The 115093-nt window shown below is 69.0% G+C and carries 102 protein-coding genes and 1 tRNA gene (1 of these 103 cut by a window edge); 53 read left to right on the forward strand and 50 right to left on the reverse strand.

Annotation, left to right across the window (positions count from 1 at the left end; genetic code table 11):
• Positions 1-219: 219 nt before the first annotated feature.
• The 4 genes from CQ034_RS13855 to CQ034_RS13870 are packed head-to-tail and all read left to right on the forward strand — an operon-like array spanning position 220 to position 4969.
• The gene (locus CQ034_RS13855) at positions 220-939 is read left to right on the forward strand and encodes an L-ribulose-5-phosphate 4-epimerase (RefSeq protein WP_105711493.1); all 720 of its coding nucleotides are present in this window, start codon (positions 220-222) and stop codon (positions 937-939) included.
• A complete protein-coding gene (locus tag CQ034_RS13860; RefSeq protein WP_105711494.1) occupies positions 936-2519 on the forward strand; it encodes a xylulokinase in 1584 nt (527 codons plus the stop codon). The genes CQ034_RS13855 and CQ034_RS13860 overlap by 4 nt, the downstream gene beginning before the upstream one ends.
• Positions 2520-2528: 9 nt before the next feature.
• Complete coding sequence (gene araA, locus CQ034_RS13865; RefSeq protein ID WP_105711495.1) at positions 2529-4052, forward strand: L-arabinose isomerase; 1524 nt, start codon at positions 2529-2531, stop codon at positions 4050-4052.
• A 5-nt stretch (positions 4053-4057) separates the two neighbouring features.
• Entirely contained in the window at positions 4058-4969 is a 912-nt protein-coding gene (locus CQ034_RS13870) for an aldose 1-epimerase family protein (RefSeq protein ID WP_105711574.1), read from the forward strand.
• Between the two features lie 152 nt (positions 4970-5121).
• Here the strand turns inward: CQ034_RS13870 and CQ034_RS19470 are convergent, their stop codons facing one another.
• The gene (locus CQ034_RS19470) at positions 5122-5544 is read right to left on the reverse strand and encodes a hypothetical protein (protein WP_146114851.1); all 423 of its coding nucleotides are present in this window, start codon (positions 5542-5544) and stop codon (positions 5122-5124) included.
• A 182-nt stretch (positions 5545-5726) separates the two neighbouring features.
• Between CQ034_RS19470 and CQ034_RS13880 the strand changes: the two genes are divergently transcribed.
• Together CQ034_RS13880 and CQ034_RS13885 are read left to right on the forward strand one after the other, a co-directional pair.
• Positions 5727-8192: a glycoside hydrolase family 2 protein gene (locus CQ034_RS13880; RefSeq protein ID WP_105711497.1), complete on the forward strand. Its 2466-nt coding sequence runs from the start codon at positions 5727-5729 to the stop codon at positions 8190-8192.
• A 17-nt stretch (positions 8193-8209) separates the two neighbouring features.
• On the forward strand, positions 8210-9247 hold the full coding sequence (locus tag CQ034_RS13885) for a LacI family DNA-binding transcriptional regulator (RefSeq protein WP_105711498.1): 1038 nt from the start codon (positions 8210-8212) through the stop codon (positions 9245-9247).
• Between the two features lie 15 nt (positions 9248-9262).
• Here CQ034_RS13885 and CQ034_RS13890 read toward each other — a convergent pair whose 3' ends face one another.
• Positions 9263-10873: an FAD-dependent oxidoreductase gene (locus CQ034_RS13890; RefSeq protein WP_219860798.1), complete on the reverse strand. Its 1611-nt coding sequence runs from the start codon at positions 10871-10873 to the stop codon at positions 9263-9265.
• A 122-nt stretch (positions 10874-10995) separates the two neighbouring features.
• Here CQ034_RS13890 and CQ034_RS13895 point away from each other — a divergent pair, with 122 nt between their 5' ends.
• The 5 genes from CQ034_RS13895 to CQ034_RS13915 all read left to right on the forward strand — a co-directional run bounded on the left by CQ034_RS13895 (position 10996) and on the right by CQ034_RS13915 (position 17234).
• Positions 10996-12030 carry a LacI family DNA-binding transcriptional regulator gene (locus CQ034_RS13895; protein ID WP_029264434.1) on the forward strand — a complete coding sequence of 345 codons (1035 nt, stop codon included), beginning with the start codon at positions 10996-10998 and terminating at the stop codon, positions 12028-12030.
• 73 nt (positions 12031-12103) lie between these two features.
• Positions 12104-13393 (forward strand): ABC transporter substrate-binding protein, encoded by a 1290-nt coding sequence (locus tag CQ034_RS13900; RefSeq protein ID WP_029264435.1) that lies wholly within the window; start codon positions 12104-12106, stop codon positions 13391-13393.
• A 4-nt stretch (positions 13394-13397) separates the two neighbouring features.
• Positions 13398-14327, forward strand: coding sequence for a carbohydrate ABC transporter permease (locus tag CQ034_RS13905; RefSeq protein WP_081859917.1), 930 nt, complete (start codon positions 13398-13400; stop codon positions 14325-14327).
• Positions 14317-15180 carry a carbohydrate ABC transporter permease gene (locus tag CQ034_RS13910; protein WP_081859916.1) on the forward strand — a complete coding sequence of 288 codons (864 nt, stop codon included), beginning with the start codon at positions 14317-14319 and terminating at the stop codon, positions 15178-15180. The genes CQ034_RS13905 and CQ034_RS13910 overlap by 11 nt, the downstream gene beginning before the upstream one ends.
• An 80-nt stretch (positions 15181-15260) precedes the next feature.
• The gene (locus CQ034_RS13915; RefSeq protein ID WP_105711500.1) at positions 15261-17234 is read left to right on the forward strand and encodes a twin-arginine translocation signal domain-containing protein; all 1974 of its coding nucleotides are present in this window, start codon (positions 15261-15263) and stop codon (positions 17232-17234) included.
• Between the two features lie 71 nt (positions 17235-17305).
• Here the strand turns inward: CQ034_RS13915 and CQ034_RS13920 are convergent, their stop codons facing one another.
• The 8 genes from CQ034_RS13920 to CQ034_RS13955 all read right to left on the reverse strand — a co-directional run bounded on the left by CQ034_RS13920 (position 17306) and on the right by CQ034_RS13955 (position 25733).
• Positions 17306-17617 carry a metal-sensitive transcriptional regulator gene (locus CQ034_RS13920; protein ID WP_029264439.1) on the reverse strand — a complete coding sequence of 104 codons (312 nt, stop codon included), beginning with the start codon at positions 17615-17617 and terminating at the stop codon, positions 17306-17308.
• Between the two features lie 29 nt (positions 17618-17646).
• Positions 17647-19767 (reverse strand): heavy metal translocating P-type ATPase, encoded by a 2121-nt coding sequence (locus tag CQ034_RS13925; protein WP_105711501.1) that lies wholly within the window; start codon positions 19765-19767, stop codon positions 17647-17649.
• A 14-nt stretch (positions 19768-19781) separates the two neighbouring features.
• Positions 19782-20057 (reverse strand): YHS domain-containing protein, encoded by a 276-nt coding sequence (locus CQ034_RS13930; protein WP_105711502.1) that lies wholly within the window; start codon positions 20055-20057, stop codon positions 19782-19784.
• A 54-nt stretch (positions 20058-20111) separates the two neighbouring features.
• Positions 20112-22382 (reverse strand): cation-translocating P-type ATPase, encoded by a 2271-nt coding sequence (locus CQ034_RS13935; protein ID WP_105711503.1) that lies wholly within the window; start codon positions 22380-22382, stop codon positions 20112-20114.
• 72 nt (positions 22383-22454) lie between these two features.
• Positions 22455-23414: a heavy metal-binding domain-containing protein gene (locus CQ034_RS13940; RefSeq protein WP_105711504.1), complete on the reverse strand. Its 960-nt coding sequence runs from the start codon at positions 23412-23414 to the stop codon at positions 22455-22457.
• Positions 23411-23623, reverse strand: a complete 213-nt coding sequence (locus CQ034_RS13945; RefSeq protein ID WP_105711505.1) for a heavy-metal-associated domain-containing protein — start codon at positions 23621-23623, stop codon at positions 23411-23413. The genes CQ034_RS13940 and CQ034_RS13945 overlap by 4 nt, the downstream gene beginning before the upstream one ends.
• A 129-nt stretch (positions 23624-23752) precedes the next feature.
• On the reverse strand, positions 23753-24250 hold the full coding sequence (locus CQ034_RS13950; RefSeq protein WP_105711506.1) for a universal stress protein: 498 nt from the start codon (positions 24248-24250) through the stop codon (positions 23753-23755).
• 52 nt (positions 24251-24302) lie between these two features.
• Positions 24303-25733, reverse strand: coding sequence for an MFS transporter (locus tag CQ034_RS13955; protein WP_105711507.1), 1431 nt, complete (start codon positions 25731-25733; stop codon positions 24303-24305).
• 117 nt (positions 25734-25850) lie between these two features.
• On the opposite strand from CQ034_RS13955, the gene CQ034_RS13960 reads away from it, so the two are divergent.
• Entirely contained in the window at positions 25851-26576 is a 726-nt protein-coding gene (locus CQ034_RS13960) for a 2-oxo acid dehydrogenase subunit E2 (protein WP_105711508.1), read from the forward strand.
• A gap of 18 nt (positions 26577-26594) precedes the next feature.
• Here CQ034_RS13960 and CQ034_RS13965 read toward each other — a convergent pair whose 3' ends face one another.
• The 5 genes from CQ034_RS13965 to CQ034_RS13985 form a co-directional block, all read right to left on the reverse strand.
• Positions 26595-27521 (reverse strand): carbohydrate kinase, encoded by a 927-nt coding sequence (locus tag CQ034_RS13965; RefSeq protein WP_105711509.1) that lies wholly within the window; start codon positions 27519-27521, stop codon positions 26595-26597.
• Positions 27518-27826 carry a putative quinol monooxygenase gene (locus CQ034_RS13970; RefSeq protein WP_105711510.1) on the reverse strand — a complete coding sequence of 103 codons (309 nt, stop codon included), beginning with the start codon at positions 27824-27826 and terminating at the stop codon, positions 27518-27520. The genes CQ034_RS13965 and CQ034_RS13970 overlap by 4 nt, the downstream gene beginning before the upstream one ends.
• A complete protein-coding gene (locus tag CQ034_RS13975; RefSeq protein ID WP_091032017.1) occupies positions 27823-28623 on the reverse strand; it encodes an ATP-binding cassette domain-containing protein in 801 nt (266 codons plus the stop codon). Before CQ034_RS13975 ends, CQ034_RS13970 begins: the two co-directional genes overlap by 4 nt.
• On the reverse strand, positions 28620-29651 hold the full coding sequence (locus CQ034_RS13980) for an ABC transporter permease (RefSeq protein WP_167381562.1): 1032 nt from the start codon (positions 29649-29651) through the stop codon (positions 28620-28622). The genes CQ034_RS13975 and CQ034_RS13980 overlap by 4 nt, the downstream gene beginning before the upstream one ends.
• A gap of 74 nt (positions 29652-29725) precedes the next feature.
• Positions 29726-30838 (reverse strand): substrate-binding domain-containing protein, encoded by a 1113-nt coding sequence (locus tag CQ034_RS13985; protein ID WP_105711511.1) that lies wholly within the window; start codon positions 30836-30838, stop codon positions 29726-29728.
• A gap of 115 nt (positions 30839-30953) precedes the next feature.
• Here CQ034_RS13985 and CQ034_RS13990 point away from each other — a divergent pair, with 115 nt between their 5' ends.
• Both CQ034_RS13990 and CQ034_RS13995 read left to right on the forward strand, forming a co-directional pair.
• On the forward strand, positions 30954-31994 hold the full coding sequence (locus CQ034_RS13990; RefSeq protein WP_258134219.1) for a LacI family DNA-binding transcriptional regulator: 1041 nt from the start codon (positions 30954-30956) through the stop codon (positions 31992-31994).
• 134 nt (positions 31995-32128) lie between these two features.
• The gene (locus tag CQ034_RS13995) at positions 32129-35200 is read left to right on the forward strand and encodes a GH32 C-terminal domain-containing protein (RefSeq protein WP_105711513.1); all 3072 of its coding nucleotides are present in this window, start codon (positions 32129-32131) and stop codon (positions 35198-35200) included.
• Positions 35201-35297: 97 nt separating this feature from the next.
• Here CQ034_RS13995 and CQ034_RS14000 read toward each other — a convergent pair whose 3' ends face one another.
• Entirely contained in the window at positions 35298-36425 is a 1128-nt protein-coding gene (locus CQ034_RS14000) for an AI-2E family transporter (RefSeq protein WP_105711514.1), read from the reverse strand.
• A 262-nt stretch (positions 36426-36687) separates the two neighbouring features.
• On the opposite strand from CQ034_RS14000, the gene CQ034_RS14005 reads away from it, so the two are divergent.
• The 3 genes from CQ034_RS14005 to CQ034_RS14015 all read left to right on the forward strand — a co-directional run bounded on the left by CQ034_RS14005 (position 36688) and on the right by CQ034_RS14015 (position 40348).
• Positions 36688-37194, forward strand: a complete 507-nt coding sequence (locus tag CQ034_RS14005; RefSeq protein WP_105711515.1) for a hypothetical protein — start codon at positions 36688-36690, stop codon at positions 37192-37194.
• Positions 37195-37276: 82 nt separating this feature from the next.
• Positions 37277-37906, forward strand: a complete 630-nt coding sequence (locus tag CQ034_RS14010; protein ID WP_029264450.1) for a hypothetical protein — start codon at positions 37277-37279, stop codon at positions 37904-37906.
• 117 nt (positions 37907-38023) lie between these two features.
• Positions 38024-40348, forward strand: coding sequence for a sulfatase-like hydrolase/transferase (locus tag CQ034_RS14015; RefSeq protein WP_105711516.1), 2325 nt, complete (start codon positions 38024-38026; stop codon positions 40346-40348).
• A 26-nt stretch (positions 40349-40374) separates the two neighbouring features.
• On the opposite strand, the gene CQ034_RS14020 is transcribed toward CQ034_RS14015, so the two are convergent.
• The 5 genes from CQ034_RS14020 to CQ034_RS14040 form a co-directional block, all read right to left on the reverse strand.
• Positions 40375-40448 (reverse strand) — tRNA-Gly (locus CQ034_RS14020).
• Between the two features lie 64 nt (positions 40449-40512).
• Complete coding sequence (locus tag CQ034_RS14025) at positions 40513-41367, reverse strand: fumarylacetoacetate hydrolase family protein (RefSeq protein WP_105711517.1); 855 nt, start codon at positions 41365-41367, stop codon at positions 40513-40515.
• A 17-nt stretch (positions 41368-41384) separates the two neighbouring features.
• Complete coding sequence (rhmD, locus tag CQ034_RS14030) at positions 41385-42563, reverse strand: L-rhamnonate dehydratase (protein ID WP_105711518.1); 1179 nt, start codon at positions 42561-42563, stop codon at positions 41385-41387.
• Complete coding sequence (locus tag CQ034_RS14035; protein WP_105711519.1) at positions 42560-43597, reverse strand: zinc-binding dehydrogenase; 1038 nt, start codon at positions 43595-43597, stop codon at positions 42560-42562. The genes rhmD and CQ034_RS14035 overlap by 4 nt, the downstream gene beginning before the upstream one ends.
• A 32-nt stretch (positions 43598-43629) precedes the next feature.
• On the reverse strand, positions 43630-44973 hold the full coding sequence (locus tag CQ034_RS14040) for an MFS transporter (RefSeq protein WP_105711520.1): 1344 nt from the start codon (positions 44971-44973) through the stop codon (positions 43630-43632).
• Between the two features lie 124 nt (positions 44974-45097).
• On the opposite strand from CQ034_RS14040, the gene CQ034_RS14045 reads away from it, so the two are divergent.
• From CQ034_RS14045 to CQ034_RS14055, 3 genes are read left to right on the forward strand one after another with little or no spacing between them, the layout of a single operon-like run.
• Positions 45098-45892: an IclR family transcriptional regulator gene (locus tag CQ034_RS14045; RefSeq protein WP_105711521.1), complete on the forward strand. Its 795-nt coding sequence runs from the start codon at positions 45098-45100 to the stop codon at positions 45890-45892.
• Positions 45893-45901: 9 nt separating this feature from the next.
• On the forward strand, positions 45902-46507 hold the full coding sequence (gene dcd, locus CQ034_RS14050) for a dCTP deaminase (RefSeq protein WP_029264458.1): 606 nt from the start codon (positions 45902-45904) through the stop codon (positions 46505-46507).
• 1 nt (position 46508) lies between these two features.
• Positions 46509-46985 (forward strand): hypothetical protein, encoded by a 477-nt coding sequence (locus tag CQ034_RS14055; RefSeq protein WP_105711522.1) that lies wholly within the window; start codon positions 46509-46511, stop codon positions 46983-46985.
• Between the two features lie 7 nt (positions 46986-46992).
• On the opposite strand, the gene CQ034_RS14060 is transcribed toward CQ034_RS14055, so the two are convergent.
• The 4 genes from CQ034_RS14060 to CQ034_RS14075 are packed head-to-tail and all read right to left on the reverse strand — an operon-like array spanning position 46993 to position 50851.
• Positions 46993-48018 (reverse strand): FUSC family protein, encoded by a 1026-nt coding sequence (locus CQ034_RS14060; RefSeq protein ID WP_181156324.1) that lies wholly within the window; start codon positions 48016-48018, stop codon positions 46993-46995.
• A gap of 44 nt (positions 48019-48062) precedes the next feature.
• Positions 48063-48467 (reverse strand): hypothetical protein, encoded by a 405-nt coding sequence (locus tag CQ034_RS14065; protein ID WP_105711524.1) that lies wholly within the window; start codon positions 48465-48467, stop codon positions 48063-48065.
• Between the two features lie 56 nt (positions 48468-48523).
• Complete coding sequence (locus CQ034_RS14070) at positions 48524-49393, reverse strand: NAD(P)-dependent oxidoreductase (RefSeq protein ID WP_105711525.1); 870 nt, start codon at positions 49391-49393, stop codon at positions 48524-48526.
• Between the two features lie 18 nt (positions 49394-49411).
• Positions 49412-50851 (reverse strand): MFS transporter, encoded by a 1440-nt coding sequence (locus CQ034_RS14075; RefSeq protein ID WP_105711526.1) that lies wholly within the window; start codon positions 50849-50851, stop codon positions 49412-49414.
• Positions 50852-50965: 114 nt separating this feature from the next.
• Here CQ034_RS14075 and soxR point away from each other — a divergent pair, with 114 nt between their 5' ends.
• Positions 50966-51406: a redox-sensitive transcriptional activator SoxR gene (soxR, locus tag CQ034_RS14080; RefSeq protein WP_091031975.1), complete on the forward strand. Its 441-nt coding sequence runs from the start codon at positions 50966-50968 to the stop codon at positions 51404-51406.
• A gap of 44 nt (positions 51407-51450) precedes the next feature.
• Here soxR and CQ034_RS14085 read toward each other — a convergent pair whose 3' ends face one another.
• On the reverse strand, positions 51451-51855 hold the full coding sequence (locus CQ034_RS14085) for a helix-turn-helix domain-containing protein (RefSeq protein WP_105711527.1): 405 nt from the start codon (positions 51853-51855) through the stop codon (positions 51451-51453).
• Between the two features lie 88 nt (positions 51856-51943).
• On the opposite strand from CQ034_RS14085, the gene CQ034_RS14090 reads away from it, so the two are divergent.
• Positions 51944-53287 carry an MFS transporter gene (locus CQ034_RS14090; RefSeq protein WP_181156325.1) on the forward strand — a complete coding sequence of 448 codons (1344 nt, stop codon included), beginning with the start codon at positions 51944-51946 and terminating at the stop codon, positions 53285-53287.
• A 70-nt stretch (positions 53288-53357) separates the two neighbouring features.
• On the opposite strand, the gene CQ034_RS14095 is transcribed toward CQ034_RS14090, so the two are convergent.
• Positions 53358-54134, reverse strand: coding sequence for a hypothetical protein (locus tag CQ034_RS14095; RefSeq protein ID WP_105711529.1), 777 nt, complete (start codon positions 54132-54134; stop codon positions 53358-53360).
• Positions 54135-54237: 103 nt separating this feature from the next.
• On the opposite strand from CQ034_RS14095, the gene CQ034_RS19795 reads away from it, so the two are divergent.
• Positions 54238-54828: a MarR family winged helix-turn-helix transcriptional regulator gene (locus tag CQ034_RS19795; RefSeq protein WP_258134220.1), complete on the forward strand. Its 591-nt coding sequence runs from the start codon at positions 54238-54240 to the stop codon at positions 54826-54828.
• A gap of 12 nt (positions 54829-54840) precedes the next feature.
• Here CQ034_RS19795 and CQ034_RS14105 read toward each other — a convergent pair whose 3' ends face one another.
• From CQ034_RS14105 to CQ034_RS14120, 4 genes are all read right to left on the reverse strand, one after another.
• A complete protein-coding gene (locus CQ034_RS14105; protein ID WP_029261318.1) occupies positions 54841-55758 on the reverse strand; it encodes a cation diffusion facilitator family transporter in 918 nt (305 codons plus the stop codon).
• Between the two features lie 35 nt (positions 55759-55793).
• Positions 55794-57200: an MFS transporter gene (locus tag CQ034_RS14110; RefSeq protein WP_181156326.1), complete on the reverse strand. Its 1407-nt coding sequence runs from the start codon at positions 57198-57200 to the stop codon at positions 55794-55796.
• 131 nt (positions 57201-57331) lie between these two features.
• Positions 57332-58180 carry a serine protein kinase RIO gene (locus tag CQ034_RS14115; RefSeq protein WP_258134221.1) on the reverse strand — a complete coding sequence of 283 codons (849 nt, stop codon included), beginning with the start codon at positions 58178-58180 and terminating at the stop codon, positions 57332-57334.
• 189 nt (positions 58181-58369) lie between these two features.
• Positions 58370-59488, reverse strand: coding sequence for a hypothetical protein (locus CQ034_RS14120; protein ID WP_146114853.1), 1119 nt, complete (start codon positions 59486-59488; stop codon positions 58370-58372).
• Positions 59489-59605: 117 nt separating this feature from the next.
• Here CQ034_RS14120 and CQ034_RS14125 point away from each other — a divergent pair, with 117 nt between their 5' ends.
• Positions 59606-60802 (forward strand): MFS transporter, encoded by a 1197-nt coding sequence (locus tag CQ034_RS14125; RefSeq protein ID WP_105711533.1) that lies wholly within the window; start codon positions 59606-59608, stop codon positions 60800-60802.
• Positions 60803-60814: 12 nt separating this feature from the next.
• Here CQ034_RS14125 and CQ034_RS14130 read toward each other — a convergent pair whose 3' ends face one another.
• Positions 60815-61732 carry a helix-turn-helix domain-containing protein gene (locus tag CQ034_RS14130; RefSeq protein ID WP_105711534.1) on the reverse strand — a complete coding sequence of 306 codons (918 nt, stop codon included), beginning with the start codon at positions 61730-61732 and terminating at the stop codon, positions 60815-60817.
• Positions 61733-61886: 154 nt separating this feature from the next.
• Between CQ034_RS14130 and CQ034_RS14135 the strand changes: the two genes are divergently transcribed.
• Complete coding sequence (locus CQ034_RS14135; RefSeq protein ID WP_105711535.1) at positions 61887-62348, forward strand: DUF3817 domain-containing protein; 462 nt, start codon at positions 61887-61889, stop codon at positions 62346-62348.
• Positions 62349-62381: 33 nt separating this feature from the next.
• On the opposite strand, the gene CQ034_RS14140 is transcribed toward CQ034_RS14135, so the two are convergent.
• Both CQ034_RS14140 and CQ034_RS14145 read right to left on the reverse strand, forming a co-directional pair.
• A complete protein-coding gene (locus CQ034_RS14140) occupies positions 62382-63053 on the reverse strand; it encodes a hypothetical protein (protein WP_029261329.1) in 672 nt (223 codons plus the stop codon).
• A gap of 19 nt (positions 63054-63072) precedes the next feature.
• The gene (locus CQ034_RS14145) at positions 63073-63873 is read right to left on the reverse strand and encodes a MerR family transcriptional regulator (RefSeq protein WP_105711536.1); all 801 of its coding nucleotides are present in this window, start codon (positions 63871-63873) and stop codon (positions 63073-63075) included.
• A gap of 168 nt (positions 63874-64041) precedes the next feature.
• Between CQ034_RS14145 and CQ034_RS14150 the strand changes: the two genes are divergently transcribed.
• From CQ034_RS14150 to CQ034_RS14240, 19 genes are all read left to right on the forward strand, one after another.
• Positions 64042-65355: an HNH endonuclease signature motif containing protein gene (locus CQ034_RS14150; protein WP_105711537.1), complete on the forward strand. Its 1314-nt coding sequence runs from the start codon at positions 64042-64044 to the stop codon at positions 65353-65355.
• 200 nt (positions 65356-65555) lie between these two features.
• The gene (gene dnaK, locus CQ034_RS14155; RefSeq protein ID WP_105711538.1) at positions 65556-67421 is read left to right on the forward strand and encodes a molecular chaperone DnaK; all 1866 of its coding nucleotides are present in this window, start codon (positions 65556-65558) and stop codon (positions 67419-67421) included.
• Positions 67422-67423: 2 nt separating this feature from the next.
• Entirely contained in the window at positions 67424-68095 is a 672-nt protein-coding gene (locus CQ034_RS14160) for a nucleotide exchange factor GrpE (protein WP_105711539.1), read from the forward strand.
• 7 nt (positions 68096-68102) lie between these two features.
• Complete coding sequence (locus CQ034_RS14165; protein WP_105711540.1) at positions 68103-69086, forward strand: DnaJ C-terminal domain-containing protein; 984 nt, start codon at positions 68103-68105, stop codon at positions 69084-69086.
• Between the two features lie 40 nt (positions 69087-69126).
• Complete coding sequence (locus CQ034_RS14170; protein ID WP_029261335.1) at positions 69127-69540, forward strand: heat shock protein transcriptional repressor HspR; 414 nt, start codon at positions 69127-69129, stop codon at positions 69538-69540.
• A gap of 52 nt (positions 69541-69592) precedes the next feature.
• Positions 69593-70255 carry a GntR family transcriptional regulator gene (locus CQ034_RS14175; RefSeq protein ID WP_105711541.1) on the forward strand — a complete coding sequence of 221 codons (663 nt, stop codon included), beginning with the start codon at positions 69593-69595 and terminating at the stop codon, positions 70253-70255.
• Between the two features lie 125 nt (positions 70256-70380).
• The gene (locus tag CQ034_RS14180; protein ID WP_105711542.1) at positions 70381-71349 is read left to right on the forward strand and encodes a tripartite tricarboxylate transporter substrate binding protein; all 969 of its coding nucleotides are present in this window, start codon (positions 70381-70383) and stop codon (positions 71347-71349) included.
• A gap of 76 nt (positions 71350-71425) precedes the next feature.
• The gene (locus CQ034_RS14185) at positions 71426-71944 is read left to right on the forward strand and encodes a tripartite tricarboxylate transporter TctB family protein (RefSeq protein WP_258134222.1); all 519 of its coding nucleotides are present in this window, start codon (positions 71426-71428) and stop codon (positions 71942-71944) included.
• On the forward strand, positions 71941-73596 hold the full coding sequence (locus CQ034_RS14190) for a tripartite tricarboxylate transporter permease (RefSeq protein ID WP_105711544.1): 1656 nt from the start codon (positions 71941-71943) through the stop codon (positions 73594-73596). Before CQ034_RS14185 ends, CQ034_RS14190 begins: the two co-directional genes overlap by 4 nt.
• The gene (locus tag CQ034_RS14195; protein WP_105711545.1) at positions 73593-74462 is read left to right on the forward strand and encodes a dihydrodipicolinate synthase family protein; all 870 of its coding nucleotides are present in this window, start codon (positions 73593-73595) and stop codon (positions 74460-74462) included. The genes CQ034_RS14190 and CQ034_RS14195 overlap by 4 nt, the downstream gene beginning before the upstream one ends.
• A gap of 123 nt (positions 74463-74585) precedes the next feature.
• Positions 74586-75026 carry a DoxX family protein gene (locus CQ034_RS14200; RefSeq protein WP_105711546.1) on the forward strand — a complete coding sequence of 147 codons (441 nt, stop codon included), beginning with the start codon at positions 74586-74588 and terminating at the stop codon, positions 75024-75026.
• Between the two features lie 227 nt (positions 75027-75253).
• Positions 75254-76546 (forward strand): ABC transporter substrate-binding protein, encoded by a 1293-nt coding sequence (locus CQ034_RS14205; protein WP_091031893.1) that lies wholly within the window; start codon positions 75254-75256, stop codon positions 76544-76546.
• 76 nt (positions 76547-76622) lie between these two features.
• Positions 76623-77588, forward strand: coding sequence for a carbohydrate ABC transporter permease (locus tag CQ034_RS14210; RefSeq protein ID WP_105711547.1), 966 nt, complete (start codon positions 76623-76625; stop codon positions 77586-77588).
• Entirely contained in the window at positions 77585-78457 is an 873-nt protein-coding gene (locus tag CQ034_RS14215; RefSeq protein ID WP_105711548.1) for a carbohydrate ABC transporter permease, read from the forward strand. The genes CQ034_RS14210 and CQ034_RS14215 overlap by 4 nt, the downstream gene beginning before the upstream one ends.
• Before the next feature lie 27 nt (positions 78458-78484).
• Positions 78485-79318: an SDR family oxidoreductase gene (locus tag CQ034_RS14220; RefSeq protein WP_105711549.1), complete on the forward strand. Its 834-nt coding sequence runs from the start codon at positions 78485-78487 to the stop codon at positions 79316-79318.
• Positions 79315-80238: a dihydrodipicolinate synthase family protein gene (locus tag CQ034_RS14225; protein ID WP_146114854.1), complete on the forward strand. Its 924-nt coding sequence runs from the start codon at positions 79315-79317 to the stop codon at positions 80236-80238. The genes CQ034_RS14220 and CQ034_RS14225 overlap by 4 nt, the downstream gene beginning before the upstream one ends.
• Positions 80239-80305: 67 nt before the next feature.
• Positions 80306-81295, forward strand: a complete 990-nt coding sequence (locus CQ034_RS14230) for a LacI family DNA-binding transcriptional regulator (RefSeq protein ID WP_105711551.1) — start codon at positions 80306-80308, stop codon at positions 81293-81295.
• Positions 81296-81411: 116 nt separating this feature from the next.
• The gene (locus tag CQ034_RS14235; protein ID WP_105711575.1) at positions 81412-82941 is read left to right on the forward strand and encodes an FGGY-family carbohydrate kinase; all 1530 of its coding nucleotides are present in this window, start codon (positions 81412-81414) and stop codon (positions 82939-82941) included.
• Positions 82938-84572 (forward strand): fucose isomerase, encoded by a 1635-nt coding sequence (locus CQ034_RS14240; RefSeq protein WP_105711552.1) that lies wholly within the window; start codon positions 82938-82940, stop codon positions 84570-84572. Before CQ034_RS14235 ends, CQ034_RS14240 begins: the two co-directional genes overlap by 4 nt.
• 24 nt (positions 84573-84596) lie before the next feature.
• On the opposite strand, the gene CQ034_RS14245 is transcribed toward CQ034_RS14240, so the two are convergent.
• From CQ034_RS14245 to CQ034_RS14265, 5 genes are all read right to left on the reverse strand, one after another.
• Positions 84597-84908: a hypothetical protein gene (locus CQ034_RS14245; RefSeq protein ID WP_105711553.1), complete on the reverse strand. Its 312-nt coding sequence runs from the start codon at positions 84906-84908 to the stop codon at positions 84597-84599.
• 128 nt (positions 84909-85036) lie between these two features.
• Positions 85037-88255, reverse strand: a complete 3219-nt coding sequence (locus tag CQ034_RS14250) for a glycoside hydrolase domain-containing protein (RefSeq protein ID WP_105711554.1) — start codon at positions 88253-88255, stop codon at positions 85037-85039.
• Positions 88252-89187 (reverse strand): carbohydrate ABC transporter permease, encoded by a 936-nt coding sequence (locus tag CQ034_RS14255; protein ID WP_105711555.1) that lies wholly within the window; start codon positions 89185-89187, stop codon positions 88252-88254. Before CQ034_RS14255 ends, CQ034_RS14250 begins: the two co-directional genes overlap by 4 nt.
• Complete coding sequence (locus tag CQ034_RS14260) at positions 89184-90110, reverse strand: carbohydrate ABC transporter permease (RefSeq protein WP_105711556.1); 927 nt, start codon at positions 90108-90110, stop codon at positions 89184-89186. Before CQ034_RS14260 ends, CQ034_RS14255 begins: the two co-directional genes overlap by 4 nt.
• Before the next feature lie 3 nt (positions 90111-90113).
• On the reverse strand, positions 90114-91415 hold the full coding sequence (locus CQ034_RS14265; RefSeq protein ID WP_105711557.1) for an ABC transporter substrate-binding protein: 1302 nt from the start codon (positions 91413-91415) through the stop codon (positions 90114-90116).
• A 216-nt stretch (positions 91416-91631) separates the two neighbouring features.
• Here CQ034_RS14265 and CQ034_RS14270 point away from each other — a divergent pair, with 216 nt between their 5' ends.
• The gene (locus CQ034_RS14270) at positions 91632-92942 is read left to right on the forward strand and encodes a glycosyl hydrolase (RefSeq protein ID WP_105711558.1); all 1311 of its coding nucleotides are present in this window, start codon (positions 91632-91634) and stop codon (positions 92940-92942) included.
• Positions 92943-92974: 32 nt separating this feature from the next.
• On the opposite strand, the gene CQ034_RS14275 is transcribed toward CQ034_RS14270, so the two are convergent.
• Positions 92975-94006, reverse strand: coding sequence for a LacI family DNA-binding transcriptional regulator (locus CQ034_RS14275; protein WP_105711559.1), 1032 nt, complete (start codon positions 94004-94006; stop codon positions 92975-92977).
• A gap of 155 nt (positions 94007-94161) precedes the next feature.
• On the opposite strand from CQ034_RS14275, the gene CQ034_RS14280 reads away from it, so the two are divergent.
• Positions 94162-97170, forward strand: coding sequence for a glycoside hydrolase family 38 C-terminal domain-containing protein (locus CQ034_RS14280; RefSeq protein ID WP_105711560.1), 3009 nt, complete (start codon positions 94162-94164; stop codon positions 97168-97170).
• Between the two features lie 48 nt (positions 97171-97218).
• Positions 97219-97629, forward strand: a complete 411-nt coding sequence (locus tag CQ034_RS14285; RefSeq protein ID WP_181156327.1) for an MmcQ/YjbR family DNA-binding protein — start codon at positions 97219-97221, stop codon at positions 97627-97629.
• A gap of 108 nt (positions 97630-97737) precedes the next feature.
• Here CQ034_RS14285 and CQ034_RS14290 read toward each other — a convergent pair whose 3' ends face one another.
• The gene (locus CQ034_RS14290; protein WP_105711561.1) at positions 97738-98325 is read right to left on the reverse strand and encodes a hypothetical protein; all 588 of its coding nucleotides are present in this window, start codon (positions 98323-98325) and stop codon (positions 97738-97740) included.
• A 125-nt stretch (positions 98326-98450) separates the two neighbouring features.
• On the opposite strand from CQ034_RS14290, the gene CQ034_RS14295 reads away from it, so the two are divergent.
• Together CQ034_RS14295 and CQ034_RS14300 are read left to right on the forward strand one after the other, a co-directional pair.
• Entirely contained in the window at positions 98451-99683 is a 1233-nt protein-coding gene (locus CQ034_RS14295) for a glycosyltransferase (protein ID WP_105711562.1), read from the forward strand.
• 133 nt (positions 99684-99816) lie between these two features.
• Positions 99817-101046 (forward strand): glycosyltransferase, encoded by a 1230-nt coding sequence (locus CQ034_RS14300; protein WP_105711563.1) that lies wholly within the window; start codon positions 99817-99819, stop codon positions 101044-101046.
• A 24-nt stretch (positions 101047-101070) separates the two neighbouring features.
• Here the strand turns inward: CQ034_RS14300 and CQ034_RS19475 are convergent, their stop codons facing one another.
• From CQ034_RS19475 to CQ034_RS19600, 3 genes are read right to left on the reverse strand one after another with little or no spacing between them, the layout of a single operon-like run.
• Entirely contained in the window at positions 101071-101673 is a 603-nt protein-coding gene (locus CQ034_RS19475) for a hypothetical protein (RefSeq protein ID WP_146114855.1), read from the reverse strand.
• A gap of 47 nt (positions 101674-101720) precedes the next feature.
• Positions 101721-102353 carry a LysE family translocator gene (locus CQ034_RS14310; RefSeq protein ID WP_105711565.1) on the reverse strand — a complete coding sequence of 211 codons (633 nt, stop codon included), beginning with the start codon at positions 102351-102353 and terminating at the stop codon, positions 101721-101723.
• Positions 102354-102386: 33 nt separating this feature from the next.
• Positions 102387-102548, reverse strand: coding sequence for a hypothetical protein (locus tag CQ034_RS19600; RefSeq protein ID WP_181156328.1), 162 nt, complete (start codon positions 102546-102548; stop codon positions 102387-102389).
• Between the two features lie 85 nt (positions 102549-102633).
• On the opposite strand from CQ034_RS19600, the gene CQ034_RS14315 reads away from it, so the two are divergent.
• Positions 102634-103605, forward strand: coding sequence for a GlxA family transcriptional regulator (locus CQ034_RS14315; protein ID WP_029262803.1), 972 nt, complete (start codon positions 102634-102636; stop codon positions 103603-103605).
• A gap of 13 nt (positions 103606-103618) precedes the next feature.
• On the opposite strand, the gene CQ034_RS14320 is transcribed toward CQ034_RS14315, so the two are convergent.
• Together CQ034_RS14320 and CQ034_RS14325 are read right to left on the reverse strand one after the other, a co-directional pair.
• Entirely contained in the window at positions 103619-104626 is a 1008-nt protein-coding gene (locus CQ034_RS14320; protein ID WP_105711566.1) for a LacI family DNA-binding transcriptional regulator, read from the reverse strand.
• A gap of 119 nt (positions 104627-104745) precedes the next feature.
• Entirely contained in the window at positions 104746-105447 is a 702-nt protein-coding gene (locus tag CQ034_RS14325; RefSeq protein ID WP_105711567.1) for an NRDE family protein, read from the reverse strand.
• Positions 105448-105516: 69 nt separating this feature from the next.
• On the opposite strand from CQ034_RS14325, the gene coaBC reads away from it, so the two are divergent.
• Both coaBC and CQ034_RS14335 read left to right on the forward strand, forming a co-directional pair.
• Positions 105517-106716 carry a bifunctional phosphopantothenoylcysteine decarboxylase/phosphopantothenate--cysteine ligase CoaBC gene (coaBC, locus tag CQ034_RS14330; protein ID WP_105711577.1) on the forward strand — a complete coding sequence of 400 codons (1200 nt, stop codon included), beginning with the start codon at positions 105517-105519 and terminating at the stop codon, positions 106714-106716.
• A 127-nt stretch (positions 106717-106843) separates the two neighbouring features.
• Positions 106844-109063, forward strand: a complete 2220-nt coding sequence (locus tag CQ034_RS14335; protein WP_081860045.1) for an ATP-dependent Clp protease ATP-binding subunit — start codon at positions 106844-106846, stop codon at positions 109061-109063.
• A gap of 104 nt (positions 109064-109167) precedes the next feature.
• Here the strand turns inward: CQ034_RS14335 and CQ034_RS14340 are convergent, their stop codons facing one another.
• The 4 genes from CQ034_RS14340 to CQ034_RS14355 form a co-directional block, all read right to left on the reverse strand.
• The gene (locus CQ034_RS14340; protein ID WP_105711568.1) at positions 109168-110463 is read right to left on the reverse strand and encodes a hypothetical protein; all 1296 of its coding nucleotides are present in this window, start codon (positions 110461-110463) and stop codon (positions 109168-109170) included.
• Positions 110464-110729: 266 nt separating this feature from the next.
• Positions 110730-113000, reverse strand: a complete 2271-nt coding sequence (locus tag CQ034_RS14345) for an ATP-binding cassette domain-containing protein (protein WP_181156329.1) — start codon at positions 112998-113000, stop codon at positions 110730-110732.
• A gap of 66 nt (positions 113001-113066) precedes the next feature.
• Entirely contained in the window at positions 113067-113654 is a 588-nt protein-coding gene (locus CQ034_RS14350; RefSeq protein WP_105711569.1) for a nitroreductase family protein, read from the reverse strand.
• A gap of 108 nt (positions 113655-113762) precedes the next feature.
• A complete protein-coding gene (locus CQ034_RS14355; RefSeq protein ID WP_105711570.1) occupies positions 113763-114671 on the reverse strand; it encodes a LysR substrate-binding domain-containing protein in 909 nt (302 codons plus the stop codon).
• A gap of 133 nt (positions 114672-114804) precedes the next feature.
• Here CQ034_RS14355 and CQ034_RS14360 point away from each other — a divergent pair, with 133 nt between their 5' ends.
• Positions 114805-115093: the 5' end (the start) of a bifunctional proline dehydrogenase/L-glutamate gamma-semialdehyde dehydrogenase gene (locus CQ034_RS14360; RefSeq protein WP_105711571.1), read on the forward strand. The gene runs 3182 nt beyond the window's last position; only the first 289 of its 3471 coding nucleotides appear in the window; it begins with the start codon at positions 114805-114807; the stop codon falls past the right edge of the window.

The following is a 115093-nucleotide window of genomic DNA, read 5'->3' on the forward strand; positions in this document are numbered from 1 at the left end:
GTCAAGGCTCGCCCCCCGCCCCGCCCCTCCTCTCGCCGAGTGCACGGCCTGTTGTCGAGTGCACGGCTTGCTGGCGTGAACTTCCGGCGCGCTCGGCAGCTTCCCGTGCACTCGGCGAGAGGAGGGGCGGGGCGGGGGGCGAGCCTTGACGGGCCGCGAGCTCCCGTGACAGACTTCCGTGACCGGTCACAGTGGCCGGATGCGAACCCTGAGGCAGCTGTGAGCGACGACGCCCCCACCTTCGAACCCGACATCGAGCACGCGATCGCGGCCGTCCGCGCGGATGTCGCCCGTCTGCACGGCGAACTGGTCCGCTACGGCCTGGTCGTCTGGACCGGCGGCAACATCTCGGGCCGCGTGCCCGGCACCGACCTCTTCGTGATCAAGCCGAGCGGTGTGAGCTACGACGACCTCACCGCCTCGAACATGATCCTGTGCGACCTCGACGGCAACGTCATCCCCGGCACGCCCGGCAGCGACCGCTCACCGTCGAGCGACACCGCAGCGCACGCCTACGTCTACCGGCACATGCCGACCGTCGGCGGGGTCGTGCACACGCACTCGACCTACGCCGTCGCCTGGGCGGCGCGGGGCGAGGAGATCCCCTGCGTCATCACCGCGATGGCCGACGAGTTCGGCGGGCCCGTCCCGATCGGCCCCTTCGCGATCATCGGCGACGACTCGATCGGACGCGGCATCGTCGAGACGCTCCGCGGTCACCGCTCCCGCGCGGTGCTCATGCAGAACCACGGTCCGTTCACGATCGGCGCGGATGCGGAGGATGCCGTGAAGGCCGCCGTCATGGTCGAGGACGTCGCCCGCACCGTGCACCTCGCCCGCGAGGCCGGGCCGCTCATCCCGATTCCGCAGGCCGCGATCGACAGCCTGTTCGACCGATATCAGAACGTCTACGGCCAGTCCGAGGACACCCGCCGATGAGTGCGCTCGACGACATCCGCGAGGGGCGCACGAGCCTCGGCATCGAGCTGGGCTCGACCCGCATCAAGGCCTGCCTGATCGGGGCCGATGCGACCGAGGTCCTCGCGACCGGCTCGTTCTCGTGGGAGAACCGCCTCGAAGACGGCCGCTGGACCTACGCGATCGACGAGGTGTGGCGCGGCCTCCAGGCGGCGTACGCGGCTCTGGTCGACGATGCGCAGGAGCGCCACGGCATCCGTCCCGACGCGTTCGGCGCCATCGGGGTCTCGGCGATGATGCACGGCTACCTGGCGTTCGACGCGTCCGGCGAGCTGCTCGTGCCGTTCCGCACCTGGCGCAACACCAGCACGGGCGCGGCCTCCGCCGAGCTGGGGGAGCTGTTCGGGGTGAACATCCCGCTGCGCTGGTCGATCGCGCACCTGCACCAGGCCGTGCTCGACGCCGAGCCGCATCTCGCCCGGATCGCGAGCGTGAACACCCTCGCCGGCTACGTGCACCACCGCCTCACCGGCGAGCGGGTGCTCGGGGTCGGCGACGCCTCGGGCATGTTCCCGATCGACGCCGCGACCGGTGACTACGACGCGCGGATGCTGCACGCCTACGACACCCTCGCGGGCGAGCGTCTGCCCGCACCGGCGGCTCAGCTCCTGCCGAGCGTGCTCCCCGCCGGGGCCGCGGCCGGCACCCTCACCGCCGACGGCGCCGCCCTCCTCGACCCGAGCGGCGCACTGCGCGCCGGCGTCCCGCTCTGTCCGCCGGAGGGTGACGCGGGCACGGGCATGGTTGCGACGAACTCGGTCGCGCCGCGGACCGGCAACGTGAGCGCGGGCACGAGCATCTTCGCGATGGTCGTGCTGGAGCATCCGCTGGCCGAGGTGCACCACGAGCTCGACCTCGTGACCACTCCGGCGGGCGACGCCGTGGCCATGGTGCACTGCAACAACGGCGCCAGCGAGCTCGCGGCCTGGGTGGGGCTGTTCACGCGCTTCGCCGCCGCGGCCGGCCAGCCGATCGACGACGATGCCGCGTTCGACGTCCTGTTCCGCGAGGCGCTCGAGGGTGAGGCGGATGCCGGTGGCCTCCTCGCCTACAACCACCTCGCGGGCGAGCCGATCGCCGGTCTGGTCGAGGGGCGTCCGCTGTTCGTGCGCACTCCGGACAGCGCGCTCACGCTCGCGAACTTCATGCGTTCCCAGGTCTACGGCGTGTTCGGCACGCTCGCGCTCGGTATGCAGGTGCTCGCGGCGGAGGGCGTGCAGCTCGATCGGATGTTCGCGCACGGAGGCATGTTCCGCACCGCCGGGGTCGCCCAGCGCTTCCTCGCCGGGGCGCTCGATGCTCCGGTCGCGGTCGGCGAGCTCGCCGCCGAGGGTGGCGCGTGGGGCATCGCCGTGCTCGCCTCGTACCTCGCCCATGCCGACGACCTCGCGCTGGCGGAGTATCTGGATCAGCACGTCTTCGCCACGGCATCCCTCAGCACCGCCGACCCCGACCCGGCCGATGTCGCCGGGTTCTCCGCCTATCTCGACCGCTACCGAGCGGGCCTGGCCATCGAGGCCGCCGCCGTCGAATCCCTGTAAGGACCGTTCATGACCCGCACCCCGCTCACCACCTCCCTCGACGGCTACGAGGTCTGGTTCCTCACCGGCAGCCAGCACCTCTACGGTCCCGAGACGCTCGCGCAGGTCGCGGCGCAGTCGCAGGAGATCGCGCGACTGCTCGACGAGTCGCCCGAGGTTCCGGTCCGGATCGTCTGGAAGCCGGTGCTGACGGATGCCGCGGCCATCAAGCGCACCGCGCTCGAGGCCAACGCCGACGAACGCGTGATCGGCCTCGTCGCGTGGATGCATACCTTCAGTCCGGCGAAGATGTGGATCGCCGGACTCGACGCGCTGCAGAAGCCGCTCGCGCATCTGCACACGCAGGCCAACGTCGAGCTGCCCTGGGCCGACATCGACTTCGACTTCATGAACCTGAACCAGGCGGCGCACGGCGACCGCGAGTTCGGGTACATCCAGACGCGCCTGGGTGTGCCGCGCAAGACCATCGTCGGGCATGCGTCCGACCCGCGCCTGCGCCGTGAGCTCGGCACCTGGCAGCGGGCGGCGGCCGGCCTCGCGGCCTCCCGCGACCTGAAGCTCGCGCGCTTCGGCGACAACATGCGCTTCGTCGCGGTGACCGAGGGCGACAAGACCGAGGCCGAGCTGCGATTCGGTGTGCAGGTGAACACGTGGGGAGTGAACGAGCTGGCAGAGGCCGTGGCCGCGGCATCCGCCTCCGACATCGACGCGCTCGTCGCCGAGTACGAAGAGCTGTACGAGGTCGTTCCCGAGCTGCGGCGCGGTGGCGAGCGGCACGAGTCGCTGCGTGACGGTGCGGCTATCGAGATCGGGCTGCGGTCGTTCCTCGAGGAGGGCGGCTTCGGTGCGTTCACGACCTCGTTCGAAGACCTCGGTGCGCTGAAGCAGCTGCCGGGCCTCGCGGTGCAGCGGCTGATGGCCGAGGGCTACGGCTTCGGCGCAGAGGGTGACTGGAAGACGGCCGTGCTCGTGCGCATCGCGAACGTGATGGGTGCGGGTCTGCCGGGTGGCGCGAGCCTGATGGAGGACTACACCTACGACATGACCCCGGGCGATGAGCTGATCCTCGGTGCGCACATGCTCGAGGTCTCCCCGTCGCTGACCTCCGCGAAGCCCACGCTCGAGATCCACCCGCTCGGCATCGGCGGCAAGGACGACCCGGTGCGCCTGGTCTTCACGGCCGACCCCGGCCCCGCCGTCGTGGTGGCGCTGAGCGACATGCGCGATCGTTTCCGCCTCACCGCGAACGTGGTCGAGAACGTGCCGCCGCGGGCCGCGCTGCCGAAGCTCCCGGTCGGACGCGCGGTCTGGAAGCCGCAGCCCGACTTCACCACGAGCGCCGCCGCCTGGCTCACCGCCGGTGCCGCCCACCACACGGTCATGTCGACCGCGGTCGGGATCGAGGCGTTCCGCGACTTCGCCGAGATGGCCGAGGTCGAGCTGCTCGTGATCGACGACAGCACCACGCTGCCCGAGCTTCAGAAGCAGGTCCGCTGGAACCAGGCCTACTACCGGCTGGCTCAGGGCCTGTGACGACGATGCCGCGCTCCGGCCGTCAGCTGCGGATCGCCGCGCACGGGTATGAGGCCGTGATCGCCAGCATCGGTGCGACGCTGCGGACGCTCACGTTCGAGGAGCGCGACCTCGTCGTGCCGTTCGACGCGGATGCCGTGCGCCCCGGTTACCGCGGCGTCACGCTGGCCCCGTGGCCGAACCGCATCGTCGACGGACGCTACTCGTTCGGCGGAGCGGAGCAGCAGCTGGCGCTCACCGAGCCGGAACGCGCGCATGCGCTGCACGGCCTGCTCGCCTGGGTCGAGTTCGAAGACCGTCTGGTGCTCGACGACCGGGTCGTGCTGGCCGCCGTGATCCTGCCGCAGACCGGGTACCCGTTCCGCGTCGAGGTCGAGGTCGAGTACAAGCTCGACGCCGAGGGGCTGCACCAGACGGTGACCGCGCACAACGTCGGGGCGGATGCCGCGCCCTGGGGCACCGGGCCGCACCCGTACCTCGTGGCCGGCCACGGCAGAGTCGACGACTGGACCCTGCTGCTCCCGGCATCCGAGGTGCTCACGGTCACCCCCGATCGGCTGAGCCCGGTCGGGGTGGAGCCGGTGTCGCAACATCCGAAGTGGGACTTCCGCTCGGCGCGCCCCATCGGCGACGTCTTCATCGATCACGCCTTCACCGGCCTGGCCCGCGACGGCGGTCTGGCCGAGGTGCGGCTGACGGCTGCCGACGGTCGCGGCGTGGGGATGGCGTGGGACGAGCGCTGCCCGTGGGTGCAGGTGCACACGGCCGACACCCCCGCCGTCGCGGAGACTCACCGCATCGGCCTCGCGGTCGAGCCGATGACGTGCCCGCCCGACGCGTTCAACTCCGGCGTGGATCTCGTGACGCTGGATCCCGGCGCGACGCACGCGGCGTCGTGGCGGATCTTCGCGCTGTAGTCGCGGATCCCGATCGACAGAGCAAGAGCATGGCAACTCTCCGTCGTCGACGGATCGTCACGAAGACCTCCGAGAACCCAATGTGAGAGTGGTGCCCACATTGTCTCGGAGGTCTTCTGCCTCAGAGGCTTGTCGTGCGTCGGGGAAGGCGTTCAGGGCGACGTGCTGAGGTCGCCCCACTCGATCGCCACGATGCAGAGGTCTTCGCCCGAGCCGCGGAGAAACAGAACGCTCGGCACCTCTGTTCCACCGATCGCGTCGTCGGTGGGGGAGAGGTTGATGAACCACGTCGGCGAGACGTCAGCGTAGTCTGTCCACTCCTCGCCCGTGTATCTCTCGGGCTCGCCGACAGCCATCGTCTCCCACACCTGGGATGATCCCCTCTCGAGATCTGCGCCAGCGCACACGTCGGAGGAGTCGCCCAATGATTGCATTTCGTCGATGACACGTTCAGCTACAGACCTGACGGCGGCGCCTTCGGAGCCCCAGACGAGCGAGTCAGTGGAGCATGCGGTGCATGCAGTGCATGCGGCGACCGCAATCGTTCCCACGATTGCCTGACCGAACCGATTCATCGATCTCTCCCTCTCCCCGCACAACAACTGACGCCCATGAGCGTAGATAAAACGATACACATTAGCTACAGACGTGGTGCCATTCGCACCGCCGCCGCCGGGCGCGGGAGAGCATGGGGCACTAGCTACTTAAGCGCTTAGGTTACAGTGGACTCCTCACGAATCAGCGAGGAGGACTCCGCATGCGTACGACGTCGGATCTGGCAGGACGGTGGAGCTGGACGGTCGACGCCGAGGGCGACACTCCTGTCCCGGAAGAGGCCGCGCCGCTCGTCGGGAGGGCCGTCGCCGCGCAGGTGCCCGGGGCGATCCACCTCGATCTGCGGAACGCAGACCTCATTCCCGACCCCTTCGTCGACCGCAACGAGGAGGCCGTGTCCTGGGTCGCTCGATGCGACTGGCGCCTGAGTCGCACCTTCCCCCGGTCGGGCGACGCGGAGCGGGTGGATCTCGTCCTCGACGGCGTGGACACCATCGCGTCGATCGCCGTCAACGGGCGAACCGTCGGACAGACGCGGAACATGCATCGTGCGTACCGGTTCGACGTGACGGCGGCGATCGAGGAGGAGAACAGCGTCGATGTCTGCTTCACCTCCGCATACACGTATGCCGAGCAGCAGGAACGTGCGCTCGGCGCGCGCCCCAGCGCCTATCCGCAGCCGTTCGCATTCATCCGGAAGATGGCCAGCAGCTTCGGCTGGGACTGGGGGCCGACCCTTCCCGGATGCGGGCTCTGGCGTGACGTCAGGATCGAGAGCTGGAGCACGGCGCGGATCGCCGCGGTCCGTCCGTTGGTCGACGTCTTCGAGCAGACCGGTATCCTCACCGCTCACATCGACCTCGAGCGAACGGCCTCCGGCGCGAGCCTCCCGCTGCATCTCGAGATCGAGATCGCGGGGCAGGCCGTTCATGCCGAGGTGCCGCCGGGTGAAGAGTCGGCGACCATCGTGGTCGCCGTTCCCGATGTGCAGCGGTGGCACCCGCGCGGATTCGGCGAACCCCATCTGTACTCGGTCGAGGTCTCACTCTGGTCGGAGCGAGAGCGGCTCGACGAACACCGCACGCGGGTCGGCTTCCGGACCGTCGTCGTCGATCGGACCCCCGATGCGCACGGCACGCCGTTCGTCGTCACGGTCAACGACCGCCCGATGTTCATCAAGGGCGTGAACTGGATTCCCGAGAGCGTCTTCCCCGGGGAGGATGTCGCCGACCGCGTCCGCACGCGCCTGGAGCAGGCGGCGGAGGCCAATGTGAACCTCGTCCGGGTGTGGGGTGGAGGCGTCTACGAGAGCGAGGCGTTCTACTCCGCGTGCGACGAGCTCGGCCTGCTCGTGTGGCAGGACTTCCTCTTCGCCTGCGCCGCCTATCCCGAGGAGGAGCCGATCAGGGCAGAGGTGCTGGCCGAGGCCCGCGAGAACATCGTGCGGCTCAGCTCTCACCCGAGCCTCGCCCTCTGGAACGGGAACAACGAGAACCTCTGGATGCGCCTGGACAAGGATTGGGCATCGCAGCAGGGCGGGGAGCTCACCTGGGGTGAGCGGTACTACCTGGAGTGGCTGCCGGACCTCGTCCGCGAGCTCGACCCGACCCGTCCTTACACGGAGGGGAGTCCCTGGTCGGGCAGCGGGGTTCACGATCCGAACGACACGGATCACCAGACCTTCCATTCCTGGGATGCCTGGAACGAAGACGACTACTCGGTCTACCGCGACAGCTCTCCGCGCTTCGTCTCCGAGTTCGGGTGGCAGGGCGCCGCCGCCTGGCGGACGTTGCGCGATGCGGTCTCGGACCCCGATCTTCGTCTCGACTCCGAGAACGTCCGGCACCATCAGAAGGCCATCGACGGGCACGCGAAGCTCGCCCGCAATCTCGCCCGCCACCTGCCGCCGACGGACGACTTCGACCGGTGGCATCTGCAGACGCAGTGGATGCAGGTCGAGGCCGTCCGCACCGGCGTGCTGCATTGGCGCGCGAGTTGGCCGCGCACCTCGGGAACGATCGTGTGGCAGCTCAACGACCTGTGGCCTGTGACGTCCTGGTCGGCGATCGACAGCGCGGGCCGGTGCAAACCGCTCTACTTCGCCCTGCGCGACATGTACGCACCGCGCGTGCTGACGATCGAGCCGCGGGGCGACGCGCTCGAACTGTGCATCATCAACGACGACGACGAGGCGTGGCACTCCACGGTGCGACTCGCGCGGCGGCGTGCCGACGGGTTCGCTGCGGCGGAGCAGTCGTTCCCGCTCTCCGTGCCTCCGCGCTCGGTGGCCCGCATCGAGCTGCCGCCGATCATCGCCGAGCCGCGGGATCCGGGGGAAGAGTTCGTGGTCGCCACCGTCGACGACCAGCGAGCCCTCTGGCATTTCGCTCCACCGAGCGGCGCGCACGCTCACGCTCCGCTGGAAGTCGCCGTCGCCGTCGTCGCCGGCGGTATGGACATCAGCGTCCGCTCGCGTCTCCTCGCGCGCGACGTCCTCGTCCAGCCGGATCGCCTCCATTCTGAGGCGACGGTCGATCGCGGCTTCACCACCGTGCTCCCGGGGGAGACCGCGATCTTCCGCGTCCGCGCGCCGGAGCCGCTCGATCCCGACTCGGCGCGGGAGGCGTTCGTCGTCTCCTCGCTGCGGGATATCATCGATCCCGACTGACGGGAGCTGCATCGGTGATGACGAGCGCTGCGCGGGCCCGGCGGGTCACGATCGCCGATGTCGCGCGCGAGGCGCAGACGTCGACCGCGAGCGTCTCCTATGCCCTCAACGGTCGCCCGGGGATCTCCGAGGCCACGCGGGAACGGGTGCTCGAAGTGGCGGCCCGACTCGGCTGGTCGCCGGCGAGCGCCGCGCGTGCCCTGGCGGGTGCCGGTGCGGACACGATCGGTCTGGTGCTCACCAAGGATCCTCGCGATCTCTCCGTCGAGCCGTTCTACATGCAGTTCATCGCGGGAGTGGAGTCGGCTCTCACCGTGCGCTCCCGTGGTCTCCTGCTCGAGGTCGCCGCTGATGCGGACGCCGAGGTCGAGGCGATCCGGCGTTGGCGCGGTTCGCGGCGTGTGGACGGCGTCCTCCTCACCGACCTGAGGCCACACGATCAGCGGATCGCCGTCGTCAGGGAAGCCGGTGTCCCCGCGGTCGCGGTGGGCGATCCGAGCGCTGCGGCCGGCCTGACGACCGTGTGGACGGACGACGCCGCCGCGATGAGACAGGCCGTCGATCATCTCGCTGCTCTCGGGCATCGTCGCATCACCCGGGTCGCGGCGCCCCGACGGTATGCGTACACGGCCATCCGCGACGACGCGTTCGATCAGGCCGCCCGTGCGTGCGGGCTCGACCATGACATCGTCCGCAGCGACCTCTCGGAGGATGCCGGTGCGGTCGCCACGCGCGCCGTGCTCTCGTCGCCGCGCCCGCCGACGGGGTTGATCTTCGACAACGACATCATGGCTGTCGCCGCCCTGACCACGGCGCATCAGCGGGGACTGTCCGTTCCCGGCGATGTGTCGATCATCGCGTGGGACGACTCGCTTCTCTGCCGACTCGTGACGCCGGGGTTGACGGCGCTCAGCCACGATGTGGTCGCCCTCGGCGCAGAGGCCGCCCGACGCCTGCTCGACGTCATCGACGGTGCGGAGCCGGCCGTCTACCAGGAGGCGACACCGATGCTGCAGATCAGGGCCTCGACCGGTCCTGCGCCGACCGAGGCCTGATGCGTCGACGGCGGTCTACCAGCGAAGAGCGGGGTCCCACCGCAGCTGCACGCCTCCGCGCTCGAGGTCGCGCTGGAAGTCGTCCAGGTGCCGGGCATCCGCGCGCACCGTCGACGGCTCGACACCGTGGTCGAGACAGTACGAGGCGAGGGCCCCCACGGCCTCGCCGATGGACCATTCGACGGGCTGCAGCCGGTAGCTGCCGTTCGAGATGTGCGTCGTGCCGATGTTCTTGGCTGCGGGGAGGAGATTGCGCACGCGCTGCGGCAGAAGGGCGCCGAGCGGGATCTCGAACGGCTCCGGGAGCCCGCCGCCACCGGCGCTGCCGCCGGTCGTGGCGTGCCGGTCGATCCAGTAGTAGTGGCCGACCCCCACGGTGTCGGGATAGCGCTCGGCGCCCCTTCCGTCGCGGAGATCGCGGTCGAAGTCCTGCTCGAGGATCGTCCGCTCGGCCCGGATGCGACGGGATTCGCGGAAGTAGGGCATCATCGCGAACCCGTCGGGCGTCCCCGTGACCTGTGGTGCGAGGCGGAGCCCCGGCCAGCCGACACCGCCATCGGGTCGAGGAGCCTCCGTCTGCAGCCAGTAGAGCAGCGACCGACTCAACGCCTTGGAGCGATCCCAGTGGACGGCGGCGTCGTCGACGCCGAAGAGCGGGCCCCCGACGTAGTCGTTCATCGGCCAGTTCACGATGACGATGTCGCTCTCGTAGGCGCCGTCCTCGAACTGGCGCCGTGCGGCGATGCGGCGGTAGTTCCACAGTTCCGGGGCGCCGTCCATGTTGCGGTGGTCGACGTCGATGGCGAAGGGGTCATCGTCGTCGTTCACCCGCAGTGTGTACTCGCGGGCGATGGAGCCGTCGTGCGCGGCGCGTCGGAATCCGAGCATCTTCTCGCCGTCGAGCTGCGGCGGCCGCCACTCGCGGAAGGTGTCGTAGTCGTCGGGGCGATCGATCGTGTGATCCTGACCGGCGAGGTGTTCGACCGCGAAGCACCAGGTGACGCTCTGCATGTCGAGCGGGTCACCGGCCTCCGGCGCACTGGGCTCCCCGGTCTCGCCTCGAGCCTCGCGGCCGGTGACGTATTCCACTCCGCCGAGCTCCAGGAGATCACCGAGCTCGGTCGCATCCAGCACGAACGGCGCGGACAGCTCGCGCGAGACGCCCTCGCGGTCGCGCACGGTCACCGCGGCGATGCGGTCACCGTCGGTGTGGACGGCGACAGGCGTGGTCTCGAGCATCAGAGCGAGTCGGCCGGAGGCCTCGTACGGCCGGAGGAGGTCGTGGATCACCGCGAGGATGACCTTCGGCTCGACGCTGAGCGGGCTCACCCAGGCCGCGCCCGGGTTGAGATGCCGGTCGGCTCTCGCGGCGGCGGTGAGCGGGTAGTACGTCCGGTAGTGATCCCGGACGAGGTCGCGGAACTGGGCGTAGCTGCGGTTACGACCCGTCGCCTCGATGCGTCGGTGCTCGTCGCTGGGTACGAGCTGACTCGTCAGCTGGCCCCCCAGCCAGGGGGTCTGCTCGGTCATGATGACCGATCTGCCGCGGCGCAGAGCGGCGAGGGCGGCGGAGACGCCGCCGACGCCACCGCCGATGATGAGAAGGTCGGCCTGCTGTCGTGTCACGGAAGAACACCTTTCTTTCCCGAGAACTCTAGGTAATTTTCTCGAACATGTCCAAGTAAAATCTCTAGAGGAGACGGGTTCGCCATAGAATTCCAGAACGCTGACTGAGTGAAGGGGTGCCCATGCGCGCGAAGGAGCGTCGACCATCGCTTGCCGAGGTGGCGGGTGAGGCGGGGGTCTCGATCTCCACCGTCTCGAAGGTCGTGAACGGGGCGCCCGACGTCGCTGCCGACACTCGCGTGCGGGTGGAGTCGGTGCTCCGCGACAAGCAGTACCTGTCGCCGAAGCAGCGCTCGCGGAGTGATCTGGCGACGGTGGTGGTCGTGCTCGCGAGTTCGAGCATGTCGTCCCCGCTGACGGTCGAGATCCTGCGCGGCACCATGCGTGCGGCGCACGAGGCCGGGCTCGAGCTCGTGCTGCTCGACCTTCCGGATGGGGCGCCCGCCGCCGGCTGGATCGAGCGGACCAAGCGCAACGGTCCGACCGCGGTCATCGCGCTGAAGTCGCGGTTGAGGACGCAGGAGCGGGCGAAGCTCGCGAAGAACGGCGTCCCCCTCGTCGAGGTCGACACCTACCAGCTGCCGGACAACGACTCGTATTCCGTGGGCGCCACGAACTTCGCAGGGGGGATGGCAGCGACGCAGCATCTGCTCTCGCTCGGGCATCGGCGCATCGGGTTCCTCGGCGGAGTCTCCGACACGCAGGCGTCGATCGCTCGCAAGCACGGACATCTCGCCGCTCTCGCCTCGGCCGGGATCGAACCCGGGGACGACATCATCGAAGAGGGCGACTTCACCTACGAATCTGGCCTGCAGGCGGCGGAGACTCTTCTGGGTCGACCGGGTCGCGTGACGGCGATCTTCGCGGCGAGCGACGCGCAGGCCGCTGGAGTCCTCGAGGCCGCGCGCCGCGCCGGGGTGTCCGTCCCGGATGAGCTCAGCGTCATCGGGTTCGACGACCAGCTCGTCGCGCGGATGACGGCCCCGCAGCTGACGACCATCCGACAGCCCTCCGAGGCGATGGGCTCCTACGCGGTGGAGGTCGCCCACAAGCTGCTGCTCGGCACGACACCGCCGGCCTTCCATACCGACCTGGCGACGGAACTCGTCGTGCGGGGATCGACGGCACCTCTGCAAGCTATCGAAAATACTGCTTGATATTCTCGATAGTTCTGGTACTTTTTCTTTCAGCGCGCTACGAGGCGCGTCAATGAGTCCGAAGGAGTACTTCATGCGAGCTACCCGATCCCGAGGGGCTGCCATCGCGCTCACCGGAGTTCTGGCGGTGTCCCTCAGCGCCTGCGCCGGTACCGACAGCGGCGCCTCAGGCCCCGTCGACCTGACAATGGCGCTCTGGTCCTCCAACGAAGGTCACCTGGCGCTGCTGCAGGAGATCGGCGATGCCTACGTCGAAGAGCACGGCGACGAAGTCTCGTCGATCACTTTCGAACCCGTCACAAACCCGGACTACGTCGCCGGGCTGACGACGCAGATCGCCGGCGGCGACGTTCCCGATCTCGCCTGGATCCCGGAGGCGAGCGGTCCCGAGTTCGTCGACTCCGGGATCCTGCACGACGTGCGCGAAACCCTGGAGGGCACCGACGGCTACGACCTCGACGACATCCTCCCGGCCGCGCTCGCGCCGTGGCAGGACGACGACGGAGGCGTCTACGCGTATCCGTTCTCGAACTCCCCCTTCGCGCTCTACGTCAACGATGACCTCGTCGCGGCCGCGGGCCAGCCGGATGTCGAGTCGCTCGTCGGCACTCCCGACTACACGTGGGACACGGTCGCGGACATCGCTGCGGCGGTGAACGGCGAGACGGGAGCGACAGGGCTGAACGTGCCCACGTTCAACCCGACGAACTGGAGTGCCGTGACCATGCTCGGGAACGCATGGGGCGCCGCGCCGTGGTCCGAAGACGGCACGACCTGCGAGTTCGCCTCTCCCGAGATGATCGAGTACCTCACGTGGTACCAGGACCAGATCGACAGGGGAGCGATCCCTGCCGTCTCCGGCAACGCGGCGCCCGCTGCATTCGCGAGCGGTGACGTCGCCTTCAGCGTCGCTCAGCTCAGCCAGTCGGGGAGCCTCGACGACAGCTTCGAGTGGTCGTTCCTCCCGCTGCCCGCGGGGCCGGAGGGGTACCACCCGATCGTCGGCCAGGCGGGCGTGAGCGTCCTCGAGCGCAGTGAGAACCAGGATCAGGCGGCAGGCTTCCTCGCCTACCTGACCAACCCCACGAACGCCGAGCTCCTCGCGCAGTTCTTCCCGCCGCCCCGTGAGTCCCTGCTCAACGTGGAGACGCTCTCGCAGGCAGCGCCGAAGCTCTCGCCCGAAGAGATCCAGTCGGCGATCATCGACGTGGTCCCCGACGCCTCGGTCAAGCCGCAGCACCCGGTGCTCTCCCAGTTCTCCGACAAGGTCCGTGCGGGTCTCGACCCGGTGTGGTCGGGCGGCGACGTCGAGACCGCGGTCACCGGCATCTGCGAGCAGATCTCGCCGACGCTCAAGGGCTGACCGCGTGACCGCACGCACCGTCGCGGCGAACGATCGAAGAGCCCTGCCGAGCCGGCGTCCCCGTCCTGACGGGGATCGCTGGCTCGGCGTGGCCTTCGTCGCGCCCCAGGTCCTCGGCGTCATCGTCCTCGGTGTCGTCCCCTTCCTCTTCGTCATCTGGTACAGCTTCAACGAGTGGCGTCCGCTCACCGGCGGCATGGAGTTCATCGGGCTCGACAACTACTCGCGTCTCTTCGCGGACCCGACCTTCTCGGCCTCTGTCGTCGCGAGCCTGCTGTTCAGTGCCGGCGTCCTCATCCTGAACCTCGTGATCGCCATCAGCCTCGCCGTGCTCCTCAATCGGCGGATGAAGGGCATCACCGGGTTCCGCACGATCTTCTTCTCGCCCGTCGTGGTGTCGGTCGTCGCCTGGTCGGTGACCTGGGGGTTCCTCCTCGCCCCGGATGGCGGCATCAACGGAGCGCTCCGGATGCTCGGGATCGACGGGCCCAACTGGCTGGCTGATCCCTCCACCTCCCTGATCTCGCTCGTCGTGGTGCAGGTCTTCAAGGGAGTCGGTATGAACATGGTGCTCTTCCTCGCCGCGCTGCAGAGCGTGCCGGAGGAGATCCGCGAAGCGGCGCAGCTCGATGGTGCGACGCCGTGGCGGTCGTTCTGGGCCATCACCGTGCCGATGATCGCTCCGACGATCCTGCTCACCGGCATCCTCACCACGATCGGCTCACTCGAAGTCTTCGCACCCGTGCAGCTGCTCACCGGAGGTGGTCCGGGGGATTCGACCAACGTCCTGCCGTTCCTCCTCTACCGCACCGCTTTCGTCAGCCAGCAGTTCGGCTACGCCAGCGCGATCGGTGTCGTGCTGTTCGCCATCATCCTGGCCCTGACGATGCTGCAGTGGACCACGCGACGCAAGTGGGTGCACGATGAGGTCTGAGACGTCGAAGGCGGCCCGCAGCCGCTCCAGGATCAACACCGTCGTGCTCTACGTCCTGCTCGTCGTGGTGTCGGTGCCGTTCCTGTATCCGACCCTGTGGATGTTCTTCTCGTCCTTCAAGCCCGCGAACGAGATCTTCCTCCAGCCGCCGACGCTGCTGCCCAGGGAGTGGACCCTCGACGGCTTCGTGCAGGTGTTCACCGCCCAGCCGTTCCTGCAGCAGTACGGGAACTCGATGTACATCGCGGCGATCGTCACCGTGTCGTCGATCCTGCTCTCGGCGATGGCCGGCTACGCCTTCGCGCGGATCCGGTTCCCGCTGCGCAACGCGGCCTTCACCCTGCTGCTCGCGGCGATGATGGTGCCGACCGAGGTGACGATCATCCCGATCTTCACGGCGGTGAACGCCATGGGGCTCAACGACACCCACTGGCCGCTCATCATCCTCCCGATCTTCGGGCCGACCGCGGTCGTCTCCGTGTTCATCTTCCGGCAGCACTTCCTCAGCTTCCCCAAGGACTACGAGGAAGCGGCCCGGCTGGACGGCGTCACACGGGCCGGGGTGTTCTTCCGCATCGCCCTCCCGTTGGCGACGCCGGCGATCGCCGCCGTCGGGATCATGGCGTTCCTGCGCTCGTTCAACATGTACTTCGAGGCGCTCATCTTCCTGCGCACACCGGAGAAGTTCACCCTCGGACTCGCGATCACCCGCTATCAGGACTTCTACGGCGAGCAGATGTGGAACACGCAGCTCGGCGCAGCGTCTCTCACCGTCGTCCCGATCCTCGTGGTGTTCCTCATCGCGCAGAAGCAGTTCGTTCAGGGCCTCGCTCAGACGGGGCTCAAGGGATGAGCTGACTTCCCCCACAGCGACGACGCGGACCGGGCGTCGTCGCCACTCACCATGCCCCGGTCAGAGACGAAGGAGTCGAGATGATGCATGAGGATGAGGCCCGCCCGCAGATGCTGCCGGCGCTCAGCCGAAGGAACTTCCTGGTCGGTGCGAGCGCCGCCGCGGCACTGCTCGCCATAGGGAACGCGGGGGCGTCGCCCGCGCTGGCGACATCGGCCGGCACGGTGTTGCCGCTCGTCGCGCCGCTCCCCGCCGGGCAGCCGGTGCGCTCCCAGTTCGCCCCGAACGAGCAGGTGCTGGCCGCCTACCTGATGATCGTCGCCCCGCTCGCCAACAGCGTCCGGGACGTCGCGCCGAACTACGGATGGATGGAGGACGGCTGGTGGCGCACTCCGAACCAGCCCTACAACACCCGCATCATGGAGCATGTCGCGACGCTCTCGTGGTTCTATGCCAACGACCGCCCGTGGAACCCGTACTACCGTGACCCCGCTCTCCTCGGACGGCTCGACGCGGCGCTCAGCCACTACCTCTCGCTGCAGCACGCCGACGGCTCGTACCCGGAGTACTCGCCGACCGAGCATCACCTGTCGCCGACCGGATTCGGAACCGTGGCGCTCTCCGCGGTCCTCCGGGACCTTCGCGCCGCGGGCGAGCTCCACGACCGCCGTCTGCAGATCCGCGACGCCATCCGCAAGAGCTCGGCCTGGCTCGTGGACACCTCGCGTCCGCATTGGAATCGACCGGTGCAGTTCGCCAATCAGGTGGTCGCCGGCCTCTCCGGAGTGGTCGAGGCGGCGCACATCCTCGGCGAGCCCGCGGTGAGCGCCTCCGTTCCGAACCGGCTGCAGATCATCCTGAAGGACGGCCAGGCTCCGGCCGGGTTCTTCCACGAACCCGTCGCGCCGGATGCCGGATACAACTTCGACGTGATGCTGCCCGATCTCGGCGCCCTCTACAAGCGGCTGCCTGACCCGTCGATCATCCAGCTGGCGGAGCGGTTCGCCGCGTGGTGGGGGTACGTAGTCGTCATGGAACCCGGGCGGAACGAAGGCTTCATCCTCTCCGGGACGAGTGCGCGCAACATCGTCGCGACGTTCGTCACCACCCCCGTGGACGATCTGGATCGCAGCGCCCTCGCGCGGACGCTGCTGCCGCACGTGCCCGCGCTGCGTGCCTTCTACGCGAGCGCGGAGGAGAAGACGCAGGCGCGAAACGCGTGGGGCTCGTCCTCGGCACCCGTGTCCCCGAGACCGAAGCAGGATTCGTCGCCACGGCTGCACATGCATGTCCCGCAGGCGCCGATCGGGGTGCCCGCGGCGCAGCGCGACGCCCAGGTCGCCGCGCTGCGGTATCGGGCGGAGAGCACGTTCACCGAGCTGCGCAAGGGCACCCTCGATCAGCAGTATGTGTTCGTCCGCCGCCCCGGCTACTACACCGCCGGCCTCTACGGCGTGCGGCAGAACTCGCTCCAGCGGATGGGGACGAACGCGTTCTGGCACCCCGTCGCGGGGATGCTCGCCCTCACCGTGAACAGCACGGGTCCGGATGACTGGACGACCGTCGCCGACACGGTCGGGACGGCTTCATCGCGGGGTCCGGTGACGGCGACGCATCATGCCGGGTCCAGCGCATCGGGCACTGTGATCCCGGCGGATGCCCTGACCGGATACACGGGTACCTTCACCACCAGGTACGTGACCGCGGACGGCGCCGTCACCACGGATGTGACCCATCGCCCGGATGGGATCAGGCGTGCGCTGACGACGCCGGGAGCGTCACGCGAGCGCATCCCGCTCATCATCGGCACCGACGATCAGGTGGTCTTCGCCAACGGCACGCCGGCGCCGTACGGACAGGAGACCATCACGGTCACCCGAGGGATCACGGTCACTCGAGGCGGCATGAGGTTCATCATCGACTGGGGTGTGGACCGCGAAGCGAAGTACGCGCCCATGGATCGGTCGTACCTCGGGAACCGAACGCACCGGATCCTCACGATCAGCTTCGCGAACTCGCTCGCCGTCGACTTGAAGGTCGTGCCGGCGGTCTGACACCCGGGTCCGCGTCGGTGCCGGCGATTCTGCGGCGCCGACGCGGGCCGGCGGCGTCGCCCCCGTCCGGCTCAGGACCGCACGAGCCGCGCGATCGCGTCCGACGCTTCCTTGATCTTCGCGTCGGCGTCGTCGCCGCCCATGCGGGCCGCGTCCACGACGCAGTGCTTGAGGTGGTCGTCGAGAAGGCCGACCGCCACCGCCTGCAGTGCGCTCGTGAGCGCGCTGATCTGGGTGAGGATGTCGATGCAGTACTTCTCGTCGTCGACCATCTTCGTGATCCCGCGGGCCTGACCCTCGATCCGGCGCATCCGGTTCAGGTACTTGGTCTTGTCGGTGATGTAGCCGTGGGTGTGTTCGTCGGCCGTCGCTTCGGGGGTCATCTCTGCTTCCTTCGTCGCATGATCGGGTCTCAGCGGCCGAGGACGGCGCGCGTGCTCGCTTCGGGGGTGATGTCGATGCGTCTGAGCAGCTGGGCGTTCAGCGCGACGACGACGGTCGACAGGGACATCAGGATAGCCCCGACCGACATGGGCAGGACGAATCCGATCGGCGCCAAGACGCCGGCGGCGAGCGGAACCGAGAGCAGGTTGTAGCCGGCCGCCCACCACAGGTTCTGCTTCATCTTCCGGTACGCGGCTCGGGACAGCTCGATCACGGAGACCACCGACCGCGGGTCGGAGCTCGCGAGGATCACGCCGGCCGAGGCGATGGCGACATCCGTTCCCGCGCCGATCGCGATGCCCACGTCGGCCTGGGCGAGGGCGGGAGCGTCGTTGACGCCGTCACCGACCATCGCGACCTTCTTGCCCTCGGCCTGCAGCTCGGCGACCTTCCTCGACTTGTCCTCCGGTCGCACGCCGGCGAAGACTCGGTCGATGCCGAGCTCGGCGGCGACCGACTCGGCGACGGCCTGGGCATCGCCGGTGATCATGACGACCTCGACGCCGAGCCGGTGCAGGGCGTCCACCGCCTGCTGCGATTCCGGCCGCACCTCGTCGGCGAGCTTCAGTCCGCCCACGACCTGGCCGTCGACCACGACGTGCAGGATGATGGCGCCCTCGTCCCGCCACTCGTCGGCGGCCGGGATCTCGTGCCCGCCGACCTCGTCGAGGAGCTTCGGGCCGCCGACGCGGACCTCGCGGCCGTCGACCGACGCCGTCACGCCGACCGCGGGCGACGAGGTGAAGCCCGATGCCTTCGCGAGAGTCATGCCCTTCTCCTGGGCGGCGCGCACGATCGCGCGGGCGAGCGGATGCTCGCTGTCGGCCTCGGCGGATGCGGCGAGGAGCAGCAGCCGGTCGGCGTCGATGTCGCCGGTCGGCTCGACGGCCGTCACCGTGGGTGCTCCCTTGGTGAGCGTGCCGGTCTTGTCGAAGAGCACGGCATCGACCGTGCGCATGCTCTCCAGCGCGAGGCGGTCCTTGATGAGGACGCCTCCGCGGGCCGCGCGCTCGGTGGCGATCGACACGACCAGCGGGATCGCGAGGCCCAGTGCGTGTGGGCAGGCGATGACGAGCACGGTGATGCTGCGCACCACGGCGGCATCCGGGTTCCCGACCAGGGTCCAGACCACGGCGGTGAGGGCGGCTGAGAGCAGCGCGAACCAGAACAGCAGCGCGGCGGCGCGGTCGGCGATGCGCTGAGCGCGCGAGGAGGAGTTCTGCGCCTCGGTGACCAGTCGCTGGATGCCGGCCAGAGCGGTGTCGTCCCCGGTGGCCGTGATCTCGACGCGCAGACCGGAGTCGGTGGCGACGGTTCCCGCCGTGACGGTGTCTCCGGTGGCCCGGGTGACCGGACGGGATTCGCCGGTGACCATCGACTCGTCCATGGCCGCGGTGCCGTCGATGATGCGGCCGTCGGCCGGGATGCTTCCGCCGGGACGGACGACCACGACATCTCCGACGACGAGATCCGCGGGGGAGACGGTGACGACGGTGTCGCCCTCGACGCGCTCGGCCTCATCCGGCAGCAGGGCGGCGAGTGAGTCGAGTGCCGACGTGGTCTGCGCGAGCGAGCGCATCTCGATCCAGTGACCGAGCAGCATGATGACGATGAGGAGCGCGAGCTCCCACCAGAACTCGAGCTCGTGATGGAGGAGCCCCAGTGTCGCACCCCACGAGGCGAGGAACGCCACCGTGATGGCGAGGCCGATGAGGAGCATCATGCCCGGCTTGCGCGACTTGAGCTCGCTGACGGCGCCGGTGAGGAAGGGCCAGCCGCCCCAGACGTACATGACCGTGCCCAGCACCGGCGCGATGAACCGCGCCCACCCGGGGACCTCGTAGCCGAAGATCATCGCGAACATCGGCGAGAACGCCACGACGGGAACCGCGATGACCAGGTTGATCCAGAACAGGCGCCGGAACTGTCCGACATGGTCGCCGTGCCCTGCGTGCCCGCCGTGACCCTCGTGATCGCCAGGGCTCTCGTGGCCGCCGTGGTTCTCGTGGCTGTCGTGGTTCTCGTGCGCAGCCTCCGGGGCGTCCAGCGAGTGCGCGGGCGAGTGGTGGTGCGCGTGCGGATCGGTCATGGGGTCATCCTCTCTCAGGCCATGTGGGCGGCGTACTTGGCGGGATCGGAGTCGAAGGCCGGGCCGCATCCGGCGCAGCAGAAGTAGTACCGCTCGCCCTCGTGATCGCGGAAGAGGCCCGCCGCCTCTGCGGCCTTCTTGCTGACCGGGTTGCCGACCATGACCGGGCAGGTCGTCAGGTCGTCACTCGCACCGCCGGCCAGCAGGTTCGCGCGTCCGTTTCCTGCGGCGGCGGGGTTCGGGGCACTGATACTGCAACAGCTGGCGGTCGCCTCGGTGTCGTTCGTCATGCGGGTGATTCCTCTCTCATTCTTCGGTGGGGGTCGGTGGTGGGGGAAGGGGCGTCAGGGCTTGGCGATGCTCTTGAAGCCGCGCAGGCGCAGGCTGTTGCCGACGACGAAGACGCTCGAGAGCGCCATCGCCGCACCGGCGAGCATCGGGTTCAGCATCCCGAGCGCCGCGACGGGGATCGCCGCGACGTTGTAGGCGAAGGCCCAGAACAGGTTGGTCTTGATGGTTCCGAGGGTCTTGCGCGACAGTCGGATCGCGTCGACGGCGCTGCGCAGGTCTCCGCGCACCAGGGTGATGTCGGATGCTTCGATCGCGACGTCCGCTCCGGTGCCCATCGCGAGACCGAGGTCGGCCTGAGCGAGGGCAGGGGCGTCGTTGACGCCGTCGCCGATCATCGCGACCGTCTTCCCCTCGCGCTGCAGTCGGGTGACGACGTCGACCTTGTCCTTCGGGAGGACCTCGGCGATGACCTCTTCGATGCCCACCTCGGCGGCGATCTGACGGGCGACCGCCTCGTTGTCGCCGGTGAGCAGGATCGGGGTCAGGCCGATCGCCTTGAACTGGGCGATCGCCTCGGCGCTGCTGGGCTTGACGGTGTCGGCCACCACGAGGATGCCGCGTGCCTGACCGTCCCAGCCGACCGCGACGACGGTCTTGCCCTCGCCCTCGGCCCGCGCCTTGGTCGACGCGAGCTCGCGGCTCAGCTTCTGCGACCACTCGGCGAGGAGCGAGTCGCGGCCGACCAGCACGGCGTGGCCGTCGACGACGCCCTGCACGCCCTTGCCCTCGATGTTCGCGAAGTCCTCGGGCGTCGACAGTGCGCCGACCTCCTGAGTGGCGCCCTTGGCGATGGCCTGCGCGATGGGGTGTTCGGACGCATCCTCCAGTGCGCCCGCGAGCCGCAGCAGTTCGGCGCGATCCGTGCCCGCCTCGACGAACACGTCGACGAGGGTCATCCTGCCGGTCGTGACCGTTCCGGTCTTGTCCAGCACGACGGTGTCGATCTTGCGCGTGGACTCCAGAACCTCCGGGCCCTTGATGAGCACACCCATCTGCGCGCCGCGTCCGGTGCCGACCAGCAGCGCGGTGGGGGTGGCGAGACCGAGCGCGCACGGGCAGGCGATCACGAGCACGGCGACGGCCGCCGTGAACGCCGCGGTCACCGGGAATCCGGCGCCGAGCCAGCCGCCGAGCGCCACGACCGCGATCACGATCACGATCGGGACGAACACGCCGGAGATGCGGTCGGCGAGCCGCTGCACCTCGGCCTTCCCGGTCTGCGCGTCTTCGACGAGCTGCGCCATCTGCGCCAGCTGCGTGTCCGAGCCGATGCGGGTGGCCCGCACCACGAGTCGACCGCCGACGTTCGTCGTGGCGCCGGTGACGGAGTCGCCCTCGGCCACTTCGACCGGCACGGCCTCGCCCGTGAGCATGGATGCATCCACGGCCGACGTCCCGGAGACGACGATGCCGTCGGTGGCGATCTTCTCACCCGGTCGCACGATGAACTCGTCGCCGACCTGGAGGTCTTCGACGGGGATCTTCGTCTCGGCGCCGCCGCGCAGGACAGCCACTTCCTTCGCTCCGAGTTCGAGGAGAGCGCGCAGGGCGGCACCGGCCTGCTTCTTGGAGCGCTTCTCGAAGTAGCGCCCGGCGAGGATGAACATCGTCACCCCGGCACCCACCTCGAGGTAGATGTTGGCCGCTCCGTCGGAGGGAGCCAGCGCGAACTCGAAGGGGTGCGTCATGCCCGGCGTGCCCGCGGTTCCGAAGAACAGCGCGTACAGCGACCACAGGAACGCGGCCGAGGTGCCCATCGAGATGAGCGTGTCCATCGTCGCGGCGCCGTGGCGGAGGTTCGTCCACGCGGCCTTGTGGAACGGCCAGGCCGCCCAGATGATCACGGGTGCGGCCAGAGCGAGAGAGGCCCACTGCCAGTACATGAACTGCAGCGCGGGGATCATCGCCATCGCGATCACGGGCACCGTCAGCACGACGGAGCCGATCAGCCGGTTGCGCAGCGAGCGCAGCTCCGGATCCTCGCCCTCGGCGTCACCGGTCGACCCGGTGTCGGCGCGTTTGCCCTTCGGGGCGGGGAGTGCGGCCGAGTAGCCGGTCTTCTCCACCTCGGCGATCAGCAATGCGGGGTCGTAGCCGTCGGGAACGGTGACCTTCGCCTTCTCCGTCGCGTAGTTGACGGTCGCGACGACGCCCTCGAGCTTGTTCAGCTTCTTCTCGATCCGCATCGCGCAGGAGGCGCAGGTCATCCCGCCGATCTCCAACTCGACGCCGGACCCCACGCTCGAGGGTGCTGATGTGCTCATGTCCTTCTCTTTCTGCTCTGACTGTTGCTCGGGGCCGCGGCGGATGGCCGGCGGCCGGGCGTCGTGCGAGGCTCAGTGGCCGTCGTCGTGCGAATCGTCGTCGGATGCCGGTGCGTCCCCTGCCGGGGTGGCATCGAGCACGAACTCGGCGGTGTGCACCGTGCCGTCGACCTGGAAGTCCAGGTACAGCAGGTAGCGGCCCGCGGTCGGGGCCTCGGCGGCGAACGCGATCTCCGGACCGGAGGTCTCCCCGGCCTTCGGCTCGTCACCCGCGGCATGCACGTGCAAATAGGCGAGGTCGCCCTCGCGCAGCGCGACCAGGTGGCCGAACGCGCCGAGATACGGCTCCAGGCCGGTCACGGGAGCGCCGTCCTTCGTGAGGGTGAAGGTCAGGTCGCTCGCCGATCCGGCTTCGAGCGCCCCGTCGAGCGTCACGGTGTAGCCCGCGACCTGGGCGACCTGAGTCGGCTCGGGGGTGACGGGCGTGAACTCGCCGGCGACCTGCACGGTCTGCGTGAGGGTGAGCGACGGGGCGTCCGGGCCGGCCGGCGTGAAGTCGGCGAAGACGCGGTAGGTGCCGGCGGCGTCCCATTCCCACGGCAGCGACCACGTGCCCGTGGCCTCGTCCAGTGTGGGGTGCACGTGCCGGAACTGACTTCCGTCTGAGCGCACCACGATCAGGTGCAGGTCCTTGTCGTGCGCGGTCGTGTACTCCGTGACCGGGGTGCCGTGCGCGTCGCGGATCTGAAAGCTCAGCTCGCCGGGCTCGTCCGCCCCCGCCGGTGCCTCGACCGGAGACAGTGCGTATCCTTCGAGGCTCAGCGAGAGTCCCTTCAGGGTGTCCGCCGCCGCGCTCGCCGCATCCTCCGTGGTCGCGGCTGCGCCGTGTGCTCCGTGCTCTTCCATCTCCGTACCTTTCGTCCACTCACTGACAACGCTCGGGGGGATGATGGCCTGGGCGAGGCCGAATGCCGCGCCGAATGCCACCACCACCCCCGCCCCGTACAGGGCGAGCCGCGCCCCGGCGTTCATGCCTTCCGCACCGCCGAGTACCCGGCCTCGGCGACGGCGGCCAAGATCTGCGCGTCGTCGACGGAGTCGGAACCGGTGACGAGGAGCACGCCCGTCTGCGCACTCACCTGGATGTCTTCGACGCCCGGGATCTCGGCGACCTCTTCGCGGATCGACATCTCGCAGTGGCCGCAGGTCATCCCGGTCACCTGGAATTCGTTCGTGCTCATCGCGTATCCTCTTTCTCGTTCAGTACCCGTACCGGGTATTAGTGACAACGGTATACCCATGAGGGGTATTCCTCAACCGGCCGGATCCGTCGTGCGGACCCGGCCGGGTCGGCGGTCGTGGACGGTGCCCTACGACGCAGGCGTCGTGCTGCGCGTGCGGCGACGCGCTTCCGCCACGTCATCCGAAGGGATCACGAGCGTGGGGCGCGTGGCGTGGTGGAGCACGTTCGCCGAGGTGCTCCCCAGCAGCGTCGCCTTGATTCCGCGCAGCCCTCGGGAGCCGAGCACGATCAGGTCGACGTCGAGCTCCTCGGCGGCATCCACGATCGCTTCGGAGGCGGTGGCCATCGTCGACGAGATGAGCGGCTCCGCCTGCAGTCCGAGGTCGCGAGCCAGCTGCGCACCGTCGGTGGCGATCTTCTCCGACACGTCGAGTGCCGCGGCGTCGAGGCCCTGCAGGCTCTCGAGGGCCGGATGGCCCTCAAGATGCGCCGCGAAGCCTTCCAACGGTTGACGGGCGTAGAACAGCACCGCGGTCGCGCCGGGGAAGAGTCCGGCGACGGTGTGCATCGCGCTCTGCGCGTTGGGTGAGCCGTCGTAGGCGATGAGTACTTTCAGGGTGGACATGGTTCTTTCCTTACGGGTCAGGGGTCACTGGTCGTCGTCGGAGAGTCGGGGATCAGGCCGATACCGACTCCTCGGAGACGAAGGCGGAGGCGCGAGGCTTCCTCATGGCGATCGCCGTGATGATCGCTCCCAGTAGGGCGAGGATCGCCGCGCCGATGAAGGCGGCGGAGTATCCCTGGGTGAGCTCGACCGTGGTGGAGTCGTGCCCGGCGATGCCGTACACGATCGCTGTGAGCGCGGCGAGGCCGAGCGCGGATCCGATCTGATAGCTGGTGCTGACCAGCCCGGAGGCGACGCCGGTCTCCGCCGGAGGCGCCGCGTTGATGGCGGTGCCGAGCGAGGGGACGAACGCCAGCGACATGCCGAGAGCGGCGAGCAGCGAGGCGGGCAGCACGTCGACGGCGTAGGTGCCGTCCGGTCGGATGAAGGCGAGCCACGCCAGTCCGCCGGCCAGCAGGAGCAGTCCGCTGACGATCAGCGCCTTGGCGCCGAACCGCTCCTGAAGCCGCGGTGCCAGGGCGATCATGACGAGCACGACCAGTCCGGTCATCGGCAGCAGTGCGGCTCCGGCGGCGAACGCGCTCGCACCGAGCACCTGCTGCAGGTAGAGGTTCAGGAAGAACCACATCGACACCCAGGCGGCGCCGAGCATCAGCTGGGCGACGTTCGCGGCACCGAGCAGCGGGGCGCGCAGCAGGCCGAGGCGCAGCAGCGGGTTGCGGCTGCGGGCCTGGATGAGGAAGAAGATCAGCAGCAGGACGATTCCGGCCGCCAGCATCCCCAGCGTGGACCAGGTGAGCCAGCCGATCTCCGGCGCGTTGACGACGGCGTAGACGACGGCCGCGAGTCCGAGGGTGACCGTGACGGCTCCGCCGATGTCGATCGAGCCCGATGCCTTGCGGACGGTGCGGGGGAGGGCGGTGCCGGTGAAGGCGAGCACCAGGAGCGCGATCGGCACGGTGACGTAGAACACCCACGGCCAGCTCACGTACTCGGTCAGGACTCCGCCGAGGAAGACACCGGCCGTGCCGCCGATGGGTGCGGCCGCTCCGTAGACGGCGAACGCCTTGGGGAGGTCGGAGGTTCCGCCGAACAGCATCATGAGCAGGGTCAGGGCTGCGGGGGCGATCATCGCGGATCCGGCGCCCTGGATGGCGCGTCCGGCGATCTCGACGCCGACGGTGCCGGCGGCTCCGGCCATGATCGAGCCGACGATCAGGACGAGCCAGCCGAGCACGAAGATCTTGCGCGCGCCGAAGGCGTCGGAGAGGCGGCCGCCCAGCAGCAGCAGTCCACCGAAGGCGACGACGTAGGCGTTGAACACCCACGAGAGCGACTCGGGGGTGAAGCCGAGATCCCTCTGGATGTCGGGCAGGGCGACGCCGATGATCGACGTGTCCATGATCACGACGAATTGCGCGGTGGCGATCAGCACGAGGCCGAGCCACCGCTTCGCGGGTGACAGGGGTCTGGATGTGGACATGGTCGTTCCTCCTGGAAGCTCGCCGGGATGTCCGGGTCGCGGTGTAGCCTATACCCATAGGGGGTAGGGGTGCTCGACACCGCGAAGACGCCCGACCGAACATGCAGGAGGCACACGATGATCGACACCACCTCGGCCGACCGGCGCGGCACGCGCGCTGTCGCGTTCGACCCGATGCGTCGCGCCATCGCGCGAACCGTCACCGAGAGCGCGGCGATACCCAGCTTCACCGTGACCGCCACGGCGGATGTCGATGCGCTGTTGAGCCTGCGAGAAGAGTTCAACCAGGAGCTGACCCCCACCGGGCAGAGGCTCTCCGTGAACGCCTTCCTCGTGCGCGCCGTAGCGCTGGCCCTCGCAGATCATCCCGAGATCAACGCCAGCTACTCGGACGAGGGCCGCGGACAGGTGCTCCTTCATGACCGCATCAATATCGGTGTCGCCGTGGACGCGCCCTCGGGGCTGATGATCCCGGTGCTGCACGACGTCGACCACGACTCGGTCACCGAGATCTCCCGCCGGACCCGTGACCTCGCTGCGCGGGCGAAGGAGCGCAAGCTCCAGCTCTCCGACCTGAGCGATGGCACCTTCACCATCAGCAACCTCGGGATGTTCGGCGTCGGGCACTTCACCGCGCTGATCATCCCGCCGCAGGGGGCAGTGCTCGCGGTCGGCGCGGTGACCGAGCGCGTCGCGCTCGTCGACGGCGCCGCTGTCGCTCGCCGACTGCTCACGTACACCCTCACCGCGGATCATCGGATCATCGACGGTGCCCTCGCAGCGAAGTTCCTCGCCACCCTCACCGGCATCCTCGAGCGGCCTGACCGACTTCGTCGAGCCTGACCCGGACGACCTCCCGGGTCAGCCCGGCGCCAGCGTGGCGAGCTCGCCGAGCAGGGGCGGATCCGCGCCCGGCCGGGAGACGGTGACCGCTGCCGCGCGAGCGCTGAAACGCAGCAGCTCGGCGACGGCGCGGGTATCGATGCCCCGCAGAGTCTCGCGCGAGTCCGCGGAATCGAGGCCGAGATCGAGGAGGCCGTGGATGAGCGCGCTCATGAAGGTGTCACCCGCCCCGACCGTGTCCACGACCTCCACCTGCCGGCCGGGGACATGCGTCACGCCGTCGCGGGTCACGGCGAAAGCTCCGCTCGCGCCCTTCGTGACCACGATCACGGACGGCCCCTGCTGCAGCCATGACCGGGCCACGTCGAGGAGGTCGATGCCGGGATACAGCCACGCGAGATCCTCGTCGCTGGCTTTCACGAGGTCGGCGAGGCCCACGAAGCTCTCCACGTCGGCGACGGCCCGACGATGGTCGGGGAGGAGCGCCGGTCGCACATTGGGGTCGTACGTGATCAGCGATGTCTCCCGCATCTCCGCGAGGTGCGCGCGCACGACCGCGGCCCCCGGTGCCATCAGGGCGGCGATGGAGCCGGTGTGCACGATCCCGAGATCGTCGCTGCCAGCCGGCGCGGCCTCATCCAGGGACCAGGAGATGTCGAACTCGTAGCGAGCCGAACCGGAATCGTCGAGGTGCGCGGTCGCCGTCGCCGTCCGCGTCGTCGCCGAAGAGGTGACCCGGACTCCCGCCTTCGTCAGCCACTCGCGCACCTGCTGGCCGTGCGGATCGTCTCCGAGCTGGGTCAGGAAGTGCGCGGTGTCGCCGAGGCGACCGAGCGCGAGCGCGACGTTGGCAGGACTCCCGCCCGGGCTCTCGTCGATGCGCCCCTCTCCGCGATGGACGACATCGACGAGAGCTTCTCCGATGACGAGGACGTGACGGCTCATGAACGCCCGGTGGGCGTCAGGAAGGAGAGGATGCTCTGCGGTTCCACGATCCTCGGCACGAGCGCGGCGTTGAACGCGCGCCCGGCCTCCGCGCCGAGGTGCGCGTCGAACGCCTCCCGGTCCCGATAACGCTCGAAGACGACGAAACGGTGCGGGTCCTCGGCTCTGCGATAGACCTCGAAGGTCTCGTTGCCGGGTTCGGCCCGCACGGTCTCCGCGTACTCCTGGATCAGGGCGCCGACCTCGTCGGCCGCGGCGGGCAGCGCCGTGAACTCGGCGGAGAGGACGACCTGGCTGTCGCTCATGCCTGGGCTGCTCCCGTCATGATGGCCACGGCATCCGTCATGCTGTGCGACTGCGGCGTGATGGTCGCCGCCTTCTTGCCGAGGCGCTGGATGTGGATGCGGTCGGCGACCTGGAACACATGCGGCATGTTGTGGGAGATGAGGATGACGGGCACGCCGTTGCCTCGCAGGTTCTCGATCAGCTCGAGCACCTGGTTCGATTCGCGCACGCCCAGGGCCGCGGTCGGCTCGTCGAGGATGACCACCTTCGAGCCGAAGGCGGCCGCTCGCGCCACGGCCACGGCCTGACGCTGGCCGCCGGAGAGGTTCTCGACCGAGACGGTCACGTCCTGCAGCGTCGAGATCCCGAGCTTCAGCACCTGGTCGCGGGCGTCCTTGCGCATGCCGGCGGTGTCGAGCGCGCGGAAGACGGAGCCGAGTATGCCGGGCTTGCGGCGCTCGCGCCCGAGGTACAGGTTGGCGGCGACGTCGAGTGCGGGGGAGACGGCGAGGTTCTGATAGACCGTCTCGATCCCGGCGTTGCGCGCATCCTGCGGCCCCTTGAACTGCACCGGCTGCCCGTCGAGGAGCAGCTGTCCCTCGTCGGGGATGTACGCGCCGGTGAGGCACTTGATCAGCGTCGACTTGCCGGCGCCGTTGTCGCCGATGATCGCGAGGACTTCCCCGGCGTGCAGCTGCAGGCTCACGCCGTCGAGACCGACCACGCGGCCGAACGTCTTCACGAGGCGCTTGGCCTCGAGCACGGGAACGCCCGTGGGTGTCGGTGCCGGTGAGAGGGTTTCCGCTGTCTGGCTCATTTGCGTACCTTTCGGATCCACTGGTCGATGGCGACCGCGACGATGACGAGGATGCCGATCGCGAGGGTCTGGTAGAGACCGTCGACGCCGGCGAGGAAGAGGCCGTTGCGGAAGACGCCGACGATGATGGCGCCCAGCAGGGTGCCCCAGATGATGCCGCGGCCGCCGAACAGCGAGGTCCCGCCGATCACGACGGCCGTGATGGAGTCGAGGTTGAGGTCGGCGCCGGCGTTCGGGCTGGCTGCTCCCGATCGGCCGATCTGGATCCAGGCGGCGACGGCGAGGATGGCCCCGGCCGCGATGTAGACGCTGAACAGCACCTTCTTGGTCGAGATGCCGGCGAGGCGCGCGGCATCCGCGTCGTCCCCGACGGCGTACACGTGGCGACCCCAGGCGGTGCGGCCGAGGATGTACGCGACGAGGGCGTACAGCGCGAGCATGATCAGCACGCCCACGGTGAGGCGGACGTCGCCGATCGGCAGCGCGGTGGCTGTCCAGGTGAGCAGCTCGGGCATGTCCGACTTCCGGATCGTCTGGCCGCCGCTGTAGAGCAGGGTCAGGGCGATGAAGACGTTGAACGTACCGAGCGTCGCGATGAACGGAGGCAGCTTCACGCGGGTGACGAGCAGACCGTTCAGGGCTCCCGCGGCGAGAGCGGCGATGAGCCCGGCGAGCAGGGCGATGGGCGCGGGGAGGCCGTTGTTCGCGGCGGTCTGCGCCATGACCATCGAGGTGCCGATCATCAGGGCGCCCACGGAGAGGTCGATGCCCGCGGTGAGGATGATGAGCGTCTGCGCGATGGCGACGGTGCCGACGACCGAGACCTGGTCGAGCACGAGGGAGAGGTTCGCCGCGGCGAAGAAGCGGGGGTTGATCGCGCCGAACACGATGACCGCGATGACGAGCACGACGGCGGGACTGATCGCCGGGTACCGGTGCAGGACGCCGCGGACGCGATCCACCGGCGTGCGGTGGTCGAGGAACTCGGCGGCGAGATCCAGAGAGGATGTGGGGGCTGTTTGCGTCACGATGTCACTTCCGTAGGTCGTTCCGGGGATGCCGCGGGCCGGTGTGCGGCCCGCGGCATCCGCAGGAGTACTGCTTACTCGCCGCCCCAGCAGATGCCGGAGGCTTCGGCGGTGTCGATCGACTTCACGCCGTCGACGGGCTGGTCGGTCACGAGCTCGACGCCGGTGTTGAAGAAGTCGAGGCCCTCGGAGTTCGCAGGCTTCGTGCCGTCGTTGACGAGGTCGACGATCGCCTGGACGCCGAGCTCGGCCATCTTCACCGGGTACTGCTGGCTCGTCGCGTCGATGATCCCGTCTTCGACCTGACCGACGCCGGCACAGCCGCCGTCGATCGAGACGATCAGGACGTCGTCCTTGCTCTTGCCCGCGGCTTCGAGGGCCTGGTAGGCGCCGTAGGCGGCCGGCTCGTTGATCGTGTAGACGACGTTGATGTCGGAGTTCTTGGCGAGGAGGTTCTCCATCGCGGTGCGCCCGCCGTCTTCGGCGCCCTGCGACGCCTCGTTGCCGACGAGCGTGTACGAGCCGCCCTTGCCGCCGCTGTACGAGCCGTCGGATTCCTCGTCGCCGTTGACCTGGTCGTCGCCGAGCTCGATGCCCATGCCGTCGAGGAAGCCCTGATCGCGGTTGTAGTCCACGCTCACGGCCTTGTCGTCGAACAGGTCGATCATTCCGATCACGGCGTCTTCACCGTCGAGCGTCGCCGCGGTCCACTGGCCGATGTACTGGCCGGCGAGGAAGTTGTCGGTCGCGAACGTGATGTCCACGGCGTCGGCGGGGTCGGGTGCGGTGTCGAGGGCGATCACGAAGATCCCCGCGTCGCGGGCCTTGTCGATCGCGTCGAGCACGGCCGGGCCGTTGGGGGTGATCAGGATGCCCTTGTCGCCCTTGGAGATCGCCGCCTCGATGGCCTGGATCTGGGTGTCCTCATCGCCGTCCTCCTTGCCGGCGGCGAGGGTGAGCGAGACGCCGTCCTTCTCGGCCGCGGCCTTGGCGCCGTCCTGCATCGCCACGAAGAACGGGTTGGAGTTGGTCTTCACGATGAGCGAGACGCCGATCGTGTCGTCATCGGAACCGCCGCCGCCGGCGTTCGTGCCGCCGGAGCAGCCGGTCAGCGTCAGCGCAAGACCTGCCGACACCGAGACCGCGGCCAGAACGGCGCGGGTGAATCGTGGGGTGTGCTTCGTCATTGAGTTCCTCTCGGCCGTCGTCGCCCGGTTGACAACGATGTCAAGGGCAGTTCTAGTCGATCGCTCAAGTAGAGTCAAGTCACCCTTCAGGAAATGAGACTCAAGCGTGACATCGATGTCGACAACTCCGGCACACCGGCCCCGCGCGACGATGAAGCACGTCGCCGCGCTCGCAGGCGTCGGCGTCAAGACGGTGTCCCGCGTGATCAACGACGAGCCGAACGTGACCGAGGCCACGGCGGAACGGGTGTGGAACGCGGTTCGCGAACTCGACTATCAGCTCGACCTGCAGGCGGGGAGTCTGCGCCGCGCCGATGGGCGCACCCGCACCCTGGGGCTCCTGGTCGGAAGCGTGGACAACCCGTTCGCCGGCGCCATCCATCGTGCCGTCGAAGACATCGCATCCGCCCGCGGCGTCGCCGTCTTCGCCTCGAGCATGGATGACGATGCCGGGCGGGAGTCGGAGGCCGTGCGGGCATTCCTCCAGCGCCGTGTCGACGGGCTGATCCTCACCACGGCCAGCGATCACCCCGAGTATCTGCCCCTGCTCCGCGAGCGTGGCCTTCCCGTCGTCTACGTCGACCGTGAGCCGGTCGAGCCCGAGGTCGACAGCGTCGCCAGCGACAACCGCGCGGGGGCGGCCGCCGCGACCGCGCATCTGCTCGCGCACGGGCATCGGCGCATCGCGCTGCTCACCGACCGGCTCGACCTCATCACCGCCCGCGAGCGACGGCAGGGCTACTTCGATGCGCTCGCCGAGGCCGGCGTGCCGGTGGCGGAGGAACTGATCGTCACGGGCCTGCGCGATGCGGAGGATGCGCAGGCCGCGCTCGCCGATCTCCTCGCGTCGGACGCCCCGCCCACCGCGGTCTTCAGCGCACAGAACCTCATCACGATCGGAGCTGTGCACGCGCTCCGCGCCGCCGGTCTCTCCCGGTCGACCGCCCTCGTCGGCTTCGACGACGTCGCGCTCGCCGACCTCATGGATCCGGGTGTGACCGTGGTCGCGCAAGACCCACAGCGCATGGGAACTCTCGCGGCCGAGAGGCTGTTCGCGCTCCTCGGTGACGACGACGACGCCCCGGTGAAGACCGTCGTCCCGGTCGCGCTGATCCCGCGAGGAAGCGGCGAGATCGCTCCGCAGTCGACCTCCTGATCGCTGTTGCGTCTCCCGGCGGCAACCCCCTAAGCTCCTGCATCAACGGTTGACATCGATGTCAATCCTCTGATCGCACGAAGGAGAGCGAACCGTTGCCTGATCCCAGACGTCCGCGTCGGACGCAGTCCCGCATGCCCGGAAGCATCATCATCGGCGGGGCGGTGAGCGCGATGCTGGCCCTCGGCTGCGTGCTCCCCGCGGCGGCCGCCGAACCTCAGCCGGGGGAGGAGCAGTACCGTCCGCTGATCCACTTCACGCCCGAGAAGAACTGGATGAACGATCCGAACGGCATGGTCTACGTCGACGGGACGTATCACCTCTTCTACCAGCACAATCCGGCCGGAACGCGGTGGGGGAACATGAGCTGGGGGCACGCCACCTCGTCGGATCTGCTGCACTGGGAGGAGCAGCCGCTGGCGATCGGGCAGACGTTCGATGAGGACGGCGACTCCATCGAGGACATCTTCTCGGGGTCGATCGTCGTCGACGAGGACAACTCCGCCGGCTTCGGCCCGGCCGGATCGAAGCCGCTCGTCGCGATCTACACCTCCGCGTACACGGCCAAGCACCCGGAGCACGCGGGGCTCCAGGCCCAGTCGCTCGCGTACAGCCTCGACGACGGACAGACCTGGACCAAGTACGACGGCAACCCCGTGCTGGATCGGAACTCGGCGAACTTCCGCGACCCGAAGGTGTTCTGGTACGACGGGCCGGCCGGTTCGTACTGGGTCATGACGACGGTCGAAGCGCTCGACCACAAGGTGGTCCTGTACAAGAGCACCGACCTCAAGTCGTGGGAGCACCTGTCCGACTTCGGACCCGCGAACTCGACGGCCGGCATCTGGGAATGTCCCGACCTGTTCGAGCTGCCGGTCGACGGCGACCCCGAGAACACCAAGTGGGTCATGGTGGTCAATCTCAACCCCGGTGCGGTCAACGGCGGGAGCGGAGGGCAGTACTTCGTCGGCGATTTCGACGGCGTGACCTTCACCTCCGAGACCACCGACGGTCCGGGGGAGCTGCCGGCGGGCACGACGTTCGCGGGCTTCGACGACGGTGACTACGACGGCTGGACCGTCTCCAACGAGCCCGGCAACTGGGCGAACGGGCCGTGGGGAAGTGTGCCGGCCGCGGGTGCCTTGGAGGGCCAGAGCCCGGTCACGGGCTTCGTCGGGGAGGGGCTCGCCAACAGTTTCCTCGACCACGACTGGGCGATCGGCACCCTGGAATCGCCCGAGTTCACCGTCGAGGACGACTACATCAACCTGCTCGTCGGCGGGGGCAAGCATCCTCATGTGCCGGGTGGCCAGATCGGCAATGAGCCACCCAAGGGGCGCACGATCTTCGACTTCGAACTGCCCGAAGGGGAGACGCTGCAGAGCACGGGCTGGGAGCTCACGGGCGACCTCGCCGTCGATCCGGCGCGGAACCCCGCGACCCAGGGCGGGGAGTACTACCTGGGCGAGAAGCGCGTGAACACCTTCGAGGGCGGCCCGAGCGGCGACGCGAACGTCGGCACGATGACCTCGCCGACGTTCACGATCGACGGCGACTACGCGTCGTTCCTGATCGGCGGCGGTCGCCGGGACGACGGAACGCTCCAGGCGGAGCTGGTCGTCGACGGTGAGGCGGTGCGCACCGCGACCGGACGCGACGGCGGTGAGCTCGACTGGGTCTCGTGGGACGTGGCCGAGTTCGAGGGTCGCGATGCGCAGCTGCGCATCCGCGACGAGGCGACGGGCGGGTGGGGGCATCTGACCTTCGACCAGCTCGTGATCGGCGACGAGGAATCGAGGAAGCGGTCGAACGAGACGAGCGTGAACCTGATCGTCGGCGGCGACGTGGTGCGCAGCGCCACCGGCTCGAACAGCGAGAACCTCGACTGGGCGTCGTGGGACGTCGAGGAGTTCCGGGGCACGCAGGCGACGATCCGCGCCGTCGACAACAACCGGCAGGGGTGGGGGCACCTCCTGTTCGACCAGGTGACCTTCTCGGATGCACCGGTCCCGACCGCGCTCGAGGGCTACGACTGGCTCGACTGGGGACGCGACTACTACGCCGCGGTGTCGTACTTCGGCACGCCGTCCGGATCCCGGATCATGCAGGGCTGGATGAACAACTGGGACTACGCCGGTGACATCCCGACCTCGACGTGGCGCGGCTCGATGAGCCTGCCGCGAGAGGTCGTGCTCACCGACACGGCCGAGGGGCCGCGTCTGCGCCAGCAGGTGGTCTCGCAGATCGACGGGCAGCTCGACACGAAGGCGGCCAAGACCCTCAGCGATGTCGCGGTCGATGGTGACACGGCACTCGGGCTGGCCGCCGAGGTGGCGAAGCTCGACGTGACGCTGCGCCCGGGCGATGCGGATGCGGCGGGGATCACGGTGTTCTCCGACGGGAAGAAGGGAACGCAGATCGGCTACGACACCCGATCCGGCAGGCTCTTCGTCGACCGGACGAACTCCGGCAACGTGGGCTTCCACCCGTCGTTCCCGTCGATCTCGGACGCTCCGCTCGCGCTCGATGAGGACGGCACCGTCACGCTCGAGATCTATCTGGATCGGGCGTCGGTCGAGCTGTTCACCGGCGACGGGATGCTGTCGATCACCGATCAGGTGTTCCCCGAGGCGGGGGCCACGGCTGTCTCCGCCTGGTCTCGCGGTGGCGCGGCCACCATCGAGGACATCACGGTCACGCCGCTCACGCCCACCATGTGGCAGGTGCCCGATCCTGTCGAGGAGGCGGCGATCACGCTCAGCAGCAAGACGGTGAAGGCCGGTGGCACGGTCACCGTCTCGGGTACCGGGTTCGAGCCCGGGGCTGATGTGAAGCTCGAACTCAGGTCGGATCCCGTCTCGCTGGGGGCGGCGACGGCCGACGCGAACGGAGACTTCCGTCAGCAGGTGACGATTCCCGCGGCCACGCCGGTCGGGGCGCACACGCTCGTCGTGCTGCGAGCGGATGGCACCGAGCTGTCGGCGCCGCTGACGGTCACCGCGCGAGACGGCGGGGGTGGTGTCGGTGGCGGAACCGGGGGTACCGGTGGCGGTGCGGCCGTGGATCCGGGCGGCGACGGCAGCGGATTGCCGGGCGGTCTGGCGAACACCGGTGCCGAGCCGTGGCTGCTGCTGGCGGCCGGTGTCCTGACCGTTCTCACCGGTGCCGCACTCCTGCGGCATCGCCGCAGGAGTCGCCTCCGCTGATGCCGAGTCGGCGTGTGGGGCGCAGTGCATCTGCGTCCCACACGCCGTCGGGCTGCGGCGCTCCGGTCAGATCGTGCAAACGATCCTCGACGCGAGGTCACTCGCTGGGCGGCTCGGTCTGACGATTCTGGCGCGGAATCCATACTTTCCGGATGATGATCAGAATCGACGCCGTCAGCGGGATGGCGACGAGTGCCCCGAGCAGTCCCAGGAGTGTGGCGCCGATCATCGCCCCGATGATCACCAGCACTCCGGGCACCGCCGCTGCCTTGCCCATGATGCGTGGCGTGACGACGTACGCCTCCACCTGGATGTAGACGAGGTAGCACACCACGAAGACCAACGCTGCCGTCGGGCTGACGAGCAGCGTCGCGACGCCGCCGATGACCAGGAACACGAGGGAGCCGATCATCGGGACCAGGGTGACGAAAAAGGCGACGATGGCCATGACCGCGGGCACGGAGGAGCCGACGGCGAGTTGGATCACGAACACCACGAGCGCGTTGATGGCCGACAGCGTGACGCCGCCCGCGACGACCGCCCCGACCGACTGCGTGATCTCGTCCAGGAGAGCGACGAAGCGGTCTCGCCGATACAGCGGGATGAGATTCGCGATCGCCCCTCGAATGCTCTGCAGGGAGGAGATGAAGTACAGGGTGAGCACGACGACCATGATGAAGCTCGAGATCGCGCCGATCACCCCGAATCCCGCTTTCAGCACTCCTCCGGAGATCGCGAGGAAGGAGGAGAGCGTGGTGAGCGACCGCAGGCCGTCGGCGATGAGGGCGGAGAGGTCGACGCCGAGATTCGCCTCGAGTGTGAGGTACCAGCCGCTCTGCTGCACGGCGGCGATGGTCTCTGGGGCGGCCTCGATCGCCGCGGAGACCTGACGGACCGTTGCCGGGACGAGGATGAGCAGGATCGCCGCGACGACTCCGAGGAAGATGACAGCGACGATGGTGACGCCCGCCCCGCGGCTCAACCCTCGACGTTCGAGGGCACGCACGGCGGGATCGAGGCCCAGGGCCAGGAACATGCCGAGGAAGATGGAGATGAGAACCGTCGAGACACCGGCGACGGTGGCGGCCAGCGCGATGGCGAGGAGGACGCCCACCGCGACGGAGAAGCCGGAGAGCAGCGGCTTCGCGGGGAGCACGAGCTGAAGCCGCGGAGCTCGCCGTCCGCGCTCTCGGCCCGCGCTCAGCCCGGATTCTCTCTCGTCCATACGTGCACGCTACGCACGGACCACGGCGCTCACGTGTGCCCCCTCACCCGTTCCTGGTGACCGCGGGGACACAGTCCTATAATCGCTGACACGCGTCCGCGCGGGCCGAGCACGACCTCTCCCGCAGGGCCGACACAACTTCACCACGATCAGACGCATCGGGAAGGTTGGCGAGACTATGGGCAATGAAGCAGCAGGTCAGGACAGACCGCACGGTGTGCCGCGTCGTGCCCTCCTGACGGGAGCAGTGTGGTCTGTCCCTGTGATCGCGATCGCGGCGGCGACGCCGCTCGCCGCGGCATCGACGGACGCGCGCGGCCGGTTCGTGATCGAGTCGATGCTCGGCGGCACGTGGGTGAATCCCCAGTACTACGGTGCGTCGATCCAGCTGCGCAACGACGACACTCAGGCGTCCACACTCCCTGTGGAGCCGGTCACCAGCGGCATCGTCGTGGTGACCTTCGCCTCCGTCGATGTCGGTGCGGTGCAGCCCGCCATCATCGCCAATGCAGGCGGAAGCAGTCCCGTCGTCGGGGCACTCCCTGCGACCGATCCGACGTGGACATCGGTCGGCGCGAGTGACAACGGCGATGGCACCGTCTCCTACACGTTGGCCTTCGCCGGGTCGCTCGCCGGGCAAGGCGTGACCAATGTCAGCTTCGGTGTCCTCGGCTCGACCCCGCTGCATTCGGGCATCTCGGTTTCCGTCCAGGCCACGGGTTCGCCCACCGACGGATCGACGAGTTCCCGCACCGTGACCCTGTTCTGACGGAGACACCTCGTCGGGCGTTCACCCCGCCGGGGTGAGCAACCGCTTTCGCCTCCGCAGCGCTTGGCCGAAGATCAAGGCCATGCAGACGGAAGCCTCGGATGAACCGGTCCGCACGACCCGGGTTCTCGACATCATCACCGTCGTTCTGCTCTCGGTGACCGCGGTCCTGACAGCGTGGTGCGGATTCGAGGCCTCGAAGTGGGGCGGCGAGATGTCCATCGCCTTCAGCCAGGCATCGAGTGCGCGAGTCCAAGCAGCCTCGGCACAGTCGACGGCTCAGGCCGCACGTCAGTACGACCTCACGCTCTACACCGAATGGGTGCTCGCCGACGAAGAGGGGCGTGACGACCTGGTGCGGTTCATCGAAGAACGCTTCACCGAAGAGTTCGCGGTCGCGTTCGACGCGTGGACAGCCGAAGGGCGCACCGCCCGCGGTCCCTTCGTGATGGACGAGTACGTGCCACCCGGCGCGGTCGAGTCCGAAGATCTGAGCGCCCGCGCCGATGCGAAATTCGACGAGGCCCTCGCCAACAATCAGCGCGGCGACGACTACTCCCTGCTCACGGTCCTCTTCGCCCTGGTCCTGTTCTTCGCCGCGATCTCTCAGCATCAGGCGGTCCCGTGGAGGCGCTGGGTGTTCCTCGGTTTGAGTGGGGTCATCGTCATCGGAGGAATCGCGACGCTGCTCACCTTCCCGATCAAGATCTGACGGAGATCTTCGGGTCACCCCATCGGGGTGATGTGACCTTCCGACGCTGCGCCCGCTGTGGCTAGCGTCGCCCGTGGTGGCGGGCTCACCGCCCCACCTCGAAACGGGGGTATCGGTGTGGCTGAGGACTTCAACGGCAAGATCGCGCTCGATGTGCGGGACTCGGTACCGGACTGGGAGCCGTACCTCCTGCCGGCCGCACCGGAGAATGCTCCGAATGTGCTCGTGATCCTCTACGACGACACCGGGATGGCATCGTGGTCGCCCTACGGTGGCCGGATCAACATGCCCACGCTCGACCGGCTTGCCGCGAACGGCCTCACCTACACGCAGTGGCACACCACCGCGCTGTGCTCACCGACTCGTTCCGTGTTCCTCACGGGGCGCAACCACACGCGCAACAGCATCGCTTCACTGATGGAGTCGACGAACGGTTTCCCCGGCAACTCGGGGCGGATTCCGGATGACTGTGCACCGATGGCGCACATCCTGCAGGACAACGGCTACTCGACGTTCTGGCTGGGTAAGGACCACAACGTGCCGGAGCAGGACAACGCCGCCGGCGGCAGCCGCAGGCAGTGGCCGTTGCAGATGGGCTACGACAGGTTCTACGGCTTCCTCGGCGGAGAGACGAACCAGTGGTACCCCGACCTCGCCGAGGACAACCACTTCATCGAGCAGCCGTACACGCCGGAAGAGGGGTATCACCTCTCCAAGGACCTCGCGGATCAGGCGTTGCAGATGCTGCGCGGCCAGCAGGCGACCAATCCGACCAAGCCCTGGTACATGTGGTTCTGCCCCGGGGCGAACCATGCGCCGCATCAGGCGCCGCAGGAGTACATCGACAAGTACAAGGGCGCTTTCGACGAGGGATACGACGCCTATCGCGAGTGGGTGCTCGGCCGCATGATCGACCGCGGCATCATGCCCGCGGACACCGAGCTGACGCCGTTCAATCCGATGCCGGAAGCTCAGGCGAACGCTGCCGACCACGTCAAGCCCTGGGACACGCTCAGCGAGGATGAGAAGAAGCTGTTCCGCCGTATGGCAGAGGTCTTCGCCGGATTCAGCGAATACACCGACGCGCAGATCGGGCGGATCGTCGACTACCTCGAGGAGACCGGCCAGCTCGACGACACGATCATCTTCTATTGCGCCGACAACGGCGCATCCGGAGAGGGGTCGTCCGACGGTTCCGTGAACGAGAACAAGTTCTTCAACAACTACCCCGACGATCTCGCAGAGAACCTCACCCGTATCGACGACCTCGGCGGCCCCGAGGCCTACAACCACTACCCGACGGGCTGGGCGGCAGCATTCTCCACCCCGTTCCCGATGTTCAAGCGCTACAGCCAGTACTCCGGCGGCACCTGCGATCCGATGATCATCCACTGGCCTGCAGGCATCAAAGCCAGGGGCGAGATCCGCCACCAGTACCACCATGTCACCGACATCGTGCCCACGATCCTTGACGTGGCGGGCCTCGAGATGCCCGAGGAGTATCGGGGGGTCGAGCAGGAGCCGCTGCCCGGCGTCTCCATGCGGTATTCGTTCGACGCCGCCCCCGACGCGCCCACCCGGAAGAAGCGCCAGTACTACAACATGATCGGCACCAGAGGGCTGTGGCAAGACGGGTGGAAGGTCGCTGCCACGCACGCCCCGATCACCGGACACGGCCACTTCGACGAGGATGAGTGGGAGCTCTACCATGTCGACGAAGACCGTTCGGAATCGAAGAACGTCGCCGCGGACCACCCCGAGAAGGTCAGAGAACTCGTCGATGCCTGGTTCGAAGAAGCCGAAGTCAATTACGGGCTCCCCATCGACGACCGCACCGCGATGGAGCAACTCACCATCGAGCGCCCCTCGTCCGAGCCCCCACGCCACCGCTACATCTACTACCCCGACAGCGGGTCGGTCCCCGAGGGCGTCGCCGTGAACGTGCGGGGTCGGTCATTCAAGATCATCGCGGACGTCGACATCGAAGACGACGCCGAGGGCGTGATCTTCGCCCACGGATCGCGCTTCGGCGGACACGCCCTGTTCATCCAGGACGGAAGACTGCACTACGTCTACAACTTCCTCGGCATCCAGCCGGAACAGACGTTCGTCTCGGAGAAGCTCACCTCGGGAAAGCACTCCGTCGGCATGGAGTTCATCCGCGAGGGGGCAGGCGAGTACAAAGAGTCCGTCGGCACCACGACCCTCTACGTCGACGACCAGGCGGTCGCGACCGGACCGATGCGCGCCCAAGTCGGAAAGTTCACGTTGTGCGGTGACGGCCTGTGCATCGGATACGACAGCGCCGACTCGGTGAGCCGCTCCTACCGGTCACCCTTCACCTTCACAGGCGGAACGATCCGCGGCGTGGCCGTCGACGTGAGTGAGGAGCAGTACCTCGACCTCGAACTCGAAGCGCAGGCCGCCTTCGCGCGGGAGTAGGGCGCTCCCACTCTGGACGTCATATGTGGAGGGACTGACGGGAATCGAACCCGCGCTATCTGCTTGGGAAGCAGAAGTTCTACCATTGAACTACAGTCCCGAACCCGCCCGAGAGCAGGTGAGGGCAAGCCTACCTGGCACACGGGCGTTGGCCAAAGTGCGACTCAGCGTCGCGCGTCGACCAGGCGCTGTCGCTGGCTCCCGAGTCCGTCGATGCCGATCTCGACCACGTCGCCGGCGCGCAGGTAGGGGAAGCGTCCGGAGAGCGCGACTCCCTGCGGGGTGCCGGTGTTGATGAGGTCGCCCGGTTCGAGCACGAGGTACTGCGACAGGTGGTGCACGATCTGCGCCACGGTGAAGATCATGTCGGCGGTGTTCGAGTCCTGACGGCCCTCGCCGTTCACCGTCGACCAGAGCCGCAGCGCCTGGGGATCGACTTCATCGGCGGGGATGAGTGCAGGTCCGAGCGGGTTGAAGGTCTCGGCGTTCTTGCCCTTCGACCACTGCCCACCGGACCGCTCCACCTGGAACGCCCGTTCGGAGACGTCGTGCGAGACGACGTATCCGGCCACGTGTGCGAGCGCCTCCTCCGGGCTCGCGAGGTAGCGGGCGGTGGTGCCGATCACGACGCCGAGCTCGACCTCCCAGTCCACCTTCTCGGCTCCCGGCGGGATCAGCACGTCGTCGAACGGACCGACGATCGTGTTCGGGTGCTTGTGGAAGAGGATCGGCACCGTGGGCGGGGCATCGCCGGATTCCGCGGCGTGCGCGGCGTAGTTCTGTCCGATGCACAGCACCGCCATCGGCCGCGCGATCGGTGCACCGACGCGCAGTGCCTCGGCGCCGTCGAGCAGGGGGAGCGTGCCGGCCGCGAGCGCCTCCCGCGTGCGGGTGATCCCGTCGCGGGCGAGGAACGCGCCGTCGATGTCGCCGGTGAGCGGCGTCAGATCGTGGATACGACCGTCGTGGCGCACGGCCGGTCGTTCGGCGCCGGCCGCGCCGAGTCGGAGGAATTCCATGTGTCGTGTCTCCAGGGTCAGTGCGTGTAGGGGCGGTGCTTGTCGATGGCGTCGGAGAGCTCGACGCCGAAGCCGGGAGTCTCCGGCACCTTGAGTCGGCCGTTGACCGGCACGGGCTCGCCCACGAGCATCGGCGAGAACATCGGCACGACCTCCTCGGCGGTCGGGTGCATCATGAGGAACTCCGCGAACGGGCTGTTCGTGCGCGTCACGACGAAGTGGTACGAGTACACCGACGATCCGTGCGGAACGACCATGGTGCCGTGCGCGTCCGCGAGCGCCGAGATCTTCAACAGCTCGGTGATGCCGCCGCACCAGCCCACGTCGGGCTGGATCAGGTCGACGCCGGTCTCGAGCAGCTGCCGGAATCCCCATCGCGTCGCCTCGTGCTCGCCGGTCGTGACGAGCACGGTGGAGGGTGCGCGCTTGCGCAGCTCGGCGTATCCCCAGTAGTCGTCGGGGATGAGCGCCTCCTCGATCCACTTCAGCCCGTGCTCGGCGGCGGCGTGGGCGAGGCGCGTCGCGTACTCGACGTCGAGCGACATCCAGCAGTCCAGCATGAGCCAGAAGTCGTCGCCGACCTTCTCGCGCATGTCGGCGAGCAGCTCGATGTTCTTCCGCATCCCCTCCTCGCCCTCGGCGGGGCCGTGGTGCAGGGGCATCTTGCCGCCGATGAAGCCGAGCTCCTTCGCGCGGTCGGGGCGCGCACCGGTCGCGTAGAACTGCAGCTCGTCGCGCACCGGGCCGCCCAGGAGCTCGAAGACGGGCACCTGTCGCACGCGACCGAGCAGGTCGTAGAGCGCGAGGTCGACACCGCTGATGGCGTTCAGCACCACACCGCGTCGCCCGTAGTACAGCGTCGACTTGTACATCTGATCCCAGATGCGCTCGATGTCGGTGATCTTGCGGCCTTCGAGGAAACGCGCCAGGTGCTTCTCGACGATGAATGCGCCGATCTCGCCGGCGGTCGTCACCGAGAATCCGACCGTGCCGTCGCTGGCCTCGATCTCGACCACCAGGGTGCCGAGCACGTTGATGCCGAAGCTCTGCCGCGACTGCCGGTACTCGGGGTACACGCTCATCGGCGTCGCGATGTGATCGTCGATCCAGTGCTCGGCGCCCTGGTCGTGGTAGTCCGCTCCGCCGCCGCGCACGGTGTACGCGCGGACCTCGCGGATGGTGGGGGTGCCGGTCATCGTGTCTCTTCCTCTCGGTCGAATCGGACAAGGACCTTGCCCGGGGTGCCGTCGCCCGCCGCGAGGGCGGAGAAGGCGGCGTCTGCATCGGCGACGTCGATCTCGCGGCTGATCAGCGCGCCGTAGACGTCGGGGTCGGCGCCGATGATCTCGGTGGCATCGGCGAAGTCGTCGGATCCGTAGGTGAAGCTGCCGATGAGCGATCGCTCCTCGGTGCTGACCAGGAACGCGTCGATGGTCACCTGCGGAGCCCCCATCCCGACCAGGCAGATCGGGGCTCCGAGCGTGGTGCTGGTGAACGCGTCCCGCAGCGTCGGGGTGATCCCCACCGCGTCGAGCGCCGCGTCGGCGAGCCCGCCGCCGGCACGGAGCTGGTCCGCGACCGGACCGTCCGCCGGATCGATCGTCTCGGCGCCGAGCCGCCGCACGAGCTCGCGGCGTGCGGCATCCATCTCGCTCACGATGATCGTCGCGGCGCCCGCGTCGCGCAGGGCGATCACGATGGACTGGCCGATCGGACCGCCGCCGATCACGAGCACGCGTCCGAGGCTCCCGGCGGGGAGTCGGCGTACGGCGTGCACCGCCACGGCGAGCGGCTCGATCAGCGCACCCAGTTCGATCGGCAGGCCGTCGGGCAGCGCGACGACATTGCGCGCCGGGACGACGACGTAGTCCGCGAACGCGGCGGGGATCTCCTTCGCCACACCGATCACATGCTTGCCGGGGTGGTGCTGCTCCCGTCCCGCGAACGCTGCGGCATCCTCGGCGGGCACGACGACGGGGTTGAACGTCACCGCCGTGCCGACCGCGAGCTCGTCGACACCGGTGCCGAGCGCGGCGATCGTCCCGCTCGACTCGTGCCCCATCACCTGCCCGGGGAACCGGCGTCCGTTCTCGCCGGTGTAGCCGTGCACGTCGGATCCGCAGATCCCGGTCGCGGCCACCCGGATGAGTGCCTCGCCGGGGCCGGGCTGCGGAATCGGGGCTTCACGGACGTCGAGGCGTCCGATCTCGGTGAGGACGAGCTCGCGCATGGGCGTATGTCTCCTTGATCTGCCGGGCGCGGTCAGCGCTGGCCGGCGGTCGTGGTCGTGGCGAGTCCGACGCCGTCCGTCTCGCGGACAGTGGGGCTGACGACCTTGCTGAGGGCGATGAGGCCGGCGCCGACCAGGGCGATCGCGGCCAGGATGATGAGTCCCGCGCTGTCGCCGAACGTGGCGTCCGCCCAGTTCTTCAGGACCGGCGCGAGGAAGCCGCCGAGGCTGCCGAGCGAGTTGATGAGCGCGATGCCGCTCGCGGCCGCCGCTCCCAGCAGGAACGACGTCGGCAGCGTCCAGAACACCGGCTGCACCGAGATGAACCCCGCCGCACCGACGCTGAGCGCGGCCAGGGCGATCAGCGGATCCTGGATGACGGCGGAGAGCACGATGCCGACGCCGGCCGCGGCGAGCGCGCACGTGGCGATCAGGCGGCGCTGACCCGTGCTGTCCGCGAGTCGGGAGAGCACGAAGGTGACGATCAGCGCGAAGGTCCACGGCACGGCCGTCAGCAGGCCGACCTCGAGCCCGACGGGCTTGCCGACGATCGTGGCGATCTGGGTGGGCAGATAGAAGGTCACCCCGTAGACGCTCATCTGGATCGTGAGGTAGATCGCGGCGAAGTACAGCACCACCGGGTTGGCGAGTGCGCGCAGGGCGCCCCGCGGCGAGTGGTTCTCCTTCGCCGAGTCCTCCGCTTCGAGTGCGGCCAGGAGCGTCGAGCGCTCGCCCTCGCTCAGCCACTTCGCGTCCTTCGGGCCGTTGTCGAGGTAGAAGAACGCGACGATGCCGATGATCACCGTGAGGATGCCGGTCACCAGGAACATGAGCTGCCAGCCGTGGAGGCCGACCTTGCCGTCGAGGTCGAGCAGCATTCCCGACAGCGGTCCGCCGAAGATGAAGGCGAGCGGTGCGCCGAAGTAGAACAGGCCGTTCACGCGGGCGCGGAACTTGAGCGGGATCCAGTAGGTGAGGAACAGGATGACGCCGGGGAAGAAGCCCGCTTCGGTGATGCCGAGCAGCACGCGCAGGATGTAGAAGATCCACTCGTTGGTGGCGAACATCATGAGCGCGGAGACGATGCCCCACGAGACCATGATGCGCGCGAGCCAGATCTTGGCCCCGACCTTGCGCATGATCAGGTTCGAGGGCACTTCGAACACCGCGTAGCCGAGGAAGAAGATCCCGGCGCCGAGCGCGTAGGCAGCATCCGAGATCCCGGTGTCGGCCTGCCAGGCGGCCTTCGCGAATCCGAGGTTGGCCCGGTCGAGGAAGGCCAGGATGTACATCAGAAGCAGGATCGGGATCAGCCGGAGCGTGACCTTGCGGACGATCGCGGCGAGTTCGGGCCGCGTGGGGGACTGGGTGGACATCGGTGCATCTCCATTGACGAGGGAATCCAATGCGTTCACGTATGTGAATCTGATGTCTCAGACCTGAACGCGCGATAGTGTGACACACGTTCGCGTCGGACACAATTCATCCATCGGGGGAGACATGACAGACACCGCGCAGGCGCCGAGTGCCGTGAAATCCGCCGGTCGGGCCCTCGAGATCATCGAGCACCTCGCCGCGACCGATGCCCAGACGTTCCCGGAACTCCTCGGGGCGCTGGGGCTGCCGCGCTCGAGCGCGCACGGCCTGCTCCGCACGCTCGTCGACGCCGGCTGGGTCGAACTCGACCCGGTGAGCAAGCGCTATTCGCTGGGCCTCAAGGCCTGGCAGATCGGGCAGCGCTACGACGGGCACCGCCTGCTGCTCGAGGCCGGGCCGGCGCTGATGCGCGCTCTCACCGACGAGACCGGGGAGACCGTGCAGATGGCCCGGCTCGACGGGGTGGAGAACGTCTACATCGCGATCAGCCCGTCGCCGAATCCCATGCGTCTGGCGTCGAACGTGGGGATGCGACTCCACGCGCACGCGACCGGCATCGGCAAGGCGCTGTTGAGCACGCTCGATGATGACGACGTCATGCGCCGCCTGCACCAGGTCGCGATCCCGCGCCTGACGGCCCGCACGATCACCGACCCGGACGACATCCTCGCGGTCATCGAGAAGGGGCGGGATGTGGGCTTCTTCGTGGACGACGAGGAGTTCATCGACGGATGCCGCTGTGTGGCGATGCCGCTCACCTGGCCGGAAGAGACCGGCGTGGCCGCCGCGCTGAGCATCACGATGCCGACCAGCCGCACCGACGAGCGGTGGCCGCACTCCATGGTCGAGCCGCTGCGGCGCACGGTCCTTCGCCTCCGCGAGGACATGCATCTCCAGGGGATCAGCATCGGCAACTAGGCTGGGGCCGTGCTTCTCAGTGATCGCGACATCAAGGCAGAACTCGCATCCGGCCGCGTCGGCCTCGAACCGCACGAGCAGGAGATGGTCCAGCCGTCGAGCATCGATGTGCGCCTGGACCGCTACTTCCGGCTGTTCGACAACCACAAGTATCCGTTCATCGATCCGTCGGTCGATCAGCCGGAGCTCACGCGTCTGATCGAGGTCGACCCGGAGGAGCCGTTCATCCTGCACCCCGGCGAGTTCGCGCTCGGTGCCACCTACGAGCAGGTCACGCTGCCGGACGACATCGCCGCCCGCCTCGAGGGCAAGTCGTCGCTGGGGCGCCTCGGACTCATCACGCACTCGACGGCCGGCTTCATCGACCCGGGGTTCACCGGGCACGTGACGCTCGAGCTCGCGAATGTCGCGACCCTGCCGATCAAGCTGTGGCCGGGGATGAAGATCGGGCAGCTCTGCTTCTTCCGGCTCACCTCGCCCGCCGAGAACCCGTACGGCTCCGGTCCCTACGGCAATCGGTACCAGGGGCAGCGCGGACCGACGGCCTCGCGGTCGTTCCAGAACTTCCATCGGACGGATGTCGGCGTGACCGACATCGGAGCAGTCGGAGGCTGACATGACGGACGGCAGCGGCAGCACCCCGGAACAGCCGGTCACCCCCGAGGAGACGGCGGTCCCCGAGGAGGCGCTGATCCCGCCCGCCGATGCCGTCATCCCGCCGCCTCCGCCCGAGATCCCGATCCCCGAGGGACTGCTCACGCCGCCGCCGTCGGCCGACATCCCCGATGCGGATGTCGTGATCCCGCCGCCTCCGCCGGACACGCTGCGTCGCTCCGACCGGGTACGCCCGACGCCCCGCATCCTCGACGGCGAGGCGCCGGCCGCGGTGGCCGAGGACTGGGCGCAGCCGTCGGTCGCGCCCGAGGTCCCGACGTCCGGCGGCTACGGCGGGTTCGTGGCCGTGATCTTCGCGTTCCTGTTCCTGCTGCTCGTCGCCGCGATCGTCGTGATCGTGGTGCTGCTGAACACGGTCGGGCTGCCCTTCGCGGGCGGAGCCGTCGTGCCGCAGTCCGTCCTCGCGCTGCTGGTCTGACGTCGCCTCAGGCCTTCGTCTGCCGCCGACGGAGCGCCGCCGATGCCACGGCGACCACGGTTCCGACGGCGACGCCGATCACGGTCTCGATCGCGCGGTCCTGCAGGAGCACGTCGACGGGCGTGGGCGCGGCGAGGTGCACCATCAGCAGGGCGAGCGGGGTGATGAACACCATCGCGATGCCGTAGTTGCGGCCGACGAACAGCTCGGCGGCCGCCTGCAGCAGCACCACGAGTGCGATGACGGCGAGTGGCGGCAGGTCGATCGCGAGCACTCCCGCTGCGACGAGGATGCCGAGGAGGGTGCCGACGAGGCGCTGGATGCCGCGGATCACACGGGCGTTGAGCTGGGGGCCGCTGACCGCGGCGACCGCACCGACCGCCGCCCAGTACCAGTGCGAGTCCATGATCAGGAATCCCGCGAAGCCCGCACCCACGATCGCGACGGCGACGGTTGCGGCCATCTCCCACGCGATCGGTCCCACAGGCTGCCGGGACCGGGGCGGCGCCTCCTGCGTGCCGCGCGTGAACAGGCCGATGATCGCGCTGACGGCGAGGCCGAACAGCACGCTCGCGCCGCCGACCAGGAGCACGTCGCCGAAAGAGGCTGCCGTCGCGGGGATGGTGGCGCACGCGCCGACCGCGAACACCGGGAACAGCGGCCCGGGCGGGTGCCAGCGCATCGTGTACGCGAGCAGGGTGACGGCCGAGGCGATGACGGCGAGCACGAGGATGCTGACGGCGGCGGGAGCGGACGCGACCGAGAGCGCGGTGCCGATGAGCATCGCGGCGAGCAGGACTCCGCCGGCGCTCGCCTGCATCCGGATGCGGTCGCGGAACACGTCGTGGCGACCGTACAGCGCGGCGAAGGCGCCGAAGCTGGCGTAGATGCTCAGGTCGAGACGCCCCAGCATCCACAGCACGAGGAGGGGCACCGCCACGCTGATCGCGGCCCGGAGAGCCACGCGATGATCACCCTGGTGCGGTCCGACGCGCAGGACGCCTGTCCACACTCGTCCCTGGGAATCCGCCACCGATCCAGCCTACGTCCGACGGCGACCGGGCCGAAGCCGAGGTGCTACGCGTGCGACGCGCGCAGGAGCGTCAGGCTCCGTTCGAGGACGACGTTCAGCACGCGGGTCGCAGTCTCCGCTTCCTCGTCTTCGATCCCGTGCCACAGGGGTGCGGTGAGGGCGGCGATCTCCTGACCGATCTCGGCGACCAGGGCGCTGCCCGCGGGAGTGAGCGCAGTGTCGGTGAGGAGCCCGCGGTCGCGCAGAGCGGCGGTGAGTCGGCCGGCATCCGGATCGTGGAGCCGCTCGGTGACGAAGCCGTCGAGGTCGTGGGCGCCGTCGAACTGCGAGGCGAGTCGCAGCGTCACCCACTCGCGTTCGGTGAGGTCGCGGCCGACGAGGACGCTCTGGAGCAGGGCGTTCAGCGCCTTCTCCGTCTGGCCGATGAGTTGAGGACCGAAGGGGATCATGGATTCTCCGTATCGTTGGTGTTGATTTCGTTGGTCTGTGAAGTGGGTGATTTCGCTCACGCGTGGCCGAGCAGCTCGAACAGGCTCGAGAACCCTTCGTCGCCGTGGCCGTCTGCGATCCGTCGATCCATCAGCCGCTTGACCTCGCGCATGCGCAGGGTGTCGACGCCGAGGGACTCGCGGTGGCTGATCAGGTCGTCCATCAGTGCGGCCTGCACGGTGAGCGAACCGAGGTCGGGCCCGTACTCCCCACTCGCGACGGCGGTGCCGAAGGCCTGCACCAGCGGCACGTAGCCGCCGACCGACCCGGCGACGCGGTCGGCGAACCCCTCGACGTCGGCGCCCTCCGCCTTCACGAGCGCGAACGTGTGCAGCAGGCCGAGGAGGAACTCGTAGCCGACCGCCACCTGGGCCAGGAACTCGACGGAAGCGAGCCCCGCATCCTCGCCGTAGTACGTGAGGGTGCCGAGGTCTTCCCACACCTCGTGGTGAGCGTCGAAGCCGTCGCGATCGCCGCTGAACGACAACAGGAAGTTCGGCCTGCCGACATCCGAGGGGTCTCCCAGGATGCCGCCGTCCACGTACTTCGCGCCGCGCGTGCGGGCCCATTCCGCGATGCTTCGCGCCTGCGCGGGGGAGCCGCTGGTGACGTTCACGATGACTTTTCCCTCCACCGCCGCGTCGAGTGTTCCGACGACCGCATCCACCGCGCCGCTGTCGAGCAGGCAGACGATGACGAGCGGGCTCGCCGCCACGGCATCCGCTGCCGTATGGGCGACCTCGGCGCCGGCCGCGGCCAGCGGGTCGGCCTTGCTCGCTGTGCGGTTCCAGACGGTCGTGGAGTGACCGCGGTCGAGAAGGGCCTTCGCGATCGCGGAGCCCATCTCGCCGAGGCCGATCACGGTGACCCGGGTTTTCGTTTCCATGGTGAGGTTTCCTTTCCGTCAGTCGGACGCCGTAGTGGCGGGCTGCTCGTCGTCGCGGGTGAGTCCGATGCCCCAGCTCGCACCGCGCGCGATGAAGGCTCCGAGAACGGTGACGCCCGCGAACACGAGCATCAGCAGGCGGGCGGCATCCACGACGTCCGGCATCGCGAGGTTGACGAGGACCCCGGCCATCGCCGAGCTGAACGCGCTCGCGATGATGAAGACGGTGTTGACCGCCGCGGCCGCCTTGGCGCCCTCCTCCTCGCCCGACGTGCTGCCGAGCGCGGCGACGGTCAGGTGCGGGAACCCGAGGCCGATGCCGGCGCCGGCGAGGAACAGTGTCGCGAACCAGAGTGCGATCACGACCGCGGAGGGGCCCTCATGCTGGAGCAGACCGTACGCGGCGAGGCCGACGGCGACGACGACCGGACCGAGGGTGATGAGCACGCGGCGCGAGCGGATGCCGGTGGCATTCGCCGTGAACACCTGGGTGATCGACCAGCCGAGGGACAGGGCGGCGCCGAGCAGGCCGGCGACGAACGGCATCAGTCCGCCGATCTCCTGGCCGAAGAGCGGGATGAACGCCTCGGTGCCGATCGCGAACGCCAGGACAGCGACCGTGACGTAGACCCAGCCCAGCGAGGAGCCCGGGGCGAACGTGACCCGGGGGAGGATGCCGGTGCGCCCGCGGCGCTCGTGACGCAGGAACCATGCGCCCAGGACGACCCCGACCACGATGGCGACCCCGGTGCCGAGACCGCTGGGGACGACGCTCGCGATGCCCACCGCGGCGACGCCGCCGGAGAGGAGTACGAGGGATCCCCACGGCACCGATTCGCTCGAGCGGGCTCGGGCGGTCCTCGGCAGGGCGCGCACCACGACGATGCCGATCAGCGCGGAGACGACGGCGAGACCGACGAACGTCACCCGCCAGGCGTCCAGCTGCGCGAACACGCCGCCCACGACGGGGCCGACGATGTTGCCGACGCCCCACATCGCCGAGACGAGTGCGGCGCCTCGAGCCCAGAGGCGCTCGGGCAGGGCGCGCTGGATGAGCGCGTAGCCGAGTCCTGCGAGCAGTCCGCCGCCGAGGCCCTGCACGGCGCGGCCGGAGAGCAGCGCCCACATCCACGGGCTCGCCGCGCACAGCAGTGAGCCGAGCGCGAACAGGCCGAGCGCGAGCAGGTAGGCGCGCACGGCGCCCTGCTGTGTGAGGATCCGGCTCACCATCATCGAGCTGACGACCGATGCCAGGAGGAAGGTCATCATGGTCCACGCGTAGAACTCCGCGCCGCCGATGTCGCCGACGATCGTGGGGAGCAGGCTGGTCGTGAGATACACATTGCTCGCCTCGAGCAGCACGCCTCCCGCGAGGACCGAGGCGATCGGGGCGTAGCGGCTGCCGAGGAGTTCGCGCCAGCTCCCCGCGGTGGCGGTGCGCTCGGGGGTGTGCGTCATGGGGTGCCCTTCGTGACGTCGGAGCAGGCGGTCATCCGCCCGGTGGCGCCGTTCCTCGGCGGCCGATCGTCACGCTAATACCTCGAGTAAACTCGAGGTCAAGAGGGGGTGCGGATGTCTTTGGAACCCGATGATCTGCTGCCGATCGGCGAGGTCGTCCGCCGCAGCGGCGTGCCGGCGACGGCCCTGCACTTCTATGAGCAGCTCGGACTCATCGTCTCGACGCGGACCGCGGGAAATCAGCGCCGCTACCGTCGGCACATGCTGCGACGGATCTCACTGATCGTGGTCGCCAAGCGCCTCGGCATCCCCCTCACCGACGTGCACGAGGTGTTCGAGAGCCTGCCGACGGATGAGCCGCCCTCGCAGCACGACTGGCAGCGCGTGGCGAAGCTGTGGCGCGAGCAGCTCGACCTCCGCCGCACGCAGCTCGAGCACCTGCGGCGCGAGCTCACCGGATGCATCGGCTGCGGCTGCCTGTCGATGAAGGCGTGCCGTCTGCTGAACCCCGAGGATGCGCTCGGCACCGACGGACCGGGACCGCGCCGCATCTGACAGCGGGGATCGCTGGGGTGAGTCTCGGCTGGCGTGTGCGAGTCTCAGGAGGTCGCTGCTGGCAGGGCTTCCGGTGCGGCGGGCGCGTCTGCTGTCTCGGCGGCCCGCTGCCGACCGGCGTAGAGCGTGCCCCAGCGGGTCAACTCCGTGAGCAGCTGCCCGGAGCTCGCGCCGAGTTCGCTGAGCCGGTACTCGACCTTGGGCGGCACCTCGCGGTACACGGTGCGGGTGATGAGGCCGTCTTCCTCGAGCTCCCGCAGCTGACGGGTGAGCACGCGCGCGGTCGGGTTCTCGAGCAGGCGTCCGAGCTCGCCGAAGCGCAGCACCTCGTGCTCGCCGAGCAGGGTCAGGATGCTCGGTTTCCAGGCGCCGCCGAGCACCGCGATCGACACCTCGGCGTCGCAGGTCTCGGTCCAGTCGCGGATGATCCGCTCGGTCTTCTCCCGCACGGCACGGCTCCCTTGGTATCCGAACTGTCAGTACGTATCAGAAATGACCGTACTTGTGGCTTCTGTCTGTACTTTACAGACTGAGACCGTGACCAACACCCCCACTCTCGACGGCACTCGCTCCTCCCTTCGCCTCTGGTTCGCGATGGTCCCCCTCCTCCTCGGGGTGCTCATCGGCGCCCTCGCGATCAGCAGCGTCTCGACCGCCCTTCCCGCGATCCGCGGCGAGCTGGACCTGACCGACACCGAGGGCCTCTGGCTGGTCGACGTATACGCGCTGTCGTTGGCCGCGACGCTGATCGTCGCCGCGCGGATCGGTGATGCGTTCGGGCGCAAGACCATCATCCTGATCGGCCTGGCCGGTTTCGCCGTCCTCAACGTGATCGGCGGGCTCGCCGGCAGCGGCCTGCTGCTCATCGTCGTGCGGGCGCTGCTCGGTGTCGCCGAGGCCTTCGTCATCGCGGGCGTGGTCGCGACGATCGGCGCCAAGTTCCAGGCGCGCGAACGCGTGCTCGCCTACGGCCTGTGGACGGCGACCTTCGGCACGGGTAGCGCGCTCGGGCCCGTGCTCGGCGGAGTGCTGGCCGAGGGTCCGGGATGGCGCTGGCTGCTGCTCGGCAGCGTTCCGCTCGCGGTGATCGCCGCGGCGCTGGCTCTGTGGCTCGTGCCCGACTCGCGCAGCTCGCAGCGCCCGTCCTGGGACCTCCCCAGCATCCTGTCGTCGATCGTCGCGCTCGGTGCGCTCGTCTTCGCGCTGCATGAGGCCCTCGCGGCGCCGATGTCGGCGGTGGTCGCCGCGGTGATCGCGATCCTGAGCCTGGTGTTCTTCGTGCGCCGGCAGCGACGACTCCGTGATCCGCTCATCGACATGCGGCTGTTCCGGGTGTCGGGATTCAGCCCCGCGATCATCCGCATCATCGTGAGCAGCGGAGTGTCGTCGGCCTCGGTGCTGCTGGTGAGCCTGCATCTGCAGGACTCGCGCGGGCAGAGCGCGGCCGAGGCGGGCATCGCCCTGCTGCCGCAGGCGGTGGCGATCGCGATCGGCGGTGTCGTGGCGCCCGTGGCGCTGCGCTGGCTGTCGGCGAACGCCCTCACCGTCCTGGCGTTGATGTTGCAGGCCGTCGGGCTCGTCTGGCTCGCACTCGACCCCGCGATCGTGGCGATCCCGCTCGTGCTCGTCGGGCTCGGGTTCGGCGTCGGCGCCACCCTCGCCGCGACGGCGCTGTTCGAGGTGACGACCGAGGATCAGGCCGGCCAGGTCGGCGCGATCCAGGAGGTGGGGTTCGCGCTCGGCGGCGGGCTCGGCATCGCGGTGTTCGGCACCATCGCCGCCGTGCTGGTGACGGGCGGTTTCGTGGCGGCGGTGCTCGTGGCGGCCGTCGTGGTCACGGCTGCTGCGCTGCTCCCGCTGGCGCGCCGCACTGTGCGTTGATCTGCCGCTGACAGCGAGAAGCGCCCCACTCGGCTGTCGGGTGGGGCGCTTCGTGATGGGTGACGGCAGGTCAGGCGTCACGACCGCGGGTGAAGCCCGCGTCGAAGCCGCGCTCGAAGGCGTGCTGAGCGATGCGCTCGGCACGGTGCGGACCGTGTCCACGGTGGCCGTGGTGTCCGTGGCCCCGGTCGTCGTGACCGTGGTCGCCGTGCCCGGGGTGTCCGTGCCCGCGGCCGTGACCGCGGTGCCCGGGTCCCGCTTCGCCGTGGCGGCAGCCGTGCTCAGCGTCCCGATCCGGACCGAAGCCGTGCTCCGCATCCGGACCGAAGCCGTGCTCGGGTCCGTGGCCGAAGCCGCGGCCGAACGGACGCCCGAAGCCGCGCGGGAATCCGCGTCCGTGGCGGGGGCCGCCGAAGCCGTGCCGACGGCCGCGGGGAAGAGGGGTCTCCTCGTCCCATCCGAAGGCGCGAGCGATCTTCTCGAGCGAGGCGAGCGTGGTGGCCATCTCCTCGTCGGAGACGGCGCTCGACACCTTCGCGCGGATGCCGTCGACGATGGTGCCGAGGCGATCCTTCGCCGCACGGCCCTCGTCGGTGAGCGTCCAGCCGTCGCCCTCGGGGGCGACCCAGCCGCGCTCGACGAGTCGGTGCAGCTTGTGCTCGTTCAGCGGGCGGTCCGTCGTGACGGTGCCGTCGACGATGTTGAGGATCCGCCAGTCGCGGCGGCTGGCGTGCTCGCCGTCGAAGGCGGCGGCGAACTCGGCCGCCATCAGGCGGTCGGCGGCCTTCAGCCAGTAGCCGAAGGGGCGGGTGGTGTTCTCGGGGTTCTGTGATTCAGAGGTGTTCATGGAAAGTCCTTAGTTGTCAGTGTGCATGTGAATGTCACAGTGCATGTACATGTAGTGTGACATGGAGTCCCAATGCATGTCAAGTCGCATGTAAAATCGAACGGTGACCACCGAACCGCACGACCCCGCCGCGCAGGATCCCGCCGAAGCCATCGCGCAGGCGCTGTCCCGCCTGCGCGGGCGTCGCCCCGGCGACCGGGGCCCCGGCGGTCGTGGCCCGTCCGAGCGCGGTCGGGGTCACGGCGGCCCGCACGGCTGGCACGGCGGTCCGCATGACGACGACGCCCGCGACCACTTCGACCACCACCGCGGACACCCCGGCATGCCGCCCTGGATGGCCGACCCGTCGGGACGCCTCGGCGGTCCGGCTCGCATGCGCCTGCTCGAGGCGCTGGCCGCGGCATCCGCTCCGCTCAGCGTCAGCGATCTCGGCATCGCGATCGGCGTCGATCAGCCGCGCGCCTCACGGCTCGTGCAACAGGCCGTCGATCACGGCTTCGTGCGCCGCGAGGCCGACCCCGACGATGCGCGACGCACCCGTATCGCCCTCACCGACGAGGGTCGCAGGCTCGCACGCGGCATGCGCGGGGAGCGTCGCGAGATGCTCACGACCGCGCTCGCTTCCTTCACCGACGACGAGCGGGTCGAGCTCGCCCGGCTGCTGAACAAGCTCGCCGACAACTGGCAGCGCTGAACTGCCTGCGCCCTAGCCGCGCGCGAACTCGAGCGACGGCTCGTCGTCGACCGACAGCGACAGCACGACCGTCTCGACGGCCTCATGTGCTTCGATCCGCCGCTCGACGTCGCGCAGCCGGCGGGCCACATCGTGCTCGCGGGCATCGCCGGCCAGATCGATCTCGGCCACGATGAACAGCCGGTTCGGGCCCACGTACTCGATGTGCAGGTAGGTGACCCGTTCGATGTCGTCCAGCCCCAGCAGCGCGGTGCCGACGCGGGCCCGCAGCTTCGGCGCCGCCGTGGCCCCGACCAGGAACGCGATGTTCCGCCGGATCAGGATGATCGCGACGACGCCGAGCAGCACGCCGACCAGGATCGAGCCGATCGCATCCCACGCGGCCACGCCGGTGATCTGATGCATCGCGATGGCGCCGGCTGCGATCGCCAAGCCGATGAGCGCGGCGGAGTCCTCGAAGAACACGGCCCGCAGCGTGGTGTCGCTCGTCTCCAGCACGAAGTCCCAGGTCGACGATCCGCGCTCCTTCGCCAGGCGCCGGGACTTCACCATCGCCTGCGTGAACGACGCGCCCTCGAGCACGAACGAGACCCCCAGCACGATGTACGCGACCATCGGACTCTCGACGGGACCGGTGTCGGACAGCTCCTGGATGCCGTGCATGATGGACACGATCGAGCCGGCCGTGAAGATGCCGAACGCGGCGATGAGCGACCACACGAAGGCGTTGCGTCCGTAGCCGAGGGGGTGCCGCGCATCCTTGGTCTTCGCGCCGCGGCGGTCGGCGATGAGGAGGAAGACCTCGTTGCCGGCATCCGCCCACGAGTGCGCCGCCTCGGCGACCATCGATGCCGACGAGGTGATGATCGCCGCGATCGTCTTCGCCACCGCGACGAGGATGTTGGCGAGGAAGGCGAGGATCACGGTCACGCGGTCAGGCTACTCCCGCCGCGGGTGTGCACGACTCAGCGCGGCGCCTTCACCGGGAGCAGCAGGAGGAAGCCGGCGATCAGGACGATCACGATGCCCAGGATGCCGTAGGCGGTCTGACTCGTCAGCACGATCAGGAGCGTCCAGGCGCCGGAGGCCATCCAGCTCGCGGCGCGACCGGTCGTGGCGTAGAGGCCGAAGATCTCGCCCTCGCGGCCGGCGGGGGTGACCCGGGCGAGGAACGAGCGTGCCGCCGCCTGCGCCGGTCCGACGAACGCGCACAGGACGAGGCCGCCGATCCAGAAGACCATCGCCCCGGCGTCCCGCAGGAAGAAGACCGCGAGGCCGGCGACGATCATCGATCTGATCGAGGCGAGGATGATCCGCTTCGGCCCGAGGCGGTCGTCGAGTCGGCCGGCGGCGATCGTGGAGACGCCGGCGATCAGGTTCGCGACGATGCCGAAGATGATGATGTCCTGCGCCTCGAAGTGGAACACGGCCGTGCCGATGATCGCTCCGAAGGCGAACACGCCGCCCAGCCCGTCGCGGAAGACGGCGCTCGCCAGCAGGTACCAGAAGGTGGGCCGGGTCTCCTCGTTGCGGTACAGCCCCGCGACGTCTTTCACCAGCAGCGGGTAGGAGGCGAAGAAACCGACCTTGCGCTCCGGGCGGCCGAGCGACGGCTCCGGCACGTTGAGGAAGATCGGGATACTGAAGATGATCGCCCATACGGCGCATCCCACGGCGATCAGTCGATAGGCGAGGCCGTTGTCGGTCGACATGCCGAACCAGTCGAAGGTGTCGAGCACGACCACGATCACGAGGGCGATGATGCCGCCGAGGTAGCCGAAGCCCCACCCGAGGCCCGAGATGCGTCCGACGTTCTTCGGGTTCGCGATGCCGATGAGCATCGCGTTGGAGTTCACCGCGGCGATCTCCTGGAACACGGTCGCGGCCGAGATCAGGGCGACGCCCAGCCAGAACAGGCTCGGCGTCGGTTCGACGAACCACAGGCCCAGCATGCACAGGATCAGGGCTCCGGTGCCGATCCCGAGCCAGAGCTTCTGACGCCCGGCGGCATCCGCCCGCTGGCCGAGCACCGGAGCGAGCAGCAGGATGCCGAACGCGGCGATGGTCGAGCCCAGCCCCAGCCCGGAGGCGAGGTCCGCCTCGGCGGCCAGTCGCACCTGGTCGTTCTTGTCGAGGGCTGCCACGTCCGCGGGGAGGAATCCCTCCCCGACGAGGTACAGCGCCGTGAACACGAACGTGAGGATGACGGTGTTGAAGGGCTGCGTCGCCCAGTCCCACAGCGCCCAGGAGTACACCTGCTTCTTGGGGGCGGGCGTCTCGCCGCGCAGGTCGAGTCCGACGACGGCCACGGCGCCGCTGTTGGCGGTCGCCACGGGTTCGGGGACGCCCTGGCGAGATTCGGGTTCGCTCATGGGGGAAGTCTGGCGGCCCACGGTGAACGCCCGGTGACGGCGCGCCGTACCGACCTCCCCGTTTCGAATCGCGCGAATGGCTGGATTTCGGGCCCGGATGCACCCATTTGCGCGATTCGAAAGGGAGCACCTCAGGTATACGACGCGGCGAGCATCTCGGCGAACAGCTCCTCGGCGTCGCATTCGATGCGGCGCCGGGTGAACCAGTCGCAGATGTTCACGCAGTCGCGGTGCAGCAGATCGAGTCCCTGCGGGTTCGCGATGATGTCGACGATCTGCGGCAGGTCGATCACCCGCACCCGCCCTTCGTGCACGAGCAGGTTGTACGCCGACAGGTCGCCGTGGGCGAAGCCGGCCGCGGCGAAGATGTGCATCAGGTCGACCACCTGGGCGTAGTACTCCTGCAGCTCCGCGCGGTCGCTGCGCACCTGGGCGAGTCGGGGCGCGGCGGTGCCGTCGGCGTCACCGAGGAACTCCATCAGCAGCTCGGTGCCGTTGACCTGCACCGGGTACGGCACGGGTGCGCCGAGCTCCCACATCCGGCACAGCGCCTCGAACTCGGCGAACGACCACTGCGCCGCGGCGACCTCGCGGCCGTGATCCGACTTCTTGGCGAGGGCGCGGGTGTCGCGGGTGTTACGGGTGCTGCGGCCCTCGGTGTAGACGGACGAGCGGTGGAAGCTGCGGTGCTCGGCGCTGCGGTAGCGCTTCGCCGCGAGCAGCGTGCGCTGGGTCGGGTCGTCCGGCACGGCGCGTTCGAGCAGGAACACGTCGGCCTCCTTGCCGGTCTTGAGGATGCCGCGCTCGGTGTCGAGCGCGCCGGCCGAGGTCACCACCCACGCCGGCCACGGCTGAGGGCCGCGCTCGGACGGGGTGATCGCCGGCCAGGTGGACCAGCGCTGCCCCTCGCCGGGATCGACGTCGGCGAAGGAGAGTTCGGTTTCGAGGGAGTCGAATGAGGAAGAGAAGTGATCAGACAAGGTGTGGCTCCGGGAGCAGGAGGCCACGCCAGGGTCAGGAGCGGGTGGCCTCGAAGGGAAGGTGGTCGGCGGTGAGCGCGACAAAGACCGTGTTCATGTCTTCGGCTCCTTCCGCTCGGGCTTCCCGGGCTCTTCCCGGTGCGTCGTCGAGCATAGGGCGTGGGTGGCGGGCGTGTCGAGGGGTGCGGGTCAGCTCCCGGTGGGCGGCGTGACCCGCACCAGCACGCCGTCGCCCTCGCCGCCGGTCGCGACCACCCAGGACCCGTCCGTCCATGCGGCGGCGTTCGCGCCGCACAGGAACGGCAGCGGATGCTGTCCGCCGGCGTCGCCGAGGCGGAGGGCGTCGGTGCGCCGGAGGGCTTCGCCGCTCGGGGTCGCCGCGCAGTGCATGCGGGGCTCGATCGCCTCTCGCGCTTCGGACGAGCCGCCGACGATCACGCCCTGCGCGTCGCTCTGCTCCGGCTCTCCACCCCACCACAGCGCCGTGCCGTCGGGAGCGACGGCGACGAGCGGGTGGTCCGCGACCTGCGGTTCGCGGCTCAGTTCCGTGCCGTCGGCTGTGAGCACGATCCGTGCGGTCGGGGTCGCGAGATACATGCGCCCGGCGTCATCGATATCGATGCCGATCGGCGGGACACCGGGTCGAGCGCCGGGCGCATCGTCGAGCTCGACCGGCCCGCTGTGCAGCAGGGTCCTGGCACCACTGTCGAGGTCGATGCGCACCACCTCGAAGTCGAGGTAGTCGTCGGGAGGGCGCGGCTGGTAGCGCACGACGATCGCGTCGCCATCGTGCACCGCGACGTCACCGAACTCGAAGTCCCCGTAGTCGAGGTCGCCCTCGTCGCCCACGGCGTCGCCCGGCAGGTCTCGCAGCGTCATGGTCGTGGTGTCGAACACCGAGAGCATCGGCATCACGTGGACCCGGTCGCCCTGCACCACGACGAGCTCGGTCGGCGACAGTGGTGCCATCGCCCCGATCTTCGAGAGCGGGCCGCTGGGCTCGGTGTCGAACCTGGCGAGCGTCTCGCCATCGGCCCCGACGTGCAACCACGACCCGGAAGACGCGGTCCAGAACCCGCCCGCCCCGTCAGACGACAGCACGTGCATCCCGTACGTCAGGTCGGTCGGCGGACCGGCCGGAGTCGCCTCCGGTCCGGACCCGACGAAAGAGTTCTGGAATGAGATCGGCTCCAGGGTCCAGTCGTCCGGACCGGGCGCGGGCGGCGTGCACCCGGAGACGAACATGATCGCTGCGACGACTGCGGCACCGCGCAGCATCCGCCGCCATGACCCTCCCCGATCCTGCATCCCCACACTCTGCAAGCTCCGGCTGAGAGATCGGTGTGCCGATGCCGTCGGACGATCGGTCGGTTGCGGCGGACGCCTGATCGGGCGACGGCATCCGGATGCTGCGAGCGTGGAACCATGACCATCACAGCGCCCGTCCCCACCGTGCCGGCCTCGGCCGTCACCCGCATCCGCTACGGCGGACTGATCGTGCTGATGCTGATGGGCTTCCTGCTGGTCACGGCGGAGTTCCTCCCCAACGGCGTGCTGACCGAGATGGCCGACGGTCTCGGTGTCACTCCCGGTCAGGCCGGTCAGACCGTGACGGTCACGGCACTCGTCGGCCTCGTCGTCGCGCCGACGATCGGGCTCATCTTCCCGCGTCTCGACCGCCGGTCGCTGCTGGTGTGGATGGCGCTCGCCGCGGCGGTGTCGAACCTCATCGTGGCGATCTCGCCGAACCTGATCATCGTGTTGCTGGCGCGCTTCCTGCTGGGCGCCGCGATCAGCGCGTTCTGGGCGATGTCGATCACGGTCGCCGCCCGCCTCGCGGGGCCTGCGAACCTCGGTCGCGGCGTCATGTTCACGTCCGCGGGCGTCTCGCTGGCGACCGTGGCCGGCGTGCCGCTGGGCGTGATGCTGAGTGAGCTCGTCGACTGGCGGATGGTCTTCGCCATCGCGGGCGGGCTGATGGTGGTGCTCGCGGTCGTCCTGCGATTCACACTGCCGTCGGTGCCGGCCGAGCGCGCGTCGAGCCTGCGCCTGCTCGTCGACACGCTGCGTCGCCCGGGTATCGGGCTCGGGATGATCGGGCACGTCCTCGTGGTGCTCGGGCACTTCCTCGCCTACACCTACGTGCGTCTCGCGCTGGAGCGCATCCCCGACGTCGATGCCTCGACGATCGTGGTGCTGCTCGCGCTGTTCGGCGTCGGCGGCCTCCTCGGCAACATCACGATCGGGCTCGTCATCGACCGCACCTTCGCCTTCTTCGCCGTGTTCGCGCCGCTGGTGATCGCCGTGTCCGTGATCTCGATGATCCTGTTCTCCGGCTCGATCCTGGGCGTGGGCATCGTGGTGGTGGTCTGGGGCTTCTTCTTCTCGTCCTGGCTGATCGTCGCCAACACCTGGGTCGGACACCGGATGCCGGATCGGCTCGAAGCCGGCGGCAGCCTCGTGGTCGTGGGCTTCCAGGGGGCGATCACCCTCGCGGCGGGCCTCGGCGGGCTGCTCGTGGACACCCTGAACGTCGAGCCGGTCTACGTGCTCGGTGCGGCCGCGCTGCTCACCGGTGCCGTGCTCTTCGGGGTGTCGAACCGGGTCAGCAGCCGCGCCTGACGTGGCGCGGCGTCAGGCGGAGACGGGGATCCGGTTGGCCAGACGCCACGACGTGGGGGTCAGTCCGGTGCGGCGCCGGAACGCCCGGCTGAACCCCTCGTCCGAGGCGTAGCCCAGCTCGCGGGAGATCTCCGAGACACTGCGTCCGGTCTCGAGCATCCGCTTGGCCGCGTCCACGCGCACCTCGGTGACGTAGTCCGCGGGGGAGCGGCCGACCGCGTTGCGGAATCGCTCCGCGAAGGTCGAGCGTGACATGGCGCCGATGCTCGCGAGGCGTTCGACCGTCCAGTCGCGGCCGGGCTCCTCATGGATGGCGTCGACGACGCGGTCGAGGAACGGGTCGTTCGACAGCGACGGCCAGCCCGCCGGTGCGCAGCCGTTCGCCGCCCAGGCGCGGATGACCGACAGCAGCACGGTCGTCGCCATCATGCGGCAGATGACCGGGTCGCCCTGACGGGCCGGGAGCACGGTGTGATCGACGAGGCCCATGTTCAGGGCCAGGGCGGCGGCGGCCGGCTCGATGTCGTCGAAACCGGTGACGGTGAGGAAGGGCGGAAGCAGGGCGGGCAGCGGCGAAGCCGCATCCGCGAGCACGATCTCGGCGATCATGAGGCTCGTGTCGCCCTGGGCCTCGAGCGCGAACGGTGTGCGGCCGAGTGTGAGGAAGGCATCGCCCGCGACGAGCACGTCGCGGCGGCTGCTCGGGTCGACCATGAGGCGGTGCGAGTCCCGGTCGACGTCGAGGCGGCAGCCGTCGCCGAGCGGCGGATGCCCGTGCACGCCGCCTTCGACGATGTACACGAGGGTGATGGCGCCGGTCGGGATCGGCAGCAGTGTGCCGGAGGCGAGCGACATCCGACGGCCGACGCCGACGCGGAGGTCGACGGCGCCGAGCACCTGCGAGATCGCGTCTGCGTCCACTGTCACCATGCCTTCGGCAACGCCTCCGTCGCGTCCGCTATTCCGCATCCGACTTCTTCGAGGCGCGAAACAGGTCGCATCGCTCCGACGTTCTCAACCATTCGGTTGATTCGACGGCGATGACGGCCGGATACGGTGGGAGGACCCCCACCCGAGGAGTTCCGTGTTCCGCACCCCCGTCCGCCTGTTCCGAGTTCTCGCGATCGCGGAGGCGATCACCTGGACGATCCTGATCGCCGCGATCATCGCCCGTGCCGTCGGCGCGCCCGGGGTCGTGGTGACGGTGGGTGGCGGCATCCACGGATTCGTGTTCCTCGCCTATGCGGCGACGGCGATCCTGGTCGCGCTGAACCAGCGCTGGCACCCCGGCGTCGGTGTGCTCGCGGTGGTCAGCGCCGTGATCCCGTACGCGACGATCCCGATGGAGATCTGGTTGCACCGCACCGGTCGCCTCGACGGTGCCTGGCGCCTCGAGGCCACGGACGACTCGCGGGATCGTCGCTGGTACGACCGCCTGATGCGGTGGTTCCTGCGGCGGCCGTGGGTGCTGGCGCTGCTGCTGGCCGTCGGCATCGTGGCGCTGTACGTCATCCTGCTGCTGGTCGGCCCTCCCGGCGGCAAGTGAGCCGCCCCGGAGTGAGCCCGGTCGGCGTGGCGATCAGGGCGTGACGACGACCGCGTTCGCGTCGGTGACGGCGTCCATGATCTTCTCCGCGTCGTTGGCCATGCAGTCCACGATCGTGTAGAGACCGACTCCGGTCTGCGTGAACGCGCGGGCGGCCATGAGCCACGACCGAGAACCCTCCACCGCGCTGACCTGACGCATCTCGACGCCGCCGTTGCCGCCCGCCATGTAGCTGAACTCGCCGGTGGTGGCGACGGGGGTGATGTCGGCCGTCGGGGTCTCCAGCAGCACGCCGAGGATCGCATCGGACGACGCGCTGTCATCGCCGTCGACGACGGGCACATCGGTCATGTGGCCCTGCCAGAACCGCACCGTGCAGGTGCCGTCTGCCGTGCCGTACGTCCAGCCGCCGTTGCCGTCGTCGGGCGAGATCGTCTCCCACTGCTCGTCGGCGATGAATCCGTCGCCCCACTCGATGTAGGTGTCGGGATCGAGGTCGAGGCCCTCCTCGAAGGTCAGCGTCGTGCCGGGGGTGCCGCCTTCCGGGGCGTCCGTCCCGTCGGTCTCCGTGCCGGGCGACGGCGCCGCAGAGGGATCTGCTGCGGGGATCTGCGCGTACAGGCATCCGCTCAGGGGCAGGATCGCGAGCGTCACGATGGCGGCGGCGGTGCCGAGGCGGCGGGTGGCGGAGGCGGTCCACATCATGCCCGTCAGCCTAGCCACTTCAGGCGCGTCGGACGGGCTGCTGCAGCTCGGTGACCCAGTCCGACTGGTCGTCCGACACGGCGCGGACGTAGAGCTCTCGGCACGGCCCGTCGTGCACCAGACCGCGGGCGAAGATCTCGGTGTGGATGCCGTGCCAGCTCTCGGCGATGCGGTCCATCGACCCGAGGTGGATGCCGCACACCGCTTCGTTCGCGGCCGAGAGTTCGATGATCTCGAACCCGTCGCGGGCGGGGCCGGAGTATGTGTACCCGACGACGACCTGCAGGCCGTCGTCGAGCGTCTCGTACTGGGCGATCGGAGTGGAGAGCGAGTGCTCGTCGCCGATGATCGCCGCCACGGAGTCGAACGACGGGCCCACGACGGCGGCGACGGACGACTGATCGGCGACGACGGTGCGGATGGCGGCGAGGCGGACGGCCGGGAGGGGCTTGTCGACGATCTCGATCGGGGACATGTGGTTCTCTTTCTCGATGAGGTGGAGGCGCCGCTCCACGTCGACGAGTCTCTCTGCGGCGACCCGGTGCTCCAGCTCGACCTCCGCGCGGCGGATCCGCAGCAGGGAGGCGATGCGGTCGGCGTCGACACCTCGGTCGAGGATCGACGAGATGTCATCGAGCCCGAAGCCCAGCTGACGCAGGGCGACGATCCGATGCAGACGATCCAGTTGCGAGGGGTCGTAGGAGCGGTAGCCGCTGAACTCGTCCACGTGGGCGGGGACGAGCAGGCCGGCCGTGTCCCAATGCCGCAGCATGCGGTGGGTCACCTGGCCGATCTGCGCGAACGCTCCGATGGACAACATGTCTCTGTTCTCCCGTCTGCCACAGTGTCAGGGTCAAGTATCGCGTCCGGGATGTGTCGATCGATTTCGCGGCGGTGTGCGGGACCCCCCGTGACCGCATATCGGTATTTCGTTTTGTGGGCCTGATCTGGCCCTTTGAATGTCGGTGGCCCCTGATTGACTCGAGATATGGCAGCACTGGTGGATGCGACGGTCGAGCAGGTGGGGACGCTCGCCGAGCTCACCGACATGCTCGTCGGGTTGGAGCGCACGATCAGCAGTCTGCAGGCCGCGCGTGACGGCGTGCTCGCGGTCGGTTCCCGGCTGGCGCTGCAGGTTGCCGACGAGGCGGAGCATCCGGATTTCGGCGATCTGACCACCCGCACGGTCGCGGCAGAGATGGCGGCGGCGCTCCGGGTGAGCGACCGCACGGTGCAGGCACGGATGACGGAGGCGGTGTGGCGGGTGGAGCGCTTCCCGCTGGTGTGGGCGGCTCAGGGGGCCGGGCGCATCAGCGCCGCACATGCACGGGCGATCTGCGATGCGGCAGAGCATCTGGAAGACGCGGCCGATCGCGACGCATACTCCGCCGAAATGGTGCCGTTCGCCGAATCGGAATCGCCGAACCGGGTGTCGCGGCATGGTCGGCGCGTCGCGGAGCGGTTCCAGTCCCGGTCGGTCGACGAGCGGCACAAGGATGCGCGGGAGAAGCGGTCGGTGTGGGTGAAAGACGTCGGCGACGGCATGTCCCAGCTCGGGCTGCTCGGCCCCGCCGCGCTCGTGCACGGCGCATTCGAGCGACTGACGCAGATGGCGCAGGGCGTGCAGGAGCAGGGTGAGGCGCAAGCGCAAGCGCCATCGCACGAGCCCGAATCGCCGGAGCGGGAGGACGTCGATCAGCGCACGGTCGCGCAACTCCGCGCCGATCTCGCGCTCGACCTGCTGCTCACCGGTGCTCCGGCGGGCCATGACACTCCTGAGGGACTTCTTGCCGCAATCCAGGGAGCGGTATCCGTCACCGTTCCGGTCACGACCCTGATGGGGCACGGTACGACTCCGGCCGAACTCGACGGGCGTACACCGATCGACACCGGCACGGCGAAAGCTCTTGCGGGAGCGGCGTCCGGGTGGGATCGGATCCTCACCCACCCGATCACCGGCGCGCTCCTCGCGGTCGACCGCTACCGGCCCGGTTCCGAACTGAAACGGCATCTGCGCGCACGGGATCAACGCTGCCGATTCCCCGCCTGCGGGTATGCGGCCCGCGACTGCGATATCGACCATCATCACGATGCCGCCCGCGGCGGGCCGACCGTCGCGAGAAATCTGGGCCACCTCTGCCGCCGCCATCACGTGCTCAAACACCATTCGCCGTGGGTCGTCGAAGTGCTCGGCGACGGCGCCTATGCCTGGACGAGTCCGACGGGCAGGGTCTACGTCGATCGGGAGCAGCCTCAGAACACCGTGACGTTCGTCGAGGATCACGCGCTCGCACCCTTCTGATCAGGGGCAAGGGAGTGTGCGCGGGGCCGTTCGGGGTGCGGTTCCGCAAAGTTGAGTCGACTCGTATCAAGTTGATTTGACACGGTCGATGCTCGAGCGTACAGTTGAGCCATCGCGACTCAGGTTTCCCTGATCGCCGCAGATTTCCGCACCACAACGAACATCCAGTTCAACGAAACTTCCAACAAAGGAGAGAACACATGGCACGTGCTGTCGGTATCGACCTCGGAACCACCAACTCCGTCGTCAGCGTCCTCGAGGGTGGCGAGCCCAAGGTCATCGCCAACGCCGAGGGCTTCCGCACGACCCCCTCGGTCGTGGCCTTCACCAAAGACGGGGAGGTGCTCGTCGGTGAGACCGCGAAGCGCCAGGCCGTCACCAACGTCGATCGGACGATCGCTTCCGTCAAGCGCCACATGGGCACCGACTGGAGCTTCGACGTCGACGGCAAGAAGTGGACGCCGCAGGAGATCTCCGCGCGCATCCTCATGAAGCTCAAGCGCGACGCCGAGTCGTACCTGGGTGACACGGTGACCGACGCGGTCATCACGGTCCCCGCGTACTTCAACGACGCTGAGCGTCAGGCCACCAAGGAGGCCGGCGAGATCTCGGGCCTCAACGTCCTGCGCATCATCAACGAGCCGACCGCGGCCGCTCTGGCCTACGGCCTCGACAAGGGCAAGGAAGACGAACTCATCCTGGTCTTCGACCTGGGTGGTGGAACCTTCGACGTGTCGCTGCTCGAGGTGGGCAAGGACGACGACTTCTCCACGATCCAGGTGCGCTCGACCGCCGGTGACAACCGTCTCGGTGGAGACGACTGGGACCAGCGTCTCGTCGACTACCTGATCAAGCAGTTCAAGGAGACCACGGGCGTCGACGTCTCGGGTGACAAGATCGCCCTGCAGCGTCTCAAGGAAGCTGCCGAGCAGGCGAAGAAGGAGCTCTCCTCCTCGACCTCGACCAGCATCAACCTGCCGTACCTGTCGCTGACGGAGTCCGGCCCGGTGTCGCTTTCCGAGACCATCACCCGCGCGAAGTTCGAGGACCTCACGAAGGACCTGCTCGACCGCACCAAGAAGCCGTTCGAGGATGTCATCCGCGAAGCCGGCATCAAGGTCTCCGAGATCGACCACATCGTGCTCGTCGGTGGATCGACGCGTATGCCCGCGGTCGCCGAGCTCGTCAAGCGCGAGACCGGCAAGGACGCGAACAAGGGCGTCAATCCGGATGAGGTCGTCGCCGTCGGAGCCGCGCTCCAGGCCGGTGTCCTCAAGGGCGAGCGCAAGGACGTCCTCCTCATCGACGTCACGCCCCTGAGCCTCGGGATCGAGACCAAGGGCGGCATGATGACCAAGCTCATCGAGCGCAACACGGCCATCCCGACCAAGCGCAGCGAGACCTTCACCACGGCAGACGACAACCAGCCGTCCGTCGCGATCCAGGTCTTCCAGGGTGAGCGTGACTTCACGCGCGACAACAAGCCGCTCGGCACGTTCGAGCTGACGGGTATCGCTCCGGCTCCCCGTGGCATCCCGCAGATCGAGGTCACCTTCGACATCGACGCCAACGGCATCGTGCACGTGTCCGCCAAGGACAAGGGCACCGGCACCGAGAAGTCGATCGTCATCTCCGGCGGCTCCTCGCTGTCGAAGGAAGACATCGAGCGCATGGTGCGCGAGGCCGAGGAGCACGCGGCTGAGGACAAGGCTCGCCGCGAGGCCGCCGAGGTCCGCAACCAGGCCGAGACGCTCGCGTACTCGATCGACAAGCTGATCACCGAGAACGACGACAAGCTGCCCGAAGACGTGAAGACCGAGGTCAAGGCCGACGTCGACGCGCTCAAGACGGCGCTGGCCGGCGAAGACGACGAGGCCGTGAAGACCGCGTTCGACAAGCTCAACCAGTCCCAGTCCAAGCTCGGCGAGGCCATCTACGCCTCCTCGCAGGCGGATGCCGCAGCCGGCGCTTCGGCTGAGGGCGAGGCCCCGGCCGGTGACGCTCCCTCCTCCGAGGAAGACGTCATCGACGCCGAGGTCGTCGACGACGAGGACGAGAAGAAGTAATCATGACGGACAAGAACTTCGACGAGAACCAGTTTCCTGAGTCCGCCGAAGGTCGCAGCGAGGGGTCGGATGCTCAGGCATCCGGCCCCGCGCCGCACCACCCGGACTCCCGCGAGGCGGCAGCCGCCGAGGGGGCGGACGAGACCCCGATCGACGGCGTCGTGAATCCCGAGACCGCCGACGACCTCACGGTCGACGACATCCTCGGAGCGACGCAGACCGGCGAGGCCGCGGCAGAAGACGCCGTGCTCGCCGACCTCGAGTCGACCCTGCTGAACGACCTCAAGCGCCTGCAGGCCGAATACGCCAACTACCGTCGCCGCACCGAGGAGCAGCGCCAGGTCGAGATCGAGCGGGCGAAGGGCGAGGCCGCCAAGGGCCTGGTCCCCGTGCTCGATGATCTCGATCGCGCCGCTCAGCACGGCGACCTCATCGACGGCACCCCGTTCGCCGTGATCGCCGACAAGGTGCGCACGGTCGTGGAGCGTCTCGGAGTGGTCGCGTACGGCGAGAAGGGCGAGGAATTCGACCCGCAGCGCCACGAGGCCATCTTCCAGCAGCCGACTCCCGGCGTGGAGAAGACCACGATCCTCGAGGTCGTCGAGGTGGGCTACCGCCTCGGAGACGTCGAGCTGCGCCCCGCGAAGGTCGTCGTCGCTGTCCCTGCGGAGTAGGTGATCGATGGCCAGCCAGGATTGGTTCGACAAGGACTTCTACAAGACCCTCGGGGTCTCCAAGGACGTCAGCGATGCGGATCTGAAGAAGACGTATCGCAAGCTCGCGCGGAAGTACCACCCGGACTCCAATCAGGGTGATGCCAAAGCAGAGGCGAAGTTCAAGGAGATCAGCGAGGCCTACTCGGTGCTCTCCGACGCCGAACAGCGCAAGGAATACGACGAGATCCGCGCCATGGGCTCGGGCGCTCGCTTCACCGCGAGCGGTCAGGGCGCCGGCGGCTTCGAAGACGTGTTCAGCCGGTTCGGTCAGCAGGGCCGAGGGCAGACCGCCGACTTCGAGGACATCTTCGCGATGTTCAACCAGGGTCAGGGCGCGAGCTTCGGCAACGGGCGCTTCGGGCAGACGAGCGGCGGCTACCGCGGTTACGGCGGCCCGCAGCGCGGTGCCGACGTCACCGCGCGCACGACCCTCGACTTCGTCACCGCGGTACAGGGAGAGACGATCTCCCTGCAGGGCGAAGACGGCAAGCCGTTCAAGGTGAAGATCCCCGCGGGCGTGGCAGACGGTCAGAAGATCCGTCTGCGCGGCCGCGGTCGCCCGTCACCGGACGGCGGCGAGAGCGGCGACATCGTGGTGCAGATCGCGGTGCGCCCGCATCCGGTCTTCACCCGTGACGGCCTCAACCTGCGTGTCGTGGTCCCGGTCACGTTCACCGAGGCGACACTCGGCGCGACGATCGAGGTTCCGACGCTCGGCGGCGACGTGGTCAAGCTCCGGGTCGCACCCGGCACCCCCTCCGGGCGGGTGCTGCGCGTGAAGGGCCGCGGAGTCGCGACATCGAAGGGCACGGGCGACCTGCTCGCCGAGCTCCAGGTCGCGGTGCCCACGCACCTCGACGACGCCGCACGTGAGGCGCTGCAGAAGTTCCAGGAGCTCGAGCCCGAGGAGAACCCGCGGGCCGAGCTGATGGCCAAGGCGCGGCGATGACCGATCGTCGAAGCGGGCACCGGGGGCGGAGGCGTTCATGATGAATGCTGACACCCCGGTGTTCGCGATCGCGGCCGCCGCGGAGCTCTCCGGCCTCCACCCGCAGACGCTGCGGCAGTACGACCGCATCGGGCTCGTGGTCCCCGGGCGCACCACGGGCGGCTCCCGCCGCTATTCCCCCCGCAACATCGAGCAGCTGCGCGAGGTCGCCCAGCTCTCCTCCGAAGGCGTGAGCCTTCCCGCGATCGCGCGCCTGCTGGATCTCGAAGACGAGAACCGGATGCTGCGCGATCGCATCGCCGTGCTCGAGGGCGCCCTGCGCACCGAGCGCGAGAATCGTCCCGGCGTGCGCGTGTTCGCCGCCGGCTCCGCGGGGGTCGTCCCGATGCCGACCGGGCGCCGCATCCGACGCTCGACCGAGGTCGTGCTCTGGGATCCGCGCGGGAGCGCCTAGGCGCCGAGTCGATCGCGGTGTGTATCCTGTCAACAGTTAACAGGAGGTCACCATGACGCAGTCCGTGAAGCGTGGAGAGTCCCTCGGCGCGCAGGTGGCCCGTGTCCTGCGGCAGCGCATCGTGCGCGGCGAGCTCGCCCCCGGCGCACGTATCACCGAGGAAGCACTGGCCGAGGAGTTCTCGGTCAGCCGCGGACCGGTGCGCGACGCCCTCACTCAGCTCAGCTTCGAGAAGCTCGTCGAGGTGCAGCGCCCCCGCGGCGTGTACATCGTCGGACTCACCCACGACGACGTCGATCAGCTGTACAGCCTGCGCGGCGCTCTCGAGCAGCTCGCCCTCTCGCGGGCGATGCGCGTCGAGGACGACTCCCGCTGGAGCGCGATGGCCGCGGCCGTCGCCCGCATGGGAGAAGCCGCGGATGCCGGCGACCACGCGGCCTTCGTCGCCGCTGACCTCGAATTCCACTCGCAGATCTACGCCCTCGCCGACCACCCCCGTCTCGAGGGCGCGTGGAACCAGTACCTCCCGACCTTCACCGCGCTGCTCGAGGTCACGATCAACCACGACGAAGACCTGCACGAGTCGTCCGGCGACCACGTCAAGCTCATGGACGTGATGCGCAGTGGAAAGCCCGCCCAGGCCGCGAAGGTGCTGTCGGAGCACCTCGACGGTGCCCGCGAGCGCATGCTCGCCGAGATCGCCGCCCGCGCCTGACCGCGAGCATCCGTCGATCGAGAGGCTGCGTCGGTCGGGAGGCTGCGTCAGTGTTGACTGTTAACAGTCAACACTGCTAGCCTCAGGGAGTCGACAACAAGGTCGACCCACGTAGAGGAGCAAAGATGCCCCGCAAGCGCATCACCCGGGCGGCTGCCGCGATCGCCGCCCTCGCAGCCACCGCTCTCATCGTCTCGGCCTGCACCAAGGTCGAAGAGGGCGAAGAGGCCGGATCGGCGTTCCCCGAGAACGACATCCGACTCATCATCCAGGCCAACCCCGGCGGAGGATCCGACCTCTCGTCGCGCGCGCTCGCCACCGAACTCGAGAAGATCCTCGACGTCAGCGTCATCCCCGAGAACATGCCGGGCGCCGCGGGAGCACTCGCCATGGAGTACGTCGGTGCGCAGGATCCCGACGGCTACGTCATCGGATTCGCCCCGGTCGAGATCGCCATGCTGAACACCACCCAGGGCGCTAACGTGCTGCCGGAGGACTTCGACCTGCTCGGCCAGATCATGCTCGCCCCCGGCGTCGTCACGGTCGGCGCGAACAGCGGCATCGAGACCCTCGAAGACCTCGTCGCCCAGGCGAAGTCCGGCGCCGTCACGGTCGCCAACTCCGGTGCCGGCTCCATCTGGGAGGCGGCCACCGTGGGGCTCGGCAGCGCGACCGACGCCGAGTTCACCCCGGTCCCGTACGACGGCGGAGCGACCGCTGTCGCCGCAGCCGCATCCGGTGAGACCGTCGCGGCCGTCTCGGGTCTCGGCGAGGCCCTGGCCCAGGGCGAATCCGTGCGCATCCTCGCCGTCATGAACGACGTGCGCCACCCGGATGCGGAAGACGTCGAGACGGTCGAAGAAGCCATCGGCGAGAACGTCGTCTTCGGTGGCTGGGGCGGCATCTACGCACCCAAGGGCCTCCCGGATGACGTGAAGTCCACGCTCGAGGACGCGGTCAAGGAAGCCGTCGACTCCGACAGCTACCAGAAGTTCCAGGCCGACGCCGGGAACCTGGTCGTGTACCGCGACTCCGCCGAATGGACCACGTTCGTCGACGAGCAGTTCGACCTGTTCAAGGACCTCCTGGGCTGAGAAGGCCCGGCTGAGAACACTGCGGGGCCGGCGCAGGTCGGCCCCGCAGCCGTTCCTCTTCGACGAAAGAAGGAGCATGATGTCCACCCCCGACACCGAATACCAGGGCGCACCCGCCTCCCGCCCCCTCGAGCTCGTCTTCGCGGTCGTCGCCCTGGCGTTCACCTCCGGCTACCTCTTCCTCTCGACGCAGATCCCGCTGCGCCGCGAAGCCGCTCCCGGGCAGATCGACGCCCGCTTCTGGCCGCTCGTCATCGGAGTCACCGGGGTGGTCGTCGCCATCGCACTGCTCGCCGTCGCGGTCACCCGCCCGGCCCCGACCCGCGAAGACCTCGAGCGCATCCAGCCCGGCGGCTACCTGCGCGTCATCGCCACCCTCGTGATCACCGGTGCCTTCATCGCATTGTGGTCGCTGGGCTCGGTCATCCTCTTCGGCTACCGCGTCGAGGTCTTCCCCGTCGCCGCCGCCCTCTTGATGGCCGCCCTCATGCTCCTCTACGGCCACCGCCGCTGGCTGAGCCTCATCATCTACTCCGCCTCGGTCACGGCGTTCGTCTACGTCGTGTTCGGGATGCTCCTGAGGATTCCCCTGTGAACGCGCTCATGGAGGGGCTGAACTCGCTCCTCGACATCTCGATCCTGCTCTACATGCTCGTCGGCCTCCTGCTCGGCTTCATGGTCGGAGCCTTCCCCGGCATCACCGCGACCATGGCCGTCGCACTCGCCGCCGGATTCACGATGACCCTCGAGCCCGTGCAGGGCCTCGCGGTGCTGCTGACCATCTACGTCGCCGCGAACTTCGGCGACCGGGTGCCGTCGATCCTCATCAACACCCCCGGCACTCCGGCATCCATCGCCACCACCCTCGACGGATATCCGATGGCCAAGCAGGGGAGGGCAGGACTCGCCCTGACCATCTCCGCGATCGTCTCGGCGGTCGGCATCCTCGCCTCCCTCGTGCTCTTCGCCGTCGCCGCCGTGCCGATCGCCAGCTTCGCCCGCGACTACTTCAAGTCGCCCGAGCTGTTCGCCCTGGTGGTCTTCGGCATCGCGATCATGATCGGCATCTCGTCGAAGTCGATGCTCAAGGGCATCCTCGCCGGACTCTTCGGCCTCATGCTCGGCAGCGTCGGCACCTACGCCGCGACCGCAGACCAGCGCTTCACCTTCGGGGTCCTCGAACTCGTCGAGGGCGTGAACTTCATCGCCGTCATCATCGGACTGTTCGGCATCGCCGAACTGTTCGACCAGCTGCTCACGCATCGCAAGTCCGCCGTGCGTCCGATCTCGAGCCTCGGCCGCTGGTGGCCGAACCGCGCCGAGCTGAGGCAGAGCGGGCGGGCGACCGCGGTCGGCGGCGCCGTCGGACTCGGCGTCGGTCTCATCCCCGCGGCGGGTGGCGACATCGCCGGACTCATCGGCTGGGAGCGTGCACGCAAGGCCTCCAAGCACCCCGAGATGTTCGGCAAGGGATCCATCGAGGGCGTCGCCGCGAGTGACACCGCATCCAGCGCCACCCTCGGCGGCTCGCTCACCACGACCATGGCGCTCGGCATCCCCGGCGACTCGGTCATGGCCGTGATGATCGGGTCGATGATCATCTGGGGCATCACCCCCGGACCGACGCTGTTCACCAACCGCCCGGACCTCGTTGTCTCCATCGTCGGCATCATGCTGATCGCGACGATCCTGTCGCTGGTGCTGAGCCTCATCCGCATGAAGGGCATGGTGAAGCTCCTCGATGTGCCGCAGCCGTACCTGTGGAGCGGCATCCTCATCTTCTGCATCATCGGCACCTACGCCACCTCGAACAGCCTCTCGACGGTCGTCACCATGCTCGTCTTCGGCGTGATCGGCGTGCTGCTCAAGCGCATGCAGGTTCCCGCCGGCCCCATCGTGCTCGGTCTCCTCCTCGGGCCGCTCGCCGAGGAGAACCTCGCCCGCACGCTGGCGATCCTTCCCACGCGCCCGTTCTTCGAGGTCGTCAGCCCCATCGCGATCGTGCTGCTCGCGCTGGCCGTGCTCTCGATCGTGATGCCGGCGATCCGTGCGGCCCGCAGACCTCGCGCCGAGCGCGCGGCGCTCGCGGACTCGATCCTGCACGACGACAGCATCCAGCAGATCGAGAAGGCGCACGACGAGCTCGCCGCGCAGCCGGATCTGCTCACCTCCACCGTCCGCAACGTCGACGCGCCCACGCGCCGTGCCCGCAAGTCCCGCAAGAACTCCGAGGAGACCGAGAAGTGACCCGCTACGACATCCTGACCGCCGTTCCGACCGCGTTCCGCCGCGACGGCAGCCTCGACCTCGAGGGGTCGCGTGCGATCTTCCGCTTCGTCGGCCGATCGGGCAACGAGGGCGCGTTCATCCTCGGCACGACCGGGGAGTTCCCCGCCGTCGACGTCGCCGAGTTCACGGCCCTCGTCGCCGCCGCCGTCGAAGAGCTGCAGGACCGGATGCGCGTCATCGTGCACGTCGGCCAGCCCAGCACCTTCGAGGCGGTGCGGCTCGTCGAGATCGCCAAGGGTCTCGACGTGACCGAGTTCGCCGCCCTCACGCCGTACTACCTGAAGTCGACCGAGGATGCGATCTTCGACTACTTCCAGGCGGTGTCGGATGCCGTCGGCGACGGGCGCCTCTACGTCTACATCTACCCGGCGCGCAGCGGCAACACCGTCTCGCCCGAACTGCTGGTGCGGCTCGCTGCGCTGCCGAACATCGTGGGAGCGAAGCTCAGCGAGCTGTCCCTCGACGAGATCGCTGCGTATCGCGCCGTCGTCCCCGCCGACTTCGAGCTGTACACCGGCGCCGACCGCGACCTCATCGCCGCCGTCGACGCCGGTGCGCAGGGCGTCGTGTCCGGGGTCTCGTCCGTCACCCCCAAGCCGTTCCGCGCCCTGGCCGACGCCGGACGATCGGGCAACGCCGAGGCGATCGCCGCCGCCCAGGCCGCCGTCGACGATGTCGTCTCCCTGATCGGCGGAGACATGGCCCGCATGAAAGAGGCGTACCGGGTGCTCGACGTCGTCGACGCCTACTGCCGCATGGCGATCGCCGAGCCGACCGCAGCCGAGCGCACCGCCGTCGCCGAGGTCGTCGCCGCGCACCGCTGACCGGGCCCCTCGCCGGGGACTGATCACAGGAGATGGAAAAGTGCGCTTCCTAGCGTGGAAGCAGGGAACGACCCTGCTCCGCGCCTGGCGCGCGGGTGTCCTGCCACGAAGGAAGAACTCCTCATGACGAACACCAAAGCCTCCTCCGCCGCCCCGTCGCTGGGACTCCTCGTCCTGCGCGTCGTGGTCGGTGCGATCTTCGCCGCGCACGGCGCGCAGAAGATCTTCGAGTTCACGCTCCCCGGAACGATCGGCAGCTTCGCGGGCATGGGGATCCCCCTCCCCGAGATCGCGGCGCCGGTCGTCGCATTCGTCGAACTCGTCGGCGGACTGCTGCTGATGCTCGGGCTCTTCACGCGCCCGGTCGGCATCCTGCTGGCGGTCGACATGATCGTCGCGCTCGTCGCCGTGCACCTGCCTGCCGGGCTCTGGGTCGGAGAGGGCGGATACGAGTTCGTCGCCGTCCTCGGCGCCGCGGCGCTGGCGCTCGCGTTCACCGGTGCCGGGCGGTTCTCGGTCGACGGTGCATTCCTGCGCGGTCGAGCCCCGGCCTGGCTCGCCTGACCGGAGAGCAGTGACACGGATGCCGCGGGGTGGACCCCCGCGGCATCCGTCGTATCCGGGGGATACGTGCGTTCTCCGGGGTGAGAAGACACGATAAGGTTGCGTAACCATTTCATTCTTGACACCGCTGTGAATGCGGAGTTATGGTGATGAAACCGATTTCACGCAGACCCGGCGAGAACTCGGATGCACCGTCGCATAGAACTTGCTGCCCAAAGGAGTGAACAGTGAAGTCGAACCACGCACACCCGTCCCGCCGCGCACGCGCGCTGCGGATCACCGGCCTCGTCGCCGCCGCGACCATCGCCCTGGCCGGATGCGCCGCCGGCGACGACTCGTCGGATGCCGGAAGCGCCGGGGGAGAGCTCACGTTCTCCAACTGGCAGTTCCTCGAAGACGGCAAGGGCCCGATCATCTGGGACGCCGTCAAGGGCTACACCGGCCCCGACGACAACATCGAGCTGACCAAGGTCGAGATCCCGTTCGCGAACTACGCCGACAAGCTCAGCACCGAGCTGGGTGCCGGCGGCGGCCCCGACGTGATGGTCCTCCAGGACAGCCAGTTCGCCTCGCTCGTCGACGCCGGCGTGCTCGAGCCGCTCGACGACATCGCCGATGAGCTCGGCGACACGCTCAACAACACGAACGAGGCCGGAGTCTTCGACGGCGGGCAGTACGGCTTCAACTGGGAGCGCCCGACCTACAGCACCGTCATCTACAACAAGGACATCTTCGCCGAGCTGGGGCTGGAGGTCCCGACGACGTTCGACGAGTTCCTCACCACGGCGAAGACGATCAAGGACGAGCTGGGCATCTCCGGCTGGGCCGGCCGTCACCAGACCGCCGAGATCGACGGCTGGACGCTGGAGATGGCGAACTGGATCTACGGATTCGGCGGCGAGCTCAGCGACGGGAAGAAGCTGACCATCGACAAGGCCGAGAACGTCGAGGCCGTCGAGGCGTTCCTCGAGACGTTCGCCTCGGGCGTCGCCCCCATCGGCGACGACGCGTCGACCTTCCGTGCGAAGTTCGGCCAGGGCCAGGTCGGGATGCTGTTCGAGAACTCCGGTGTCGCGACGACCATCACGAGCAACCCGGACAACGCCGTGAACGGACAGAACATGGGCGCGGCTCCGCTGCCGCTCGCGAACCCCGGCTCGAACTCGCAGCTGATCATCGCCGTCAACGCGAACAGCGACAACAAGGAGGCCGCCAAGGACTTCGTGCGCTGGGTGCTCGGAGAGGAGGGGCAGACCGCCATCCGTGCCGGCCTCGGCGCCTCCGCCATGGCCACCGACGTCGAGCCGGACGCTGCCTTCCTCGAGGCCAACCCGTGGGCGACGCAGTTCCTCGAGGCCGCCAAGACCTCGAAGTCGACCCTCGTCGAGGGCTTCGAGACCGAGAGCAAGGTCGTCTGGCGCGAGGTCCTCACCGCGGTCGAAGACCTGCGGGTCAACGGCGGCGACGTGAAGGCGAAGCTGGCCGAGGTTCAGGAGAACCTCGAAGCCGAACTCGGCTGAGCACCCCGAGGGGCGGGCGTGACCCCCGCCGCCCGCCCCTCGGCCATCCCCGCGACACGCGAAAGGACACCCGGCCATGGCCACCCCCACGCTCGAGGCGCGACCCACGACGCCCTCAGCTTCGCCGCCACGGCGACGCCGCGACACCGGCGCGATCGGACGCTTCATCGAGCGCAACGGCGCCTACCTCTTCCTCTTCCCGGCGATCGCGTACCTGGCGGTCTTCACGGTCTTCCCCCTGATCCGCGGCGTGCTGCTGTCGTTCACGGCGACCAAGCTGGTCAACCCCGCCGGGGGACGGCCGGTCGGCATGGAGAACTACGAGTACCTGCTGTCGAGCGACAAGTTCTGGTCGTCCGTCATCACGACCCTCCTCTACACGCTCTTCACGGTGGTCTTCTCGGTCGGCATCGGAACCGCCGGAGCGCTGCTGCTCAACACCGCCTTCAAGGGGCGCGGCATCATCCGTGCCATCGCGACGATCCCGTGGGCCGTGCCGACAGTGGCCGCCGCCCTCATCTTCGTCTGGATCTACAACAACGAGCAGGGCATCCTGAACCGCACCACCGCAGCTCTCGGCCTCGGTGAGCACGGCTGGCTCGTCGATCCGAAGTACGGGCTGTTCGCGGTGACGCTCGCGACGGTCTGGAAGCTCACGCCGCTCGTGATGCTGGTCATGCTCAGCGCCCTGCAGAGCGTGCCGCACGAGCTCCGCGAAGCGACCTGGGTCGACGGCGCCACCCGCTTCCAGTCCTTCCGCGCGGTCACCCTGCCCCACATCATGCCGACCGTGCGCGTCATCACGCTGCTCATGACGATCTGGTCGATCCGACGCTTCGAGATCATCTTCCTGATCACCGGTGGGGGACCGCTCGACGTCACCAACACGCTCGTCGTGAACGTCTACCGCACCGCGTTCCAGGATCAGAACCTCGGACGCGCCGCGGCCATCGGCGCCCTCGGCCTGGTGCTGTCGCTGCTGGTCACCGTCGTCTACTTCATCGTCGAGCAGATCCAAGAACGTCAGGAGAGCCAGCGATGACCACCGTGCGCATCCCCACCGATCTTCCGCGTCGCCGCGGGATCGGCGCCAAGTTCGGCAGCCTCGGCAAGGCCGTCCTCATCACGCTGCTCGTCGTCTTCGCCGGATTCCCGGTGTACTGGATGCTGGCGACCTCGCTCGGCACCGAAGCTTCGCTCTACGGTGGCAGCCAGCCGCTGCTCCCCGAGGTGCAGAACATCGGCCAGTGGGGCGGCTTCCTCTCCGACATCCCGATCCTGCGCTGGCTCGGCAACTCGTTCGTGATCGCCGCCGGCACCACGATCCTCAGCCTCGTGCTGGCGACCATGGCCGCCTATGCGCTCAGCCGGTACAAGTTCCACGGCCGCGGCGTCGCCGGCTTCATCTTCTTCAGCACGCAGATGCTGCCGGAGGCGCTGATCATCGTCCCGCTGTACGCGATCTTCGCCGGCGCCGGGCTGCTCAACAGCCACTGGGGGCTCGTCCTCGCCGACACCGCGTTCGTGATGCCGGTGAGCATGTTCATCATCAAGAGCGGCATCGACAAGATCCCGTACGAGATCGAGGAGTCGGCCCGCATCGACGGCTGCTCGCGCCTGCGCATCCTCACCACGATCGTCCTGCCGTTGATCATGCCGAGCGTCGCGGCCGCGGCCGTCATCGCGTTCTTCGACGGCTGGAACGAGTTCATGTTCGCGAACACCTTCATCTCGTCGTCCGACCTGTGGCCGGCATCCGTGGGGCTGTCGTCGTTCCTCGGGCAGTTCTACACGCCGATGAACATCGTCATGTTGTGCGCGCTGCTGTTCGCGCTGCCCGCGATCATCTTCTTCCTGTGGGCGCAGCGCGGCATCGTGTCCGGGCTCACCGCGGGATCCGTCAAGGGCTGACCGCCCTGCAATCTGGAGTATCGATACATGTCTGAAGGACTCGACCCGCTCTTCTCGGTGCGGGACAAGGTGGTCGTCGTGACCGGCGGCTTCGGCCAGATCGGAGCGGAGTTCGTCCGCTCGCTGCACCAGCGGGGCGCGCGCGTCGCCGTGACCTCTCGCAGCGAGGTGGCCGATCCCGCCGCGCGTCTCGGCATCGACGACCCGGATGGGCGCCTGCTCGCCGTGGCGATGGACATCACCGACCAGGCCAGCGTGGACGCAGGGCTCGACCATGTCGCCGCGACCTGGGGTGTGCCGACCGTCGTCGTCAACAACGCCGGACTCGACACGCAGCCCAGCGCGCCGCCGGAGGTCTCCGGGCCGTTCGAGGAGTTCCCGGTCGACGTGTTCCGCGAGGTCGTCGACACCAACCTCGTCGGCACGTTCCTCGTGACGCAGGCGGCGGGTCGGCGGATGCGCGATGCCGGCGTCGGCGGCTCGATCGTCAATGTGGGATCCATCTACGGGATGGTGTCGCCCGTGCAGGACATCTACGCCTACAAGGCCGAGGACACGGGCATCCCCTTCATCAAGCCGGTCGCGTACTCGGCGGCGAAGTCGGGGCTCTACAACCTCACCCGCTACTGCGCCACGTACTGGGGGCGCGCGGGCATCCGCGTCAACACGCTCACGCCCTCGGGCGTCCGCCGGGACACGCAGGATGCGAAGTTCCAGGCGAACTACATCGCCCGGATGCCGATCGGCCGCATGGCCGAGGCCGACGAGTACAACGGCGCGCTGGTCTTCCTCGCGTCCGACGCCTCGACGTACATGACCGGCTCCAACCTCGTGGTCGACGGCGGGTGGACCGCGTGGTGAGTGATCTGCTCGGCACGCGCCTGTTCACGGCGGCGGTCACCCCGATGCGCGGCGACGAGAGCGTCGATCACGGCGCGCTCGCGACCATGCTCGACACCGACATCCGGCGCGGCGTCGAGGGCCTCTACATCTGCGGGTCGTCCGGCGAGGGCGTGCTGCTCTCCGAGGCCGAGCGCATCGCGGTGGCCGAGACCGCGGTCACGGCTGCCGCGGGGCGCGTGCCCGTGGTCTCCCACGTCGGCGCGATGTCGACGGGGGAGGCGGTGCGCATCGCCGCCGCAGCGAAAGACACGGGTGTCGCAGCGATCTCCATGATCCCGCCGCTGTACTACGGCTATTCGACAGCAGATGTGGTGCGGCACCTCCGCACCGTGATCGACGCGGTCGAACTGCCCTTCATCCTCTACAACATCCCGCAGTTCACGGGGCGCGACATCTCCGAGGGCGGCTTCGACGAGCTGCTCGCGCTGCCCCAGGTGATCGGCGTCAAGCACACCTCGCGCAACCTGTACGGGGCCGAGCGGATCCTCCGCCGCTACCCGCACCTGACCCTGATCAACGGCTTCGACGAGTTCTATCTGCCGGCGCTGTCGATCGGCGCACGCGGGGCGATCGGCACCACCGTGAGCCTGCAGATCGAGCTCTTCCTGTCGCTGCGTCGACGATTCGACGCCGGCGACCTCGCCGGAGCGCGTGCCGTGCAGGTGCGCATCAACGACACGGTCGAGGGCATGGTCGAGGTCGGCGTGTTCGGCGCGGCCAAGTACCTCGGCGGCAAGCTGTCGGTACCGCTCGGCGACTGCCGCTCCCCGCTCCCGGCGCTCGACGACGACGGTCGTGCGCGCCTGGATGCGGTCTTCGCGCGCCTACAGGAGAACATCGCGATCACCGCCGAGGAGGACGCCCGCGACGTCTCGTGATGGGGGATCGCGAGCGTCGTCCGGAGAGGCCGGTAGGGTGAAGCATCCGGGCAGCAGAGGGCGGGAAATGACCACGATCTACGACGTCGCGAGGCGCGCAGGCGTCTCGCCGGCGACGGTCTCGCGGGTGTTCAACGGCACCAGGGTCTCGCCCGAGAAGATCGAAGCCGTGCGCGCCGCGGCGGAAGAGCTGAACTTCACGCCGAACCGCGCCGCCCGCACGCTGCGCACCCAGACGTCCGAGGTCATCGCCCTCGTCATCCCCGACATCGAGAACCCCTACTTCACGGAGATGGCCCGTGGCGTCGAGGATGTGGCCTCCGAGGCCGGTTACTCGGTGGTGCTCTGCAACTCCGACTCGCAGACCGAGAAGGAGGCGACGTACCTGCAGATCGCGATCGCCGAGCACATGTCCGGCGTCATCATCGCGGCGGCGTCGAAGGCGACGGATCTCGACAGCATCCTCTCCACCGGCCGACCGGTGGTGGCGGTCGACCGCGCCACCCGTCACGAGCTCGATCTCGTCGTCATGGCGAACCGAGAGGCGGGCGTCGCGGCGACCGAGTCCCTGATCGCCGCCGGCCACCGACGAATCGCCTACATCGGTGGTCCGGAGGACATCGACACCGCTGCCGAACGCGCCGCGGGTTGGCGAGAGGCGCTCGCAGCGGCGGGACGCGATGCCGACATCGACGAGCTGCAACGGTTCGCGACGTTCCGTGTCGACGGTGCGCGTGCGGCGATGGAGGAATTGCTCGCCCTGCCCGACCCGCCGGACGCCGTCGTCGCCGGAAACAACCTCATCGGTGTCGGAGCGATCCAGGTGCTCACCGAACACGGACTCACCCCACCGGCAGTCGGGGTCGCGGTCGTCGGGTCGCTGCCCTTCACGACGCTCTCGCCGACCGCCGTCACGATGGTGCAGCTGCCCGCCCGCCACATGGGTGTGACGGCGGCGCGCATGCTCCTCGAGCGCATCGCCGGCGACACCCACCCTGCGCGCACGGTCGTGCTGCGGGGCGAGACCCGGCAGGCGACCGCGCGGCGTTCCGCGTAGGGGTTCGCCCCGCATCGCCTCGGTGATGGACGGTGCATGCGTAACCACGATCTCCTGCTTGCATCGTGAAATCGATTTCAGCTACGCTTTCCTCAGGCGTGATCAAGGAGGACACCATGCGATGCACCCTCGGGGTGGATGTCGGCACATCGAGCACCAAAGGCGTGCTCGTGGCGCCCGACGGAACCATCATCGCCACCACCACCCGCGAGCACGACGTCTCCCGGCCGCACACCGGCTGGGTGGAGATGGATGCCTCGATCTGGTGGGACGAGTTCGTCGACATCGCCCGCGAACTGCTCGCCGCGCACCCCGATGCCGAGGTCGTCGCCGTCGGCGTCAGCGGGATGGGTCCCTGCATCCTGCTCGCCGACGAGAACGACCAGCCGGTCCGACCCGCGATCCTCTACGGCGTCGACACCCGGGCTTCCGCCCAGATCGAGAGGATCACCGCCGAGCTCGGCGTGGACGAGATCACCCGCATCGGAGGCTCGGTGCTCACGTCGCAGGCCGGCGGGCCGAAGATCGCCTGGATCGCGGAGGAGGAGCCGGCGGCCTGGGCGCGCGCCCGACGGCTGTTCATGCCCGCATCCTGGCTCGTCCGTCGGCTCACCGGCGCGTACGTCTTCGACCATCAGTCCGCGAGCCAGGTCTCTCCCCTCTACGACATCGAGAGCGAGCGGTGGCACGCCCCGTTCTGGGGTCGCTACGCCACCACGATCGTGCAGCCGCGCCTCGCGTGGGCCGGCGACATCGCCGGCACCGTCACCCTGCAGGCAGCCGAATCGACCGGAATCCCGGCAGGGACGCCCGTCATCACGGGCACGATCGACGCCTGGACCGAGGCCGTCAGCGTGGGCGCGCACGAGACCGCCGACCTGATGCTGATGTACGGGACGACGATGTTCATGGTCTTCACCAGCGCGGTGACGCCGGGGGAGCCCGCGCTGCGCACGCCGTCGATGTGGACCACGGCCGGCGCCTTCCCCGGCACCCGGAACCTCGCCGGAGGCCTCTCGACCTCCGGCGCGCTGACCGCGTGGCTCCGGGAGCTGACCGGTGCCGACTACCCGCAGCTCCTCGCCGAGGCGGAGGCAGCGGGGGTCGGCGCCCGGGGTGTGCTGATGCTCCCGTACTTCGCAGGAGAGCGCACCCCCATCCAGGACCCGGATGCGCGGGGCGTGATCGCCGGGCTGACGCTCGAGCACACCCGAGGCGATCTCTACCGAGCGGCGCTCGAGGCCACCGCATTGGGCGTGCGGCACAACGTCGAGACCATGCGGGCCGCCGGCGCCGACATCCGCCGGATCGTCGCGGTCGGCGGCGGTACGCAGGGGCGACTGTGGCTGCAGATCGTCTCCGACGTCACCGGTCTCGTGCAGGAGGTGCCGGAGACGACGATCGGTGCGAGCTACGGGGCCGCCTTCCTCGCCGCGGTCGCCGTGGCAGCCGACGGTGAGGCGCCGCTCATCACCGACTGGAACCCCATCACGGAGCGCATCACCCCGAACGCCGAGCTGCGCACCGCCTACGACACCCTGTTCGACCGCTACGTGCGTCTGTACGACGGAACGAAGGGCGTCGTCCACGAACTCGCCGCCGAGCAGCGCGGCACGTCATCCCACTCAACCCCGGAGGAATCATGACCACCTACGCACTTCCCGCCCCCGTGTCCCGCCCGGCATCCGCGCCGAAGACCGCCTACCTGATCGCGTCGGGCGACCTGCGCGAGGCCGCCAACACCGGCGGCTGGCCGGTGCAGGTCGAGCTCGAGGCCGGCGTCACCGGCGTCTTCGAAGACCTCGGGTGGACCGTCATCCGCGCCAACGACGTCGACCCCGAGACGGGCCACGGCTTCATCTCGAGCCAGCGCATGGGGCTCGAGGTCTTCAAGAACATCCCGACCGATGCTCCGCTCATCGTCGCCGAAGCCGTCTGGCAATACTCCCATCACGTGCTCGCCGGCCTCCGCACGCACCAGGGCCCGATCCTCACGGTCGCGAACTTCGCCGGTGACTGGCCCGGCCTCGTCGGACTGCTCGGCCTGAACGCCGGTCTGACGAAGATGGACAAGCCCTACGCCACGATCTGGTCGGTCGACTTCTCGGACGACTGGTTCAAGGCCGGCATCAAGGAGTGGACGGAGACGGGCGCCATCACCCATGACGCCTCGCACGTGCGCGCGCTCCCCGCCCTCCCCGACAGCCCCGAGAAGCAGTTGGGCGAGGCCCTTGCCGCGGAGCTCCTGGCGGAGAAGGCCATCATCGGCGTCTTCGACGAGGGCTGCATGGGCATGTACAACGCCATCTTCGACGACGAGCTGCTCAACCAGACCGGCATCTACAAGGAGCGCCTGTCGCAGTCGGCCCTCTACGCCGAGATGCTCGAGGTCACCGAGGCCGAGGCGGACGCCGCGTATGACTGGCTGATCGACGCGGGCATGACCTTCCGGTACGGCGAGGATGCCACCACCGAGCTCACCCGCGAGCAGGTGCAGTGGCAGCTGAAGATGTACATCGCCGCGCTCCGCATCGCCGACGACTTCGGGCTCGACGCGGTGGGCATCCAGTACCAGCAGGGGCTGAAGGACCTGGTTCCGGCCTCCGATCTCGCCGAGGGCATCCTGAACTCGACTCAGCGTCCGCCGGTGACCTCACGCGACGGTTCACGGGTGCTGCACGTCGGCCGCGCGTTCCCGCACTTCAACGAGGCCGACGAGGGGGTCGCCGTGGACGCGCTGGTCACCGATCGCGTCTGGCGTGCGATGGGCCTCGTGCCCGACAACACCCTGCACGACGTGCGCTGGGGCGAGGAGTACGACGGGCAGTTCGTCTGGGTCTACGAGATCTCGGGCTCGGTTCCGGCGTCGCACCTGGGCGGATGGCAGAACGCCGAGGGCTGGCGGCAGGGGCACGTGTTCTTCCCCGCGGGCGGAGCCACGATCAACGGCGTCTCGAAGCCCGGCGAGATCGTGCTGTCGCGTGTGTTCATCGCCGACGGGATCCTGCAGGCGGACATCTTCCGCGCGTCGGTCGTCGAGCTCCCGGCCGAGGAGACCCAGCGCCGCAAGGACGCTACGAACCCGGAGTGGCCGATCGCCCACGTCGTGCTGCACGGCGTCTCCCGCGACCAGTTCATGGCCCGCCACAAGGCCAACCACGCACAGCTCGTCTACGCTCCGGATGCCGAGACGGCGGACAAGGCTCTGATCGCCAAGGCCGCGATGTTCGACGGAATGGGCATCAAGGTCAACCTGGTGGGAGACGTGGCGGTCTGACCCGGCGCTCGTCTGCCTGGAGGGCTACTGAGACCGCCAGAACCGCATCACCAGGTTCGTCAACTCCTTGTCGAGATCGTCGACCTTGGACTCGATCCGCCCGAGGCGCGCGTCGAGGCCGTCGATACGTGCCGAGAGAGCGGTGTCGAGGCCGTCGATACGTGCCGAGAGGGTGGCGTCGAGGCCGTCGATACGTGCCGAGAGGGTGGCGTCGATGCGATCGACCTCGACGCGGATCACGCGGCTGAGCTGCGTCGTCATGAGCGTCATGCCGCCGAGCATCACAGCCGCGAAGATACCGAGCAGCGTCCATACCTGAGGGTCGTTCAAGCGCATGCCTCCAGTCTGAGTTCGGAGGCCCACGTTGTCACGGTATTCCGGTCTCGCTGCGCCACGAGCCCAGTCGTCGTGGGTACCTCGCCGAGACGAGGTACCCGTGTAGAAGGAGTGGCCGGCCGGCGGGGTCAGCCCAGGTCGAAGATCTCGAGTTGACGGAGCGTGACCTCGGCCATCGCGCGCACGCGGAGCGCCGAGGTCACGATCCGGGCTGTCAGGGTGAACGGCGTCGTGCGGTCGGCCGGCAGCTCGGCCCGGTGTGTCATCGTGACGGGCATCCACAGGCCGTCCGTCCCCTCGGCCTCCCATCGAAGGGCCGACGACGATGCCGTCGCCGCCACGGTCACGCTGACGTCGGTCACGCCGCGAGGCTCCTCGAACCGCCATCCCACCCATTCCCCGCGACGCAGCGCGACACCGGCATCCCCCGACGGCACACCGTCGTCGAAGACGCGGTCCGGATGGATGGTGTCGGTGGAGGCGACGACCTCACCGGCGCCGGGGGTCAGGTCAGGGCACCAGATCGCGAGGTCGTCGAGGGAGGAGCCCGCTTCGAGCGCTGCGGCCGGGTCGACGCCGAACTCCAGTTCCAGCACCGCGTCGCCGGAGAGCGCGTCGATCGGCAGGTCGGCCGAGGGCAGGGGCACCCCGTCGAGTCGCGCCTCCTGCAGGATGTGGGCCGAGGGGGTGGCTCGACGCGACCGGATGCGCAGGGAGGAACCGTTTCCGCGATCCACGCGGATGTCGTCGAAGAGAGGCGACCCGATCCGCAGCCGCCCCGACGCGAGCTCCAGCGGGTAGAGGCCGAGCGCGGCCCACAGCCACCAGGCGCTCATCTCGCCGTTGTCCTCGTCGCCGGGGAAGCCCTGGCCGATGTGCGCACCGGCGAACAGGCGCGCGGCAAGGTCGTGCACGATGTCGGCGGACTGCCACGGCCGGTCACTGAACGCGTACATGAACGGGATGTGGTGCGCCGGCTGGTTCGAGATCGCGCACATCCCGGAACGCAGCGCCCTCGCCTCGCGCTGCTCATGGATGACGGTGCCGTACGCGCCGCCGAAGCGTTCATCGGCGGTCTCGGGTTCGGCGAACAGGGCGTCGAGGTGGCGTCCGAGACCGGCGGGACCGCCGTAGAGGTCGGTGAGGCCCGCACCGTCGTGCACGGCGCCGACCGACATGCCCCAGGCGTTCGTCTCGACGTTGTCTCCGCCCCAGGATCGCGGATCGAACCCGGATGCGGAGAACGCGCCCTCATCGTCCCGGCCACGGAAGAACCCGGTGTCGTCGTCGAACAGCGTGCGATACGACCGGGCTCGATTCGCGAAGTACCGGGCGAAGGATCTGTAGCGCGCGGCGTCCGCGGCCGTGGCGGACTCGGTGGCGAGCTGCGCCGCGAGGCGCCCGAGTGCAGCGTCACTCACCGCGTTCTCGATGCTCCAGCTCATGCCCTCCGGCACTTCCGAGGGGATGTATCCGGCGAATCGGCCCCGCGCGATGCCCTTGCGACCGCGGCGCGCATCCGGCCCCGGCTCGCACGCGTTCCGCCATCCGCTCTCGAACGCGGTGACGCGGTCGAAGTCCACGCCCCAGCGTGCGGCATCGGCGAAGATCTGGTCGCTCGAGGTGCCGACCATGCTGTCGACGTATCCGGGTGCGCTCCATCGCGCCATCCACCCTCCCCGGCGGTACTGCTCGAGCTGCCCGTCGAGGAGCCGCCCAGCGAGGGAGGGATCGAGCAGGGCGAGAGCCGGCCACTCGGTGCGGTACGTGTCCCAGTATCCGTTGTTCACGACGAGTTCGCCGTCGACGGCCGGTGCGACTCCGCTCTCGTCGTGTGACTCGCGCGCGGCGAACACGTCGGCGAATCGCCAGACCGGCGCCTCCGCCGTCCCGATGTTCTCGGCGGCACTGTTGGGATACAGGTGCATCCGGTGGAGCGCGGCCGCGATCCGGGACCGATGCTCCTCGTCGGCGAGCGTGCGGTACGGCGTCTCGGCTTCCGGAAGCGGCGGGATCGTGACGCGGCCGAGCAGCCGGTTCCAGGCGTCAGCCGCCGCGCCCCGCAGCTCCTCATAGGGGATGGTCGCCGGAGCCTCGGAGTCGAGACTGTGCCGTGCCTGATCGATCGAGAGGAAGGAGATGCCGATCCGTACCTCGAGCGCCCCGCGTCCGCCGATGTATCCGGCGACCCTGCCCCGCCCGTCGTCGTCGAGTGGTCCACGCTCGTCCGTTTCGACGCCGTGCGGGGTCCGCAATACGGATCCGGCGAAGAAGCAGGGCGGCGCATTGCCCCAATCCTCGGGCCCTTCCGGGATCCACCCTTCGAATCCGCCGGCATCCGTCCAGAAGAGACGCCCCGCGTCGGTGAGCTGGTCGATGACGAAGCCCACCGGGGCGGCGGCATCCGCGCTGTGCACTCGGAACACCGCTGCGTGCGCCGTCGCCGTCATCTCGACCTGCAGGCCGTCGCTGAGATCAGCCGAGTATTCGTGCGGACGCGCCCGTTCGGAGCCGGGGGTGATCCAACGCCGCCGTCCGGCACGGCGCGAGGTGGGCGCGCCGAGGAACGGCATCAACTGCAGCACCGAGCGATCGCCGATCCACGGGCTCGGCTGATGGGAGAACTGCAGTGCTTCGAGCCGTCGCCCCTGGGGGTCGTCATGCACGAACGGCCGGTACGGCCAGCGGGCGTCTTCCGCGTCGGTCGCCGGTGTGACGAACGTGAATCCGTGCGGCATCGCCACCGCCGGGATGGTGTTGCCGCGAGAGAACCGTGGACCCGAATGCGAGCCGCGCCGGGTGTCGACCCGTTCGACGGGTGGGAGGTCACGGGCGGGGGCCTGCGCTTCGACCACGACCTGCACGAACCCGGTGCACCGCGCGGGGAGGTCGGCGGTGTCGGGAAGGGACGCGGTGCCGAGGACGATCTCGACCGAGCCGCCGCGGTGCGCGAAAGGCGCGAGCGTGACCGTGTCGGCGTTCCACTGCTCGGGCATGCTCCAGCGGGCATCGAACTGCGCCTGCGCCGTGACCGGGAAGTCGTAGCGGTCGCGCACGGCGGAGACATCGCTCAACCGCGAGCCATCGGCGAAGCGCACGTCGACCGTCACAGCGAGGGCTGCGTGCGGAGACAGTGTCGCCGCGGGACCGTCGGCGTAGAACGCCCAGTGCAGCACGGTGTCGGGGGAGATCTCGAGGTCGGTGAGCCCGGGCACGTCGACCCGCTGCTCGCCGGCAGAGGGATCGAAAGCGAAGGCGTACACCGCGCCGGGCAGCACGCCCGCTCGGGGACGGGACGACGGAGGATCGGCCGGCCCGTCCGCCGGCGTGAGATGCGCGGCGCTCACCCCTTGATCGCGCCCTCCTGCACGCCCTTGAAGAAGAACCGCTGCGTGAAGGAGAACATGATGACGATCGGCACGAGGGCGATCATGGTGCCCGCCGCGATCAGACGCGGGTCGACGGAGAAGCTGCTGTTGAGGTAGGCCATTCCCACCGTGAGCGTGTACTTCGACGGGTCGGACAGCACGATGAGCGGCCACAGGTAGTCGTCCCAGGCCCCGATGAATGCGAAGATCGCGACCACCGAGACCATGCCGCGGATGTTCGGCCACACGATGTGGCGGATGCGCTGCCAGGTGGTCGCACCGTCGACCGTCGCGGCATCCAGCACGTCCTTCGGGATCATGCGGCAGGCGGTGGCGATCAGGAGCACGTTCATCGCGCTGATCGCGCCGGGGAGGAAGACGCCCCAGAGGGTGTCGGCCAGCCCGAGGGCGCGGATCGTCAGGAAGTTGCTCGTCACCGTCACCTCGCCGGGGAAGAGCAGCGTGGAGAGCAGGATCGCCATCACGATCCACTTGCCGCGGAACCTCATGCAGCCCAGCGCGTAGCCCGCGAACGTGGCCAGGACGACGTTGCTGACGACCGTGCCGACCGAGACGAGCAGCGAGTGCCAGGCGTAGAGGTACACCGGGACGATGTCGGCGACCCTGCTGTAGTTCTGCAGCGTCGGCTCGCGCGGGATGAGCTCGGGCGGGAAGGAGTAGATGTTCTCCTGGGGCCCCTTGAAGGATGTCGACAGCTGCCAGATGAACGGCCCGATCACGAGCACCAGGACGAAGAGGAGGAGGGCGTATCGACCGATCAGACCGCCGAGGGTCGGCTTGCTGAAATCGCCGGATCCGCGGCGGCGGAACATGCGCTCGCGGGTCGGCGCCGACAGCTCCTCGGAGGGGCGGGCGTCCTCTGTCGAACGGGGCGGCGTGAGCGTGCTCATGCGGAGACCTTCGCCTTCTTCTCGCGATTCATGACGGCGATCGCGACGAGCGGGATGAGGGTGAGCAGGAACAGCGCCACGCTGATGGCGGACGCGTATCCGATGTTCCCGTTGAGGCCGGAGCCGACCTGGCGGATGAGCATCACGAGCGACATGTCGTATCCGCCCGGGCCGCCCGTGCTCTTCGAGAGCACATCGAGCTCGGCGAACACCCTCATGGCGGACACCGCGATGAGCACCGAGATGAGGAGCATCGCGCCGCGGACGGAGGGGATCGTCACCGACAGGAAGCGACGGAAGGAGCCGGCGCCGTCGAGCATCGCCGCCTCGTGCAGCTCCTTGCCGACGTTCCCGAGCGCCGCGAGGTACACGACCATGTAGTAGCCCAGGCCCTTCCAGACCGTGAGCAGGATGGCGCAGCCGAGCAGCAGCCAGCGATCGACGAGGAACGCCATCGGCTTGTCGACCAGCCCGAGGAACTCGAGCGTCTGGTTGATGATGCCGCGGCTGTCGAACAACCAGGTCCAGATGAGGGCGACCACGACCACCGAGGCGATCACGGGGAAGTAGAACGTGGTGCGGAAGAACGAGATGCCGGGGAGCTTCTTCTGCACGAGCAGCGCCAGCAGCAGCGGCAGGATCGTGAGCAGCGGCACGCACACGACCACGTAGATGAGGCACGTCGTCAGGGCGTTCCAGAACATCTCGTCGCCGAACATGCGCTCGTAGTTCGCCCCGCCGACGAACTCGGGCGTCCGCAGGGGTTTGGCATCGGTGAAGCTGAGGAAGACCGTGTTCAGGAACGGCCAGAGCGCGAACACCAGCACCCAGGCGACGGCGGGCCCGAGGAGCAGCCAGGGTGTGAACCACCGGTGGGATCTCATCGTCTTCCGGCCGGCCGTGATGCCGGTGTCCGCGCGCATGGCTTACTTGTCCACGCGGTTGGCGTTGGCGTACTCGACGATCTTGTCGAGCTGGGCCTTCGCGTCCGCCTCGCCGTTGACCGCGAGGGCGATCTGCTGGGTCATGTACGTAGCCATGTCGGAGGTCCACTGGAACGGCAGCGCCTTGGCGTCCTTCATCGCGCCGAAGACGGTGTCGATCGCCGACAGCTGCTTCTCGTCGGTGACGGTCGCGGCGATGTTGTCGACGACCTGGTCTCCGCCCTCGGCCGTTCCGGGAGCGGTGCCGACGGCGAGCGACGAGAAGGCCACCTGGTTCTCCTCGTTCGTCGCGAACTCGGCGAAGGCGAGCGCGGCCTCCTTGTTGTCGGAGTCCGCCGAAACGTTGAGCCCCTGCACGTACAGCGGTGCGACACCGAGTCGCGGCGTCGCCACCGTGTTCTCGAGCAGCGCCGGTGCGTCCTTCTGCAGGTCGGTCGTGAAGCCGGTGCCGCCGGTGGTGAAGGCGACCTTCTCCTGGATGTACGCCTCCGCGTTTCCGCCGTAGTCACCGGTCAGGGCTTCCGCGGGCATCGCGCCGGCCGCGTACGCATCCGCGTACTTCTCGATGATCGCCGCGGCCTCGTCGGTGTTGAAGTCGAACTCGCCCTCGTCGTTGATGACCTCCATGCCGGCGGCCGTGAACGTGTCGAGGGCTGGGATCGAGGAGAGGAGCTGCACCTTGCCGTTGGATTCGGTGGCCACGTCTTTCGCGAGCGTGAGGAGCTCGTCGACCGTGGTCGGGAGGTTCTCCTCGGTGACGCCGAAGGGTGCGAGTTGCGCGAGGTTCCACCAGGAGGCGTCGCTGGAGAGGTACCAGGGCAGGCCGTACGTGCCCTCCATGCCCGGGTACTGGCTGTAGGCCTCCCAGGCGCCCGTGTTGTAGGCGGTCTTCAGGTCGGGGTCGGCGGTCTCCAGGTCGATCAGCTTGCCCGCGGCGACCAGCGGGTACGCGATGTCGGGCGGCAGGTTCAGCACGTCGGGGAGGGTGTCGGCGTTCGCCTGGCTCAGGATCTTCTCCTGGTAGCCGTCGCCCGGCTGGTCGAGCCACTCGACCGTCACGTCGGGGTGCTCCTTCTCGAACGCGTCGATGAGGTCCTCGAAATACGGGGTGAACTTCTCGTTCTTGAGCGACCACGTCTGGAACTGGATGGTGCCGCTCAGCTCGCCCGATGTGTCGATGGGGCCCGCGGCGCCGGAGGTGCCGCCGCCTCCTGTGCAACTCGTCAGCGCCAGAACGCCGATGCTGAATGCTGCCAGAGCGACAATGCGTGTGCGAACTTTCATCGTGCTTCTTCCTCGAGGCGGGCGAATCCGCGCGAAGTCCGCAGAAACGGGACTACAGCGCTTTAGCAGATGAAACCATCCGATTTCCTCCCTGTCAAGGCAATCGTCCGGCGACGCACTGCCTGCAAGTGCAGGAGTGCGCACTGTTCGTTGCTCAAGCGTTATAGTGATGCGAACTCCGCCCTCCTCGAAGGGCACGTCCGAAAGGTCTGACACATGACGCAGCGCGGCGCCCTCGATGCTCCTCTGAGGTTCGGGGCGAACTACACGCCGTCGAAGAACTGGATGCACTCCTGGCTCGACTTCACCCCCGACGACGTGCGCCGGGACTTCGCGGCTCTCGCGGAGCTCGGGCTCGATCACGTCAGGGTCTTCCCACTGTGGACCGTGCTGCAGCCGAACCGCACGCTCATCCGGGAGAAGGCCATCGACGACGTCCGTGCCGTCGTCGACATCGCCGGCGAGTTCGGCATGGATGCGGGCATCGATGTGGTCCAGGGGCACCTCTCGAGCTTCGACTTCGTCCCCTCGTGGCTGTACACGTGGCACGACAAGAACATGTTCACCGATCCACAGGCGCTCGAGGGTCAGGTCGCGCTCGTCGACCGGCTCGGTCGGGCGTTGAGTGACGCACCGAACTTCCTCGGCCTGACGCTCGGCAACGAGACGAACCAGTTCTCCGCGCACACGCACCCGTCGCCATGGCCGGTCACGCAGGACGAAGCCGGCGGCTGGATCTCGACCCTGCTGGCGGCGGCGGAGGCCGCGGCGCCGGGGATCCCGCACGTCCACAGCGAGTACGACGCCGTCTGGTACATGGACGGCCACGGCTTCACGCCCGCGCATGCGTCGCGCCTGGGGGCCATGACCACGATCCACTCCTGGATCTTCAACGGCACCGCCCAGCGCTACGGCGGTCGCTCCGTCGCCTCCGATCGCCACGCCGAGTACCTGATCGAGCTCTCCCGCGCCTTCGCGACCGATCCCGACCGGGCGGTGTGGCTGCAGGAGGTGGGCGCGCCCTCGAACTGTCTCACCGACGAGGAGATGCCGGGCTTCCTGGAGGCGACCGTGCGCTCCGCCGCGCGCACCCAGAACCTCTGGGGCATCACCTGGTGGTGCTCGCATGACGTCAGCCGCGACCTCGGTGACTTCCCCGAGCTGGAGTACACCCTCGGGCTCATCGGTCAGGACGGCGCGGCGAAACCCATCGGTCGGCGTCTCGCCGAGATCATCCCCGACCTGCGACAGCGCGTCGCGCCGCCCGTGCGGGACACGGCGATCGTGGTGGACGTGGACGAGCGCGAGGTTCCCGTGAGTCGGGCGGCGCTGAGCCCGGGCGGTGCGGTGTTCCAGGCCTGGGTGGATGCCTGCGCCGCGGGCCTCGATCCCGCACTCGTGACGTCGCGCGACGCGCTCGACCCCGTAGCGCTCGACGCGCGAGGAATCCGTCGTCTCATCCGTCCCGACCTCTCGGCCGACGTGGTCGACCCCTACGGATCGGTCAACACCGTCGTCCAGAGCTGACCGCGATCGCGGTTCGGGCCGGACGAGGTCGTTCAGGCGAGGCGCGCGGGCGGAGCGGTGCTCTCGCGTGCCGTGAGCACCGGCGTCGGACCCTCGACGCTGGGCAGGTTCACTCCCGCCTCGATCTGCTGCAGCAGGAGAGTGGCGGCGCGCTCGCCGAGTTCGAAGGTGTCTCGGGTCATCGCCGTGATCGACGGGTTGATCAGTCCGGCGATGACGGAGTCGTCGAACGAGGCGAGGGAGACGTCGCGCGGCACGGCACGGCCCATCTCCTGGGCGACGCGGAGGCCTGCGACCGCCATCACGTCGTTGTCGTAGACGATCGCGGTCGGCTGCTGCCGACCGGAGAGCAGCGAGCGCGTGACCGCCGATGCTCGTGCGGGCGAGAAGTCCGTGATGATGACCTCCCCCTCGACGCCGTCGGTCCTCATGCGCCCGAGCACCTCGGCACGCAGGCGCGTGTGCTCGAGTTCGGCCGGGCCGGCGACGTAGGCGATGCGGGTGTGCCCGAGGGCGACCAGGTAGGAGAAGAGCGTCTCGGCCACCGTGTCGTCGCCGATCCAGACGCTCGGCACGGAGCCCTCCGGCGAGGGCTCGGAACCGATCATCACGGCCCGGGCGTCGAGGGCTTCGATGCGCCCGACGCGGGGATCGTCCTCGCGGGGGTCGATGAAGATGAAGCCGTCGACCTGGTTGGAGGAGCGCCACTGTCGGTGCACTTCCATCTCCTCGGCGATGTCGCTGACGAGGCGGAGCTGCAGGCTGACCTTGCTCTCCGACAGCCGTGACTCGATGCCGGCGATGAGGTCGGTGAAGAACGCCTCGGATCCCAGCGACCGTGCCGGGCGGGCGAGGGCGAAGCCGACGGTGTTGGCGCGCGCTCCGACCAGCGCTCGAGCAGCCGAGCTCGGCTGCCAGCCGTTCTCTTCGACGATGCTGAGGATGCGCTGCCTGGTCTCGTCGCTCACGCCGGGGCGGCCGTTCAGCGCGAAGGAGACGGCACCGGGAGAGACCCCTGCCATGCGCGCGATGTCGGCGATGGTGACGCGTTTCGCCGGGGTCATAGTCCCTCACCATACTTGATCGATTTAGTCTCGCGGAAGAAGTGACGATGCGTTTAGACTTGGCTACTAGATCGTTTTAGTAAATCCGATAGCATCAACACGGCGTCGCCTGTCGCGCCGCGGACCAGCACTCACCGTCGAGCCCGGAGATTCCCATGCATGACGACACCTCTCTCACCGTCGGCCGCGTCAAGCGAGTCCTCGAGGAGCGCATCCGCCCGGCGATCCACTCGGCCTCCGTGCCGCTGGACGTCGCGATCCACGAACTGCCCGGCGAGCCGATCGCTCCGGCCGAGGGGCTCGCGCTCGGTTACGAAGCCGGGACCGTCGGCGCACCCTGGGGCCCGGCGTGGGGCACCACCTGGTTCAAGCTCACCGGGCGCGTGCCCGCCGAATGGGCCGGACGCCGCGTCGAGGCGCTCATCGACCTCGGATTCGACGTGAACATGACGGGCTTCCAGTGCGAGGCGCTCGCGTACCGTCGCAGCGCCGCAGGGTCCGACCCGATCCCGGTGAAGAGCATCAACCCCCGCAACCAGTGGGTGCCGATCGCCGAGGCGGCCGCGGGCGACGAGCCCGTGGAGCTGTACCTCGAGGCGGCATCCAACCCGGTGCTGCTCGACTACCACCCCTTCCTGCCGACGCAGGAGGGCGACATCCTCACCTCCTCGAAGGAGCGCCTCTACCGCGCGCGCCGGATGGACCTGGCCGTGTTCGAGCAGGAGGTCTTCGATCTGTCGCTCGACCTCGAGGTGCTGTTCGAGCTGCAGGCCGAGCTGCCGGCGACGTCGCCGCGCCGCATGCGCATCCTGCAGGCGATGGACGACGCCCTCGACGTGCTCGATCTGCAGCGCATCGTGGCGACGGCACCCGACGCCCGCGCCCGCCTCGCCGACGTGCTCGCCGCGCCCGCCGAGGCCAGCGCGCACCGCATCTCGGCCGTCGGCCACGCGCACATCGATTCCGCGTGGCTGTGGCCCGTACGCGAGACGATCCGCAAGGTCGCGCGCACCACCTCGTCGATGACGACGCTCATCGAGGAGCAGCCCGAGTTCCAGTACGGCATGTCCAGCGCGCAGCAGTACGCCTGGATCAAGGAGCATCGCCCCGAGGTGTGGGAGCGGGTCAAGGCCGCGGTCGCCGCCGGGCGTTTCCTGCCGCTCGGTGGCATGTGGGTCGAGTCCGACACCGTGATGCCGACGGGCGAGTCGCTGGTGCGGCAGTTCTCGCACGGGCAGCGGTTCTTCGAGCGCGAGTTCGGCATCCGGTCGAAGGGCGTCTGGCTGCCGGACAGCTTCGGGTACTCGCCCGCCCTGCCGCAGCTGATGCGCCGTGCCGGGTTCGAGTGGTTCTTCACGCAGAAGATCTCGTGGAACCAGCAGAACGTCTTCCCGCATCACTCGTTCCTCTGGGAGGGCATCGACGGCTCGCAGGTGTTCACGCACTTCCCGTCGATGGACACCTACAACTCGCAGCTGAGCGGCATGGAGGTCGCGAAGGCCTCGCGCCAGTTCAAGGAGAACCGACTCAGCTCGCGGTCGATCGCACCGGTCGGCTGGGGCGACGGCGGCGGCGGCACGACCCGCGAGATGACGGGCAAGGCCGAGCGCCTGCGCGACCTCGAGGGCAGTGCACAGGTCGTGTGGGAGCACCCGGACGTCTTCTTCGATGCCGCCAAGGCCGAGCTGCCGCATCCGGCGGTCTGGGTCGGCGAGCTGTACCTCGAGCTGCACCGTGGCACGCTCACCAGCCAGCACGCCACCAAGGCGCTGCACCGCTGGGCCGAGCATGCGCTGATCGAGGCCGAGCTGTGGGCCGCGACGGATGCGGTGCGCACCGGCGCCGCGTATCCGCAGGCCGAATTCGACCGGCTGTGGCAGGCCGTGCTGCTGCATGAGTTCCACGACATCCTGCCCGGCACCTCGATCGCGTGGGTGCATCGGGAGGCGGTCTCCGTGCTGAGCGACGTGCTGTCGGATGCCGAGGACATCTCCCTCGCCGCTCGCCGTTCGCTCGCCGGCGAGGGCGACCGCGAGCTGCAGTTCGAGCCGACATCGGTCGGGCGCGGACGTGCGCTCGGGGCGGCGTTCGTCGCCGAGCCGACCGCGGCGCCGGTCTCACTCACCGAGGAGAACGGCGGGTGGCGACTCGAGAACGAGCTCGTCTCCGTGCTGGTGTCGGCCGAGGGCCTGATCGTGTCCGCCATCGACAAGGCCAGCGGTCGCGAGGCGGTGGCCGAGGGCAAGGCCGCGAACCTCTTCCAGCTGCACCAGGACTTCCCGAACATGTGGGACGCGTGGGACATCGACCGGTACTACCGCAACAGCGTCGACGACCTCACCGCGGTCACGTCGATCGAAGCGTCGATGGTCGGCAGGGCCGCGCGGATCGTGGTCGTGCGTCCGTTCTCGGAGTCCACGATCGAGCAGACGATCATCCTCCAGCCCGGGTCGCGCACCGTGCTGCTGCGCAACGAGATCGACTGGCACGAGACCGAGAAGCTGCTCAAACTCGCGTTCCCGCTCGACATCCAGGCCGCGCACACCGACGCCGAGACCCAGTTCGGCTACCAGTCACGCGTCACGCACACGAACACCAGCTGGGAAGCGGCGAAGTTCGAGACCTCGATGCACCGCTTCGTGCTCGTGCGCGAGCAGGACTTCGGCGTCGCCCTCGTCAACGACTCGATCTACGGGTACGACACCTCGCGGGAGGTGTCCGACGACGCGGTGACGACGACGGTGCGGCTGTCGCTGCTGCGGGCCCCGCGCTTCCCCGACCCCGACACCGACCACGGCCACCACGAGATCGAGGTCGGCTTCGTGATCGGAGCGGATGCCGCGGTCGCGACGGCCGAGGGTATCAGGATCAACGCGCTGCCGAGCGTCGTGCGTGGTGCGCGTGAGGTCGAGCCGCTGGTTTCTGTGCAGGGCGACGGCATCGTGGTGTCGGCGGTCAAGCTCGCCGACGACGGCTCCGGTGACGTGATCGTGCGCGTGTACGAGGCGCTCGGGCGCCGTGCGGTCGGCGAGCTGGCGGTCGGCTTCGAGCACCGAGAGGTGCGCGAGGTGAGCCTGATCGAGGACGACATCGATGACGCGCGGGTCGGCGGCGAGCTGCGACTGCGCCCGTTCGAGGTGCGGACGCTGCGCATCGTGCGCTGAGGCTCGGTTCCCGTTGTGGTCGCCGGGCGGGTGCGCGACGATGGCGGGATGGCGAGCATCGACGACGTGCGGGCGATCGCCCTTGCGCTCCCCGGAGTTGAAGAGGTGGTGAGCGGCCACACCGGTGAGGCCGCGTTCCGGGTTAAGAGCGGGCAGTTCGCCTGGCTCCGCGGCCCGAGCGCGACCGACCTGCGGCAGCTCTCCGAGCTCGGGCGCGAGTGGCCCGCGGGAGAGGTGCTCGCCGTGCGCGTCGCCGACCTCGAGGAGAAGGAGGCCCTGCTCGCCGCGGAGCCCGACGTGCTCTTCACGATCCCGCACTTCGACGGCTACCCCGGGCTGCTCGTTCGCCTCGACGCCGTCGACCGCGATCGCCTGGAAGAGATCGTCACCGATGCCTGGCTGGTGCGGGCACCCGCCGGGGTGGCGAAGGAGTGGCTCGCGGAGCACGGGCTGGGCTGAGGCGCGCGTCGGCGGGCGACGATCCGCCGTGCCGGTGACGATATTCGGAGGGAACCGCCCCTGTTCTTCGGCGAATCGTCCGGTGGTCGGCGAATCGTCAGGGCGTGCTCAGGCGGGATCGAGTCGCAGCACTTCGGGGGACTCTCCGCCGGCGAGGTCGTCGGCGATACGGATGCTGCGCGCCAGCTCATCGAGCGCGCCGACCAGCGTGCCGAACCGCTCCTTGTCGCTGCACACCGCGGTCAGCGTCACCAGATGCGTACCCGTGTCCCAGGTGTAGGTCGCGAAGGGCGGCGACGTCGGCGAGGGCGGCATCGGCACGAGCAGCTTCTCGCCCACACCGAGCCGGGTGGGGAAGGACTCCGTGTCGTCGTAGTCCATCGGCATCGAGGCTCGGGCGATCCGCACGTCGGGCGTCAGGACCTGCGCGGTCGCCATCGCCACGACCAGCTCCGGTTCGGCCTTCCAGGTCCACACCAGCACGCGGCCGTCCGCCCGCTTCATCAGCATCGGCGCCGCCTGACTCATCGCCCACGCGCCGAACCGCGATCCGGGGCGCTCGGTCGCGCCGACGGCCGCATTGACCTGGCCCAGCAGCATCCGGATCGCCGCCTTGCGGTGCCGGCGGCCCTTCCATCCGAGCGAGTCCGTCACGGGAATCCACAGCTGGGGATCGGCGTCGGCAGTCAGTCGCATGGCTCCACGCTAACGGCTGAGGCTGAGGGATGCCCGGTACGCCTCGGCCGTCCGCGCAGGGCGCTCGGGTAGAGTGGCCAGCGCCCGACCAGGGCTTTCCCTTGGCCGCCACATCGTAAGGCTGCATGTCTGTGACTCCCTCCGACGATCCGATCGATCCGTCGAGCGGCCCCGCCGCCGAACCCGCGCCCCGCCCGTTGAAGATCGTGATCGGCTGCGACACTTTCGCGCCCGACATCAACGGCGCCGCCCGCTTCGCCGAGCGCCTCGCCGCAGGCCTCGTGCAGCGCGGACATGACGTGCACGTCGTCGCCCCCAACCAGGCCTACCGCCGCGCGCAGCCGCGCACCGAGGTCATCGAGGGCGAGCCGATGACCCTGCACCGGCTGCCGTCGGTGCGCTGGGCTCCCCACGACTGGCTCCGGTTCGTGTGGCCCTGGCGCTCGAAGCACTACGCCCGCCAGGTCATCGACCGGGTGCAGCCGGACATCGTGCACATCCAGTCGCACATCGTGATCGGCCGCGGCCTCGCCTACGTCGCCCATGAGCGCGGCATCCCGGTCGTCGCCACCAACCACGTCATGGCCGAGAACATCCTCGATCACACGACCATGCCGAAGTTCATCGATGACCTGGTCCTGAAGTTCGCCTGGGCCGACGCCAAGCGCACCTTCGACCTGACTCGAGCGATCACCACCCCGACCCGCCGCGCGGCCGACTTCCTCGAGAAGACCGTCGAGGTGGAGGGTGTGATCCCCGTCAGCTGCGGCATCGACCGCACGCAGTACACGCCGGTGATCGCCCCGCGCGACAAGAACCGCATCGTCTTCGTCGGCCGACTCACCGCCGAGAAGCAGGTCGAGGTCATCCTCAAGGCGATGACGAAGCTCGACCCGGCGCTCGAGACCACGTTCGACATCGTCGGCGGCGGCGACCAGCGCAAGCAGCTGGAGCACCTGGCCGCGCAGCTCGGTCTCGCCGACCGGGTCACGTTCCACGGGCGCACCACCGACGAGGAGCTCCGGGCGCTGCTGTCCCGGGCGAGTCTCTTCGTGATCGCGTCGATCGCCGAGCTGCAGTCCATCGCGACGATGGAGGCCATGGCGTCGGCGCTGCCGATCGTCGCGGCGGATGCCGTCGCCCTCCCGCACCTCGTGCACGACGGCGAGAACGGCTACCTGTTCGAGCCGGGCAACGTCGATGCGCTCGCCGCCCGCCTGACCGATGTGCTCACCGCGGAACCTGCGGAGTACGAGCGGATGCAGCGCGCATCGCTCGACGGTGTCGCGATCCACGACATCAACCGCACCCTCGACACCTTCGAGGCGCTGTACCGCGACGAGCCGCTGCCGGAGTAGCGAGTAGCCCGCCATGCACAGTGTCCCCCTCGGATCACGGCGCCGCGACGCGTCAGCGGCGGAGTAGCCCGTCATGCACAGTATCCCCGTCGGCACACGGCGCCGCGACGCCTCGGCGACGGAGTAGCGCGCCATGCACATCGTCTTCTTCGGCGATCAGCACCTCGACTCCCTCGGCGGAGCGCAGGTGTCGATGCGGCTCCAGCGGGAGTTCCTCGAACGCGCCGGACACACCGTCACGGTCGTCGCGCCGAAGATGCACGGCTCGCGCTCGTCGACGGGCACCCACGGCGGGGCGTACGTCGACCTCCCCTCGACGCCGATCACGCTCGACCGCGAGTACTCGATGACGTGGCCGGGGCGCGCGACCGACCGCTTCCTCGACAGGGCGATGACCCGTCGTCCCCCGGTGGATCTGGTGCACGTGCAGGCCGATTTCTGGGGCGCGTTCATCGGGCATCGCTACGCCCAGCGCCATGGCATCCCGGTCGTGCACACGATGCACAACCGCGTCGATGTCGGGATCGCGGCCGTCACTCCGCTGCATCGCCCCGTGCTCGCCGTGTTGAACGCCTGGCGCGGCGGCGCGATGCGCGGGATCGGCGACCCCGCGCGGGGCGTGGACGGCTGGTCGTTCCTGCGCGGCCTCGCCGCCGGAGCATCCGCCGTGACCGCGCCGTCGACGCATTTCGCGCGACGCCTCGAGCAGCACGACGTGTTCCCGCGGGTCGACGTGATCTGGAACGGCATCGACGATGACCTGCGCGCACAGACGCTCGCTGCGCGACCGGCGGCCCGGGAGCCCGGACGGCCCCGCTTCGTCTGGCTCGGACGGATGAGCCCTGAGAAGCGCCTGCTTCCGTTCCTCGACGCGTTCGTCGCCGCGGGCATCGACGCGGAACTCGAGATCATCGGCGGCGGAGGGCAGCGGGCCGCGGCCGAGAAGATCGTGCGCGGCCACGACGGCGTGCGCTTCGCCGGACGACTGACCTACCCGCAGACCCTGGAGCGGATCGCCGCCGCCGACGCGCTCGTGCAGACGTCGATCGGCTTCGAGACCCAGGGGATGACGCCGTTCGAGGCGGCCACGCTCGGCACGCCCTCCGTGATCTGTGACCCCGACATCGCGGCGGAGCTCGGCGGGGGGCTGTGGGCGGTTCCGGATGCCGGCGCCACCGCATCGGGCCGGGAGCTCGAGGCCCGACGACTCGCTGCGCTCACGGAGACCCTGCGGTTGGCCGCATCCGACATCGCCGCAGGCACCGCACCGACGCCGGTTCCCGAGGTCGCCGAGGCATTCCGCCAGTCATCGCGCACGGCCGCCATGGTCGAGGTCTACGAGCGGGTGCTCGCCCGGCGCTGATGCGGGGAGGTGGGGCGCCCGCGATCAGACGAATCGCAGGAACGCGATGCCGACCCAGCTGAAGATCATCCCGAGGGCACCGGCGCCCGCGATGCCGATCGCGACGCCGGCGAGAAGGCGCGGACCCGGGCGACGCGCGGCGATGATGCCCAGCACGAGCGCCACGAGGTAGGCGAAGAAGGAGATCACGCCGATCGCCTCATCGATCGCGTAGGCGGATCCGTACCCGAAGTTCGACGTGTAGATCAGGAGTCGGACGATCGAGGAGATGAGGTTGACCGCGAGTGTGATGACGGCGATCACGAACGCGGTCCGCCCGAGCGCGCTGCCCGCCGGTGCGTCGGGAGCTGCCGCCGCGGCCGGCCACGACGCGGGCTGGCCCGGCGCCCCGGCTGGGTAGGCCGCAGCTGCGGGCTGGCCCGAAGCCCCGGCCGGGTAGGCCGCAGCAGCGGTCGGGTAGGCCGTCGGATGCGCGGGGGCGGCGGTCGGATGCGTGGGAGCAGCGGGAGCAGCGGGAGCAGCGGGGGTCGATGGCGGCGCACTGGACGCGTGGGTCGGGAACGTATGCGTGCCGGGGTATTGCGGATCGGCGGGCAGGTGCGCGGGAGGCTGCTGGGGCTCGCTCATGACGACGAGCGTAGCCGTGGCGCCCGCGATTCGCACGGGGAGGGGATTCAGCTCTTCGCGCCGGTCAGGGCCAGCGTGCCGCCGAGCCCGATCATCATCACGCCGCCGGTGCCGGAGAGCGTCGACATGCGACGCGGCGAGCGGGCGAACCAGGCGCGCACGGTTCCGGCGGCGAGGGCCCACACGCTGTCGCAGACCAGTGCGAGCGTCTGGAAGGTGAGACCGAGCAGAAGAAGCTGGGCCCAGACCGGGCCGGCCGCCGGGACGACGAACTGCGGGAGCACGGCCACGAAGAACGCGATCGTCTTCGGGTTGGTCAGACCGACGATGAAGCCCTGGCGCAGCAGCTTCGCGGCGGAGGCCGGCGCTCGATCCGCATCAGGGACGTGGTCGTGACGGTGGCGGATCGCCTGTACGCCGAGCCAGACCAGGTAGGCGGCGCCGACGATCTTGATGAGGGTGAACGCCACCACGGAAGACGCGACGATGGCGCCGACCCCGAAGGCCACGGCGAGAACGGCCGGTACGGTGCCGAGGGCGTTGCCGACGACGCTGAGCACGCCGGCACGGCGACCGAGCGAGAGAGAGCGGCCGATCACGAACAGCACGCTCGGACCGGGGATGGCGATGATCACGACGGAGGCGACGGCGAAGGCGACGAGGCTGTCGAGCGGGATCATGAGCCGACCATACACCGGGGGGTCGAGCTCGGTTCAGCGGTAGCCGTGTCCGGACTCGGCCCGCTGGTGGACGTCGCGGCCGCCGACGCGATTCCAGTCCGTCGGCGTGGGGTGGTAGCCGTCGCGACGGAGTTCGATGACGGTGGCGATAGTCGCCCATGCGACCAGAGCGAGGAGTGCGATGACGAGTATCATGGCAGAAACGCTACGTTCGATGCCGAACTGTCACGAGTGGCAGAATCGACTACCATCGTATGAAAACTGCCAATCGGGAGTGTGCATGAAGACAGTGGCCTGCGTCATCCAAGATGGCTTCGCGCCGTTCGAGTTCGGCGTCGCCTGCGAGGCGTTCGGACTCGATCGATCCAGCGACGGCGTGCCGAACTTCGACTTCCGCATCGTCGCCCCGCGCGCGGGTGTCGTGCAGTCGAAGATCGGCTTCTCCGTCAACGTCGAGCACGACCTGGCCTTCGCGTACGAAGCCGACCTCGTGGTGTTCTGCCCGCTCCCTCGCGAGCGCTGGGGCGACATCGATCCGCTCCTGCTCGACGTCGCCCGGCACGCGGTCGACCGCGGCGCCTGGGTGATGAGCGTCTGCAGCGGGTCGTTCATCCTCGCCGCCGCCGGCGTGCTCGACGGACGTCGGGCGACGACGCACTGGATGTACGCGCACGTCATGGCCGACATGTACCCGCAGATCGACATCGACCCCGACGTGCTCTTCGTGCAGGACGGGAAGATCATCACCAGCGCCGGCACCGCCGCCGGGATCGACGCCTGCCTGCACCTGCTCCGGCAGGAGGTGGGTGCCGAGCTCACGAACCGCATCGCGCGCCGCATGGTGGTGCCGCCGCAGCGTGACGGCGGCCAGGCGCAGTTCATCGACCGTCCGATCCCCGTGGTCGCCACCGACTCGCTCGCCGCGGTCGCCGACTGGGCCGTCGAGCACCTCCGCGACGACCTCGGTGTCGATCAGCTCGCGGCCAGGGCACTGATGTCACCGCGAACCTTCGCCCGGCGCTTCAAGGCCGAGTACGGGGCGACGCCCGCCGCGTGGCTCGCGCGCCAGCGCATCATCCACGCGCAGCGGATGCTGGAGCGCACCGACCTTCCGCTCGACCACATCGCCGACGAATGCGGCTTCGGCTCGGCGGCGGTGCTCCGACAGAACTTCGCACGGGTCCTCGGACTCACCCCCACGGCCTACCGCGCGCGGTTCTCCTGCGCGTCGGACGAGTCTTCGGCGGCGTGAGCGGGCGCTCCGGTCAGAGCGCCCTGGTGGTCGAACGCTCGACCAGTGAGCAGGGCAGCAGCACGTGCGCGGCGTCCTGTTCGGGCGCGGCGAGACGCGCGAGCAGCAGCTCGACGGCGCCGTGCGCCATGTCGAGGATCGGCTGGCGCACCGTCGTCAGATCGAAGGCCTGCCACGACGACATCGCGACATCGTCGAACCCGAGCACCGACACCTCGTCGGGCACGCCGATTCCGAGCGCCTTCGCGGCGTTCAGGGCGCCGAAGGCCACGAGGTCGTTGTGGCAGAAGAGCGCGGTGGGGGGCTCCGGCAGCTGCAGCAGGCGAGTCGCCGCCTCGAACGCCCTCGTGTAGTCGAGGTCGGCGACGTCGAGCAGCGACGGGTCGAACACGACCCCGGCGGCATCGAGCTCCGAGAGGAACCCCTCGTGTCGGTCGCGGACGGAGGTCGTGCCGAGCGGGCCGGCGATCACTCCGATGCGTCGATGTCCGAGGGATGCGAGGTGACGGCCCGCGATGCGACCCCCGTCGATGTTGTCGGGAGAGATCGAGTCGTTGTCGGGCACGGCGCCGGGGCCCATCGTCACCGCGGGAACGCCGAGCGATACGATGCGACCCTCGTCATCGGGCGAGAGCAGCGTCGTCGTGAGGATGACGCCGTCCACGTTCGTCTCCCGCAGGGTCCGCGCGAGGTCCTCGGTGGTGTCGGCGCGACCGCTGAGGATGAGAGCGCGGTATCCGGCTCGGTTGAGATCATCGCTGATCGTGTGCAGCAGTTCGGCGTAGTAACTGTTGCGCGGGTCGCCCAGCACGACGCCGATCGTCTGGGTGCGGCTGGTGACGAGGCTTCGGGCGCTGAGGTTGGGGCGGTAGTCGAGCTGCTGGATGGCCGCCTCGACCTTGGCGCGCACTCGCTCCGACACGCCCTCATGGCCGTTGACGATGCGGGACACCGTCGTCTGTGACACGCCTGCCGCTCGGGCGACGTCGACGCTGGTCACACCGCGGGACTTCGGCGGCATGGGCCCTCCTCTTCCGTGCCGGGCTTCCCATGCTAGACCGCGGGGTGGCGCGGAATGACTACGCAGTCCTCGGCGTGGCGCATCCGTCGCATGCACCCGGTGATGCGCGGAGCGTGCGCTCAGACGCTCCAGTGCGCCGGTGTGGGGAGCGCGTGATCGCGAACCTCGAGGCCTGTGGGGGTGACGGATGCCGTCGCATAGAGGAGCGACTGCGTGGGGTACCCGTGCGGGCGGTTGTCGCGGATGATCGCGCGGTCGTCTTCGGGGGGCAGTTCGGTCGAGGACGCCAGCAGCGCGGTCCATTCGGCCGTCCAGTCCGGGCTGTCGGCCGTCGGACCCAGAGCACGGAACTCCGGCAGCCAGGCCTCGATCCGCGGAGTCGTCTCGTCGTCGAGGTCGTCGTGCGCGATCATGTGCGTGCCCGGATCGATGGGCGTCTCGCGCAGCTCGACGCCGTCCCATGACAGCACGCGCGCACCTTCGGGACCGACCTCCAGCAGGTTGAAGCCGTGCATGGGGAGCGGGGCGACGGGGGAGCGGCCCATGACCGATTCCAGTGCGAGGGATCCGCGGGAGACGGCGTGCGCATCGGGGAGGTCGCGCACGTCGGCGCGGTTCAGCAGCACGGCCAGCCGCCGTTCCGCGGGGTTCGCGGCGAGCCAGGCTCCGCCCGCGCGACGATCCCGGATCCCGATCACGCCCGAATACCGCTCCGGCCACCAGGGGCCGAGGGCGTCCCATTCCCGCTGCGGGTCTTCGTCACGCACCGCCAAGAGCCTCGCGACACCGGCATTCTCGACATCGATCACGACCGTGCACACGGGTCCAAGTCTAGGTCGAGGGCGACGACGTCGGCCCCACGGCGGCGGATGCTGCGGCAGAATCGAGATGTGAACATCGTCGTCGGAGTCACGGGCGGCATCGCCGCGTACAAGACGGTGCACCTCGTGCGCCTGCTCACGAAGGGCGGGCACGACGTGACCGTGGTGCCCACCGAGGATGCGCTGCGCTTCGTCGGGCTGCCGACGTGGGAGGCGATCAGTCGCCACCCGGTCACCACGAGTGTGCACGACGACGTGGCCAAGGTGCGGCACGTCGCACTCGGCCAGGCCGCCGAGCTTGTGATCGTGGCGCCGGCGACCGCGAACTCGATCGCCAAGATCACCGCCGGTCTCGCCGACGACCTCCTGGGTACGACCCTGCTCGCCACCGAGGCTCCGGTGCTGATCGCGCCGGCCATGCACGCCGAGATGTGGCGGAACAGGGCCACGCAGGCGAACATCGCGACGCTGCGGGAGCGCGGCGTGCACGTCGTCGGCCCGGCCGACGGAGAGCTCGCGGGCGGCGACAGCGGACCAGGACGGATGTCGGAGCCCGAGGAGATCTTCGCGGCAGCCCAAGCGCTGCTGGACCCCGGCGACCTCGCCGGGGTGCGGGTCGTCGTCTCGGCCGGGGGCACGCGCGAGCCCATCGACCCCGTACGCTTCCTCGGCAACCGGTCCAGCGGCAGGCAGGGGGCGGCCCTCGCCGCCGAGGCCGCCGCACGTGGCGCCGAGGTGACCCTGGTCGCGGCGAACATCGCGGGTGACGTGCTCGCCGAGGCGCGGCATCCGTCCATCCGCGTCGTCTCCGTCGGTGCGGCCGCCGAGCTCGCCGAAGCGATGAAGCGCGAGGCCGCAGCGGCCGATGTGGTCGTGATGGCGGCGGCCGTGGCCGACTATCGGCCGGTGGAGGTCTCGAACCGCAAGCTCACCAAGGAGGCGGGGGGAGTGCCGACCATCGAGCTGGTCGAGAACGAGGACATCGTCGCCGCACTCGCGGCGGCGCGGAAGCCCGGGCAGCTCGTCATCGCCTTCGCCGCGGAGATCCCGGAAGATGAGGCGGAACTCCTCGCCCGCGCTCGCCGCAAGCAGCAGCGCAAGGGTGTCGACCTGCTCGTGGTGAACGAGGTCGGCTGGGAGCGCGGGTTCGAGAGGGCCGAGAACACCGTGCACATCCTCGGGCCGGGCGGGACGGAAGCGGGCGTGGCCTCCGGGTCGAAACGTGCGGTCGCGGCCGCGATCTGGGACGCCGTCGCGCAGGAGCGCTGACGGGAGGCTGGGGCTGGAACAGAATCTCGGCGAGTGCTAAACTTGAGTCAACAAGACTCAACTTTTACCCCGTCTCCCGATCCGGAAGGCGGGAGACGACCAGAAGGAGCATCTCCAGGAGGAGCGCATGACCACCCCGCAGACCGGCAACCAGAACCAAGACCAGCAGTCCGCCCTCGAGCAGTTCGGCATCAACCTGACCGACCGCGCCCGCGAGGGCAAGCTCGACCCCGTGATCGGACGCGACAGCGAGATCCGTCGCGTGAGCCAGGTCCTCACCCGCCGCACCAAGAACAACCCGGTGCTGATCGGCGAGCCCGGCGTCGGCAAGACCGCCGTCGTCGAGGGTCTCGCCCAGCGCATCGTCGCGGGCGACGTGGCCGAGTCGCTCAAGGACAAGGAGCTGGTCACGCTCGACATCTCCGCCCTCGTGGCCGGCGCCATGTACCGCGGGCAGTTCGAGGAGCGGCTGAAGCAGGTCCTCAAGGAGATCACCGAGTCCGACGGTCAGGTCATCACGTTCATCGACGAGCTGCACGTGCTGATGGGCGCGGGCGGCGGCGAAGGATCGGTCGCGGCCTCCAACATGCTCAAGCCCATGCTGGCCCGCGGCGAGCTGCGGCTGATCGGTGCGACGACGCTCAACGAGTACCGCGAGTTCATCGAGAAGGATGCCGCGCTCGAGCGTCGCTTCCAGCAGGTGTACGTCGGCGAGCCCACGGTCGAGGACACCATCGCGATCCTCCGCGGGCTCAAGGGGCGCTACGAGGCGCACCACGGAGTCACGATCTCCGACAGCGCCCTCGTCGCCGCTGCCGCGCTCTCGAACCGGTACCTTCCTGCGCGTCAGCTCCCCGACAAGGCCATCGACCTGATCGACGAGTCGATGTCTCGGCTCAAGATGGAGATCGACTCCTCGCCGGTCGAGATCGACCAGCTCAAGCGCCAGGTCGACCGGCTGAAGCTGGAGGAGCTGGCCCTCAAGCGTGAGAAGGATGCCGCATCGAAGGAGCGCCTCGGCGCTCTGCGCGAGCAGCTCGTCGGCATGGAGAAGGAACTCGCGGAGCTGGAGGCCCGGTGGGCGCGTGAGCGTCAGGGGCTGAACCGGGTCGGCGAGCTCAAGAAGCAGCTCGACGACGCGATCACGCAGCGCGACCTCGCCATGCGCAACGCCGACTACACCAAGGCCTCGAAGCTGGAGTACGAGACCATCAAGCGCCTGGAGCGCGACATCGCCGAAGCCGAGCAGGCCGAGGCCGCGACCCCTGCCGAACCGCGCATGGTCAACGAGCAGGTCACCGAAGAGGACATCGCCGCGGTCATCGCCGCGTGGACCGGCATCCCCGTGGGTCGTCTGCTGCAGGGTGAGAGCGAGAAGCTGCTGCACCTCGAGAGTGAGCTCGGCAAGCGCCTGATCGGACAGAAGGATGCCGTCAAGGCGGTGTCGGATGCTGTTCGGCGCTCTCGTGCCGGCATCAGCGACCCCGGGCGTCCGACCGGGTCGTTCCTGTTCCTCGGACCGACCGGTGTCGGTAAGACCGAGCTGGCCAAGGCGCTGGCGGAGTTCCTGTTCGACGACGAGCACTCCATGGTGCGCATCGACATGTCGGAGTACGGCGAGAAGCACTCGGTGTCGCGGCTCGTCGGTGCCCCTCCGGGATACATCGGCTACGAACAGGGTGGTCAGCTGACCGAGGCGGTGCGGCGTCGTCCGTACAGCGTGATCCTGCTCGACGAGGTCGAGAAGGCGCACCCCGAGGTGTTCGACGTGCTGCTGCAGGTGCTCGACGACGGTCGCCTCACCGATGGCCAGGGTCGCACGGTCGACTTCTCGAACGTCATCCTGATCCTCACGTCGAACCTCGGCTCGCCGATCCTCATCGATCCGGTGCTGTCGCCCGAGGCCAAGCGCGAGCAGGTGATGGCGCTCGTGCGACAGGCGTTCCGCCCGGAGTTCCTGAACCGTCTCGACGACATCGTGATGTTCTCGGCCCTGAGCGAAGACGACCTCGCGCAGATCGTCGAACTCTCGGTCGACCAGCTGCACGACCGCCTGAAGGACCGCCGTCTCACGCTCGCCGTGACGCCGGATGCCCGGTCGTGGCTCGCCGAGCGCGGGTACGACCCGATGTTCGGTGCGCGGCCGCTGCGCCGCCTCATCCAGAGCGAGGTGCAGAACAAGCTGGCGACCGCGCTGCTCTCCGGCGGTGTGCGCGACGGCGACACCGTGCGGGTGGATGTCGGTGCCGACGGTGCGGGCCTCGTGCTCACGTCGACGACGCCCGAGCCCGCGCCCGAGGACGACGATGATGACGACGTGATCGAGGCGGAGCTGCTCGACGACTGAGTCGTTCCCTTCCGGAGCCGCGCGACCGCCGCACGTTCTGAAGGAGAACTCACGCTACGAAGGAGCGGATGCTGCACAGCATCCTTCCCGGCGTGAGTTCTCCTTCATTTCGGGCGGGTGGTCACGGTGTCCTGTGAGCGAAGGAGCGTCCGAAGCGCAGCCAGGTTCGCCACGCTGAAGAGGAGCCTGACGAGGAGCAGAGCGGCCCACAGTCCTACCGCGCTCGGGGCTGCGAACCGGCCGATGATCAGCGTGGCGGGTGCGAGCACCAGATAGGTGAGGATCAGCCCGAGCAGTCCGGCTGTGGCGCCGAAGGTGACCTTCATGTAGGCGAACAGGGATCCGGAGAACGGCTCCAGCAGCAGCTGCAGAGCAATGAGGAGCCCCAGCACCGGATCGCCCACCGGGCTCAGGCCGAACGCGGAGAGCAGGATGAGGGACAGCGCGAGGGGGACGACGAAGATGCCGACGACGCCGTACGACGCCACCCGGTACCTCGGCTCCCGAGCGCGATCCTGCAGGGTCATCCTTCCGGCGGTCTGGCCGATCATCTTCAGCGGGATGATGATGGTGCGGCACAGCGCGACGCCGGCGGCGACCTGTGCGGCGACTTCGACGGAGATGCTGGCCGCGACCAGTTGCGCGACCATGAAGAGCACCATGAAGACCGCGCCGTCGAGAGAGTTGAGAACTCGATCCCCGATGCGGCGAAGCGAGAAATCGGGGGCGCGGAGAATGCGAACCCGGATTCCGGCTCGGAGTAGTCGCCGCCGACGTTCCCAGAGCATGGCGATGACCATGAGCGAGGCGAGCGCCGACTGCAGCGCGATGGCGAGGATCGGACTCGGGATGAGCAGGACGACGGCCAGGCCGAGCGCCAGACCGATCAGCGATCGGGTGAGGGTGATCGTCAGGTTGTCCTTCTCGCGGCCGAGGTGCTGGAAAGCGGCAGCGAGAACGCTGGTATGCGACGACAGGATGTTCGCCGGAAGCTGCACGACCAGCGCCACCCACAGTGCGACCGCGAGGACCGAGCCGGAGGGTGAGGCATAGGTGAGTGCGACGCCCGCTGCGGCGCTGATCGCGACGACGATGACAGACACCGCCGAGGCGAGGCGAAGGTTGCCGGCGATGGCATCCGCGATCCGGACGGGATCGGTGCGGGCCTGACCCAGATCACGCAGAGTGCCGATCCCCACGCCGACGTTGATGAGCGTGCCGAGCCCGCTGATGGTCGCCGTCGTGCCGATGATGGCGGCGAAGTCGGTTCTTCCTGTCGCGAGAGCCACCGCCAGCAGGATGAACGACGTGCCGAGAGGGATGACCTGCGCCAGCATCATGGGCGTCGCGTGTTTCAGCACGCGGGACATGTCCTGCGTCCACTCGGGGAATGCGGTCATCTCGTCCTCCGTGCGGAATGCGTCACCGGCGAACGCTGTAGATCCGCGCTTATACGACGATAGAAACCAGACAGACACCGTCGCGAGCTCTGTCGCACGAGAGTGCCGGTGTATCGGCGGCGGTACTGCTTGTCAGCACCGGCGGATGAGTTGCGAGTCCGGCCTCACTTTCTGAAGGAGAACTCACGCAATGAAGGAGCGGATGCTGCGGAGCATCCTTCCCGGCGTGAGTTCTCCTTCATTTCGGGAGAGTCGTCGCGCTGCGATCAGGCGCGGGAGGCCGTCGCGAGGGCTCGGCCGGTGAGCGAAGCGGAGTCGCGCACGATCTCCGTCGGAGTGCCGGCGAAGACCAGCCGGCCGCCGTCCGATCCGGCGCCGGGGCCGATGTCGACGACATGATCGGCGCGTGCGACCACGCGCAGGTTGTGTTCGACGACGACCAGGGTCGCACCCTCGTCGAGCAGGTCGTCGAAGAGGGTGTTGATGGTGTCGACGTCGGTGGGGTGCAGGCCCGAGGTGGGCTCGTCGAGGATGATCCGGTCGGCAGGGTCGCGCCGCGGATCGCTGAGATGCCGGGCGAGGAGCAGCCGCTGCTTCTCACCTCCGGAGAGGGTGTCGAGCGAACGCCCGACCGGGATATAGCGCAGCCCGGTGCGCTGTACCCAGTCCAGGGCCGAGACCACATCGGGATGCGCGGAGAACAGCCTGCTGACCTCGGCGGGCGTGGATGCCAGCACATCGGCGATCGAGGCGCCGTCGACCTGCACCCCGAGAGCGGTCGGGTTGAAACGCAGGCCGCCGCACGCGTCGCAGGGCAGCGAGACGTCGTCGAGGAACGCGAGCTCGGTCGTGATGTGTCCGCGCCCACGGCAGGTGGGGCAGGCTCCGCGCGAGTTGAAGCTGAACCACGACGGGTCGAGCCCCGACGCGGCGGCGAACACCTCGCGCACCGTGTCGGCGATGCGCAGGATGCTCAGCGTCGTCGACCGCGCTCCGCCACGCAGCGCGTCTTGCCCGACGACCGTGAACTCCGGATGCTGGCGCGGCAGCTCCACGGTGGCGAAGGAGCTCTTGCCCGAACCCGCGACGCCCGTGATCGCGGTGAGCACGCCGAGCGGGACGTCGACGTCGAACCCGCGCAGGTTGTGCGATCGCGCATCTTTCACGGTGAGGCGACCCGTGGGTCGCCGGGTCTTTTCGCGGATCGCCAACGGCTCGGCGAGCACCCGTCCGGTGAGGGTGTCGCTGCCGCGCAGCGCTGCGGGCGTGCCCTCGAACTGCACGCTGCCGCCGGCGGAGCCCGCGCCCGGCCCGAGGTCGACCACATGGTCGGCGACCGCGATCACCTGCGGGTGGTGCTCGACGACGAGGATCGTGTTGCCCGCATCGCGCAGCCGCTGCAGCAGGGCGACGAGGCGTTGGATGTCGGCGGGGTGCAGCCCGGTGCTCGGCTCGTCGAACACGTAGGTCACGTCGGTCAGGGCGCTGCCGAGGTGCCGCACGATCTTGACGCGCTGCGCCTCGCCGCCGGACAGGGTCGAGGATTCGCGGTCGAGCGTGAGATAGCCCAGCCCGACGGAGAGCAGGGCATCGAGCACGTGACGGACGCCCTCGACCGCCGGCGCCACCCGAGGGTCGTCGAAGGCGTCGAGTAGCGCATGCAGTTCGGCCACCGGCATCCGCATCCAGTCCACGATCGATCGCCCGCCGATGAGGCTCGCCCGCGCCGCTTCGTTCACCCGCGCACCGTGGCAGTCCGGGCAGGTGTGGTGGGTCACGAGCCGGTCGAGCTCTTCACGCACCGGCGCCGACATCTTCACCGGGCGCTGCTTCAGGAACACGTCGCGCATGCGGGTGATCACCCCGTCGAACCGGGCGCTCTGCGGGAAACGCGGATCCGGGTCGTCGAGCTTGAGCTTGTCGGCGTAGAGGAACTGATCCATCTCCTCGGCCGTGTAGTCCTTCAGCGGCTTCTGGCGGTCGAACAGCCCACAGTAGGCGAACCGCTTCCACCGATACACACCCGGACGGAACAGGCTGAACCGCACCGGCCCTTCATCGATGTTCTTCTCGGGATCGATCAGGGCGTCGATGTCGATGTCGTACACCGTGCCGAGCCCCTCGCAGGTCGGGCACATGCCGGACGGATCGTTGAACGAATAGGCGGGGGAGTACCCGGCCGACGGCTCGGCGACGCGGGAGAACACCAGGCGCACGAGCGAGGCCAGGTCGGTCGCGGTCGCCACGGTCGAGCGCGCATTGCCCGTGAACCGGCGCTGGTCGATCAGCACCGTGAAGGTCAGACCGTCCATGGACTGCACGTCTGGCGCCGGCATCTGCGGCAGCCGCGAACGGATGAAGGTCGAGTACGAGTCGTTGACGAGCCGCTGCGCCTCGGCGGCGATCGTGTCGAGCACCAGCGACGACTTGCCCGATCCGGAGACGCCGGTGAAGACGGTCAGCAGTTTCTTGGGGACGTCGAGCGAGACGTCGCGGAGGTTGTTCGTCCGCGCCCCGGTGATGCGGAGGGAGTCCATCCCGAAACGCTAACGGGGCCCCCGGACAATCCGGAGGCCCCGTCGACAGAAGTCGGGTCGTGCAGGTCAGGCGCTGAGGACGACCGTCTCGTTGATCGGGCGACGCACGCGCGGAGCGACCTCGCGCTCCTGCAGCACCTCGGGCAGGGTCTCGATGTCACCGAACTCGCCGACGGCGAAGACCGTGGTGGGGACGAAGCGGGCCTCGAGGTCGGCGAACTCGCGGACGACCTCGGGGTCGAAGCCGCTCATCTGGTGCACGACGAGTCCATCGTGGTGGGCCTGCACCGAGAAGTGCGCGACGGCCTGACCGAGGTCGTAGAGGGCGTGGGTGATGGGGGTGCCGTCGGCGGTGGCCGTCTCGGCGATCGCGACCACGAGCACGGCGGCGTTGCCCGCCCATGCCTGGTTGAAGCCCATCAGTGCGCCGGTGACCTGGGCGTGCAGGGCGGTGCCGCGGCGGGCGACGATGAAGCGCCACGGCTGCGTGTTGTTGGCGGACGGGCTCCAGCGAGCGGCCTCGAGGGCGGTGGCGAGCTTGGCCTCGTCGATCGAGTTCTGCGCGTCGAAGGCGCGGGGGCTCCAGCGGCCGGCGAGGACGTCGAGGACGGGGTGCTCGGTCGGGGCGGTGCGGTCGATCACGGGAGTGCTCACGGAAGTGCCTTTCAGAAGGAGTGGATCGGACTCCTTCGTCCGGGTACACGGGACAGAACAGATGCATGTGCATGCATATTCCCGATTGTTGCGGTGTTCTGCGTCGCGCTAGACGGGCAGGTTGTGCGACGCGGCGTCCGCGAGCGCGCTGCGCACCGCCCGGATGGACGGGGCGGCGGCGGAGACCTTCCGTGCCGAGGAGAAGATCTCGCGGCGCGGCTCGTGGGGAAGCGGCGCCAGATCCACGGTCGGGGTGTCGCCGGCCCACACGAGCTCGGGCAGCAGCCCGACCGCGAGCCCGGCGTGGATCAGGCGCACGTGCGCCGTGAGGTCGGCGATCTCGAAGCGCACGTCGGGCTCGAACCCCGCTGTGCGGCAGAGCTCCTCGGCCCAGGCGCGGGATGCCGTGCCGGCGGGTTCCAGCACCCAGGGCTCTTCGCGGGTCGACCAGAGCTCCGCGAGGGCATCCGCGTGCCGAGGTGCTCCGGGTCGACGGGCGAGGGCGATCGCGTCGTGGGCGAGCACCACCCGGTCGAGGTCGGCGTGGATCGGGCGCGTGCGCCCCGGATACTGCTCGGCGAGGATCAGGTCGAAGTCGCGGCTGGACACCCCGACCAGCCCGGTCTCCGGGTCGCACTCGGTGACCTCGACGCGCAGCGCCGGATGCCTCTCCTTGAGGGCTTCGAGGGCGCGCGGCAGCAGGGAGTGCGCGGTCGACTGGAACACGGCGATGCGCGCGGTGCCCGTCACCTCGGTGAGCGACTCGGCGACCGCGACCTCGGCGTGCTCGAGCTGATCGAGGATGCCGATGGCCTGCGCGACCAGCACGTTTCCCTGCGGCGTGAACTGCACCCCGCGGCCGACTCGACGCAGCAGCGGCACGCCCACGTCGCGCTCCAGTGCGCTCAGCTGCTGCGACACCGAGGCCTTGCTGTACGAGAGCGCGTCGGCCACGGCGGAGAGCGTGCCGCGGCGCGACAGCTCCACGAGCATCCGCAGTCGGTTCACGTCCAGCATGGCCGTTTCCTTCGTTCAGCTTGAGTGAACAGAATCCACGCAAATCGGTTGATAGACGGAGCCTACCGAGCGGCAGGACAATGATCCAGCCGCACACGAAACCCCGGTGTGCGCTCTCTTGGAAGGTCCACCGATGCCTGTCGCCGCCGACACCACCATTCCCCGTACCGAAGACGTCGCCGCCCTCGTGCAGCGCTGGCTCGTCGAGAGCGAGACCCACCCCGTCGAGCCGGCCGCGCAGCGCCTGTCCGAGGTGCTCAAGGACCCGAACGGGCTCGCGTTCACGGTCGGCTTCGTCGACGGCGTGATGCGTCCGGAAGACCTGCGCGTGGCGGGTCGCAAGCTCGCCGAGATCTCGGAGATCACCCCGACCCTCCTGCCCGGCTACCTGCGAGCCGCGATCAAGACCGGCGGCTTCTGGG

The organism is Microbacterium sp. MYb45 (genome assembly GCF_002979655.1).
In the GTDB taxonomy this organism is placed as follows: Bacteria; Actinomycetota; Actinomycetes; order Actinomycetales; family Microbacteriaceae; genus Microbacterium.

What these genes read in the sequence shown, in the direction of transcription:
- CQ034_RS13860 (WP_105711494.1), top strand. Translation starts at nt 936, where the DNA reads ATGAGTGCGCTCGACGACATCCGCGAGGGGCGCACGAGCCTCGGCATC.
- araA (WP_105711495.1), top strand. Translation starts at nt 2,529, where the DNA reads ATGACCCGCACCCCGCTCACCACCTCCCTCGACGGCTACGAGGTCTGG.
- CQ034_RS13870 (WP_105711574.1), top strand. Translation starts at nt 4,058, where the DNA reads ATGCCGCGCTCCGGCCGTCAGCTGCGGATCGCCGCGCACGGGTATGAG.
- CQ034_RS19470 (WP_146114851.1), bottom strand. Translation starts at nt 5,544, where the DNA reads ATGAATCGGTTCGGTCAGGCAATCGTGGGAACGATTGCGGTCGCCGCA.
- CQ034_RS13880 (WP_105711497.1), top strand. Translation starts at nt 5,727, where the DNA reads ATGCGTACGACGTCGGATCTGGCAGGACGGTGGAGCTGGACGGTCGAC.
- CQ034_RS13885 (WP_105711498.1), top strand. Translation starts at nt 8,210, where the DNA reads ATGACGAGCGCTGCGCGGGCCCGGCGGGTCACGATCGCCGATGTCGCG.
- CQ034_RS13895 (WP_029264434.1), top strand. Translation starts at nt 10,996, where the DNA reads ATGCGCGCGAAGGAGCGTCGACCATCGCTTGCCGAGGTGGCGGGTGAG.
- CQ034_RS13900 (WP_029264435.1), top strand. Translation starts at nt 12,104, where the DNA reads ATGCGAGCTACCCGATCCCGAGGGGCTGCCATCGCGCTCACCGGAGTT.
- CQ034_RS13910 (WP_081859916.1), top strand. Translation starts at nt 14,317, where the DNA reads ATGAGGTCTGAGACGTCGAAGGCGGCCCGCAGCCGCTCCAGGATCAAC.
- CQ034_RS13915 (WP_105711500.1), top strand. Translation starts at nt 15,261, where the DNA reads ATGATGCATGAGGATGAGGCCCGCCCGCAGATGCTGCCGGCGCTCAGC.
- CQ034_RS13920 (WP_029264439.1), bottom strand. Translation starts at nt 17,617, where the DNA reads ATGACCCCCGAAGCGACGGCCGACGAACACACCCACGGCTACATCACC.
- CQ034_RS13925 (WP_105711501.1), bottom strand. Translation starts at nt 19,767, where the DNA reads ATGACCGATCCGCACGCGCACCACCACTCGCCCGCGCACTCGCTGGAC.
- CQ034_RS13930 (WP_105711502.1), bottom strand. Translation starts at nt 20,057, where the DNA reads ATGACGAACGACACCGAGGCGACCGCCAGCTGTTGCAGTATCAGTGCC.
- CQ034_RS13935 (WP_105711503.1), bottom strand. Translation starts at nt 22,382, where the DNA reads ATGAGCACATCAGCACCCTCGAGCGTGGGGTCCGGCGTCGAGTTGGAG.
- CQ034_RS13940 (WP_105711504.1), bottom strand. Translation starts at nt 23,414, where the DNA reads ATGAACGCCGGGGCGCGGCTCGCCCTGTACGGGGCGGGGGTGGTGGTG.
- CQ034_RS13945 (WP_105711505.1), bottom strand. Translation starts at nt 23,623, where the DNA reads ATGAGCACGAACGAATTCCAGGTGACCGGGATGACCTGCGGCCACTGC.
- CQ034_RS13950 (WP_105711506.1), bottom strand. Translation starts at nt 24,250, where the DNA reads ATGTCCACCCTGAAAGTACTCATCGCCTACGACGGCTCACCCAACGCG.
- CQ034_RS13955 (WP_105711507.1), bottom strand. Translation starts at nt 25,733, where the DNA reads ATGTCCACATCCAGACCCCTGTCACCCGCGAAGCGGTGGCTCGGCCTC.
- CQ034_RS13960 (WP_105711508.1), top strand. Translation starts at nt 25,851, where the DNA reads ATGATCGACACCACCTCGGCCGACCGGCGCGGCACGCGCGCTGTCGCG.
- CQ034_RS13965 (WP_105711509.1), bottom strand. Translation starts at nt 27,521, where the DNA reads ATGAGCCGTCACGTCCTCGTCATCGGAGAAGCTCTCGTCGATGTCGTC.
- CQ034_RS13970 (WP_105711510.1), bottom strand. Translation starts at nt 27,826, where the DNA reads ATGAGCGACAGCCAGGTCGTCCTCTCCGCCGAGTTCACGGCGCTGCCC.
- CQ034_RS13975 (WP_091032017.1), bottom strand. Translation starts at nt 28,623, where the DNA reads ATGAGCCAGACAGCGGAAACCCTCTCACCGGCACCGACACCCACGGGC.
- CQ034_RS13985 (WP_105711511.1), bottom strand. Translation starts at nt 30,838, where the DNA reads ATGACGAAGCACACCCCACGATTCACCCGCGCCGTTCTGGCCGCGGTC.
- CQ034_RS13990 (WP_258134219.1), top strand. Translation starts at nt 30,954, where the DNA reads ATGTCGACAACTCCGGCACACCGGCCCCGCGCGACGATGAAGCACGTC.
- CQ034_RS13995 (WP_105711513.1), top strand. Translation starts at nt 32,129, where the DNA reads ATGCCCGGAAGCATCATCATCGGCGGGGCGGTGAGCGCGATGCTGGCC.
- CQ034_RS14000 (WP_105711514.1), bottom strand. Translation starts at nt 36,425, where the DNA reads ATGGACGAGAGAGAATCCGGGCTGAGCGCGGGCCGAGAGCGCGGACGG.
- CQ034_RS14010 (WP_029264450.1), top strand. Translation starts at nt 37,277, where the DNA reads ATGCAGACGGAAGCCTCGGATGAACCGGTCCGCACGACCCGGGTTCTC.
- CQ034_RS14025 (WP_105711517.1), bottom strand. Translation starts at nt 41,367, where the DNA reads ATGGAATTCCTCCGACTCGGCGCGGCCGGCGCCGAACGACCGGCCGTG.
- rhmD (WP_105711518.1), bottom strand. Translation starts at nt 42,563, where the DNA reads ATGACCGGCACCCCCACCATCCGCGAGGTCCGCGCGTACACCGTGCGC.
- CQ034_RS14035 (WP_105711519.1), bottom strand. Translation starts at nt 43,597, where the DNA reads ATGCGCGAGCTCGTCCTCACCGAGATCGGACGCCTCGACGTCCGTGAA.
- CQ034_RS14040 (WP_105711520.1), bottom strand. Translation starts at nt 44,973, where the DNA reads ATGTCCACCCAGTCCCCCACGCGGCCCGAACTCGCCGCGATCGTCCGC.
- CQ034_RS14045 (WP_105711521.1), top strand. Translation starts at nt 45,098, where the DNA reads ATGACAGACACCGCGCAGGCGCCGAGTGCCGTGAAATCCGCCGGTCGG.
- CQ034_RS14055 (WP_105711522.1), top strand. Translation starts at nt 46,509, where the DNA reads ATGACGGACGGCAGCGGCAGCACCCCGGAACAGCCGGTCACCCCCGAG.
- CQ034_RS14065 (WP_105711524.1), bottom strand. Translation starts at nt 48,467, where the DNA reads ATGATCCCCTTCGGTCCTCAACTCATCGGCCAGACGGAGAAGGCGCTG.
- CQ034_RS14070 (WP_105711525.1), bottom strand. Translation starts at nt 49,393, where the DNA reads ATGGAAACGAAAACCCGGGTCACCGTGATCGGCCTCGGCGAGATGGGC.
- CQ034_RS14075 (WP_105711526.1), bottom strand. Translation starts at nt 50,851, where the DNA reads ATGACGCACACCCCCGAGCGCACCGCCACCGCGGGGAGCTGGCGCGAA.
- soxR (WP_091031975.1), top strand. Translation starts at nt 50,966, where the DNA reads ATGTCTTTGGAACCCGATGATCTGCTGCCGATCGGCGAGGTCGTCCGC.
- CQ034_RS14095 (WP_105711529.1), bottom strand. Translation starts at nt 54,134, where the DNA reads ATGAACACCTCTGAATCACAGAACCCCGAGAACACCACCCGCCCCTTC.
- CQ034_RS14110 (WP_181156326.1), bottom strand. Translation starts at nt 57,200, where the DNA reads ATGAGCGAACCCGAATCTCGCCAGGGCGTCCCCGAACCCGTGGCGACC.
- CQ034_RS14120 (WP_146114853.1), bottom strand. Translation starts at nt 59,488, where the DNA reads ATGCAGGATCGGGGAGGGTCATGGCGGCGGATGCTGCGCGGTGCCGCA.
- CQ034_RS14125 (WP_105711533.1), top strand. Translation starts at nt 59,606, where the DNA reads ATGACCATCACAGCGCCCGTCCCCACCGTGCCGGCCTCGGCCGTCACC.
- CQ034_RS14130 (WP_105711534.1), bottom strand. Translation starts at nt 61,732, where the DNA reads ATGGTGACAGTGGACGCAGACGCGATCTCGCAGGTGCTCGGCGCCGTC.
- CQ034_RS14140 (WP_029261329.1), bottom strand. Translation starts at nt 63,053, where the DNA reads ATGATGTGGACCGCCTCCGCCACCCGCCGCCTCGGCACCGCCGCCGCC.
- CQ034_RS14145 (WP_105711536.1), bottom strand. Translation starts at nt 63,873, where the DNA reads ATGTTGTCCATCGGAGCGTTCGCGCAGATCGGCCAGGTGACCCACCGC.
- CQ034_RS14150 (WP_105711537.1), top strand. Translation starts at nt 64,042, where the DNA reads ATGGCAGCACTGGTGGATGCGACGGTCGAGCAGGTGGGGACGCTCGCC.
- dnaK (WP_105711538.1), top strand. Translation starts at nt 65,556, where the DNA reads ATGGCACGTGCTGTCGGTATCGACCTCGGAACCACCAACTCCGTCGTC.
- CQ034_RS14160 (WP_105711539.1), top strand. Translation starts at nt 67,424, where the DNA reads ATGACGGACAAGAACTTCGACGAGAACCAGTTTCCTGAGTCCGCCGAA.
- CQ034_RS14165 (WP_105711540.1), top strand. Translation starts at nt 68,103, where the DNA reads ATGGCCAGCCAGGATTGGTTCGACAAGGACTTCTACAAGACCCTCGGG.
- CQ034_RS14170 (WP_029261335.1), top strand. Translation starts at nt 69,127, where the DNA reads ATGAATGCTGACACCCCGGTGTTCGCGATCGCGGCCGCCGCGGAGCTC.
- CQ034_RS14175 (WP_105711541.1), top strand. Translation starts at nt 69,593, where the DNA reads ATGACGCAGTCCGTGAAGCGTGGAGAGTCCCTCGGCGCGCAGGTGGCC.
- CQ034_RS14180 (WP_105711542.1), top strand. Translation starts at nt 70,381, where the DNA reads ATGCCCCGCAAGCGCATCACCCGGGCGGCTGCCGCGATCGCCGCCCTC.
- CQ034_RS14185 (WP_258134222.1), top strand. Translation starts at nt 71,426, where the DNA reads ATGATGTCCACCCCCGACACCGAATACCAGGGCGCACCCGCCTCCCGC.
- CQ034_RS14200 (WP_105711546.1), top strand. Translation starts at nt 74,586, where the DNA reads ATGACGAACACCAAAGCCTCCTCCGCCGCCCCGTCGCTGGGACTCCTC.
- CQ034_RS14210 (WP_105711547.1), top strand. Translation starts at nt 76,623, where the DNA reads ATGGCCACCCCCACGCTCGAGGCGCGACCCACGACGCCCTCAGCTTCG.
- CQ034_RS14215 (WP_105711548.1), top strand. Translation starts at nt 77,585, where the DNA reads ATGACCACCGTGCGCATCCCCACCGATCTTCCGCGTCGCCGCGGGATC.
- CQ034_RS14220 (WP_105711549.1), top strand. Translation starts at nt 78,485, where the DNA reads ATGTCTGAAGGACTCGACCCGCTCTTCTCGGTGCGGGACAAGGTGGTC.
- CQ034_RS14230 (WP_105711551.1), top strand. Translation starts at nt 80,306, where the DNA reads ATGACCACGATCTACGACGTCGCGAGGCGCGCAGGCGTCTCGCCGGCG.
- CQ034_RS14235 (WP_105711575.1), top strand. Translation starts at nt 81,412, where the DNA reads ATGCGATGCACCCTCGGGGTGGATGTCGGCACATCGAGCACCAAAGGC.
- CQ034_RS14240 (WP_105711552.1), top strand. Translation starts at nt 82,938, where the DNA reads ATGACCACCTACGCACTTCCCGCCCCCGTGTCCCGCCCGGCATCCGCG.
- CQ034_RS14245 (WP_105711553.1), bottom strand. Translation starts at nt 84,908, where the DNA reads ATGCGCTTGAACGACCCTCAGGTATGGACGCTGCTCGGTATCTTCGCG.
- CQ034_RS14255 (WP_105711555.1), bottom strand. Translation starts at nt 89,187, where the DNA reads ATGAGCACGCTCACGCCGCCCCGTTCGACAGAGGACGCCCGCCCCTCC.
- CQ034_RS14260 (WP_105711556.1), bottom strand. Translation starts at nt 90,110, where the DNA reads ATGCGCGCGGACACCGGCATCACGGCCGGCCGGAAGACGATGAGATCC.
- CQ034_RS14265 (WP_105711557.1), bottom strand. Translation starts at nt 91,415, where the DNA reads ATGAAAGTTCGCACACGCATTGTCGCTCTGGCAGCATTCAGCATCGGC.
- CQ034_RS14270 (WP_105711558.1), top strand. Translation starts at nt 91,632, where the DNA reads ATGACGCAGCGCGGCGCCCTCGATGCTCCTCTGAGGTTCGGGGCGAAC.
- CQ034_RS14275 (WP_105711559.1), bottom strand. Translation starts at nt 94,006, where the DNA reads ATGACCCCGGCGAAACGCGTCACCATCGCCGACATCGCGCGCATGGCA.
- CQ034_RS14280 (WP_105711560.1), top strand. Translation starts at nt 94,162, where the DNA reads ATGCATGACGACACCTCTCTCACCGTCGGCCGCGTCAAGCGAGTCCTC.
- CQ034_RS14285 (WP_181156327.1), top strand. Translation starts at nt 97,219, where the DNA reads ATGGCGAGCATCGACGACGTGCGGGCGATCGCCCTTGCGCTCCCCGGA.
- CQ034_RS14290 (WP_105711561.1), bottom strand. Translation starts at nt 98,325, where the DNA reads ATGCGACTGACTGCCGACGCCGATCCCCAGCTGTGGATTCCCGTGACG.
- CQ034_RS14295 (WP_105711562.1), top strand. Translation starts at nt 98,451, where the DNA reads ATGTCTGTGACTCCCTCCGACGATCCGATCGATCCGTCGAGCGGCCCC.
- CQ034_RS14300 (WP_105711563.1), top strand. Translation starts at nt 99,817, where the DNA reads ATGCACATCGTCTTCTTCGGCGATCAGCACCTCGACTCCCTCGGCGGA.
- CQ034_RS19475 (WP_146114855.1), bottom strand. Translation starts at nt 101,673, where the DNA reads ATGAGCGAGCCCCAGCAGCCTCCCGCGCACCTGCCCGCCGATCCGCAA.
- CQ034_RS14310 (WP_105711565.1), bottom strand. Translation starts at nt 102,353, where the DNA reads ATGATCCCGCTCGACAGCCTCGTCGCCTTCGCCGTCGCCTCCGTCGTG.
- CQ034_RS19600 (WP_181156328.1), bottom strand. Translation starts at nt 102,548, where the DNA reads ATGATACTCGTCATCGCACTCCTCGCTCTGGTCGCATGGGCGACTATC.
- CQ034_RS14315 (WP_029262803.1), top strand. Translation starts at nt 102,634, where the DNA reads ATGAAGACAGTGGCCTGCGTCATCCAAGATGGCTTCGCGCCGTTCGAG.
- CQ034_RS14320 (WP_105711566.1), bottom strand. Translation starts at nt 104,626, where the DNA reads ATGCCGCCGAAGTCCCGCGGTGTGACCAGCGTCGACGTCGCCCGAGCG.
- CQ034_RS14335 (WP_081860045.1), top strand. Translation starts at nt 106,844, where the DNA reads ATGACCACCCCGCAGACCGGCAACCAGAACCAAGACCAGCAGTCCGCC.
- CQ034_RS14340 (WP_105711568.1), bottom strand. Translation starts at nt 110,463, where the DNA reads ATGACCGCATTCCCCGAGTGGACGCAGGACATGTCCCGCGTGCTGAAA.
- CQ034_RS14345 (WP_181156329.1), bottom strand. Translation starts at nt 113,000, where the DNA reads ATGGACTCCCTCCGCATCACCGGGGCGCGGACGAACAACCTCCGCGAC.
- CQ034_RS14355 (WP_105711570.1), bottom strand. Translation starts at nt 114,671, where the DNA reads ATGCTGGACGTGAACCGACTGCGGATGCTCGTGGAGCTGTCGCGCCGC.